General features: G+C 75.6%; 30 protein-coding genes and 1 pseudogene. 23 read left to right on the top strand and 8 right to left on the bottom strand.

Features of this window, described 5'->3' with window-relative positions:
• The first annotated feature begins 13 nt into the window (after positions 1-13).
• Genes AB0H28_RS25025 through AB0H28_RS25015 form a run of 3 tightly spaced genes read left to right on the top strand, consistent with a single transcriptional unit; the run spans position 14 to position 30,658 of the window.
• Entirely contained in the window at positions 14-12,322 is a 12,309-nt protein-coding gene (locus AB0H28_RS25025) for an SDR family NAD(P)-dependent oxidoreductase (RefSeq protein ID WP_358044787.1), read from the top strand.
• 17 nt (positions 12,323-12,339) lie between these two features.
• The gene (locus AB0H28_RS25020) at positions 12,340-20,793 is read left to right on the top strand and encodes a type I polyketide synthase (RefSeq protein ID WP_358044785.1); all 8,454 of its coding nucleotides are present in this window, start codon (positions 12,340-12,342) and stop codon (positions 20,791-20,793) included.
• 25 nt (positions 20,794-20,818) lie between these two features.
• Positions 20,819-30,658, top strand: a complete 9,840-nt coding sequence (locus AB0H28_RS25015) for a type I polyketide synthase (RefSeq protein WP_358044782.1) — start codon at positions 20,819-20,821, stop codon at positions 30,656-30,658.
• A gap of 49 nt (positions 30,659-30,707) precedes the next feature.
• Here the strand turns inward: AB0H28_RS25015 and AB0H28_RS25010 are convergent, their stop codons facing one another.
• Positions 30,708-31,928, bottom strand: coding sequence for a cytochrome P450 (locus AB0H28_RS25010; protein ID WP_358044779.1), 1,221 nt, complete (start codon positions 31,926-31,928; stop codon positions 30,708-30,710).
• A gap of 217 nt (positions 31,929-32,145) precedes the next feature.
• Between AB0H28_RS25010 and AB0H28_RS25005 the strand changes: the two genes are divergently transcribed.
• From AB0H28_RS25005 to AB0H28_RS24990, 4 genes are read left to right on the top strand one after another with little or no spacing between them, the layout of a single operon-like run.
• Positions 32,146-48,240 carry a type I polyketide synthase gene (locus AB0H28_RS25005; RefSeq protein WP_358044777.1) on the top strand — a complete coding sequence of 5,365 codons (16,095 nt, stop codon included), beginning with the start codon at positions 32,146-32,148 and terminating at the stop codon, positions 48,238-48,240.
• Between the two features lie 18 nt (positions 48,241-48,258).
• The gene (locus tag AB0H28_RS25000; protein WP_358044774.1) at positions 48,259-53,001 is read left to right on the top strand and encodes a type I polyketide synthase; all 4,743 of its coding nucleotides are present in this window, start codon (positions 48,259-48,261) and stop codon (positions 52,999-53,001) included.
• A gap of 33 nt (positions 53,002-53,034) precedes the next feature.
• A complete protein-coding gene (locus AB0H28_RS24995) occupies positions 53,035-63,615 on the top strand; it encodes an SDR family NAD(P)-dependent oxidoreductase (protein ID WP_358044771.1) in 10,581 nt (3,526 codons plus the stop codon).
• Between the two features lie 13 nt (positions 63,616-63,628).
• A complete protein-coding gene (locus AB0H28_RS24990) occupies positions 63,629-65,215 on the top strand; it encodes an acyl-CoA carboxylase subunit beta (protein WP_358044768.1) in 1,587 nt (528 codons plus the stop codon).
• Between the two features lie 66 nt (positions 65,216-65,281).
• Here the strand turns inward: AB0H28_RS24990 and AB0H28_RS24985 are convergent, their stop codons facing one another.
• Entirely contained in the window at positions 65,282-66,037 is a 756-nt protein-coding gene (locus AB0H28_RS24985) for an ABC transporter permease (protein ID WP_358044765.1), read from the bottom strand.
• Positions 66,038-66,053: 16 nt separating this feature from the next.
• Positions 66,054-67,007: an ATP-binding cassette domain-containing protein gene (locus tag AB0H28_RS24980; protein WP_358044763.1), complete on the bottom strand. Its 954-nt coding sequence runs from the start codon at positions 67,005-67,007 to the stop codon at positions 66,054-66,056.
• 216 nt (positions 67,008-67,223) lie between these two features.
• Between AB0H28_RS24980 and AB0H28_RS24975 the strand changes: the two genes are divergently transcribed.
• The 5 genes from AB0H28_RS24975 to AB0H28_RS24955 all read left to right on the top strand — a co-directional run bounded on the left by AB0H28_RS24975 (position 67,224) and on the right by AB0H28_RS24955 (position 75,999).
• Positions 67,224-67,994: an alpha/beta fold hydrolase gene (locus AB0H28_RS24975; RefSeq protein ID WP_358044760.1), complete on the top strand. Its 771-nt coding sequence runs from the start codon at positions 67,224-67,226 to the stop codon at positions 67,992-67,994.
• A gap of 34 nt (positions 67,995-68,028) precedes the next feature.
• Positions 68,029-69,768: a fatty acyl-AMP ligase gene (locus AB0H28_RS24970; protein WP_358044757.1), complete on the top strand. Its 1,740-nt coding sequence runs from the start codon at positions 68,029-68,031 to the stop codon at positions 69,766-69,768.
• Positions 69,765-70,736: a beta-ketoacyl-ACP synthase III gene (locus tag AB0H28_RS24965; RefSeq protein WP_358044754.1), complete on the top strand. Its 972-nt coding sequence runs from the start codon at positions 69,765-69,767 to the stop codon at positions 70,734-70,736. Before AB0H28_RS24970 ends, AB0H28_RS24965 begins: the two co-directional genes overlap by 4 nt.
• Before the next feature lie 26 nt (positions 70,737-70,762).
• Positions 70,763-72,529, top strand: coding sequence for a biotin carboxylase N-terminal domain-containing protein (locus AB0H28_RS24960; RefSeq protein WP_358044752.1), 1,767 nt, complete (start codon positions 70,763-70,765; stop codon positions 72,527-72,529).
• 356 nt (positions 72,530-72,885) lie between these two features.
• Entirely contained in the window at positions 72,886-75,999 is a 3,114-nt protein-coding gene (locus tag AB0H28_RS24955; RefSeq protein WP_358044750.1) for a BTAD domain-containing putative transcriptional regulator, read from the top strand.
• Between the two features lie 82 nt (positions 76,000-76,081).
• Here AB0H28_RS24955 and AB0H28_RS24950 read toward each other — a convergent pair whose 3' ends face one another.
• The gene (locus AB0H28_RS24950) at positions 76,082-76,246 is read right to left on the bottom strand and encodes a hypothetical protein (protein WP_358044747.1); all 165 of its coding nucleotides are present in this window, start codon (positions 76,244-76,246) and stop codon (positions 76,082-76,084) included.
• Between the two features lie 223 nt (positions 76,247-76,469).
• Between AB0H28_RS24950 and AB0H28_RS24945 the strand changes: the two genes are divergently transcribed.
• The 3 genes from AB0H28_RS24945 (at position 76,470) to AB0H28_RS24935 (ending at position 81,569) form a co-directional block, all read left to right on the top strand.
• Entirely contained in the window at positions 76,470-76,808 is a 339-nt protein-coding gene (locus tag AB0H28_RS24945) for a hydroxyisourate hydrolase (protein ID WP_358044745.1), read from the top strand.
• A gap of 30 nt (positions 76,809-76,838) precedes the next feature.
• On the top strand, positions 76,839-78,563 hold the full coding sequence (locus AB0H28_RS24940; RefSeq protein ID WP_358044742.1) for a 2-isopropylmalate synthase: 1,725 nt from the start codon (positions 76,839-76,841) through the stop codon (positions 78,561-78,563).
• A 222-nt stretch (positions 78,564-78,785) separates the two neighbouring features.
• A complete protein-coding gene (locus AB0H28_RS24935) occupies positions 78,786-81,569 on the top strand; it encodes an AAA family ATPase (RefSeq protein WP_358044740.1) in 2,784 nt (927 codons plus the stop codon).
• A 64-nt stretch (positions 81,570-81,633) separates the two neighbouring features.
• Here the strand turns inward: AB0H28_RS24935 and AB0H28_RS24930 are convergent, their stop codons facing one another.
• Positions 81,634-82,347 (bottom strand): 4'-phosphopantetheinyl transferase superfamily protein, encoded by a 714-nt coding sequence (locus tag AB0H28_RS24930; RefSeq protein ID WP_358044737.1) that lies wholly within the window; start codon positions 82,345-82,347, stop codon positions 81,634-81,636.
• A 294-nt stretch (positions 82,348-82,641) separates the two neighbouring features.
• On the opposite strand from AB0H28_RS24930, the gene AB0H28_RS24925 reads away from it, so the two are divergent.
• The 3 genes and pseudogenes from AB0H28_RS24925 (at position 82,642) to AB0H28_RS24915 (ending at position 86,323) form a co-directional block, all read left to right on the top strand.
• Positions 82,642-83,832, top strand: coding sequence for a cellulose binding domain-containing protein (locus tag AB0H28_RS24925; RefSeq protein ID WP_358044734.1), 1,191 nt, complete (start codon positions 82,642-82,644; stop codon positions 83,830-83,832).
• Between the two features lie 75 nt (positions 83,833-83,907).
• A pseudogene (locus AB0H28_RS24920) lies at positions 83,908-84,204 on the top strand (glycosyl hydrolase 53 family protein); the annotation flags it as partial.
• A 163-nt stretch (positions 84,205-84,367) separates the two neighbouring features.
• Positions 84,368-86,323 carry a translation factor GTPase family protein gene (locus AB0H28_RS24915; protein WP_358044731.1) on the top strand — a complete coding sequence of 652 codons (1,956 nt, stop codon included), beginning with the start codon at positions 84,368-84,370 and terminating at the stop codon, positions 86,321-86,323.
• 499 nt (positions 86,324-86,822) lie between these two features.
• On the opposite strand, the gene AB0H28_RS24910 is transcribed toward AB0H28_RS24915, so the two are convergent.
• Entirely contained in the window at positions 86,823-87,266 is a 444-nt protein-coding gene (locus tag AB0H28_RS24910) for an OsmC family protein (RefSeq protein WP_358044729.1), read from the bottom strand.
• A gap of 113 nt (positions 87,267-87,379) precedes the next feature.
• Here AB0H28_RS24910 and AB0H28_RS24905 point away from each other — a divergent pair, with 113 nt between their 5' ends.
• Positions 87,380-87,517, top strand: coding sequence for a hypothetical protein (locus tag AB0H28_RS24905; protein WP_358044726.1), 138 nt, complete (start codon positions 87,380-87,382; stop codon positions 87,515-87,517).
• Here the strand turns inward: AB0H28_RS24905 and AB0H28_RS24900 are convergent.
• A complete protein-coding gene (locus tag AB0H28_RS24900; RefSeq protein WP_358044723.1) occupies positions 87,498-89,498 on the bottom strand; it encodes an acyl-CoA dehydrogenase in 2,001 nt (666 codons plus the stop codon). The two genes, AB0H28_RS24905 and AB0H28_RS24900, sit on opposite strands and share 20 nt — an antisense overlap.
• Positions 89,499-89,649: 151 nt before the next feature.
• On the opposite strand from AB0H28_RS24900, the gene AB0H28_RS24895 reads away from it, so the two are divergent.
• Positions 89,650-90,069: a cold shock domain-containing protein gene (locus tag AB0H28_RS24895; protein ID WP_358044720.1), complete on the top strand. Its 420-nt coding sequence runs from the start codon at positions 89,650-89,652 to the stop codon at positions 90,067-90,069.
• Positions 90,070-90,079: 10 nt separating this feature from the next.
• Here the strand turns inward: AB0H28_RS24895 and AB0H28_RS24890 are convergent, their stop codons facing one another.
• Complete coding sequence (locus AB0H28_RS24890; protein ID WP_358044717.1) at positions 90,080-90,529, bottom strand: hypothetical protein; 450 nt, start codon at positions 90,527-90,529, stop codon at positions 90,080-90,082.
• A 93-nt stretch (positions 90,530-90,622) separates the two neighbouring features.
• Here AB0H28_RS24890 and AB0H28_RS24885 point away from each other — a divergent pair, with 93 nt between their 5' ends.
• From AB0H28_RS24885 to AB0H28_RS24875, 3 genes are read left to right on the top strand one after another with little or no spacing between them, the layout of a single operon-like run.
• On the top strand, positions 90,623-91,126 hold the full coding sequence (locus AB0H28_RS24885; protein WP_358044713.1) for a hypothetical protein: 504 nt from the start codon (positions 90,623-90,625) through the stop codon (positions 91,124-91,126).
• Between the two features lie 52 nt (positions 91,127-91,178).
• Entirely contained in the window at positions 91,179-91,397 is a 219-nt protein-coding gene (locus AB0H28_RS24880) for a ribonuclease domain-containing protein (protein ID WP_358044711.1), read from the top strand.
• 31 nt (positions 91,398-91,428) lie between these two features.
• Entirely contained in the window at positions 91,429-91,710 is a 282-nt protein-coding gene (locus AB0H28_RS24875; RefSeq protein ID WP_358044708.1) for a barstar family protein, read from the top strand.
• Positions 91,711-91,769 lie beyond the last annotated feature (59 nt).

Raw genomic sequence — 91,769 nt, 5'->3', positions numbered from 1 at the left:
GCGCATTCCGGTGGTGTCGAACCTGACCGGGGAGCCGGTCGAGGAATACACCGGCGACTACTGGGTGCGGCATGTGCGGGAGGCGGTGCGCTTCGCCGACGGCGTACGGTGGCTGCGGTCGCAGGGCGTGACCCGGGCGGTCGAGGTCGGGCCGGCGGGTGTGCTCTCCGCGATGGCACGCCTGACCGCGCCGGAACTCAGGTATGCGCCCGCGCTGCGCAAGGACCGGGACGAGGCCGACAGCCTGCTGCACGCGGTCGCCCAGCTGTGGACCGTGGGCGTGCCGGTCGACTGGACCGCGATCCTGCCCGCCGCACCCCGCGTCGACCTGCCCACCTACGCGTTCCAGCGGGACCGCTACTGGCTGACCCCGATCGAGCTGCCGGCGGCGACGACCGCGGACCCGGTCGAGTCGGCGTTCTGGCAGGCGGTCGAGGGCGAGAGCCTCCACGACCTGCTGCACACCGACGTGCCGGCGTCGCTGAGCGCCGCGCTCGCCGGATGGCGCCGCGACCGGGTCGCGGCCGGCGCGGTCGCGTCCTGGCGCTACGACGTCACCTGGCAGCCGGTGGCCGACCCGGTCGGGCCCGCGTCGGGCACCTGGGTCGTGCTGACCCCGCACAACGGCGTCGCCGACCCGCTGGTGTCCGCACTGAGCGACGCCGGCCTGGACATCATCGAACTCCCGGTCATGCCCGAGGACCTGGACCGCGCGGTCCTGGCTGAGGAGCTGGCCGCCATCGGCGCGGGCCTGGCAAGCCTGGCCGGCGTCCTCTCCCTGCTGTCGCTGGCCGAGCCCGCCGACTCGGTGGTGCCGCACGGCTTCCTGACCGTGGTGCAGGCCCTCGGCGACAGCGGCGTCGCCGCCCGGCTGTGGTGCGTCACGCAGGGCGCGGTCTCGGTCGGTCGCTCCGACCCGCTGCACGACGTGGCCGCCGCACTGGTGTGGGGCGCGGGCCGGGTCGCCGCGCTGGAGTCGCCGGAGCTGTGGGGCGGCCTGATCGACGTCCCGGCCGGCCTCGGCGAGCGCGAGGGCGGCCGGTTGGCCGGCGTCCTCGGTGGCGGTGAGGACCAGGTCGCGGTACGCGCCTCGGGCGTGTTCGTCCGCCGGCTGCGGTCCGCGCCGACGCCGGCCCGACCGCCGGCCCCGCATACGTGGGACGGCACGGTGCTGGTCACCGGCGGCACCGGCGCGCTCGGTGCGCAGGTGGCGCGGTGGCTGGTGGGGCGGGGCGTGCCGCGGCTGGTGCTGACGTCGCGGCGGGGGATGGATGCCCCGGGCGCGGCCGAGTTGGTGGCGGAGCTTTCCCCGGCGCGGGTGGACGTGGTGGCGTGTGACGTCGCGGACCGGGCGCAGGTGGCGGAGCTGTTGGCCGGGATCCCGGACCTGCGGGGCGTGGTGCACGCCGCCGGGGTCGCCGGACTGGGCCTGCTCTCGCAGACCACCGCTGACGAGTTCGCGGAGATCGTCCGGGGCAAGGTCGCCGGTGCGGTACACCTGGACGCGCTCACCGCCGAGCTGGACCTGTTCGTGGTCTTCTCGTCGATCTCCGGCGTCTGGGGCAGCGGTGGCCAGCCCGCGTACTCGGCCGGCAACGCGTTCCTCGACGCGTTGGTGCAGACCCGCCGGGCGGCGGGCAAGGCCGGCACGGCCGTGGCCTGGGGGCCCTGGGCCGAGGCCGGCATGCTGGTCGCCGAGGAGGGCGCTGAGGACTACCTGCGTCGTCGCGGGCTGCGGCCGATGCCGCCGGCGCTGGCGATCCGGGCGTTGGCCGAGGCGGTCGACGGCGACGCCGGTTGCGTGACCGTCGCCGACGTCGACTGGGCGCGCTTCGGGCCGGCGTTCACCGCCTCCCGACCCAGCCCACTGCTGCACCACCTGCTCCCCGTCGACGAGGCCCCGCCCGCGCCGGCGCCCGACACCAACCGGTGGGCCGGCGAACTGGCCGCGCTCGGCCCGGCGGAACGCTCCCGTGCCGTGCTCGGGCAGGTCCGCCGCACGGTCGCGGAGGTGCTCGGGTACGCCGACGTGGACCGGGTGCCGGCGGGTCGGGCGTTCAAGGACCTCGGCATCGACTCGCTGACCGCGGTCGAGCTGCGCGATCGGTTGCAGACGCTGACCGGGCTGGCGCTGCCGGCCAGCCTCGCCTTCGACCACCCCACCGCCACCGCGGTCACCGACCTTCTCCAGTCCCACGTCGGCGGCACCGACACGGCCGCGTCGGTGCCCACCGCCACCGCCGTCACCACCGACCCGATCGTCATCGTGAGCATGGCCTGCCGGTATCCCGGCGGGGTGACCGGCCCCGAGGACCTGTGGCGGCTGGTCGCCGACGGCGCGGACGCCGTCGGGCCGTTCCCCACCGACCGGGGATGGGACCTGGACGCGCTGTTCGACCCCGACGGCAGCCGGGCCGGCAGCTCGTACGTGCGGGAGGGCGGCTTCCTGCGCGACGCGTCGGCGTTCGACGCCGACATGTTCGGCATCTCACCGCGCGAGGCGCTGGCGATGGACCCGCAGCAGCGGCTGCTGCTGGAGACCACCTGGGAGGCGCTGGAGCGGGCGGGCGTCGACCCGACGTCACTCAGCGGCACGCCCACCGGGGTGTTCGTCGGCACCAACGGGCAGGACTACACGACGCTGTCCGCGTCCGCGGCCGAGTCCGAGGGCTACGTCGCGACCGGCACCATCGCCAGCGTCATGTCCGGGCGGCTGTCCTACGCGTTCGGCCTCGAAGGCCCGGCCGTCACCGTCGACACGGCCTGCTCGTCGTCGCTCGTCGCGCTGCACCTGGCCGGGCAGGCGCTCCGGCAGGGCGAGTGCGACCTGGCGCTGGTCGGCGGCGTGACCGTGATGACCACCCCGTACACGTTCGTGGAGTTCAGCCGCCAGCAGGGCCTGTCGTTCGACGGCCGGTGCAAGTCCTTCGGCGCCGGCGCGGACGGCACCGGCTGGTCCGAGGGCGTGGGCATGCTGGTGGTCGAACGGCTCAGCGACGCCCGACGCAACGGTCACCGGGTCCTCGCCGTGGTGCGCGGCAGCGCGGTCAATCAGGACGGCGCCAGCAACGGGCTCACCGCGCCCAACGGCGGCGCGCAGCAGCGGGTCATCCGGCAGGCCCTCGCCAACTCCGGTCTCACCACCGGCGACGTCGACGTGGTGGAGGCGCACGGCACCGGCACCAAGCTCGGCGACCCGATCGAGGCCCAGGCGCTACTGGCCACCTACGGGCAGGGCCGGAGCGCGGAGCGACCGTTGTGGCTCGGCTCGATCAAGTCCAATCTCGGCCACACCCAGGCCGCCGCCGGCGTCGCCGGGATCATCAAGCTGATCATGGCGATGCGGCACGACGTGATGCCGCCCACCCTGCACGCCGAGGAGCGCACCCCGCACGTCGACTGGCGTGCCGGCGCGGTCGAGCTGCTGACCGAGGCCCGGCCCTGGAAGCCGAACGGCCACCCCCGCCGCGGCGCGGTGTCGTCGTTCGGGATCAGCGGCACCAACGCACACGTGATCATCGAGGAGCCGGCCGCGGTCACCGACCCGCAGCTCGGTGTCCCGCCGGTCCAGGGCCGCCAACCGTGGCTGATCTCGGCCCGCTCGGCGCCGGCGCTGGCCGGTCAGGTGCATCGGCTGGGCGACTTCGTGGCCGCCGAGCCGGAGCTGGACCCGGCGGCGGTGGCCTGGTCCCTGGCGACCGGGCGGGCCGCGCTGGAGCACCGCGCGGTCGTGCTGGCCGGCACCCGCGAGGACTTCCTGGCCGGGTTGCCGGCGCCGACGGTGTCGGGCGTGGCGTCCGAGGGCGGCCTCGCGGTGCTGTTCACCGGTCAGGGCGCGCAGCGCGTCGGGATGGGCACCGGCCTGTACGCCCGGTTCCCGGTGTTCGCGGAGGCGTTCGACGCCGTCCGCGCGCGTTTCGACCAGCTCCTCGACGTGCCGTTGCGCGAGGCGATCGATTCCGACGCGATCCACCGGACGGTCTACACGCAGGCGGGTCTGTTCGCGGTCGAGGTCGCCCTGTTCCGGCTGATCGAGTCGTGGGGCATCACCCCGGACTACCTGCTGGGTCACTCCATCGGGGAGATCGCCGCCGCGCACGTGGCGGGCGTGCTGTCGCTCGACGACGCGGTGACGCTCGTGGCCGCGCGGGGCCGGTTGATGCAGGCGCTGCCGGCCGGTGGGGCGATGCTCGCGGTGCAGGGGACCGAGGAGTCGGTGCGGGAAACCATCGCCGGCACCGGTGTGGACATCGCCGCCGTGAACGGTCCGACGTCGATCGTCGTCTCCGGCCCGGTCGAGACGATCGACGCGCTGGCGCCACGGTTCGCCAAGGCGACCCGGCTCACCGTGTCGCACGCGTTCCACTCGGCGCTGATGGAGCCGATGCTGGCCGACTTCGCGGCCGCCATCGCGCACGTCGAGTTCGGAACGCCGCGCATCCCGGTGGTGTCGAACCTGACCGGTGAGCCGGTGCCGGAATACACCGCCGACTACTGGGTGCGGCACGTGCGGGAGGCGGTGCGCTTCCACGACGGGATGACCTGGCTCGCCGCCAACGACGTCACCCGCTGCCTGGAGGTCGGACCGGCCGGTGTGCTGTCCGCGACGGCCGCGCCCGAGCTGACCTACGTCCCGGCGCTGCGCAAGGACCGCGACGAGGCCGACAACCTCCTGCACGCTGTCGCGACGCTGTGGACCGCCGGCGTGCCTGTCGACTGGACCGCGATCCTGCCCGCCCGGGCCCGACTGGAACTGCCCACGTACGCCTTCCAGAGCCGCCGCTTCTGGCCCGAGGCCGCACCCGGCGCCGCCGTCGCGGTGCCCGGCCTGAGCACCACCGACCACCCGCTGGTCGGGCTCGCGGTGCCGGTGGCCGGCGCCGACGAGGTGCTGCTGACCGGCCGCCTCGCCGCGTCCGCCCAGCCGTGGCTGGCCGACCACACCGTGTGGGGTCGCGTGGTCGTCCCCGGCACCGCCTTCGTCGAGCTGGCCCTGCGGGCCGCGCGGCAGGTCGGCGGCGGCCGGATCGACGAGCTGACCGTCGAGGCGCCGCTGGTCCTGCCGGCCGGTGGCGCCGAGGTGCAGGTGCGGGTGACCGCGCCGGACGGGTACGGCGTACGCGACGTGCGCATCCACGCCCGCCCCGCGCACGCTGCCGACGGCCCGTGGACGTTGCACGCCTCCGGGGCGCTCACCGACGCCGGCGCGGACCAGACGTCCACCCTGGCGCAGTGGCCCCCGGCCGGCGCGCGACCGGTCGACCTGGACGGCTTCTACGACCGCCTCGCCACCGACGCCGGGCTCGACTACGGCCCGGTGTTCCGGGGCCTACGGTCGGCGTGGCGTACCGCCGACACGGTCTACGCCGAGGTGGCGGTGCCGGCCGAGGCGCACCCCGACGCCGCCCGATTCGACCTGCACCCCGCCCTGCTCGACGCCGCCCTGCACGGCTGCGCCCTGCTGTTCCCGGCCGACGGCACCGCGCGCCTGCCGTTCGCCTGGTCCGGCGTCACCCTGCACGCCACCGCCGCCACCCGGCTGCGCGTCGCACTGAGCCTGGCCGGGCCGGACGCGGTGACCCTGCGGGTCGCCGACGGCACCGGCGAGCCGGTGGCCACCGTGGACCGGCTGATGCTGCGCGGCGCGTCGGCGGAACACCTGTCCACCGGCGCCACCGGCGCCGTACGCGACGCCCTGTTCCACGTCGAGTGGACGCCGCTGCCCGCCCCCGCCGGCGAAGCCGTCGAGGGTGTGGTGGTGCTGCCGGTCCAGGACGTCGACCAGGCCCTGCACGCCGTGCAGAGCTGGCTCGCCGCCGACGACCCGGCCGGCACGCTGGCCGTCGTCACCCGGGGCGCGGTCCCGGCCGGCGGACCGGTCGCCGACCTGCCGGGCGCCGCGGTGTGGGGCCTGCTGCGATCGGCGCAGACCGAGAACCCCGACCGGATCGTGCTCGTCGACGTGGACCACGACGATCCCGCCACGCCGGCCGTCGTCACGGCGGTCGGCCTCGGCGAGCCCGAGGTGGCGGTACGCGGCGGCGAGTTCCTCGTCCCGCGCCTGGTGCGCGCCACCCCGGGGACCGCCACGCCGGCCCCGATCGACGGGACGGTGCTCATCACCGGCGGCACCGGTGGCCTGGGCGCGCTGCTGGCCGCGCACCTGGTCGAGACCCACGGGGTGCGCGATCTGGTGCTGGTCAGCCGTTCCGGCGGCCCGGCCCCGGAGTTGGACGCCCGGGTGCGGGTCGTCGCGGCGGACGTCACCGACCGCGACGCGCTCGCGGCGGTGCTCGACGGCATCGACGACCTCGCCGGTGTCGTGCACTGCGCGGGTGTCCTGGACGACGGGGTGTTCACCGGCCTGACCGCCGAGCGGGTGGCCGGGGTGATGGCGCCCAAGGCCGACGCGGTGGTGCACCTGCACGAGCTGACGCGGGGCCGGGACCTGGCGATGTTCACCGTGTTCTCGTCGGTGTCGGCGGTGTTCGGGTCGGCGGGCCAGGCGGCGTACGCGGCGGCGAACGCGTTCCTGGACGGCTTCGTGTCGTACCGTCGCGGGCTCGGGCTGGTCGGTCAGTCGCTGGGCTGGGGGTTGTGGGCAAACGCCGCCGGCATGGGCGGTGAGCTGGCCGCGCGACTGGGCGGCGGCATGTCCGACGAGCTGGGCCTGGCGTTGTTCGACGCGGCCCGGCGGCTGCCGGACGGGCACGTGGTCCCGGCGCGGCTCGACCTCGACGCGGTGCGGGCCTCGGGCCAGGTGCCGCCGCTGCTGCGCAGGCTGGTCACCACGCCGGTCCGGCGAGCCGACGACGGCGGCGCCACGGGCACCGGCCTGGCCGGGCGACTGGCCGGCCTCGCCGACGCCGACCGGGACCGGCTGCTGACCGATGTGGTGTGCACCGCCGCCGCTGGGGTGCTCGGCCACGAGTCCGGCGACGCGGTGGCCCCCGCCCGGGCGTTCAAGGACCTCGGCTTCGACTCGCTCACCTCGGTCGAGCTGCGCAACCGGCTGACCGCGGCGACCGGGCTGAGACTGCCCGCCACGCTGGTGTTCGACTACCCCACCCCGGACGCGCTCGCCGGCTACCTGCGCACCGAACTGCTCGGCGCGCCGGCCGTCGCCGCGCCGCGCCGCGCCCGCGCCGCCACCGACGACGACCCGATCGCCATCGTCGGCATGAGCTGCCGGTTCCCCGGCGGGGCCAACAGCCCCGAGGAGCTCTGGCAGCTGCTCCGCGACGGCGCCGACGCGATCGGCCCGTTCCCCACCGACCGCGGCTGGCCGGCCGACCCGGCCGGGTACGCGCGGCAGGGCGGCTTCCTCGACGCGGCCACCGACTTCGACGCCCGGCTGTTCGGCGTCTCCCCGCGCGAGGCGGTCGCGATGGACCCGCAGCAGCGGGTGCTGCTCGAAGCGTGCTGGGAGGTGTTCGAACGCTCCGGCATGGACCCCGGGTCGCTGCGCGGCGCACCGGTGGGCGTCTTCATCGGCGCCTCCACGTTCGGCTACGGCATGACCGGCGGGATGCCCGCCGGCAGCGAGGGCCACCTGCTCACCGGCACCGCCCCCAGCATCATCTCCGGCCGGGTGGCGTACACGTTCGGGCTGGAAGGGCCGGCGCTGACCGTGGACACGGCCTGCTCGTCGTCGTCGGTCACGCTGCACCTGGCCGCGCAGGCGCTGCGTCGCGGCGAGTGCACGATGGCGATCGCCGGCGGCGTCACGGTGATGGCGAGCGCGGGCATCTTCCCGAGCTTCGACAGTCAGGGTGGTCTGGCCGGTGACGGGCGGTGCAAGCCGTTCTCGGCCGACGCCGACGGCACCGGCTGGTCGGAGGGTGTCGGGGTGCTGCTGGTCGAGAAGCTCTCCGACGCGCAGCGGCACGGCCATCAGGTGCTGGCGGTGGTGCGGGGCAGCGCGGTGAACTCCGACGGGGCCAGCAACGGGTTGACCGCCCCCAACGGGCCGTCTCAGCAGCGGGTCATCGGGCAGGCGCTGGCGAACGCCCGGCTGACCCCGGCCGACGTGGACGTGGTCGAGGCGCACGGCACCGGCACCGTCCTCGGCGACCCGATCGAGGCGCAGGCGCTGCTCGCCGCGTACGGCGGTGACCGGGACGGGCAGCCGCTGTGGCTCGGCTCGATCAAGTCGAACATCGGCCACACGCAGTGCGCCGCGGGCGTCGCCGGGATCATCAAGATGGTGCTGGCCATGCAGCACGGCGTCCTGCCCCGGACGCTGCACGCCGATCAGCCCTCACCGCACGTCGACTGGACCGGCAACGCGCTGCGCCTGCTGACCGAGCCGGTCACGTGGACCGCCGGCCCCGGACGCCCGCGCCGCGCGGCCGTGTCGTCCTTCGGCATCAGCGGCACCAACGCCCACGTGGTGCTGGAGGAGGCGCCCACCCGGGTGCCCGCCCCGCCGCCGGTCGAACCGGACCCGAGCGTGGTGCCGTGGGTGCTCTCGGCCCGCACCGCGGACGCGCTGCGGGCCCAGGCCGGCCGGCTGCACCAGCACCTGCTCACCCACCCCGACCTGCGGCCGGTCGACGTGGGGCACACCCTGGCGAGCGCCCGCGCGGTCCTCGAACACCGCGCCGTGGTGCCCGCCACCGCGCCGGACGCCCTGGCCCGCGTCGCCGCCGGTGACGACGCCGGCGCCCCGGCCGGCCCCGGCCGGACCGCCGTCCTGTTCACCGGGCAGGGCGCCCAGTGGCCCGGCATGGGCGCTGGCCTGGCCAGCCGGTTCCCGGTCTTCGCCGAGGCGTTCGACGAGATCGTGGCCCGCTTTGACGGGCTTCGCGACGCGCTCGACTCCGACGCGATCCACCAGACCGTGCACACCCAGGCCGGGCTGTTCGCGGTCGAGGTCGCGCTCTACCGGCTGTTCGAGTCGTGGGGCGTGACCCCCGACTACCTGCTCGGCCACTCGATCGGGGAGATCGCCGCCGCCCACGTCGCCGGCGTGCTCGACCTGGACGACGCGGTGACCCTGGTGGCCGCCCGCGGCCGGCTCATGCAGGCGCTCCCGGCCGGCGGCGCGATGCTCGCGGTCCGCGCGTCCGAGGCCGCCGTCCGGGCCGCGCTGCCGACCGCCGTGGACATCGCCGCGGTCAACGGACCGAACGCGGTGGTCCTCTCCGGGCCGAGCGAGGCGATCGACGCGCTGGAGCCGCGGTTCCCCCGCGCGACCCGGCTGACCGTGTCGCACGCGTTCCACTCCTCGCTGATGGAGCCGATGCTCGCCGAGTTCGCCGCCACGATCGCGCACCTCACCTACCGGGCGCCGCGGATCCCGGTCGTGTCCAACCTGACCGGCGAGCCGGTCGAGGAGTACACCGCCGGCTACTGGGTGCGGCACGTCCGCGAGGCGGTCCGGTTCGCCGACGGCGTCGCCTGGCTCGCCGCGCACGGCGTGGTGCGGTGCCTGGAGGTCGGCCCGCACGGCGTGCTCACCACGATGGCCCCGCAGACCGCCCCCGACCTGCTCTACGCGCCCGGGATGCGGCGCAACCGCGACGAGGCCGCGACCGCGCTGGACGCCGTCGGCCGGCTGTTCGTCTCCGGGGCCGCCGTCGACTGGGCCGCGGTGCTCGACGGCCGGGGCGGGCGCACCGTGCCGCTGCCGACGTACCCGTTCCAGCGCGAGCGGTACTGGCCGGCGGCCACCGGGGCCGGCGACGTCACCGCCGCCGGTCTGACCGGCGGCGGCCACCGGATGCTCGCCGCCTGCGTGCGGCTCGCCGGCGGCGACGGCGACGTCTACACCGGCCGGTTGTCCGTCGACACCCACCCGTGGCTCGCCGACCATGTCGTGCTCGGCCGGATCGTCGTGCCGGGCACCGCGTTCGTCGAGCTGGCGGTGCACGCCGGCCGCGGCGCGGTCCGCGAGCTGACGCTCGCGTCGCCGCTCGTGGTGCCGGAAGGCGGCGCCGTGGACCTCCAGGTCCGGGCCGCCGAGCCGGACTCCGCGGGGGAGCGGCGCGTCGTCATCGCGGCGAAGGCCGACGGCGCGACCGACTGGACCACGCACGCGACGGGTGTCGTCACCCCCGGCGCGGGCGCGGCGCCGGCGTTCGACCTCACCGCCTGGCCGCCGGCCGGCGCCCAGGCGGTCGACGTCGGCGGACTGTACGCTGCGGCCGGTGCCAACGGACTCGACTACGGCCCCGTCTTCCAGGGCCTGCGGCGGGCCTGGCGGTCCGGCGCCGACGTCTACGCCGAGGTCGAGACGACCGACCCGGAAGCCGGCCGCTACGCGATCTTCCCGCCGCTGCTCGACGCCGCGCTGCACGGCATCGGGCTCGGCAGCTTCGTCGCCGACACCGACCGGCCGTGGCTGCCGTTCACCTTCTCCGGCGTCACCGTGCACGCGATCGGGGCCACCGCCGCCCGGGTCCGGCTCTCCCCGGCCGGCACCGACACCGTCGCGGTGCGGGTGGCCGACGACGCCGGTCAGCCGGTCGCGACCATCGACGCGCTGGCCCTGCGCCCGGCCGCCCTCCCGGCCGACACGGACGGGCCGGCGAACGCGTTATTCACGGTGGACTGGATCCCCGCCCCGGCGAGCCCGGACGACCCCGCGCCGACCGCCGTCGTGGTGGGCGACGCGGCGACCGCCGAGCGGCTCGGCCTGCCCGTGGTCGACGAGCCGGCCGCGGTGGCGGACCTCGTGCTGGTGCCGGCGACGTCGGTCACCGACGTCCTCGGCCTGGCCCAGCGCTGGCTGGCCGACGAGCCGGCCCGGCCGTCGCGGCTGGTGCTGCTCACCCGGCTGGCGGTGCCGGCCGGCGGCCCGGTGACCGATGCGGACGCCGCGGCGGTCTGGGGTCTGGTCCGCAGCGCCCAGACCGAGCACCCCGACCGGATCGTGCTCGTCGACACCGACGACGACCCCGCCTCCTGGGCCGCCGTCGTCGCGGCGGCGGCCGGCGGCGAGCCGCAGCTCGCGGTACGCGCCGGCACGGTCGCCGTGCCCCGGCTGGTGCGGGCGCCGGCGCCGGCGCCGAGCGAGCCGGAGCCGTTCCCGGGCACCGTCCTGATCACCGGCGGCACCGGGGCGCTGGGCGCGCTGGTCGCCGCGCACGTGGTGCGGACTTACGGCGTACGCGATCTCGTGCTGGTCGGCCGGCGGGGCGCGGACGCGCCCGGCGCCGGCGACCTGGCGGCCACGCTGGAAGCGCTCGGCGCCCGGGTGACGCTCGCCGCCGCCGACGCCGGCGACCGGGACGACCTGCGCCGCGTCATCGCCGCGGTGCCGGCCGCGTCGCCGCTCACCGGCGTGATCCACTGCGCGGGCGTGCTCGACGACGGCGTCCTGGGCGGCCTCACCGCCGAGCGGGTCGAGCGGGTGCTGCGGCCCAAGGCGGACGCCGCCCGGAACCTGCACGAGCTGACCGCGCACCTCGACCTGCGCTGGTTCCTGCTGTTCTCCTCCGTCGCGGCCACGTTCGGCGCGCCCGGGCAGGCCAACTACGCGGCGGCCAACGGCTACCTCGACGGCCTCGCGTCGCACCGGCGCGGGCTGGGCCTGCCGGCCCAGTCGATGGCGTGGGGTCTCTGGGCGGTCTCCGCCGGGATGACCGGGCAGCTCGACGACCGCGACGTCGCCCGCATCGGCGGCGGCATGACGGCCGCCGACGGGCTGGCCCTGTTCGACCGGGCGCTGGCCGCCGACCTGCCGCACGCCGTGCTGAACCCGCTGGACCCGCGCGCGCTGGCCGGGGCGGAGCTGCCCCCGCTGCTGCGCGCCCTGGTGCCGGCCGCGCCGCGCCGGGCCGGGGAGTCCGCACCGGACGGGCGCGAACTGGCCCGGCGGCTCGCCGGCCTCGACCCGGTCGGGCGGGCGGAGGCGATGCTCGACCTCGTCCGCGCACAGGCCGCCGCCGCGCTCGGCTATCCCGACGCCGCCGCGGTCGAGCCGGAACGCGGCCTCACCGACCAGGGCCTCGACTCGCTCACCGCGGTCGAGCTGCGCAACCGGCTGGCCGCCGCCACCGCGCTGCGGCTGCCCTCCACGCTGGTCTTCGACCATCCCACAGCGGTGCGGCTGGCCGCGGAACTCGACCGGCGGCTGGCGGCGACCGGCCCCGCCGACCCGGGCCTGCTCGACGACCTGGACCGGGTCGCCGGCGGTCTCGCCGTCGACGGGCTGGACGAGACGGTGCGCCGGCGGGCGGTGGCCCGGCTGCTGGCCCTGGCGGCCAGGTTCGGCGGCCCGGACGGCGGCGGGGAACCGGTGGCCGGCGACGGCCTCGACGCGGCCACCGACGACGAGATTTTCGCCTTCATCGACAACGAGCTCGGCGCTTCCTGAGACTGCGGAGGACTGCGATGACAAACGAAGAGAAGCTCCGCGAGTACCTCAAGCGCGTCACCGCCGACCTGGCCCAGGTCCGGCAGCGGCTGCGCGCGGTCGAGGAGGCGGACGCCGAGCCGATCGCCATCATCGGGATGAGCTGCCGCTACCCGGGCGAGGCCGACACCCCGGAGGCGTTCTGGGATTTGATCCGCGACGGCGTCGACGCGATGTCCGGCTTCCCGTCCGACCGGGGCTGGGAACTCGGGGCGCTGCCGGCCGGGCTCGAACCGGTCGGTGGCTTCCTGCCCGGCGCCGCCGGGTTCGACGCCGGCTTCTTCGGCATCTCACCGCGCGAGGCCCTGGCCATGGACCCCCAGCAGCGACTGCTGCTGGAGGTCACCTGGGAGGCGATCGAGCGGGCCGGCATCGACCCGGCCACGCTGCGCGGCAGCCGCACCGGCGTCTTCGCCGGGCTGATGTACCAGGACTACGCGAAGCGCATCCTCGACATCCCCGACGGTGTCGAGACGTTCCTCGGCACCGGCAACACCGGCAGCGTCTTCTCCGGACGGGTCGCGTTCACCCTGGGCCTGGAGGGGCCGGCGCTGACGATCGACACCGCGTGCTCCTCGTCGCTCGTCGCGCTGCACCTCGCGGCCCGGTCGCTGCGCTCGCGGGAGACCGGCCTGGCGATCGCCGGCGGCGTCACCGTCATGGTCAACCCGGACACCTTCCTCGACTTCGCCCGGCAGGGCGGCCTGGCCGGCGACGGCCGGTGCAAGTCGTTCGCCGACGGCGCCGACGGCACCGGCTGGTCCGAGGGCGCCGGCGTGCTGCTGCTGGAGCGGCTGAGCGACGCCCGCCGCCACGGCCACCCGGTGCTGGCCGTGATCCGCGGCACCGCGGTGAATCAGGACGGGGCGTCCAGCGGGCTCACCACCCCCAACGGCCCCTCCCAGCAGCGGGTGATCGAGGACGCGCTGCGCGACGCCGGGATCGAAGCCGCCGACGTGGACGCCGTCGAGGCGCACGGCACCGGCACCCGGCTCGGCGACCCGATCGAGGCCCAGGCGCTGCTGTCGACGTACGGCCAGGGTCGGGCGCCCGACGCCGACCCGCTGTGGCTGGGCACGGTGAAGTCCAACGTCGGCCACACCCAGGCCGCCGCCGGCGTGGCCGGTGTGATCAAGATGGTGCTGGCGCTGCGGGCCGGGACGCTGCCGCGCACCCTGCACGCCGCCGAGCCCACCCGGGAGGTCGACTGGTCCGCCGGCCGGGTCCGCCTGCTCACCGAGGCGCGGGACTGGCCGGCGGGGGACCGGGTGCGGCGCGCCGGCGTCTCCTCGTTCGGGATCAGCGGCACCAACGCGCACGTCATCGTCGAGGAGGCGCCGGCACAGGAGGCACCGCCCGCCCCGCCCGTCGAGGCCCCGGTCGTCGTACCGTGGCTGGTGTCGGCCCGGTCGGCCCCGGCGCTGCGGGCCCAGGCCGCCGCGCTCGCCGACCTCGCCGGCACCGTCACCGACCCGGTCGCGGTGGCGTACGCGCTGGCCGGCAGCCGGACCGCGTTCGAGTACCGTGCCGTGGTGTTCGGCCGCGAGCCGGGCGACTTCGCGCGGGCGTTCGCCGCGCTGGCCGCCGGGACGCAGGACGGACCGGTCGTCGGCGCCGACGGCGCACCGGCGGAGGCGGTCGCGCTGGCCACCCGCTGGGCCGCCGGGGAGCGGGTCGCCGTGCTCGCCGGCGAGCGACCCGGGCAACCGCATCCGCTGCCCACGTACGCGTTCCAGCGGGAACGCTACTGGCTGTCCGCGCCGGCGGCCCGGGCGCTGTCCGGCACCACCGACGACGCCTTCTGGGAGTCGGTGACCCGCCGCGACCGCGACGGCCTGGCCCGGGCGCTGCGCCTGGATTCGGCGGCCGAGCAGGCGTCGCTGGCCGCGCTGCTGCCCGCGCTCGCCTCCTGGCACGAACGCCGCCGCACCGCCGCGACCCTCGACTCCTGGCGCTACCGGGTCACCTGGCGTCCGCTTCCCGAGCCGCCCGCCGGCCGCCTCGACGGCACCTGGCTGGTCGTCGGCGACGGCGACGACGTGGTCGACGCGCTGCACGCGGCGGGGGCCCGGACCGTGCGCTGCCCGGCGGCGACCGACGCCGAGACGCTCACCGACGACCTCTTCGACGCGATCCTGGAAGCGGACGACATCGCCGGCGTGGTGGCCCTGACCGACCGGCCCGCCGGCCCGGCCGGCCCGTCCGCCGGCGCGTCGGCGGCCCTCGCGCTGATCAAGGCGCTGGGCGCGGTCGGGGTGGACGCGCCACTGTGGTGCGTGACCCGCGGGGCGGTGTCCACCGGCCGGTCGGATTCGCTGCGCGAGCCGGACCAGGCCCAGGTCTGGGGGCTCGGCCGGGCCGCCGCGCTGGAGTTCCCGCGGCGCTGGGGCGGCCTGGTCGACCTGCCCGCGGCGATGACCGCCCGCGACGGTCGCCGCTTCGCCGCGCTGCTGGCCGCGGCGGGCGCGAGCGCGGCGGCCGACGCCGGCCCGGTCGAGGACCAGGTGGCCGTGCGGGCCTCCGGCGTGTTCGGCCGGCGGCTGGTGCGCGCCGCCGCCACCGACGTCGCCGAGTCCTGGCGTCCCACCGGAACGGTGCTGGTCACCGGCGGCACCGGGGCGATCGGCGGCCACGTCGCGCGCTGGCTGGCCGACCGCGGCACCCCGCACGTCCTCCTGCTCAGCCGCGGCGGCCCGGACGCGCCCGGCACCCGGGACCTCGCCGCCGAACTGTCGTCGGACACCACCACGGTCACCGTCGCCGCGTGCGACGTCGCCGACCGGGCCGCGCTCGCCGCCGTGCTCGCCGCGGTGCCCGCCGACCGTCCCCTCACCGCCGTGGTGCACGCCGCCGGGGCCGCCGACTCCGCGCCCCTCGCCGAGGTGGACCCGGCCGGGTTCGCCGCCACCGTCCGGGCCAAGGTCGCCGGCGCGGCCCACCTGCACGCGCTCACCGCGGACCAGCCGCTGGAGCGCTTCATCCTGATCTCCTCGGTCGCCGGGGTGTGGGGCGGCGGCGGGCAGGGCGCGTACAGCGCCGGAAACGCCTACCTCGACGCGCTCGCCGAGCACCGCCGCGGCGACGGGCTGGCCGCCACCGCGATCGCCTGGGGCGCCTGGGCCAGCGCCGGGATGGCGGCCGGGGACGACTCCGCCGCGTACCTGATCCGTCGGGGCCTGGTGCCGATGGAGCCGGCGCCGGCCGTCGCGGCGCTCGCGGCCGCGGTCGACGCGGGCGCCGCCGACCTGGTCGTGGCCGACGTCGACTGGCCGCGCTTCGCGCCGGGCTTCCAGTCCGCCCGGCGCAGCGCGCTGCTCGCCGACCTGCCCGAGGCCGCCGTGGCCGCCGGACCGGAGGCCGCCCCGGCCGGGTCGACGCTGCTCGCCGACCTCGCCGCCGCCGAACCCGGCGAGCGCGCGCGGCTCGTCCTGGCGACCGTGCTGACCGAGGCGGCCGAGGTGCTCGGCCACTCCGGCGCGGACGCCGTCGAGGTGGAACGCGCCTTCGACGACCTCGGCTTCGACTCGGTCACCGCGGTCGAGCTGAGCGGCCGGCTGAACGCCCGCACCGGAATCCGGCTGCCGGCCACCCTGATCTTCGACTACCCGACGCCGGCCGCGCTCGCGGCCCACATCGAGGGGCAGCTCACCGCCGTACCGGCCGAGGAGCCCGAGCCGGCGGTGCCGCAGGCGCGGCCGGAGACCGACGACGACCCGGTCGCGATCGTCGCCGTCGGGTGCCGCTACCCGGGCGGGGTCCGGTCGCCGGAGGAGTTCTGGCGGCTGCTGGAATCCGGCGGCGATGCCATCGGCGAGTTCCCGGCCGACCGGGGGTGGGACCCGGACGCCGATCCGGTCGACTACCCGCGCGCCGGCGGCTTCCTCTACGACGCGGGCGACTTCGACGCCGCGTTCTTCGACATCAGCCCCCGTGAGGCGCTGGCCATGGACCCGCAGCAGCGGGTGCTGCTGGAAACCGTCTGGGAGACCGTCGAGCGGGCCGGGATCGACCCGCACCGCCTGCGCGGCAGCGACACCGGCGTGTTCGTCGGCACCAACACCCAGGACTACGGCGTGGTGCTCACCAACACCGACACCGGCGCCGGCGGCCACCTGATCACCGGCGTCAGCGCCGCCGTCATCTCCGGCCGGCTGGCCTACACGTTCGGGTTGCAGGGTCCGGCCCTGTCGGTCGACACCGCGTGCTCCTCGTCACTTGTCGCGCTCCACCTCGCGGCCGCCGCGGTGCGCCGCGGCGAGTGCACGATGGCCATCGTCGGCGGCGTCACCGTGATGGCCACCCCCGGGCCGTTCTCCGAGTTCGGCCGGCTCGGCGGGCTCGCCTCCGACGGCCGGTGCCGGCCGTTCGCCGCCGCCGCCGACGGCACCGGCTGGAGCGAGGGAGCCGGCGTGGTGCTGATCGAACGGCTCAGCGACGCGCGCCGCAACGGCCACCCCGTCCTCGGCCTGGTCCGCGGCGGGGCGCTCAACTCCGACGGGGCGAGCAACGGCTTCACCGCCCCCAACGGGCCGGCCCAGCAGCGCGTCATCCGGGCGGCCCTCGCCGACGCCGGCCTGCACCCCTCGGAGGTCGACCTGGTCGAGGCGCACGGCACCGCCACCACCCTCGGCGACCCGATCGAGGCGCAGGCGCTGCTCGCCACGTACGGGCAGGAGCGCCCCGCCGACCGGCCGCTCTGGCTCGGCTCGGTCAAGTCCAACATAGGCCACACCCAGGCCGCCGCCGGCGTCGCCGGCATCATCAAGATCCTGCTCGCGATGCGGCACGGGGTGCTGCCGCGCACCCTGCACGTCGACGCGCCCACCCCGCACGTCGACTGGGCCGCCGGAGCGGTCGAACTGGTCACCGAGGCCCGGCCCTGGCCGGAGACCGGCCGCCCCCGCCGGGCCGCCGTCTCGTCCTTCGGCGCGAGCGGCACCAACGCCCACCTCGTCATCGAGCAGGCCCCGGCCGACGCGCCGGCCGAACCGGGTCCCGCCGCCGACGTCGGACCGGTCCCGTGGGTGCTCTCCGGGCGCTCCGCCGAGGCGGTCCGGGCCCAGGCCCGGCGGCTGCGCGCCTACCTGGCGGACCGCCCGGACCGGCCGGTGGCCGACGTCGCCGCCGCCCTGACCCGGCGGGCCCGCTTCGAGCACCGTGCCGTCGTCGTCGGCCACGACCCGGCCGGGTTCACCGCCGGCCTGACCGCGCTGGCCACCGGCGACCCGGCCCCCGGCGTCGTCCACGGCGTCGCCCGCGGCCCGGCCGAGGCCGTCTTCGTCTTCCCCGGGCAGGGCTCGCAGTGGGCCGGCATGGCCCGCGAGCTGTACCAGCAGCACCCCGTCTTCGCCGCCCGCTTCGACGCCTGCGCGCACGCCCTCACCCCGCACCTCGACTGGTCCCCCCACGACGTGCTGCTCGGCGTCGCGGGCGCCCCGGCGTTGGACCGCGACGACGTCGTCCAGCCGATGCTGTTCGCCGTGATGGTGGCGCTGGCCGAGGTCTGGCGCGCGCACGGCGTACGCCCGTCCGCCGTGGTCGGACACAGCCAGGGCGAGATCGCGGCGGCCTGCGTGGCCGGCGCGCTCAGCCTGACCGACGCCGCCACGGTGGTCGCGCTGCGCTCCCGCGAACTGCGGCTGATCGCCGGCCGCGGCGGCCTGGTGTCGGTCGCGCTGCCGCCGGCCGAGGCCGCCGCCTGGATCGCGCCGTGGGACGGCCGGCTGGAGGTCGCCGTCGTCAACGGCCCCACCGCCGTCGTGGTCGGCGGGGACGAGGAGGCCCTGACCGAGCTGCTCGCGGCGGGGGAGACCGCCGGTGTGCGGGTCAAGCGGGTGCCGGTCGTCTACGCGTCGCACACCGCGCACGTCGAGCACCTGCGGGAGCCGCTGCTGCGGTCACTGGCCGACGTCACCGGCCGCCCGTCGACGGTGCCGCTCTACTCGTCGGTCACCGGCGAGCGCCTAGACACCACCGCGATGGACGGCACGTACTGGTTCCGCAACCTGCGCGAGACGGTCCGCTTCGACCGGGCGGTCCTCGCCATGCCGGACGGCGCCGTGTTCCTGGAGGTCAGCCCGCACCCGGTGCTCGCCGTACCGCTCGCCGAGCTGCTCACCGACGCCGGCCGCCGGGCCGACGTGGTCGGCACGCTGCGACGCGACGACGGCGGCCCACGGCGACTGCTGACCAGCCTGGCCGAGGCGTACGTGCGGGGTGTGCCGGTGGACTGGCCCAGCGTGCTGCCTTCCGCCCGGCCGGTCACCGACCTGCCCACGTACGCGTTCCAGCGCCGACGGTTCTGGCCGCTGCCGTCGGCCGCGCCGGCCCCGGCGCCCGGCGCGGCCACCGGCTTCGAGGCGTCCTTCTGGGACGCGGTCGCCCGGTCCGACGCCGAGTCGCTGGCCGGCACGCTGGCCGTGGACCGGCCCGACGCCGTCCGTGAACTGCTGCCCGCCCTGTCCGCCTGGCACCGCCGCGGCCTGCTGGCCAGCCGGCTCGACGGCCTGCGGTACGTCGCCGCCTGGAAGGCCGACCCCGACCGGGCACCCGCGCCGCTGACCGGACGATGGGTCGTCGTGGTCCCGCCCGGGCACGCCGCCGACCCGGACGTCTTGGCCACCGTCGCCGCCCTCACCGGGGCGGGCGCCGACACCACGGTGGTGACCGGCGACGCCGCCGGGGAAGAACAGCTCGACGGCGCGGCCGGCGTGCTGTCCTTCCTCGGCCTCGACGAGACCCCGCACCGGGACCACCCAGTCGTCACCACCGGGCTCGCCGCCACCGTCGCGCTGCTGCGCGCCGTGACGCACGGCCGGCTGTGGTGTGTGACGCGCGGCGCGGTGGCCGTCGGCGCGGAGCCGGTGGAACACCCGGAGCAGGCCGCGATCTGGGGTCTCGGCCGGGTCGCGGCGCTGGAGGAACCGGCCCGCTGGGGCGGCCTGGTCGACCTGCCGCCCACCCCGGACGGCCGCGCCGCGGACCGGCTCGTCGCCGCGCTGGCCGGCGCCGACGGCGAGGACCAGATCGCGCTGCGGACCGCCGGGGTGTTCCTGCGCCGGATCGAACGCGCGCCGGTCGGGTCGAAGCCCGCCCGGGCGTGGACGCCGCGCGGCACCGTGCTGGTGACCGGCGGCACCGGCGCGCTCGGCGAGCGGGTCGCCCGCTGGCTGGCCGGCCGGGGCGCCGAGCACCTGGTGCTGGTGAGCCGCGGTGGCCGCGCCCAGCCGGGGCTAACCGACGACCTGGCCGCGAACGGCAGTCGGGTGACGGTCGCGGCCTGCGACCTCACCGACCGCGACCAGGTGCGTGACCTGCTCGACGACCTGGCCGCGGGCGGCGACCCGGTCCGTACGGTGTTCCACGTCGCCGGCGTCAACACGCTGATCGACGTGGCCGACACCGCAGTGGGCGAGCTGGCCGCCATCGCGTCCGGCAAGGTGGCCGGCGCCCGGCACCTCGACGAACTGCTCGACCCGGAGCTGCTCGACACCGTCGTCTACTTCTCCTCGATCGCGGCGACCTGGGGCGGCGGCCGGCACGGCGCGTATGCCGCGGCCAACGCGTACCTCGACGCGCTGGCCCGGCGTCGCCGGGCCCCGGGCGCCCGGGTGCTCTCGGTCGCCTGGGGGCCGTGGCGCGGCGGGGGCATGGTGCACCCGGACGCCGAGAGCGGGATGCGCCGCATCGGCCTGCCGTTGCTCGACCCGGACGACGCGGTCGCCGCCCTCCAGCAGGCGCTGGAGCACGACGACGCCACCGTCACCGTGGCCGACGTGGACTGGGCGCGGTTCGCGCGGGCGTTCACCGCGCCCCGGCCGAGCCCGCTGATCGGCGACCTTCCGGACCTCGCCGCCGGGCGGGACGCCGCCCCGGTGGAGGCCGCCGGCAGCCCGGATCAGGACGCCGCCCGCCGCGAGCTGGCGGCACTCGCCCCGGCCGACCGGGAACGGGCGCTGCTCGACCTCGTCCGGTCGCACGCCGCGGCGGTGCTCGGGCACGTCTCCAGCGGCGCGATCGAACCCGGCCGCGCGTTCCGCGAACTCGGGTTGGACTCCCTCACCTCGGTCGAGCTGCGGGACCGGCTCGGCGCGGCCACCGGCCTGACCCTGCCGGCGACGCTGGTGTTCGACCACCCGACCCCGGCGGTGCTGGCCGCCTGGCTCGCCGCCGAACTCGGCCCGGCGGGTGCGGCGGACGCCCTGCCGTCGGAGGCCGAGCTGGACCGGCTCGACACCGCGCTGGCCGACCTGCCGGCCGACGACATCGGCCGGATGCGCATCATGCTCCGGCTCGAAGCCCTGCTCGACCGGCACGCCCGCGGCGCCGCCCCGGCCGGGGCGGTCATCGCCCCCGACCTCATCGACAAGCTCGGTTCGGCCTCCAGCGAAGAACTCTTCGCCCTCGTGGACCAGGACCTCGGCCTCGCCTGACCCTCCCGGAAGGATCGATGTTCGCATGGACAACGAGGAGAAACTGCGCGGCTATCTGGCGCGGGTCATCGCCGAGTTGCACGACACCCGGCAGCGGCTGCGCACCGCCGAGTCGGGCGACCAGGAACCGATAGCGATCGTCGCGATGGGCTGCCGGCTGCCCGGTGGCGTCACCGGACCCGACGACCTGTGGCGCCTGGTCGCCGGGGAGGTCGACGCGGTCGGCCCGATTCCCGCCGACCGCGGCTTCGACCTGGCCGACTACTACGACCCGGACCCGGAGCACGCCGGCACGACGTACTCCGCCGCCGGTGGCTACGTGGCCGACGCGACCATGTTCGACCCCGGCTTCTTCGGCATCAGCCCGCGCGAGGCGATCGCGATGGACCCGCAGCAGCGGATGATCCTGGAGGTGTGTTGGGAGACCGTCGAGCGGGCCGGCATCGCCCCCACCGCGCTGCGCGGCACCCCCACCGGCGTCTTCCTCGGCGCCAGCTCGCTCGGCTACAGCGCCGGTGCGGTCGGCGCGGCCACCGGGTCCGAGGGCTACCTGGTCACCGGCAGCTCGCTGTCGGTGGTGTCCGGCCGCGTCGCGTACGTCCTCGGCACCGAGGGCCCGACGCTCACCGTGGACACCGCCTGCTCGTCGTCGAGCGTGAGCCTGCACCTGGCCACCCAGGCGCTGCGCCGGCAGGAGTGCACGCTGGCCATCGCCGGCGGCGTGACGGTCATCCCCAACCCGATCAGCGTGCTGGAGCTCAGCCGCCAGCGGGTGCTCGCCGCCGACGGCAGGTGCAAGGCGTTCGGGGCCGGCGCGGACGGCATGGGCTTCGCCGAGGGCGCCGCGGTGCTGCTCCTGGAACGGCTCGACGACGCGCGCCGCAACGGCCACGAGGTGCTCGCGGTGATCCGCGGCTCGGCGGTCAACTCCGACGGCGCCTCCAACGGCCTGACCGCGCCGAGCGGGCCGGCGCAGCAACGCGTCATCCGGCAGGCGCTGGCCGACGCCCGGCTCTCGCCCGAGCAGATCGACACCGTGGAGGCGCACGGCACCGGCACCCCGCTCGGCGACCCGATCGAGGCCCGGTCGCTGATCGCCACGTACGGCCGGCAACGGCCGCCGGGCCGTCCCCTGCACCTCGGCTCGCTGAAGTCCAACATCGGCCACGTCCAGCAGGGCGCCGGCGTCGCCGGTGTGATCAAGATGGTGCTGGCGATCCGCCACGGCCTGCTGCCCCGCACCCTGCACGCCGACGTCGCGACGCCGCACGTCGACTGGGGCGCGGGCGACGTCAGCCTGCTCACCGAGGCCCGGCCGTGGCCGGAGACCGGCGCGCCGAGGCGGGCGGCGGTCTCCTCGTTCGGGATCAGCGGCACCAACGTGCACACCATCATCGAGCAGGCCCCGCCGGCCGAGCCGGCGCCGCCGCGGGAGCCGCGACCGGAACCCGGGCCGCTGCCCTGGGTGGTCACCGGCCGCACCCCGGAAGGGCTGCGGGCCCAGGCGGGACGGCTGAGGGCGTTCGTCGCCGGTGCCGACGACCTCGAGCGGGCCGACGTGGCGTGGTCGCTGACCGCCGCCCGGGTCCGGCACGAGCACCGGGCGGTGGTGGTGGCCGGGGACACCGACACCGCCGTCGCCGGGCTGGCCGCGGTCGAGGCGGGCGAGCCGTCGCCGTACGCGCTGGGCGCCTCGGCCGGCTCGGGCAAGCTCGCCTTCCTCTTCCCCGGCCAGGGCGTCCAGCGCCCCGGCATGGGGCGTGAGCTGTACGCGGCGTACCCGGCGTTCGCGGCGGCGTTCGACGAGGTGTGCGCGGGTTTCGCGCCGCTGCTCGACCGGCCGCTGCGTGATCTGGTGTTCACCGCGGCCGACGCCGCGCTGCTCGACCGCACCACCTGGACCCAGCCGGCCACGTTCGCCGTCGAGGTGGCGCTGTTCCGGCTCTTCGAGTCCTGGGGGGTCCGACCCGACTACCTGCTCGGGCACTCGTTCGGCGAGGTGGTGGCCGCGCACGTCGGCGGCGTGCTCACGCTCGCGGACGCCTGCGAACTGGTCGCCGCGCGGGGCCGGCTGATGGACGAGCTGCCGCCCGGCGGCGTGATGATGGCGGTCCGGGCGAGCGCCGACGAGGCCCGCGAGGCGCTCGCCGGCTACCCGGGCCGGGTCGACCTGGCCGCGGTCAACGGCCCGTCCTCGGTGGTGGTCTCCGGCGACCGGGACGCGGTGGAGGAACTGGCCGCCCACTGGCAGGCCGCCGGCCGTAAGACCACGATGCTGCGCGGCGGGTACGCGTTCCACTCGGCCCGGATGGACCCGATCCTGACCGAACTCGGCGCGGTGGGCGGACGACTGGCGCACGCCGAGCCCGCCATCCCGATCGTCTCGGACCTGACCGGCGCCCCGGCCGGGCCGGAGATGCGCTCCGGCGACTACTGGGCGCGGCACGCCCGTTCGGCCGTACGCTTCGCCGACGGGGTCGAGTGGCTGCGCCGCGAGGGCGTCACCCGCTTCCTCGAACTCGGCCCGGACGGCACCCTCACCGGCCTGGTCCGGCTCGCCCTCGACGAGGCGCCGGACGCCGGCGCCCCGGACGGTGAGGAGCCCGCGCTGGCCACCGCGCTGCGGGCGGACCGTCCGGAGCCCGAGGCCGCCGTCCGCGCGCTGGCCCAGCTGCACGCGCACGGCGTCGAGGTCGACTGGGCCGCGTTCTTCGCCGCCGCGCGCCCCCGGCTCAGCCCGCTGCCGACCACCGCGTTCCTGCGGCAGCGTTACTGGATCGACGCGCCGGCCGGGGAACCCGCCCCGCCGGCCGGCCTGGTGGATGCGGCGGAGACACTGTTCTGGGAGGCGGTCGAACGCCGCGACGTCGACGGCGTCGCCGGCACGCTGGGGCTCGACCCCGCCGACCGGCTCCGGGACGTGCTGCCCGCGCTCTCCGCCTGGCGCAGCCGTCGCCGCACCGCGTGCACTGTGGACTCCTGGCGCTACCGGAGCACGTGGAAGCCGGTGACCGACCTGCCGTCCGGGGCGCTCGGCGGCACCTGGCTGCTGGTGCACGACGCCGCCGACGCCGCCGGGGCGGCCGAGGTGACCGCCGCGCTGCGCCGGGCCGGGGCCGAGGTGCGCGCCCTCGCCGTCGACGCGGCGGCCACCGGCCGGGCCGAGCTGACCGGTCTGCTGCCGGACGCGCTCGCCGGGGCCGACCCGGCCGGCGTCGTCTCGCTGCTCGCCACCGTCGAGACGCCGATGACCGGGGCGGACGCCGTCCCGGCCGGGCTCGCCGCCACCGTCGCGCTGGTGCAGGCGCTCGGCGACGCGGGCACGCCGGCCCCGCTCTGGTGCCTGACCCGCGGCGCGGTCTCGACCGGCCGGTCCGATCGGCAGCTCAGCGTCGCGCCGGCCCAGGTGTGGGGCTTCGGCCGGGTCGCCGCGCTGGAACTGCCGGACCGCTGGGGCGGCCTGGTCGACCTGCCGCCGGAGTTGTCCGAGCGGGACGGCCGGCGGCTCGCCGGCGTGCTCGGCGGCGGACACGGCGAGGACCAGCTCGCGGTGCGCGGCTCCGGCGTCCTGGCCCGCCGGCTCGCCCGCGCGGCGCCGGTGCCCGCCGCCGACGCGCGCTGGGGCACGGACGGAACCGTCCTGGTCACCGGCGGCACCGGCGGCCTGGGCGCCACCATCGCCCGCTGGCTGGCCGATCGTGGCGTCCCGCACGTGCTGCTGGTCAGCCGGCGAGGACCGGCCGCGCCCGGCGCGGACGAGCTGGTGGCCGAGCTGACCGCGGGCGGCACCGCGGTGACGGTGGCGGCCTGCGACGTCGCCGACCGGGCGGCGCTGGCCGAGGTGCTGGCCGCGATCCCCGCCGACCGCCCGCTGACGGGGGTCGTGCACGCCGCGGCGGTCGTCGACGACGGGGTGATCGACACGCTCGACCCGGCCCGGCTCGACACCGTGCTGCGCGCCAAGGCGGGCGCGGCCGAGGTGCTCGACGAGCTGACCGCCGACCGGTCGCTGTCGCTGTTCGTCCTGTTCAGCTCCATCGCCGGCACGATCGGCGCGGCCGGTCAGGCCAGCTACGCCGCGGCCAACGCCGCCCTGGACGCGCTGGCCCGCCGCCGCCGCGACCGGGGACAGGTGGCGACGTCGATCGCGTGGGGCGCGTGGGCCGGCGCCGGACTGGCCGACGACGAGGTGGTGCGGCGCCGCCTGCGGACCGCCGGGGTGCCGCCGATGGACCCGGCGACCGCGATGTCGGCCCTGGCCGCCGCCGTCGACCGGGACGACACCGACCTCGCCGTGGTGGACATCGACTGGCCGCGGTTCGCCGCCACGTTCACCGCCACCCGGCCCAGCCCGCTCCTCGCCGACCTGGCCGAGGTGCGGGCGGCCATCCCCGAACCCGGCGCCGCCGCCGAGGACCCGACCGGCTCGCTCGCGCAACGCCTCGCCGCCGCCGACGCGGCCGAGCGGCAGGCCATCCTGCTGGACCTCGTCCGCGGACACGCCGCGCTCGTGCTCGGCCACCCGTCCGGCGACGCGATCGAACCGGCGAAGGCGTTCCGCGACCTCGGATTCGACTCGCTCACCGCGCTCGACCTGCGCAACCTGCTGGCCGGCGTCACCGGGTTGCGGCTGCCGGCCACGCTGGTCTTCGACTACCCGACCCCGCACGACCTCGCCGGCCACCTGCTCGGCGAACTGGTGACCGAGGGCGACCCGGCCGCCGTGCCGGGCCCGGCCGCCGGGCCCACCACCGAACCGCTCGCGATCATCGGAATGGCCTGCCGGTTCCCCGGCGGGGTCCGGTCGCCCGAGGAGCTGTGGCGACTGCTGTCGGACGGCCGCGACGGGATCTCCGGGTTCCCCACCGACCGGGGCTGGCCGGAGATCCGGGACGCGGGCTTCGCGCCCGAGGGCGGTTTCCTGTACGACGCGGCGCTGTTCGACAGCGGCCTGTTCGGGATCTCGCCGCGCGAGGCGGTCGCCATGGACCCGCAGCAGCGGCAGTTGCTGGAAACCGCCTGGGAGACGTTCGAGCGGGCCGGACTGGACCCCCGTTCGCTGCGGGGCAGCGCCACCGGCGTGTTCGTCGGCGGCGCGTCGACCGGCTACGGCGTGGGCGTCGCGCTGCCGCCGGACGCCGAGGGCCACTACCTGACCGGCAACGCCGGCAGCGTGATGTCCGGCCGGATCTCCTACACCTTCGGCCTGGAGGGGCCGGCCGTCACCATCGACACGGCGTGCTCCTCGGCGCTCGTCGCCCTGCACCTGGCGGCGCAGGCGCTGCGTCGGGGCGAGTGCGCGATGGCGCTCGTCGGCGGCGTGACCGTGATGCCGACCCCGGCGGTGTTCGCCGAGTTCGGCAAGCAGGGCGGGCTCGCCGCCGACGGCCGGTGCAAGCCGTTCGCCGCGGCGGCCGACGGCACCGGCTGGTCCGAGGGCGCCGGGCTGGTGCTGCTGGAACGGCTCTCCGACGCCCGGCGCCACGGCCACGAGGTGCTCGCCGTGGTGCGGGGGACGGCGGTCAACTCCGACGGCGCCTCCAACGGGCTCACCGCGCCGAACGGCCCGTCGCAGCAGCGGGTGATCCGCCAGGCCCTGGCCGACGCCGGGTCCACCCCGTCCGAGGTGGACGCGGTGGAGGCGCACGGCACCGGCACCACGCTCGGCGACCCGATCGAGGCGCAGGCGCTGATCGCCACCTACGGGCGGGACCGGCCCGCGGACCGCCCGCTGCGGCTGGGCTCGGTCAAGTCGAACCTCGGGCACACCCAGTTCGCCGCCGGCGCGGCCGGGTTGATCAAGATGGTGCTCGCGCTGCGCCACCACGAGCTGCCCCGCTCGCTGCACGTCGACACGCCCACCCCGCACGTCGACTGGGCCGCCGGCTCGATCGAGCTGCTCACCGAGCCGGCCCCGTGGACGCCGGGGGATCGCCCGCGCCGGGCCGGCATCTCGGCGTTCGGCATCAGCGGCACCAACGCGCACGTCATCGTGGAGGAGGCGCCGCCGGCCCCGGTGGTGGACGAGCCCGCCACCGCGTCGGGACCGGTGCCGGTGCCGCTGGCCGCCCGGACCGCCGACGGGCTGCGTGCCCAGGCCGCGCGTCTGCGCGCCGCCGTCGCCGAGGGGGCGGACACGCCCGTGGACGTCGGCTTCACGCTGGCCACCGGGCGGGCCGCGCTCGACCACCGGGCGGTCGTGCTCGCCGCCGACCGCGCCGGGCTGCTGGCCGGACTGGACGCGCTGGCGACCGGCGACCCCGACGCCGGGGGCGTGGCGCACGGCCGCGCCACCGAGGGGCGGGTGGCGATGATGTTCACCGGCCAGGGGGCCCAGCGGCTCGGCATGGGCCGTGACCTTTACCACCGCTTCCCCGCGTACGCGGACGCCTTCGACGCCGCCTGCGCCCGCTTCGACGCGCTGCTGGAGCGCCCGCTGCGCGACGTGCTGGACGCGGACGCCGAGGCCCTCGACCGCACCGGCTACGCCCAGCCCGCGCTGTTCGCCGTCGAGGTCGCCCTGTTCCGCCTGCTGGAGTCGTGGGGGATCCGCCCGCACGCGGTGCTCGGCCACTCCGTAGGCGAGATCGCCGCCGCCCACGTGGCCGGCGTGCTGTCGCTTGACGACGCCTGCACGCTCGTCGCCGCCCGCGGCCGGCTGATGGACGGCCTGCCGGCCGGCGGCGCCATGCTCGCGGTGCGGGCCGGCGAGGACGAGGTACGCGCCGCGCTGCGCCCGGGCGTCGAGATCGCCGCGGTCAACGCGCCGCGCGCGGTCGTCGTGTCCGGCGACGAGGACGCGGTCGACGCGGTCGCCGCGCACTTCACCGGACTGGGCCGCCGCACCAACCGGCTGCGCGTCTCGCACGCCTTCCACTCGGCGCGGATGGAGCCGATGCTGGCCGAGTTCGCCGCCGTGCTCGCCGGGCTGACCTACGAGCGGCCCCGGATCACCGTCGTGTCCAACCTCACCGGCGAGCCGGTCGAGGAGTTCTCCGCCGCGTACTGGCTGCGTCAGGTGCGCGAGCCGGTGCGCTTCGCCGACGGCCTCGGCCACCTCGCCGCGGCCGGCGTCAGGCGGTTCGTCGAGGTCGGTCCGGCCGGCGTGCTGACCGGCCTGGCCCGGCTGTCGCTGGCCGAGGACGCGGCGACGCTGGTGGTGCCGACGTTGCGCGACGGCCGGGACGGGACCGGGTGCGTCCTCGACGCGCTGGCCCGCCTGCACGTCGCCGGCGTGTCCCCGGACTGGGCGGCGGTCTTCGCCGGCTCGGGCGCCCGGCGGGTGCCGGTGCCGACGTACGCGTTCCAGCACCAGCGCTACTGGTTGACCGCCGAGCCGGCCGCCGACCCCGCCGGGGCCACGCCCTGGCGGTACCGGGTCGCCTGGGCCGCGCTGCCCGGCGGCACCCCGTGCACGCTGACCGGCGACTGGCTGGTCGTCGCGCCCGAGGACCCGGCGGCCCGCGAGCTGGCCGGCCGGATCGGCGCGGCGATGCGGGCCCGGGGCGCGGTGCCCACCGTGCTCACCGCGGCCGAGGTCGCGCCCGACGCCGCCCCGGCCGGGGTGGTGTCGCTCGCGCCGACGCTCGACGCCACCGTCGACCTGGCGAACCGGATCGACGCGCCGCTGTGGACGGTCACCCGGGGCGCGGTCACCCTCGGTCGCTCGGACGCCCCGGTCGACCCCGACCAGGCCGCGGTGTGGGGCCTGCACCGGGTGCTCTCGCTGGAGCACCCGCGGCGTTGGGGTGGCCTGATCGACCTGCCCGCCGTCGTCGACGACCGGGTGGCGGCCGAACTCGTCCGGGTCCTCGGGTCCGGCGCCGACGACCAGGTGGCGCTGCGGCCGGCCGGCACGTTCGGCCGCCGCCTCGTCCGGGCGCCGCTGACCGCCGCGCCCGCGCCGTGGAAACCGGAGGGCACCGTCCTGGTCACCGGGGGCACCGGTGCGCTCGGCCGACGCCTGGCCCGGTGGCTGGCCGAGCGGGGCGCCCCGCACGTGGTGCTCGCCGGCCGCGCCGGCACGAGCGTGCCGGAGCTGGCCGAGCTGACCGCGTCGGGCACCCGGATCACGGTGGTGGCCTGCGACGTCACCGACCGGAGCGCCCTCGCCGGGCTGCTCGACCGGATCGGTGCCGACGAACCCCTCACCGCCGTCTTCCACGCCGCCGGGGTCCGCGACGACACCCCGCTCGCGGGCCTCACGCCGGCCTCCGTGGCGGCGGCGCTGGCCGCCAAGGTGACCGGCGCCCGGCACCTGGACGAGCTGACCCGGGACCTGCCGCTGTCGGCGTTCGTGCTGTTCTCCTCCGCCGCGGGCGTGTGGGGCGGCAGCCGGCAGGCCACCACGGCCGCCGCCGGCGCCTGGCTCGACGCCCTCGCCGAGCAGCGGCGGGCGGCCGGCCGGCCGGCCACGTCCGTCGCCTGGGGGCCGTGGGACGAGCCCGACGGTGTCTCCGGCGCGCCGGAGGTCCGCGACCGCCTGGCGCGTCTCGGCCTGCCGGCGATGGAACCCGGCGCGGCGCTGGCCGCGCTCGGCCAGGCGGTCGCGCTCGACGACCCCACGCTTGTCGTCGCCGACGTCCGCTGGCAACCGTTCGTCGAGACGATGACCGCGAGCGGCCCGCGGCCGTTCTTCGACGGCGTGCCCGAGGTACGCGGCCTGGCGGCCCGACCGCACTCGCCGGCCCCCGCGGCGCGGGAGCTGCGCGAGACGCTCCTCGCGGCACCCCCGCACGAGCGGCGGCCGGTCCTGCTCGACCTCGTCCGGGACCACGCCGCCCGGGTGCTCGGCCACCCGAGCGCCGACGCGGTGGGCGCCGACGACAAGTTCCTCGAACTGGGCTTCGACTCGCTCACCTCGATCGAGCTGCGCACCCGGTTGCAGGCGGCCACCGGCCTCACGCTGAGCCCCACGGCGGCGTTCGACCACCCGTCGGCGGTGCTGCTGGCCGCGCACGTGGAGCAGGCGCTGCTCGCCACGGCCGGGGTGACCGGCGACCCGGCGGCGCCGCTGCTGGGCATCGCGCCGGACGACGAGAACCCGGTCGGCCTGCTGAACTCGCTCTACCGCGAGGCGATCCGGACGAACCGGGTCGTCGACTTCATGAAGCTGGCGTACGAGGCGTCGCAGTTCCGCCCGTTCTTCACCGACCCGGCGCAGCTGTCCGACGGTCCGCACCCGGTCACCCTGGTGCGCGGCGACCGCACGCCGCGGCTGGTGTGCCACACCGGCACCACGGCGGCCGGCGGCCCGCACGAGTTCGCCCGGTTCGCCGCGGCGTTCCGTGGCGAGCGCGACGTGTCGGTGCTGCCGGTGCCCGGCTTCGGTCGCGGCGAACTGCTGCCGGCCGACGCGTACGTGATGCTCGCCTGGCAGGCCCGGTGCCTGCGGAACCTGGTCGGTGACGATCCGTTCGTCCTGGTCGGACACTCCGGCGGCGGGATCCTGGCGCACGCGCTGACCCGCTATCTGGAGGAGGAGGACGTGCAGCCGGCCGGCCTGGTGCTTGTCGACACCTATCCGCTGTCCCGGCCGATGCACGAGGTCTGGCAGAACGAGCTGTCCACCGGCGTGCTCGAGCGGCAGCACCAGTACGTGCCGATGGACGACGTCCGGCTCACCGCGCAGGGCCACTACGGCGTGATGACCGGCGGGTTCGAGGCCCGCGAGATCGAGACGCCGACGCTCGTGGTGCGGGCCACCGAGCCGCTGGGCCCGTGGGACCGCGACGACGACTGGCGGGCCGGCTGGGAGCTGCCGCACACCGCCGTCGACGTGACCGGCAACCACTTCTCGATCATGGCCGAGTACGCCGGCGAGACGGCCGCCGCGGTCACCGGGTGGCTGGCCGGCCTGCGCTGAGACGGCGACGGGGCTCAGGCGAAAGCCCGAGCCCCGTCGCGGTGGAAGGTCACCTGGCGTACGTCAGGCGCAGCGGCAGGCTGCGCAGGCCGAGCAGGAACGTGAAGTGCGAGTACCACGGCAGCTCGGTGGTCGCCAGCTCGATCGAGGAGTATCGGCGCAGCAGTTCCTCGAACGCGATCACGACCTCCATCCTGCCGAGCGTCGCGGCGATGCAGTAGTGCGGGCCGGAGCCGAAGATGAGCGGGGACGTGCCGGTGCGGGTGACGTCGAACCGCTCCGGGTCCGGATACTTCGCCGGGTCGTGGTGGGCCGCGCCGAGCACGATGAAGACCGACGCCCCGGCCGGGATCGTGACGCCGCCGACCTGGACCGGCGCGACGGTCTGCCGGGCCATGATCTGCACGGCGGAGTTGTGCCGGGACAGTTCGTCGAAGCTGCGCTCGACCAGCTCCGGGTGCTCCCGCAGCAGCCGGAGCTGATCCGGGTTCTGCAGCAGCGACACCATGCCGTTGCCGATCACGTTGACCGACGTCTCGTGCCCGGCGTTGAACAGCACCAGGATCTGCGCCGCGATGTCCTCGTCGCTGAGCCGGTCGCCCCTGGCGTCCGGCTCCAGCAGGATCGACAGCAGGTCGTCGCGCGGCTCGGCCCGGCGCTCGGCGAGCCTCTCGGCGATGTACGCGCTGAACTCCGGGACCGCCTCGTTCATCCGCCGGCGCATCCGCGGCGTGACCATCGGGTCGACCACGTCGGCGATGGTGTTGGTCCACTGCCGGCACCGGTCGGCGTCGGCCAGGGGGATGCCCACCAGTTCACACACCACGACGACCGGCAGCGGCAGTGCGAGCCCGCTGATCAGGTCCGCCTCGCCCTCGCCCATCGCGTCGATCATCTCGTTGACCAGCGTGCGGATGCGCGGCCGGAGCCGCGCCATGGCGGCCGGCGACAACGCCCGCGACACCATCCGGCGCAGCCGCCGGTGGTCGCCGCCGCCGCGGGTGAGCATCCACCGGCGGGCGCTGGCGACGACCGGGCTGTCCGGCCCGCCGCGTACCCGCGCCCACTGCGGATCGTCGGTGAAGTCGGTGCTGACCCCGGGGGAGCGGAGCACCGTGTCGCATTCCTCGTAGCCGGTGACCACCCAGTAGCCCAGGGGCGAGCGGTGCACCGGCTCGACGTCGCGGACCCGCTTGTAGTAGCCGTAGCGGTCGTCCTGCAGCGCGGGGTCCCGCAGGTCGAACAGCAGCCTGGTCCCAGCAGTCGTCATGGTGGTCGCCGATCTGTCGGATGTGCGGTCACTGTCGCCAGCGCCGCGCGGGCCGCGCAACCCCTGACCTCGCCGACGCCGCCGCTGGTTGAAGGGTGCCGCCCGCCCCGGCTAGGGGTGTCCGGCGCTCCGGGCCGCCGTTAGCGTCAGCCGTGGCCGATCCGGCCTGGTCACGGCCCCGCCAGGCGCACCCCGTCGCAAAATGAGGTCCTCACTGATGGCTGACAACGACACGCTTCGCGACTATCTGAAGCTGGTCACCACCGACCTGCACCGGGCGCGCCAGCGACTGCGGGAGGTCGAGGACGGCGGCCGGGAACCCATCGCCATCGTCGGGATGAGTTGCCGCTACCCCGGTGGGGCCGGCTCGCCCGACGAGCTGTGGGACCTGGTGGCGCAGGGGCGCGACGGCATCGGCGCGTTCCCGACCGACCGGGGCTGGGACCTGAGCCGGCTCTTCGACGCCGACCCCGACCGGCCGGCCAGCAGCTACGTGCGCGAGGGCGGCTTCATCGACGGCGCCGGGGACTTCGACCCGGCGTTCTTCGGCATCTCGCCGCGCGAGGCGCTCGCCATGGACCCGCAGCAGCGGATCCTGCTGGAGTCGACGTGGGAGGCGATCGAGCGGGCCGGCATCGACCCGACGTCGCTGCGCGGCAGCCGCACCGGGGTCTTCGCCGGCACCAACGACCAGAACTACCTCGCGCTGTTCGGCAACGCGGGCTCGGACAGCGAGGGCTACCTGCTCACCGGTGGCGCCACCGCGGTCGTGTCCGGCCGGATCTCGTACGTGCTGGGGCTGACGGGCCCGGCGCTCACCGTGGACACCGCGTGCTCGTCGTCGCTCGTCGCGCTGCACCTGGCCTGCCAGTCGCTGCGGCAGAACGAGTGCTCCCTCGCCATCGCCGGCGGGGTCACGGTGATGGCGACGCCCGGCGTGTTCACCGAGTTCAGCCGCCAGCGCGGCCTGGCCGGCGACGGCCGCTGCAAGTCGTTCGCCGAGGCCGCCGACGGCACCGGCTGGTCCGAGGGCGTCGGCGTGCTGCTCGTCGAGCGGCTGTCCGACGCGCAGCGTCACGGCCACCCGATCCTGGCGGTGGTGCGGGGCAGCGCGGTCAACTCCGACGGCGCGTCCAACGGGCTGACCGCCCCGAACGGCCCGGCCCAGCAGCGGGTGATCCTGGAGGCGCTCACCAACGCCGGGCTCACCCCCGCCGACGTCGACGCGGTCGAGGGCCACGGCACCGGCACCACCCTCGGCGACCCGATCGAGGCGCAGGCGCTGCTCGCCACGTACGGCCAGGGCCGCACCGGCGAACCGCTCTACCTGGGCTCGGTCAAGTCGAACATCGGCCACCCGCAGGCCGCCGCCGGCGTGGCCGGCATCATCAAGATGGTCATGGCGTTGCGGCACGGCGTGCTGCCCGGCACCCTGCACCTCGACCGGCCCACTTCCAACGTCGACTGGGACGCCGGCCGGGTCAGCCTGCTGGCCGGGAACCGGGACTGGCCGGAGACCGGCCACCCCCGCCGGGCCGGCGTCTCCTCGTTCGGGGTCAGCGGCACCAACGCGCACATCATCCTCGAACAGTCCCCGGCGCCCGCCGCGGCGGAGGCGACCGGGGATGCCGACGGGCCGGTGACGGTGCCCGTCTCGGCGCGTACCGGCGAGGCGCTGCGTCGGCAGGCCGCCCGGCTGCGCGCCGCGGTGGACGCCGACCCGGCGATCCGGCCCGCCGACGTCGCCCGCACGCTGGCCACCGCACGGGCCGCGATGACGCACCGGGCCGTCGTCCGGGCCACCGACCGGGCCGAACTGCTGGCCGCGCTGGCCGCGGTGGAGTCCGGCGCGGAGCACGACGGCGTCGTGCGCGGCGCGGCCCGCGACGGCAAGGTGGCCTTCCTGTTCACCGGTCAGGGCGCGCAGCGGATCGGGATGGGCGCGGACCTGGCCGCGCGGTTCCCGGTCTTCGCGGAGACCTTCGACGCGATCTGCGCCCGCTTCGACGGACTCCGCGCGGCACTCCGGTGCGAGGAGATCCATCAGACCGTCCACACCCAGGCCGGCTTGTTCGCCTTCGAGGTGGCACTGGCCCGCCAGCTCGCACACTGGGGCGTGGTACCCGACCGGCTGCTCGGCCACTCGGTCGGCGAGATCGCCGCCGCGCACGTGGCCGGCGTGCTCGACCTGGCCGACGCCTGCACGCTGGTCGCCGCCCGGGGCCGGCTGATGCAGGCCCTCCCGGCCGGCGGCGCGATGCTTGCGGTGGCGGCCCCGGAGGCGGCGGTCCGCGCCGAGCTGGTCGACGGCGTGGACGTCGCCGCGGTCAACGGCTCGGCCGCCGTGGTGGTCTCCGGCGACGCCGACGCGCTCGACGCGCTCGACGGCCGGTGGCGGGAGCGGGGCTGGCAGACCAAGCGGCTCCAGGTCTCGCACGCCTTCCACTCGCCCCGTATGGACGCCATGCTCGACGACTTCCGGGCGGTGGCGGAGGGTCTCCGTTACGCCGCGCCGCGGGTGCCCGTGGTGTCCAACCTGACCGGTGAGCCGGTCGACCGGATGGACGCCGACTACTGGGTGCGGCACGTGCGCGGCACGGTCCGCTTCGCCGACGGCCTGGACTGGCTGCACGCGCGGGAGACCACCGCATACCTGGAGATCGGGCCGGACGGCCCGCTCACCGCGCTGGCCGCCGAGCACCTGGACGACGTCACGGCCGTCGCCACCGGGCGCCGCGACCGCCCCGAGGCCGCGGCGCTGTGGGCCGCGCTCGCCGGCGCGTACGCCGGCGGCGTGCCGGTCGACTGGACCGCCGTCAACGGCCCGGCCGGCCGGATCGTCGCGCTGCCCACCTACCCGTTCGCCCGGCAGCGGTTCTGGCCTAGGCCGGCGCCGGGCTGGGGCGACGTCGCCGCCGCCGGTCTCGGCGTGACCGGCCATCCGCTGCTCGGCGCCGGCGTCATGCTGGCCGGCGGCGACGAGGCGCTGTTCACCGGCCGCCTGTCGGTGGCCACCCATCCGGCGCTCGCCGACCACGTGGTGCTCGGCCGGATCGTGCTGCCCGGCACCGCGCTGGCCGAGGCCGCCGTGCGGGCCGGCGACCAGGTCGGCTGCGGCGTGGTACAGGAACTGGTCCTGCAGACGCCGCTGGTGATGCCGGCCGAGGCCGCCGTGCAGGTGCAGGTGCAGGTGGGCGCGGCGGACGCGCGTGGCCGCCGGGACGTCACCGTCCACTCCCGGGTGGCGGACGCCTCCGCCGACGGCTGGCCCGAGGAACCGTGGACCGTGCACGCGACGGGTGTGCTCGCCCCCGCCACGGCGGGCACCCCGGCGCCGCCCGCGCCGGACTGGCCGCCGGCCGACGCCGAGCGGATCGACGTGGCGGCGCTCTACGCCGGCTACGACGCCGCCGGCCTGGCCTACGGCCCGGTGTTCCGGGGCATCCGGTCGGCCTGGCGGGCCGGCGACGAGATCCTGGCCGAGCTGCGCCTGCCGGCGGGCGAGGAGTCCGACGCCCGCCGGTACGGTCTGCACCCGGCCCTGTTCGACGCGGGGTTGCAGGCGCTCGCCGCCCGGGCGGCGGCGCAGGACGGCTTCACCGGCCTGCCGTTCTCCTTCACCGGGGTCACCCTGCGGGCTGCCGGCGCGACCACGCTGCGGGTCCGGCTCGTCCCGGACGGCGTGGACGCGGTCCGCCTCGACGCGTACGACGACACCGGCGCGCCGGTGCTCACCGTCGACCGGGTGCTGCTGCGCCCGATCGCCGGGGCGCAGTTCGCGGCCCGGGCGGCCGGGCCGGCGGCGCTGCTGCGGTTGGCCTGGTCCCCGCTGGCCGCCGACGACACCCCGGCGCCGGACTGGGCGCAGCTCGACGGCGACCCGATCGGCGTCGGCGTTCCGGTCGGCGCCGACGCCGCCGTCCTGCTCGCCCCGGTGCTCGGGTACGCGCCGACCGCCGAGGGCGTCCGGGCCGCCACCGCGCGCACGCTCGACCTGCTCAACCGACCCCGGGAGACCACCGACCGCCTGGTCGTGGTCACCCGCGGGGCGGTCGCGGCCGAGCCGGGCGACCAGGTCACCGACCTGGCCGGCGCGGCCGTCTGGGGGCTCGTCCGGTCGGCCCAGGCCGAGGACCCGGGCAGCGTCGTGCTCGTCGACCTGCCCGGCGGTCCGCTCGTCGCGCCCGACCCGCTGCCCGCCCTCGCGGCCGGGCTGGCCACCGGCGAGCCGCAACTGGCGATCCGGGCGGGCGGCCTGCACCGGGCCCGGCTGCGCCGCGTGGAACCGGCCGCCGACCTCGTCCCGCCCGCCGACACCGCGCACTGGCGGCTGGCGCTGCCGGCGGACGGGACGCTCGACCAGCTCGCGCTCGTGCCGTCCGGCGCGGACGCGCCGCTGGCGCCCGGCCAGGTCCGGCTCTCGGTGCGGGCCGCCGGGCTGAACTTCCGCGACGTGCTGGCCGCGCTCGGCATGTACCCGGGCCGCGTCGAACTCGGCGCCGAGGTCGCCGGCGTCGTGCTGGAGGTCGCGCCGGACGTCGCCACGCTGCGCCCCGGCGACCGCGTCTTCGGCCTCTGTCCCGGATCGTTCGGCCCGGTCGCGGTGGCCGACCACCGGGTGCTCGCGCCGATGCCCGAGCGGTGGACGTTCGCCGAGGCGGCGTCGGTGCCGATCGTCTACGGCACCGCCCTGTACGGCCTGCACGACCTCGGCGCGCTCAGCGCCGGCCAATCGGTGCTGATCCACGCCGCGACCGGCGGCGTCGGCCTGGCCGCGGTGCAACTCGCCCGGCACCTCGGCGCCGAGGTCTTCGCCACCGCGAGCCCGGCGAAGTGGGACGTGCTGCGCGGGCTGGGCCTGGACGACGCGCACATCGCGTCGTCGCGGGACGTCGGCTTCGCGACCGCGTTCGACCGCGTCGACGTGGTGCTGAACAGCCTGGCCGGCGAGTTCGTGGACGCCTCGCTGCGACTGCTGGCCGGCGGCGGCACGTTCGTCGAGATGGGCAAGAGCGACGTGCGGGACCCGGCGGCGGTCGCCGCCACCCACCCGGGCGTCACCTACCGCTCCTTCGACCTGATCGACGCCGGGCCCGACCGCATCCAGGAGATCCTCGGCCGGCTGCGGGAGCTGTTCGCCGACGGCAGCCTGCGCCTGTCGCCGGTGCGCGCCTGGGACGTGCGCCGGGCGCCCGAGGCGTTCCGGCACGTCAGCCAGGCGCGGCACGTCGGCAAGGTGGTGCTCACCGTGCCCCGGCCGCTCGAGAAGGACGGCACGGTTCTGATCACCGGCGGCACCGGCCGGCTCGGCACCCTGCTCGCCCGGCACCTGGCCGCCGAGCACGGCGTCCGGCACCTGATCCTCGCCGGCCGCCGCGGGCCCGACGGCGTCGACCCGGCCGACGGCGTGCCGGCGGGCGCCGAGGTGGTCACCTGCGACGTCGGCGACCGGGCCGCGCTCGCCGCGCTGATCGACAGCATCCCCGCCGACCGGCCGCTGACCGCCGTCCTGCACCTGGCCGGCGTGCTCGACGACGGGGTCGTCGCCGCGCTGACCCCGCAGCGGCTGGACACCGTGCTGCGCCCCAAGGCCGACGCGGCGCTGCACCTGGACGAGTTGACCCGCGGCCTCGACCTCGCCGCGTTCGTGGTCTTCTCCGCGCTGGCCGGCACCGTCGGCAGCGCCGGGCAGGCCGGGTACGCGGCGGCGAACAGCCTCCTCGACGCGCTGGCGACGCGACGCCGGGCGGCCGGCCTGCCCGCCCAGTCGCTGGCCTGGGGCCCGTGGTCCGGCGGCGGCATGGTCGGGCAGCTCTCCGACGGCGACCGCGCCCGCCTGGCCGCCTCCGGTTTCCCGCCGCTGGCCGAGTCCGACGGGCTCACGCTGCTGGACGCCGCGCTCGCCGCCGCCGCGCCAGTCCTCGTACCGACCGGGTTCGACCCGGCCGCGCTGGCCGCCCGCGCCGCCGACCTGCCCGCCGTGCTGACCGAGCTGACCCGCGTCCCGCAGCGCCGCGCGGCCGGGACCGGCCGCGACGTCGGCCGGTCCCGCCCGGATCGGGCCGCCCTGCTGGAGCAGGTACGCGCCGACGCCGCCGCGGTGCTCGGCCTGCCCGGCCCGCAGGCGGTCGAACCGGACCGGCCGTTCAAGGAGATCGGCTTCGACTCGCTGACCTCGATCGAGCTGCGCAACCGGCTGCGCGCGGCGCTGGGCACCCGGCTGCCCGCCACCCTGGTCTTCGACCACCCGACCCCGGCGGCCGTCGCCGCCTTCCTCGACGTGGAACTGGGCGGCGGCGCCGCCGACGCGCCCGGCGTCACCCCGGCGACCGTCCCGCGGGGCGGGCCGGCCGACGACCCGATCGCCATCGTGGGCATGGGCTGCCGGTTCCCGGGCGGGGCCGACACCCCGGAGGCGCTGTGGCGCATCGTCGCCGGGGGCGTCGACGCGGTCGGCGCGTTCCCGGACGACCGCGGCTGGCACGTCGAGCACCTCTTCGAGCCGGGCACCTCGTACACCTTCGAGGGCGGCTTCGTCGACGGCGTGGCCGACTTCGACGCCGGCTTCTTCGCGATCAGCCCGCGCGAGGTGGTCACCATGGACCCGCAGCAGCGGCTGCTGCTGGAGACGTCGTGGGAGGCGTTCGAGCGGGCCGGCATCGACCCGGAGACGCTGCGCGGCAGCCGCACCGGCGTCTACGTCGGCGCCGCCACCACCGGCTACGGCGTCGGCGACCTGCGGTTGCCCGAGGGCTCCGAACCGCACCTGCTCACCGGCACCGCGACGAGCGTGGTCGCCGGCCGGCTCTCCTACACGTTCGGCCTGGAGGGCCCGGCGGTCACCGTGGACACCGCCTGCTCGTCCTCCCTGGTGGCGCTGCACCTGGCGGCCGAGGCGCTGCGGCACGGCGAGTGCGACCTGGCGATCGCCGGCGGCGCCACCGTGATGACCACCCCCGGCATGTTCCTGGACAGCAGCCGTGGCGGCGCGCTCGCCCCGGACGGGCGCTGCAAGGCGTTCGCCGACGGCGCCGACGGCACCGGGTGGGGCGAGGGCGCCGGCGTCGTGCTGATCGAGCGGCTCAGCGACGCCCGCCGCCACGGTCACCCGGTCCTCGCCCTGGTCGCCGGGTCGGCGGTCAACCACGACGGGGCCAGCAACGGGCTCACCGCGCCGAACGGGCCGTCGCAGCAGCGGGTCATCGCCGCGGCGCTGCGGCACGCCGGGCTCACCGCCGCCGACGTGGACGCGGTGGAGGCGCACGGCACCGGCACCGCCCTCGGTGACCCGATCGAGGCGCAGGCGCTGCTGGCCACGTACGGCCGGGAGCACCCCGACGACGCCCCGCTGCGGCTGGGTTCGATCAAGTCGAACATCGGGCACACCCAGTCGGCGGCCGGCGTGGCCGGGATCATCAAGATCGTGCTGGCGCTGCGGCACGGGCTGCTGCCCGCCACCCTGCACGTCGACCGCCCGTCCGCGCACGTCGACTGGTCCGCCGGCGGTGTCCGGCTGCTCACCGAGCCGGTGCCGTGGCCCGCCGCCGAGCGGGTCCGCCGGGCCGGCGTGTCCTCGTTCGGCATGAGCGGCACCAACGCCCACGTGATCATCGAGCAGGCCCCGCCGGCGGCCGGGCGCACCGTCGACCGGGCCGGCGGCCCGTGGCTGCTGTCGGCCCGCACCGCCAAGGCGCTGCGCGCGCAGGCCGCGCGGTTGCGTGCCCACCTCGACGCCGAGCCCGGCTGGCGGCCGGACGACGTGGCGTACGCGCTGAGCACCACCCGGGGCCGGCTGCCGCACCGCGCGGTGCTGTTCGCCGACGACCGGGACGGCTACCCCGGGCTGCTCGACGCGCTCGCCGCCGACCGCGGCGCGCCCGGCCTGATCCGGGGCGTCGCCGGCGCCGGCGGGAAGGTCGCCTTCGTCTTCCCCGGCCAGGGCCCGCAGTGGCTCGGCATGGCCGAGGGGCTGCTGGCGTCCTCGCCGGTCTTCCGCGCCTCGGTCGAGGCGTGCGACGCCGCGCTGCGGCCCCGGCTCGGCTGGTCGGTGACCGACGTGCTGCGCGGCGCCGACCCGCAGCGGTCGCTCGACGACGTCGCGGTGGTCCAGCCCGCCCTGTTCGCGACAATGGTCTCGCTGGCCGAGCTGTGGCGCGCCGAGGGCGTCGAGCCGGCCGCCGTGGTCGGCCACTCCCAGGGTGAGGTGGCCGCCGCCTACCTGGCCGGTGGCCTGACCCTGGACGACGCCGCCACGGTGATCGCGGTGCGCAGCCGCCTGCTGGCCGAGCGGGGCGCCCAGATCGCCGGCGCGATGGTCGCCGTGTCGCTGCCCGCCGCCGAGGTGGAGGGCCGGCTGGCCGACTACCCCGGCCTGGACGTCGTGGCCGTCAACGGCCCCCGCACCGTCTCGGTGGCCGGCGACCCGCAGACCGCCGACCGGCTGTTCGCCGACCTGTCCACCGAGGGCGTCCGGGTCCGCAAGATCCGCATCCCCGGCGCGGCCCACTCCTGGCACATGGACGTGCTGCGCGAACCCGTGCTGGCCGAGCTGGCCGGCATCAGCCCCCGCGCCGGCGACGGCCCGGTGTTCTACTCCACCGTCACCGGTGCACCGGTGGACACCGCCGGGCTGGACGCGGCGTACTGGTACCGCAACATCCGGCAGACGGTCCGCTTCGCCGACGCGGTGCGGCGGCTGCTGCGCGACGGGCACACCGTCTTCGTCGAGGCCAGCACCCACCCGGTGCTGGTGCACGCGGTGCAGGACGCCGCCGAGGACGCGAACGTCGAGGCGGTCGCGGTCGGCTCGCTGCGGCGCGACGAGGGCGGCCCGGACCGGTTCCGGGCCTCGGTGGCCGAGGCGTACGCCCGGGGCGCCCGGTTCGACTGGACCGCGCTGCCGTCGCGGGTCGACGGCGCCGCGCCGCCGATGCCGCTGCCCACCTACGCGTTCCAGCACCAGCGGTTCTGGCTGGAGGCGAACCCCGCCGCCACCACCGGCACCACCTCCGACGCCGCCGAGGCCGGGTTCTGGGACGCGGTCGAACGCTCCGACCTGGCCCCGCTGATCGAGGCGTTCGGCGCCGACGACGCCGACCGGATCGCCCCGGTGCTGCCGGTGCTGGCCTCCTGGCGCTCGCGGGAGCAGCGCCGCCGCACCGTCGACGCCTGGCGCTACCGGGTCGAGTGGCGACCGGCGCCGGCCGGCGGCCCGGCGACGCTGTCCGGCCGGTGGCTGCTCGTCGCCCCGGACGGGGACCCGACGGCCGCCGAGGTCGACCGGCTGCTCACCGCGCACGGCGCCGAGGTGGTCACCGACGCCGGCGCGGCAGACCTCGCCGGCATCGTGTCGCTGCTGGCGCTGGACGAGACACCGCACCCGGACTGGCCGGACGTCACCCGCGGCACCGTCGGCAACCTGGCGTTGATCCAGGAGCACGCCCGCGGCGACCGGGACGTGCCGCTCTGGCTCGCCACCCGGGGCGCGGTGAGCGTCTCCCCGGCCGACCGGATCACCGGCGCCACCCAGGCCCAGAGCTGGGGGCTGGGCCTGGTGGCGAGCCTGGAACAGCCCGGCCGGTTCGGCGGCCTGATCGACCTCCCGCCGGTCGTCGACGGCCGCGCCGCCGGCCGGATCGCGGCCGTGCTGGCCGGGCTCGGCGACGAGGACCAACTCGCCGTACGGGCCTCCGGCGTCCTCGCCCGGCGGATGGTGCGCGCCGCGCCGAACCCGAACCGCCGGCCCGCGCCGAGCCTGCGCGGCACGGTGCTGATCACCGGTGGGACCGGCACGATCGGCGCCCACGTGGCCCGCCGGCTGGCCACCGCCGGCGCGCAACGGCTGCTGCTGACCAGCCGCCGCGGCCCCGACGCGCCCGGCGCGGCGGAACTGGCCGGGGAACTCGCCGCGCTCGGCGCGCGGGTGCGGATCGTCGCCTGCGACGTGGCCGACCGCGACGCGCTGCGCGCGCTGCTCGCCGGCGTCGACGACGCCGCCCCGCTGACCGCCGTCTTCCACGCCGCCGGGGTCGCCCAGTCCACCGCGATCACCGACATCGACCCGGCCGAGCTGGCCGCCACCGTACGCGGGAAGGCGACCGGCGCCCGCAACCTCGACGAGTTGGCCGGCGACGACCTCGAGGCGTTCGTGGTCTTCTCCTCCGGCGCGAGCGTGTGGGGCGGCGGCGGCCAGGCCGCGTACGCCGCCGGCAACGCCTACCTGGACGCCCTGTGCCGGCAGCGGCACGAGCGCGGCCAGGCCGCGCTGGCGGTCTCCTGGGGCGGTTGGGAGGGCAGCGGCATGGCCACCGCCGACGCGGTCGCCCAGCTCGCCCGGCGCGGTCTGCGCCCGATGCCGCCGCAGCTCGCGCTGGCCGCGCTGGACCAGGCGATGGGCGAGCCGGAGCCGCACCTGACCGTCGCCGACATCGACTGGGAGAGGTTCGCGCCCAGCTACACCGCCGCCCGCCGGCGACTGCTCGTCGACGAGATCCCGGAGGCGCGCGTCGGGCGGGAGGCGGACCGGCCCGGCGGCGCCGACGGCGAGACGGGCGAGTTCGCCGCCCGGCTGAGCGCGCTGCCGGCCGGCGAGCGCAAGCGTTTCCTGCAGGACCTGGTGCGCAACTTGGCCGCCGACACGCTCGGGCACACCGGGGTGGAGGAGATCGCGCCCACCCGGGCCTTCCGGGAGCTGGGCTTCGACTCGGTCACCGCGGTCGACGTCCGCAACAAGCTGCGCGCGGCCACCGGCCTGCAGCTACCCACCACGCTCATCTTCGACTACCCGACCCCGGCGCTGCTCGCCGAGCACCTGCGCGCCGAGCTGCTCGGCGAGGCGCCGGCCGAGACCGCCGCGACGGCCGCCGCCGGCGCCGACGAACCGATCGCCATCGTGGGCATGAGCTGCCGGTACGCCGGTGGCGTGCGCAGCCCGGAGGAGCTGTGGGACCTGGTGGTCAACGGCGTCGACGCGGTCGACGGGTTCCCCGACGACCGCGGCTGGGACCTCGACGCGCTCTACGACCCGGACCCCGACGCGCCGGGCGCCTCCTACGTCCGCGAGGGCGGGTTCATCTACGACGCCGGTGACTTCGACGCCGGGTTCTTCAGCATCAGCCCCCGCGAGGCGCTGGCGATGGATCCGCAGCAGCGGATCCTGCTGGAAACGTCCTGGGAGGCCATCGAGCGCGGCGGCATCAACCCGCAGACGTTGGCCCGCAGCCGCACCGGGGTCTTCGTCGGCACCTCGTTCCAGGGCTACGGCATGGGCGCGCACCTGGGGCTCGGCGCGACCGAGGGCTTCTTCCTGGCCGGCACCGGCACCGCCGCCGTCTCCGGCCGGGTCGCCTACGGGCTCGGGCTGGAGGGGCCGGCGGTCACCGTGGACACCGCCTGCTCCTCGTCGCTGGTGGCCCTGCACCTGGGCGCACAGGCGCTGCGGCAGGGCGAGTGCGACCTGGCGCTGGCCGGCGGCGTCGCCGTGCTGCCCACGCCTACCTCGTTCACCGAGTTCAGCCGCCAGCGTGGCCTGGCCCCGGACGGCCGCTGCAAGCCGTTCGCGGCGGCGGCCGACGGCACCGGCTGGGGCGAGGGCGCGGGCGTGGTCCTGCTGGAGCGTCTCTCCGACGCGATCCGCAACGGGCACCCGGTGCTCGCGGTGGTCGCCGCCACGGCGACCAACCAGGACGGCGCCTCCAACGGCCTGACCGCCCCCAACGGCCCCTCCCAGCAGCGGGTGATCGCGCAGGCGCTGGCGAACGCCGGCCTGGCGCCGGCCGACGTCGACCTGGTCGAGGCACACGGCACCGGCACCACGCTCGGCGACCCGATCGAGGCGCAGGCCATCATCGCGACGTACGGGCAGAACCGGCCGGACGACCGTCCGCTCTGGCTCGGCTCGGTCAAGTCGAACATCGGGCACACCCAGTCGGCGGCCGGCGTGGCCGGCGTGATCAAGGCGGTGATGGCCGTCCGGCACGGCGTGTTGCCGCCGAGCCTGCACGTCGACGAGCCCACCCCGCACGTGGACTGGGGGCGCGGCGCGGTCCGGCTGCTGACCGAGGGGCGGGCCTGGCCGGCCACCGGCGGCCCGCGCCGGGCCGGCATCTCGTCGTTCGGCGGCACCGGCACCAACGCGCACGCCATCGTCGAGCAGGCCCCGGATTCCCCCGCCGCCGAGGCCGACGCGCCGGCGTCGGCGGCGCCGCTGGCCTGGCTGCTCTCCGGCCGCACCGAGGACGCCCTGCGGGAGCAGGCCGACCGGCTGCGCCGGCACCTCGCCGGCCGACCCGACGCCGGGCCCGGCCCGGTCGCCTGGTCGCTGGCCACCACCCGGGCCGCCTTCGAACACCGGGCGGCGCTGTTCGGCGCCGGCCGGGACGACCTGCTGGGCCGGCTGGACGACCTGGTCGCCGCCCGCCCCTGCGCCGACGTGGTGACCGGCTCGGTGACGACAGGTGAGACCGTGTTCGTCTATCCGGGCCAGGGCAGCCAGTGGATCGGCATGGCCGCCACGCTGATGGACACCGCGCCGGTGTTCGCCGACGCCATCGACGAGTGCGCCCTGGCGCTCGCGCCGCACCTCGACTGGTCGCTGCAGGACGTTCTGCTCGACCGGCCCGGCGCCGCCTCGCTGGAGCGGGTCGACGTGGTCCAGCCGGTGCTGTTCGCCGTGATGGTGGCGCTCACCCGGCTGTGGGAGTCGTGGGGCGTGGTGCCGGACGCGGTGGTCGGCCACTCGCAGGGCGAGATCGTCGCCGCGCACGTGGCCGGCGGCCTCAGCCTCGACGACGCGGCCCGGATCGTCGCCGTGCGGAGCAAGCTCGTCGGCACCGTCGCCGGCACCGGTGGCATGGTGTCGGTGTGGCTGGGCGCCGACCCGGTGCGGGAGCGGCTCGCCGCGTACCCCGAGCTGTCGGTCGCCGCCGTCAACGGGCCGGAGACCACTGTGGTGGCCGGCCCGGCCGACGACCTGGACTCCTTCGTCGACGCCTGCGCCGCCGACGGCGTGCGGGTCCGGCGGATCGCCGTGGACTACGCCTCGCACAGCCCACAGATGGACGCGCTGCGCGACGAGCTGATCGCCGCGCTCGGCGCGGTCCGTCCCGGCCCGGGCCGCATCCCGATGTGGTCCACGGTGGACGGTGGGTGGACGGACACCGGCACGATGGACGCCGGGTACTGGTTCCGCAACCTGCGCCGGCCGGTGCTCTTCGACGCCGGCGTGCGCGCCCTCGCCGACGCCGGTTACCACTTCTTCGTCGAGGTCAGCGCCCACCCGGTGCTCGCCATGGCGGTCCGCGCGACGCTCGACGAGGCCGACGCGGACCGTCGCGTCGCGGTCGTCGGCACGCTGCGCCGCGACGAGGGCGACCTGACCCGGGTGCTGCGCTCGGCCGCCGAACTGCACGCCCAGGGCGGCACCGTCGACTGGTCGGCCGCGCTGGCCGGACACGCCGCGCCGATCGTGCCGCTGCCGACGTACGCGTTCCAGCGCAGCCGCTACTGGCTCACCCCGGCGCGGACGACGCCGGCCGGCGACCTGAGCGGCGCCGGCCTGACCGACGCCGGCCACCCGCTGCTCGGCGCCGCCGTGGCGCTTGCCGACGGCGACGGGCTGGTGCTGACCGGCCGGCTCGGCGCCGGCGACCAGCGCTGGTTGGGCGACCACGCGGTGCTCGGGACCGTGCTGCTGCCCGGCACCGCGTTCGTCGAGCTGGCGTTGCAGGCCGGCCTGCGGGTCGGCGCCGCGGCGCTGGACGAGGTGACCCTGGAGGCGCCGCTGGTGCTCACCGAGCGGCAGGCGGTCCGGATCCAGGTCGTGGTCGGCGCGCCCGGGGAGACCGGCCGCCGCACCGTCGCCGTCTACGCCCGCCCGGACTCCGACCCCGGCGACGAGGTGGAGTGGACCCGCTACGCGAGTGCGACCCTCGCTCCGGTGACGGCCGGCCCCGATTTCGACCTGCGGGAGTGGCCGCCGGCCGGGGCGCAGGCGGTGGACACCGCCGGCTTCTACGACGACCTGACCGAGCGCGGCTACGGCTACGGGCCGGCCTTCCAGGGGCTGCGCGCCCTGTGGCAACGCGACGGCGAGGTGTTCGCCGAGGTCGCGCTGCCCGACGACGGGGACGACGCGGCGGCGTACGGGGTGCACCCGGCCCTGCTGGACGCCGCCCTGCACGGCATCGGGCTGCTCCGGTCGCTGCACCGGGACGCCGCCGGCGGCGCGCCGCAGGGCGCCGAGCTGCCGTTCTCGTTCAGCGGGGTGCGGCTGTGGGCCACCGGCGCGGACACGGTCCGGGTCCGGCTCGGCCGGTCCGAGCAGAACGCCGTCGTGGTGCGGATCGCCGACGCCACGGGCGCGCCGGTCGTCGCGGTGGACGCGCTGGTGGCCCGGCCGCTGCCGGCCTCGTTCGGCGCGTCCGGCGCGGCCCGGCCGACCACGCTGTACGAGCTGGACTGGAGCGACCTCGCCGTCGCCCCGGCCGATCCGGGACACTGGCTGGTCGTCGGCGACGCCCCGCTGGCCGACCAGGTGCGCGCCGCCGGTGGCCGGGTCAGCGCCTGCGCCACGTTCGACGACGTCACCGCCCACTTCACCGGCGACGACGATCCGGCGGTGGTGGTGGTCGCGCTGTCCGCGTCCGACGGCGACGGCGACGCCGTCGACCGGGCGGCGGGCTGCGTGCACGAGGCCCTGGCGCTGGCCCAGCGGTGGATCGGCGACGACCGTTTCGAGCCGGCCCGCCTGCTGGTGGTCTCCCGGGGAGCGGTCGGCGCGAAGCCGGCGCTCGCCCCGGCGGCGGCCTGGGGGCTGCTGCGCTCGGCCCAGTCCGAGCACCCGAACCGCTTCGTCCTGCTCGACCTGGGCGTCGACGCCGACCTCGACCTGCTGCCCCCGGCGGTGTGCTCGGGCGAGCCGCAGCTCGCCGCCGGGGCCGGCCGGGTCAGCGCGGCCCGCCTGGTGCGTGTCGCGCCGGCCGAGGGCGACACCGCGCCGGCGTTCGGGCCGGACGGCACCGTCCTGGTCACCGGCGGCACCGGCACGCTGGGCAGCGCGCTGGTGCGGCACCTGGCGAGCGTGCACGGCGTACGCCACTTCCTGGTCACCAGCCGCAGCGGCGCCGACGCTCCGGGCACCGCCGACCTGGTCGCCGACGTCGCCGCCCTCGGCGCCGAGGCGACGGTGGTGGCGTGCGACGCGGCGGACCGGGACCGGCTGGCCGAGGTCCTCGCCGAGATCCCGGCCGACCGGCCGCTCACCGGCGTGGTGCACGCGGTCGGCGTCCTGGACGACGGGGTGATCGCGGCGCTCGACCCCGGCCGGGTCGACCTGGTGATGCGGGGCAAGGCCCGGGGCGCGATGAACCTGCACGACCTCACCCGCGGTCTCGACCTCACCGCGTTCGTGTTGTTCTCCTCCGCCGCCGGCACCTTCGGCGGCGCCGGTCAGGGCAACTACGCGGCGGCCAACGCGTTCCTCGACGCGCTCGCCCAGCGCCGCCGGGCGGACGGGCTGGTGGCGAAGTCGCTGCCGTGGGGCCCGTGGGCGCAGCCGACCGGGATGACCGGGGCGCTTACCGAACTCGACGTGCGCCGGGTCGAGCGGACCGGCCTGCGGCCGATGGAGACCTCGTTCGGGATGACACTGTTCGACGCGGCGGTGCGACACCCCGCGCCGGTGGTGGTGCCCCTGCTGTTCGCCCGGGGCGCGCTCAGCGCGGCGACCGGACCGTTGCTGCACCTGCTGCGCTCGTTGGTGCGTACGCCGGTGCGGTCCGCGGCCGGCCGGCCGGCCGAGAGCGACGGGCCGCCGCTGCGCGAGCGGCTGATCGCGCTGCCCGACGAGGAGCGGCAGCGGGTCGTGCTCGACTTCGTCCGCACCCACGTCGCGGTCGTGCTCGGCTATCCGTCCGGCGGCGAGGTGCGCTCCGAGCGGGGCTTCCTCGACCTCGGCATGGACTCCCTGACCGGCATCGAGCTGCGCAACCGGATCGCCGGCGTGACCGGCCTGCGGTTGCCGGCGACGCTGGTCTTCGACCACCCGACGCCGATGGCGCTGGCTGCGCACCTGCGGGTCGCGCTCGTGCCACCCGCCAGGCCGGCCGCCGAGGTCGCGCTGGAGGAGCTGGACCGGCTGGAGGCCGTGCTGGACGCGGTCGAGCCCGGCGACGACGCCCATGCACGTGTCAAGCGGAGGTTGCGCTCGCTCGTCGCCCGCCTGAACGGCGGGACCGAGGACACCGACGGTGAGCAGGACCTCGAGTCGGCGACGGCGGAGGAGCTCTTCGAGTTCCTCGACCGCGCGGTGTGAGCGACGGAAAGAGGCGCCATGACAGACCAGAACAAGCTCCTGGAATATTTGAAGCGGGCCACCGTCGACCTGCGGGACACGCGGGAGGCGCTGCGCGCCGCCGAGGACCGGGCCCGGGAGCCGATCGCGATCGTGGCGATGGGCTGCCGGTATCCGGGCGAGGTGGCCAGCGCCGAGGACCTGTGGCACCTGGTGGCGGCCGACGGCGACGCGATCGGCGCGCTGCCGTCCGACCGGGGCTGGGACCTCGACGCGCTCACCGCCGCCGCCGGCGGGCCGCGCGAGGGCGGCTTCCTCAGCGGCGCCGGTGACTTCGACGCCCAGCTTTTCGGCGTCTCGCCGCGCGAGGCGCTGGTGATGGACCCGCAGCAGCGGCTGATGCTCCAGGTCGCCTGGGAGGCGTTGGAGCACGCCGGCATCGACCACACGCTGCTGCGCGGCACCCGCACCGGCGTCTTCGTCGGGGCCATGTACCACGACTACGGCGCGCTCGCCGGGGCCGCCGGGGACCAGGCCGAAAGCTACCTGGCGACCGGCAACGCCGGCAGCGCCATCTCCGGCCGGGTCTCCTACACCTTCGGTTTCGAGGGTCCGGCCGTCACCGTCGACACCGCGTGCTCGTCCTCACTCGTCGCGGTCCACCTGGCCGCGCAGTCGCTGCGTCAGGGGGAGTGCACGCTCGCGCTGGCCGGCGGCGTCACCGTGATGGCCACGCCGTCCGTGCTGACCGGGTTCACCGTCGACAGCGGTCTCGCCGCCGACGCGCGCTGCAAGTCGTTCGCCGCGTCGGCCGACGGCACCGCCTGGTCGGAGGGCGCGGGGCTGCTCGTGCTGGAACGGTTGAGTGACGCCCGCCGCCACGGGCACCCGGTGCTGGCCCTGGTCCGCTCCAGCGCGGTCAATCAGGACGGGGCGTCGAGCGGGCTGACCGCCCCGAACGGCCCGTCGCAGCAGCGGGTGATCGCGCAGGCGCTGGCCGGCGCGGACCTGGGCCCGGGCGACGTGGACGTGGTCGAGGCGCACGGCACCGGCACCACGCTCGGCGACCCGATCGAGGCGCAGGCGCTGCTGGCCGCGTACGGGCGCAACCGGCCGCCGGACCGGCCGTTGTGGCTGGGGTCGGTGAAGTCGAACCTGGGGCACACCCAGGCCGCCGCGGGCGTGGCCGGGATCATCAAGATGGTCATGGCGCTGCGCCACGGGCTGCTGCCGCGCACCCTGCACGTGGACGAGCCGACGCCGCACGTCGACTGGTCGGCCGGGGAGATGCGCCTGCTCACCGAGCCGGTGCCGTGGTCGCGTCACGGCAGCGCCCGGCGGGCCGGGATCTCCTCGTTCGGTGTCAGCGGCACCAACGCCCACGTGATCGTCGAGGAGGCCCCCGCCGCGACGCCCGCCGCGACCCGCGAACCGGCCGGCGCCCCGGCGACGGTGCCGCTGCTGCTGTCGGCCGGCTCCGGCACCGCCCTGCGCGAGCAGGCACAGCGGCTGCTGGGCCGGCTGTCCGCCGACCCCAACCTGGCGCTGCTCGACGTCGGCCACTCGCTCGCCACCGGCCGCACCCTGCTCGACGAGCGCGCGGTGGTGCTGGCCGGCGATCCCTGCCGGACGACGGCGAGCCTGACCGCGCTGGCGCAGGGCACGGCCGACCCGGCGGTGGTCAGCGGGACCGCCCGCCCGGGCCGGCTGGCCGTGCTCTTCACCGGCCAGGGCGCGCAGCGCCTCGGCATGGGCGCGGAGCTGCGTGCCGCGTTCCCGGTGTTCGCGGCAGCGTTCGACGCGATCTGCGACCGCTTCGACGCCGTGCTGGACCGGCCGCTGCGGGAGGTGATCGACGCCGACGCCGACGCGCTGCACCAGACCGTGCACACCCAGGCCGGCCTGTTCGCCCTGGAGGTGGCGCTGTACCGGCTGGTGGAGAGCTGGGGCGTCACGCCGGACGCGTTGCTCGGCCACTCGATCGGCGAGCTGGTCGCCGCGCACGTGGCCGGGGTGCTGTCGCTCGACGACGCCTGCGCCCTGGTGGCCGCGCGCGGCCGGCTGATGCAGCAGTTGCCGCCCGGCGGCGCGATGCTCGCGGTCGACGCCACCGAGGACGAGGCCACCGCCGAGCTGGCCGACCTGGACGGCCGCGTGGACGTGGCGGCGGTCAACGGGCGGGCCCAGGTGGTGGTCTCCGGCGACGAGGACGCGGTGTTCGCACTCGCCGCGCGGTGGACCGCGCAGGGCCGGCGCAACAACCTGCTGCGGGTGTCGCACGCGTTCCACTCGGTGCGGATGGAGCCGATGCTCGACGAGTTCCGGGCGGTGGCGGAGGCGCTGACGTACGCCGCGCCACGCATCCCGGTCGTGTCCAACGTGACCGGCCGGGTCGCCGAGACCCTGGACGCCGAACACTGGGTCCGGCACGCCCGCCGCGCGGTCCGGTTCGCCGACGGGGTGGCCTGCCTGGAGGCGGCCGGTGTCACCCGGTTCCTGGAGCTCGGGCCGCACCCGGTGCTGACCGCGCTGACCCGACACTCGCTCACCGGCACCGCCGACGCGCCCACGGTGATCGCGCCGGCGCTGCGGCAGGGCCACGGCGAGACGACGACCCTGCTCGCGGCGCTGGCCGAGCTGCACGTGGCGGGTCAGCCCGTCGACTGGGCGGCGGTCTTGCGGGTGTGGGGCGGCGCCCGCGTCGTCCTGCCCACCTATCCGTTCGCGCGGGACCGCTACTGGCCGGTCCTCGCGCCGCCGCGGCCCGAGGTCACCGGCGCCGGCGCCTTCTGGGCGGCGGTCGACGACGACGACGTCGCGCGGTTCACCGGTCTGCTCGGCGTGGCGCCGGACACCCGGGTGACCGAGCTGCTCCCGGCCCTGTCCGCCTGGCGCGGGCAGGCCGCCGAGCAGGCGGCCACCGACTCCTGGCGCTACCGGGTCGAGTGGCGGCCGGCGCACCCGACGGCGGCCCGGCTCAGCGGCACGTGGCTGGTGGTGACGCCGGGCGACGACGACGAGATGGTCAGCGACGTGGCCGGCGCGCTGAAGGCCGGCGGCGCCGAGTCCCGGGTGGTCCTGGTCACCGGCGACCGGGCGACGGCGGCGGAGGGCCTGCGGCCGTACCGGTCGGCCGAGCTGGCCGGCGTCGCCGGCCTGCCCGGCAGCGCGGGCGCGGCCTGGCTGCTGAGCGTCACCCAGGCGCTGCACGACCTGGACTGGAACGTCCCGCTGTGGTGCCTGACCCGGGACGCGGTGACCGGCGACGACCCCCACGGCGACGTGGTCTGGGGGTTCGGCCGGGTCGCCGCCCTCGAATTCCCGCGCTGGTGGGGCGGCCTCGTCGACCTTCCCGTCCAGCTCGACGTGCTCGCCGCCCGGCACCTGGTGAGCGTGTTCGCCGACGGCCGGGAGGACCAGGTCGCCGTCCGCGCGTCCGGGGTGACCGCGCGCCGGCTGGTCCGGGCGCCGGCTCCCGCGCGCACCGGGGCCGGATGGACGCCGACCGGCACCGTGCTGCTGACCGGTGGCGCGGGCGCGCTCGGCGGGCACGTCGCGCGCTGGCTGGCCGACCGGGGGACGCCGCACCTGCTGCTCGCCGGCCGCCGGGGCGCGGACACCCCCGGCGTGTCGGAACTGGTCCGCGACCTAAAGGACCGTGGCGCGCGGGTGACCGTCGCGGCCTGCGACGTCACCGACCGGGACGCGGTGACCGCGCTGCTCGACGCCGTCCCGGCGGAGCATCCCCTGTCCGCGGTGGTGCACGCGGCCGGCGCCGGCACGGTGTGCCCGATCACCGAACTGACCCCGGCCGACCTGGCCGACGCGATGCGCGCGAAGGTGGTCGGCGCGGAGGTGCTCGACGACGTGCTCGGCGACACGCCGCTGGACGCGTTCGTCGTGTTCGGCTCGATCGCCGGCGTCTGGGGAGCGGGCGGGCAGGGCGCGTACTCCGCGGCCAACGCCCACCTCGACGGCCTGGTCCGGCGGCGGCGTGCCCGGGGCCGGCCCGGCACCTCGGTGAGCTGGGGCCCGTGGGCGGGCGCCGGCATGGCGGCGGGGGCGGGCGCCGACGCGTACCTGCAGCGGCGTGGCCTGCCGCCGATGGACCCCGGCCTCGCGGTGGCGGCGCTGGCCGGCGCGGTCGGCGGCGGCGACGGGTGCGTCGTCGTGGCCGACGTCGACTGGGACCGCTTCGCCCCGGCGTTCGCCGCGCTCCGGCCGCAACCCCTGCTGACCGGGCTGGCCGACGCCGCCGGCGGCGGGCCGGCCGAGCCCGACGGCAGCCAGGGCGACCGGGACCGGCTCACCGCGCTGCCCGCCGCCGAGCGGGCGGCGGCCGTCCTGGAGCTGGTGCAGCGGCACGCCGCGGCGGTGCTGGGCTACGCCCAGCCGGCCACCCTGCGGGTCGACCGCGCGCTGCGCGACCTCGGCCTGGACTCGGTGACCGCCGTCGAGCTGCGCGACCGGCTCGGCCGGGCGGTGGGTGAGCGGCTGCCCGCCGCCGTCGCGTTCGACCATCCGAGCGTCCGCGCGCTCGCCGAGCACCTCGACGCGCTGCTCTTCGGCGGCGCGGCCGAGGACGACGACGACACCCGCGTCCGCCGGGCGTTGCAGCTGATCCCGCTGTCCCGGCTGCGCGGCGCCGGCCTGCTCGACACGCTGCTGAGCCTCGCCGAGCCGGAGCCGGGCGCCGACCCGGTGCCGCTGGCCACCGACGAGATCGACGACCTGGACGGCGAGGACCTGCTGCGGCTGGCGCTCGGCGAACGGGCCTCCTGAACCACCCGACGCGACGACCCGCTGGAGTTCAAGATGGCTTCGACCGAAGACTACGTGGCCGCGCTGCGGTCGTCGTTGAAGGAGACCGAGCGGCTGCGCACGGCGAACCGCGCGCTGACCGAGGCCGCCACCGAGCCGATCGCGATCGTCGGGATGGCCTGCCGGTTCCCCGGCGCCGACTCGCCGGAGGCGCTGTGGCGACTGGTCGACGACGGTGGCGACGCGATCACCGGCTTCCCGGACGACCGGGGCTGGGCGGCGCACCCGGACGGGCCGGCGTACGCGGCCCGGGGCGGCTTCCTCGCCGGTGGCGTCGACTTCGACGCCGAGTTCTTCGACATCTCCCCACGCGAGGCGCTGGCCATGGACCCCCAGCAGCGGCTGCTGCTGGAGACGTCGTGGGAGGCGATCGAGCGGGCCGGGATCGACGCCGACGAGCTGCGGGGCACCCGGACCGGGGTGTTCGTGGGCGCGGCCACCTCCGGCTACCACTACCTGCTGCACGACGAGCCGGCGGCGGAGGGGCACGCGCTCACCGGCAGCGCCACAAGCGTGCTGTCCGGCCGGGTCGCCTACACCCTCGGGTTGGAGGGCCCGGCCGTCACCGTCGACACCGCCTGTTCGTCGGCGCTCGTCGCGGTCCATCTGGCCGGGCAGGCGCTGCGTCGCGGCGACTGCGCCACCGCGCTCGCGGCCGGCGTCACCGTGCTCGTGTCGCCCGAGGTGTTCGGCGAGTTCGCCAAGCAGGACGGCCTGGCCGCGGACGGGCGGTGCAAGCCGTTCGCGGCGGCTGCCGACGGCACCGGCTGGGCCGAGGGCGTCGGCGTCCTGGTGTTGGAGCGCCTCTCCGAGGCGCAGCGGCTCGGCCGGCGCGTCCTCGCCGTGCTGCGCGGCAGCGCGGTCAACTCCGACGGCGCCAGCAACGGCCTGACCGCGCCCAGCGGCCCGGCCCAACGCCGGGTGATCCGGCAGGCGTTGGCCGGCGCGGATCTCACGCCCGCCGACGTCGACGCCGTCGAGGCGCACGGCACCGGCACCCGCCTCGGCGACCCGATCGAGGCCGAGGCGCTGTTGGCCACCTACGGTCACGGCCGGTCCGCGGCCGATCCGCTGTGGATCGGCTCGGTGAAGTCGAACATCGGGCACACCCAGGCCGCGGCCGGCGTGGCGGGCGTGATCAAGATGGTGCAGGCGATCCGGCACGGCCGGCTGCCGCGCACCCTGCACGTGGACGAGCCGACCCCGTACGTCGACTGGAGCGCCGGCGGCGTCGCGGTCCTGCGGGACCCGGTGGACTGGCCGCGCCGGGACCGCCCGCGCCGGGCCGGCGTCTCGTCGTTCGGGGTGAGCGGCACCAACGCCCACGTGATCCTGGAGCAGGCACCGCAGCCGCCGGCCGGTGAGCCGGTCGAGCCGGTTGCCGGCCCGGTCCCGTGGGTGGTGTCCGGGCGTACCGCCGCGGGTCTGCGCGCCCAGGCCGATCGGCTGCGGGTCTTCCTCGGCGCGGACCACGACCGGCACGCGGTCGCCCGGGCGCTGGTCGGCACCCGCTCGGCCATGGAGCACCGGGCCGTCGTGTTGGCCGGTCCGCAGGGCCTGGCCGCGGTCCGGGACGGGCACGCCGCGCCCGGGGTGGTCCGGGGCACGGTCAGCGCGGGCAAACTCGCGTTCCTGTTCACCGGCCAGGGCGGCCAGCGGGTGGGGATGGGCCGGGAACTGCACGCCACCTACCCGGTCTTCGCCGCGGCGTTCGACGACGTCTGCGCCCGCTTCGACCGCCACCTGGAGCGTCCACTGCGCGACGTGGTGTGGCACGACGCGGACCTGCTCGACCGGACCGGCTACACCCAGGCCGGGTTGTTCGCGGTCGAGGTCGCGCTGTTCCGGCTGGTCGAGTCGTGGGGCGTGGTGCCGGACGTGCTGCTCGGCCACTCGATCGGCGAGCTGACCGCGGCCCACGTGGCCGGGGTGCTCTCGCTCGCCGACGCGGTCACGCTGGTGGCGGCCCGGGGCCGGCTGATGCAGGCGCTCCCGGCCGGCGGCGCCATGCTGTCGGTACGTCTCGGCGAGGCGGAGGTCGCCGCGGCGTTGCCGGACGGGCTCGACATCGCGGCGGTGAACGGCCCCGAGTCGGTGGTCGTCTCCGGCGACGCCGAGGCGGTCGCCGCGTTCGCCGCGAGCTGCGCCCGCGACGGGGTCAGGACCCAGCAACTGCGGGTCTCGCACGCCTTCCACTCGGCCCGGATGGAGCCGATGCTCGACGCGTTCCGCGCGGTGGCGGCCGGGCTGACCTACGCCGCGCCGCGCATCCCGATCGTGTCGAACCTGACCGGCACCGTGGTCGACGGCTACGACGCCGACACCTGGGTGCGCCACGTGCGGCGCCCGGTCCGCTTCCACGACGGCGTGCAGGAGTTGGCCGAACTCGGCGTCCGCCGCTACCTGGAGATCGGCCCGGACGGCGTGCTCACCGGCATGGCCCAGCTCGGCGCGGCCGGGACCGCCGAGCCCGAGGACCTGGCGCCGCCGGTGCGGGTGGCCGCGTCCCGGCGCGAGCGGCCCGAGCCGGAGACGCTGCTGGAGGCCGTCGGGGCGCTGTTCACGGTCGGCGTCCCGGTCGACTGGACGGCCGTCGTCGGGCGGGACACCGGACTGCCGGCCGAGCTGCCCACGTACGCGTTCCGGCGGGACCGTTACTGGCCGGCGCACCGCGCCCCGGCCGCCGACGACTGGCGCTACCGGGTGGTGTGGACGCCGGTCACCCCGGTGCCGGGCCCGCGCCCCGGCCCCCGGCTGGTCCTGGTGCCCGAGGGCGTCGCGGCCGAGGACGTGGTGGCCGCGCTCGGCGACGACGTCACCGTCCTGACGTTGACGGCGGTCGACCTGGACCGGACGGCCCTGGCCGCGCGCCTGGCCGCGACGGGCCGGGAGTTCGGCGCCGTCGTCTCGCTGGCCGGGCTGGCCGACGAGCCGATGCCGGACGGCGTGGTGGCGCGCGGTGCGGCGCTGACGCTGACCGTGTTGCAGGCCCTCGGTGACGCCGGCATCGCCGCGCCGCTGTGGACGATCACCCGGGGCGTGTCCGAGCACCCGCTCGCCGCGCAGGTGTGGGGGCTCGGCCGGGTGGCCGCGCTGGAGCACCCGGACCGGTGGGGCGGCCTGATCGACCTGCCCGCCGGCACCGGCGGGACGGCCCTGGGCCACCTGGCCGCCGTGCTGGCCGACGGCAGCGAGGACCAGGTGACCGTCCGGCCCACCGGGGTGACCGCGCGCCGCCTCGTCCGGGCCGCCCCGCCGGCGGCCGGGCGCGCTGGCGCCACCGGCGGTACGGTGCTCGTCACCGGCGGCACCGGGGCGCTCGGCGCGCACGTCGCGCGCATGCTGGCCGACCGGGGCGCCGGGCACGTGGTGCTGACCGGCCGGCGCGGCGCCGACGCTCCCGGCGTGGCCGGACTGGTCCAGGAGCTGGCCGGGCGCGGCACCACCGTCACGGTCGCCGCCTGCGACGTCGGCGACCGGGCCGCCGTGGCCGAGCTGGTCGCCGGCATCCCGGACCTGGCGGGCGTGGTGCACGCGGCCGGGTCGGGGGAGTTCGGCGCGCTGGCGGACACCGACCCGGCGGCGTTCGCCGCGACCCTGCGGGCCAAGGTGGCCGGTGCCCGGCACCTGGACGAACTCACCGCCGAGCTCGACTTCTTCGTCGTCTTCAGCTCGGTGGCCGGCGTCTGGGGCAGCGGGCAGCAGGGCGCGTACGCCGCCGCCAACGCCGTCCTCGACGCGCTGGTCGAGCAGCGGCGGGCCGCCGGCCGGCCGGGTCTGGCGCTCGCCTGGGGCCCGTGGGCCGGCGCCGGCATGGCCGGTGACGCGAGCACCCAGGAGTACCTGCGCCGCCGGGGCCTGCGCGCGATGGACCCGGCGCGTGCGGTGGCCGCCCTGGCCGCCGCGCTGGACGGTGACGACGACGGATGCGTGGTCGTGGCCGACGTCGACTGGCGGAGCTTCGCCCCCGCGTTCACCGCGTCCCGCCCGCAGCCGCTGCTCGCCCTCCTGCCCGAGGCGGCCGGTCCGGCCGCCGGGGCGGCCCCCGGCGGCGACCCGCCGGCGTTCGCGGTGACCCTGCGCGGGCTGCCCGCGGCCGATCGGGAACGCGCGCTGCGCACCCTGGTCCGCGAACAGGCGGCGGTGGTGCTCGGTCACCGTGACGCGGCCGGGGTGGACGTGCGGGTCCCGTTCAAGAAGCTCGGCTTCGACTCGCTGACCGCGGTCGAGCTGCGCAACCGGCTCAGCGCCGAGACCGGCCTGACGCTGCCGGCCACGCTCGTCTTCGACCACCCGACCCCGGTGGCGTTGGCCGGCCGGCTGCGTGAGCTGCTGGCCGGGGACTCCGCCGCCACCACGAGCGCGGAGCCGGCGGCCCGGACCGAGCCGGACGAGCCGATCGCGATCGTGGGCATGGCCTGCCGTTATCCCGGCGACGCGGACAGCCCGGAGGCGCTGTGGCGGCTGGTCGACGGCGACGGCGACGGCCTCACGCCGTTCCCGGTGGACCGGGGCTGGGATCCGGCGTCGCTGGACGACCCGGACGCGCGGGGCGGCTTCCTGCGCGACGTGACCGGGTTCGACGCCGACCTGTTCGCCGTCTCGCCGCGCGAGGCGCTGGCCATGGACCCGCAGCAGCGGATGCTGCTGGAAGTGGTGTGGGAGACCTTCGAACGGGCCGGGATCGATCCCCGCTGCACCGCCGGCACCCGCACCGGCGTGTTCGTGGGCACCAGCGGCCAGGACTATCTGGGCCTGCTCGCCGTCGCCGGCGAGGAGACCGACGGGCACCAGGGCACCGGCAACGCGGCGGCGGTGCTGTCCGGCCGGGTGGCCTACGCGTACGGGCTGGAAGGTCCCGCGCTGACCGTGGACACCGCCTGCTCCTCGTCGCTGGTGGCGCTGCACCTGGCCGTGCAGGCGTTGCGCCACGGTGAGTGCGCGACCGCGCTGGCCGGCGGCGTGACGGTGATGTCGACGCCGACCGCGTTCGTCGAGTTCCGCCGCCAGCTCGGCCTCGCCGCCGACGGGCGGTGCAAGCCGTACGCGGCTGCCGCCGACGGCACCGGGTGGGGCGAGGGCGCCGGGGTGTTGCTGCTGGAACGGCTCTCCGACGCGCGGCGCAACGGACACCGGGTGCTGGCGCTGGTCCGCGGCACCGCGGTCAACTCCGACGGCGCCAGCAACGGGCTGACCGCGCCGAACGGGCCGGCTCAGCAGCGGGTGATCCGGGCGGCGCTGGCCGCGGCCGGGCTGTCACCGTCGGACGTGGACGTGGTCGAGGGACACGGCACCGGCACCCGCCTCGGCGACCCGATCGAGGCGCAGGCGCTGCTGGCCACCTACGGTCAGGACCGCGCCGAGCCGCTCTGGCTGGGCTCGGTGAAGTCGAACATCGGGCACACCCAGGCCGCCGCCGGCGTCGCCGGGGTGATCAAGATGGTGCAGGCGATGCGGCACGACCGCCTGCCCCGCACGCTGCACGTGGACCGGCCGACGCCGCAGGTCGACTGGACGTCCGGGGCGGTGCGGCTGCTGACCGAGCCGGTGCCGTGGACCCGGGCCGGGCGCGCCCGGCGGGCCGGCGTCTCGTCGTTCGGCATGAGCGGCACCAACGCCCACGTGATCATCGAAGAGGCGCCCGGGGCCGCGCCCGTGCCCGCCACGCCGGCTCCCGCCGCCTGGTCCTGGCCGATCTCCGGGCGTACCGCGGAGGCGTTGCGCGCGCAGGCCGCCGCGCTGCGCGAGGTCGACGACGAGCCGGCCGCCGTCGCCCGCGCGCTGGTGAGCGGGCGGGCGGCGCTGGAGCACCGGGCCGTGGTCGTGGGCGCGGACGCCGCCGGCCTCGCCGCCGCCGCGACCGGCGCCACCGCCGCCGGCCTGGTCACCGGGGTACGGTCGGCGGCCACCGCCGAGGGCGGCGTGATCCTGGTCTTCCCCGGCCAGGGCGGCCAGTGGGCCGGCATGGCGGCCGACCTGCTCGACACCTGCCCGGTCTTCGCCGACCGGTTCGCCGAGTGCGAGGCGGCGCTGGCCGAGCACCTGGACTGGGCGGTCGGCGCCGCGTTGCGCGCTCGCGACGAGTCCTGGATGGAACGTTCCGACCTGCTGCAACCGGCGCTGTGGGCGGTGATGGTGTCACTGGCCGCGGTCTGGGAGTGGCTCGGCGTCGACATTGCCGGCGTGGTCGGGCACTCCCAGGGCGAACTCGCCGCCGCCGTGGCCGCCGGGGCGCTGAGTCTCGCCGACGGCGCGCGGATCTCGGTGCAGCGGGCCCGGATCCTGCTCCGGCTGGCCGGTCAGGGTGGCCTGCTGGCCGTCGGGACCGGCCCGGATCGGGCCGGGGCGCTGCTGGACGGCGTCGACGGCGCGGTGCTCGGTGCGGTGAACGGCCCGCACCTGGTGGTGCTGTCGGCCGACTCGGCCGGCCTGGCCACCATCGAGCAGCGGTGCGCCGCGGCGGGCCTCTGGTCGCGTCGGGTGGCGATCGACTATGCCTCCCACTCGCCTCAGGTGGAGGCCGTCCGCGACGACCTGCGGGCGGCGTTCGGCACGGTGCGCCCGACGGCCGGGCGGATCCCGTTCTACTCGACCGTCACCGGTGGCCTGCTCGACACCACCGCGCTCGACGCCGGCTACTGGTATGACAACCTCCGCGACCCGGTCCGGTTCGACGAGGTCGTGCAGGGACTCATCGCGGCCGGGCACACCACGTTCGTCGAGGTGAGCCCGCACCCGGTGCTGACCGCCGCGCTCCAGGACCGGGTCGACGCCGCCGGTGGCCTGGTGACCGGGACGCTGCGCCGCGACCACGACGGCTGGACCCGACTGCACCGGGCGGCGGCCGAGCTGTGGGTGCGCGGCGCCACGGTGGACTGGTCCGCGCTCACCCCGCCCGGGCCGGTCGCCGACCTGCCGACCTACCGGTTCCAGCACCAGCGGTTCTGGCCGCGGGTGCGGGCGACGGCCGGCGACGTCTCCGCCGCCGGGCTCACCTCGGGCGGTCATCCGCTGGTCGGCGCGGCGGTGACGCTCGCCGACGACGACGGGCTCGTGCTCACCGCCCGGATCTCCACCACCACCCACCCGTGGCTCGGCGACCACCGCGTGCTGGACCGGATCGTCTTTCCCGGCACCGCGTTCGTCGAGCTGGCCGGGCAGGCCGGGCGGCTGGTCGGCGCGGGCGCGCTGCGCGAGCTGACCATCGGTACGCCGTTGGTGCTGCCGGCGACCGGGGACGTGCTGCTCCAGGCGCGGGTCGGCGGCTCGGAGAGCGACGGCGCCCGCACGGTGCGCATCGCCGCCCGCGCCGGTGACGACGGCCCGTGGGTGCGCCACGCCGACGGCCTGCTGGTCGACGACGACGCCGCGCCCGGCTTCGACCTGCGGGACTGGCCGCCCGCCGGGGCCGAGCCGGTCACCGTGCACGACACCTACGAGCGGGCCGCGCAGGCGGGTCTCGACTACGGGCCGGACTTCCGGGGGCTGCGCGCGGCCTGGCGGCACGGCGACGACGTGCTGGCCGAGGTCGAGCTGGCGGAGACCGTGGACGCCGAGTCGTACGCGGTGCACCCCGCCCTGTTCGACGCCGCCCTGCACGCGGCGGCCCTGGTCGGCGGTCCCGGGGGTGCACGGCTGCCGTTCGCGTGGACCGGCGTCGGCGTGCACGCCGCCGGCGCGCGCACGCTGCGGGTGAGGTTGCGCCCGGTCGGCGAGGACGGCCTCGTCGTGCAGCTCGCCGACGCGTCCGGCGCCCCGGTCGCCGCCGTCGACAAGCTGGTGTTCCGCCCGGTCGCCGGCGACAGCCTGACCCGTGCCCCGCGGCTGGACGACTCGCTGTTCCGGATCGAGTGGGACGAGAGCGGGGCCGAGGGCAGCACCGCCGGCCGGACCTACCTGGCCGTCGGCGACCTGACCGTGCCCGACCTGCCGTTGCTGGCCGCGATCGAAGCCGGCGAGCCCGCCGACCTCACCCGCCGCACGCTCGACGCGGTGCAGCGGTGGCTGGCCGGCGACGACGACGCCCGGCTCGTGGTGCTCACCCGCGCCGCCACGGCGGCCGGCGGACCGGTGGCCGACCTGGCCGCCGCGACCGTGCTGGGTCTGCTCCGCTCGGCCCAGAACGAGTACCCCGGCCGGATCGTCCTGGTGGACACCGACGGGCTGCCGGAGTCGTGGGCGGTGGTGGCCGGCCCGCTGCCGGTCGACGCGGAACCGCAGATCGCGGTCCGCGCCGGCGGGGTGCTCGTGCCGCGCCTGAGCCGGGCGCTGCCCGCCGCCTTGGTGCCGCCGGCCGCCGGGCCGTGGCGGCTGGAGGCCGGCGCGACCGGCACCCTGGACGGTCTGGAGCTGCGCCCGTCCCCGGCGGCCTCGGCGCCGCTGGCGCCCGGCCAGGTCCGGATCGCGGTACGGGCGGCCGGCGTCAACTTCCGCGACGTCGCCATCTCGCTCGGCCTGACCGACCAGCAGGGGATGGGCACCGAGGCGGCCGGCGTGGTCACCGAGGTCGGCGCGGACGTCGACGACCTGGCGCCCGGCGACCGGGTCTTCGGCGCGATCGGCGGCGCGTTCGGCCCGGTCGTGGTGGCCGAACGCGCGCTGGTGGCGCGGATCCCGGCCGGCTGGAGCTTCGCCGAGGCGGCGTCGGTCACGACGGTCTACCTGACCGCCTGGTACGGCCTGCGCGACCGGGGCGGCCTGCGGGCGGGGGAGACCCTGCTGGTGCACGCCGCCGCCGGTGGGGTCGGGATGGCCGCGGTGGAGCTGGCCCGGCTGTGGGGGGTCGAGGTGTTCGCCACCGCGAGCCCGGCCAAGTGGGACACGCTCCGTTCCCTCGGCGTGGCCGACGACCACCTGGCCTCCTCGCGCACCCTCGACTTCGCCGACGCGTTCCGGGCGGTGACCGGCGGTCGCGGCGTGGACCTGGTGCTCCACTCGCTGACCGGCGAGTTCACCGACGCCTCGCTGCGCCTGCTGGCCCCGGGCGGCCGGCTGCTGGACATGGGCAAGACCGACAAGCGCGACCCGCTGGAGGTGGCCGACCGCCATCCCGGCGTCCGCTACGACGCCTTCGACCTGTTCGAGGCCGGCGCCCCACGCATCGGCGAGCTGCTGCGCGAGGTGCTGCGCCTGTTCGACCAGGGCCGGCTGCGGATGCTGCCGATCACCGCCTGGGACGTCCGGGACGCGCCGGCCGCGTTCCGGCACATCAGCCGGGCCCGGCACGTCGGCAAGAACGTCTTCACCGTGCCCGCGTCGCTGGACCCGGACGGCACCGTGCTCGTGACCGGCGGCACCGGGCAGCTCGGCGGCCTGCTGGCCGAGCACCTGGTGGCCGCGTACGGGGTGCGCAACCTGCTGCTGACCAGCCGCCAGGGCCCCCAGGCGCCGGGCGCCGCCGAGCTGGCCGCGCGGCTGCGCGGCGCCGGCGCCACGGTCGACGTGGTCGCCTGCGACGTGGCCGACCGCGACGCGCTCGCCGCGCTGCTCGACGGCCGCCGGCTGACCGGCGTGGTGCACTGCGCCGGCGTGCTGGACGACGCGACGTTCGCCGCGCTGACCGCCGACCGGATCGGCACCGTGTTCCGGCCCAAGGCCGACGCCGCGCGGCACCTGCACGAGCTGACCGCCGACCACGACCTGGCGATGTTCGTGCTCTACTCGTCGGTCGCGGCGACGTTCGGCTCGCCCGGGCAGGCGAACTACGCGGCGGCCAACAGCTACCTCGACGCGCTGGCCGCGTACCGGCGCGGGTTGGGCCTGCCGGCGGTGTCGCTCGGGTGGGGGCTGTGGTCGGGGGCGAGCGGGATGGCCGCGCACCTCGACGGCGCGCACCTGGACCGGGCCACCCGGGCCGGCGCCGCGCTGGACGCCGAGCGAGGCCTGGCGTTGTTCGACGCGGCGATGGGCCTGCCCGGCGCGCACCTGGTGCTGTCCGCGCTGGACCGCTCCGGCTTCGGCGACGAGGTGCCCCCGCTGCTGCGCCGGCTGGTGCGGCCGGCCGTGCGCCGGGCGGCCCCGGCCGCGGTCGCCGGGGCGGTCCCGCTGGCCGAGCGGCTGGCCGCGCGGTCCCCGGCCGAGCAGGACGCGTTCCTGCTGGAGTTGGTCGTCGCGCACGCCGCGGCCGTGCTCGGTCATCCCACCACGGACGCGGTCGGCGCGGAACGGGCGTTCAAGGACCTCGGCTTCGACTCGCTGACCGCGGTCGAGCTGCGCAACCGGCTCACCGCCGAGACCGGCGTGCGCCTGCCGGCGACCCTGATCTTCGACCACCCGACCCCGCTGGCCCTGGCCACCCGGGTCCGGGCGCTGCTGCTGCCGGACCGGGGCAGCCCGGAGGCGGTGCTGCGGCGCAGCCTGGACGACGTGGAGACGGCGCTGGGCGAGGTCGCCGGGCTGGACTCCAACGAGCGCTCCCGGCTGCGGATGCGGCTGGAGGTGCTGCTGGACCGGGTGCGCGACGCCGGCGACGAGGGCGCCGGCGTGCCGGCCGCCGCCGGCGACGACGACGACCTGGAGTCGGCCACCGCGGACGACATCTTCGCCCTCATCGACAGCGAACTCGGAACGTCCTGAGAGGACCCTCCTGATGCCTGAGCAGACAGCCGCGGAACCGACGACCGCCGAGCGCCTCGCCGCCCTGGACGCGCGGCACCGGCAGGTGGTGGAGACGGCCGAGGAGCGGGCCCGGCACAAGCAGCACGAGAAGGGCAAGCTCACCGCGCGCGAGCGGCTCGACCTGCTCTTCGACAGCGGTTCGTTCGTGGAACTCGACGAGTTCGTCCGGCACCGGTGCACCGACTACGGCATGACCGACGACCGGCCGGACGGGGACGGGGTGATCACCGGTTACGGGACCGTCGACGGCCGGCAGGTCTGCGCGTTCTCCCAGGACTTCACGATCCTGGGCGGCAGCATGGGCGAGGCGTGCGGCGGCAAGGTCATGAAGCTGATGGACCTGGCCATGAAGATCGGCTGCCCGGTCGTCGGCATCAACGACTCCGGCGGCGCCCGGATCCAGGAGGGGGTGCTCTCGCTGGCGCACTACGCCGAGATCGGGCGCCGCAACGTGCTCGCCTCCGGCGTGATCCCGCAGATCTCGCTCATCATGGGTCCGTGCGCCGGCGGCGCGGTCTACTCGCCGGCGATGACCGACGTCACGGTGATGGTGCGCGACACCTCGTACATGTTCGTGACCGGGCCGGAGGTGGTCGCCGCGGTGCTGGGGGAGCGCACCACGCGCGACGAGCTGGGCGGCGCGGAGACCAACAGCGAGGTCGCCGGCAACGTGCACCACGTGGCCGACGACGAGCCGGCCGCGATCGCCTGGGTCCGTGACCTCCTCGGCTACCTGCCCAGCAACAACCGTGCGGAGCCGCCGGTGTTCGCGCACACCGGCGCGCCGGAGGTCACCGAACGCGACCGGCACCTCGACGGCATCATGCCGGACACGGCGAACCGCGGCTACGACATGGTCGAGCTGATCGAGCGGGTCGTCGACGAGGATTCGCTGCTGCCGTTCCAGGAGTCGTTCGCGCCGAACATCATCTGCGCGCTCGCCTCGGTCGAGGGGCGCTCGGTCGGCGTGGTCGCCAACCATCCCGGCCACCTGGCCGGCGCGATCGACCTGGACGCGTCGGACAAGGCGGCCCGGTTCGTGCGGATGTGCGACGCGTTCCGGATCCCGATCCTGACCCTGGTCGACGTGCCGGGCTACCTGCCCGGCATCCAGCAGGAGCGGATGGGCATCATCCGGCACGGCGCCAAGCTGCTCTACGCGTACTCCGAGGCCACCGTTCCGCTGGTGACCGTGGTCGTGGGCAAGGCGTACGGCGGTGGGTACGCGGTGATGGGGTCGAAGCACCTGGGCGCCGACATCAACCTCGCCTGGCCGACCGCGAAGATCGCGGTGATGGGCGCCGGCGGGGCGGTGCTGATGCTCTACCGCAAGGCGCTGACCGGCGCCGAGGGCGCCGACCGCGAGCGCCTGCTGGCCAAGTACACCGAGGAGTACCGGCAGTTGTTCGACTCGCCGTACATCGCCGCGGAGCGGGGCTACGTCGACCGGGTGATCCGCCCGTCGCAGACCCGCCTGGAGGTGGCCCGCGCGCTGCGCGCGCTGCGGCACAAGCGGGCCGAACTGCCCGCGAAGCGGCACGGCAACATCCCGCTCTGAGCACCGGCCACGCCGAAGAGGCCGCCACGCCCGTCGGCGTGGCGGCCTCTTCGCGGGCTCCGTCGACTACCGGATGCTGCGGGCGAACTGGCGCGACGCCCAGTAGACCGACAGCGTGGTCAGGACCGTCAGCACGGCGAAGCTCTGCCAGACCACCGGCGCCTCGGGGTGCCCGGCGAACAGCTCGCGCATGCCCCGGACGACCCACGAGAACACGTTGAGGTTGGCCACGTTCTGCAGCCACACCGGCGCCAGCGCCAGCGGCAGCAGGATGCCGGAGAGCATCAGCAGCGGGTGCCCCACCGTGTTGATCAGCGGGCTGAGGATGCCCTCGGTCTTCAGCTTCAGCGCCGCCCCGTTGGACAGCGCCGACATGCCGAGCGCGATCATGCCGACCAGCAGGAACCCGAGCAGCAGTTCCGGCAGGCGTACCGTCAGGCCGAACAGCATCGCGGTGAGCGTCACGATGCCGCCCTGGAACAGCAGGTTGGCGACGTCCTTGAGGGACCGGCCGAGCAGGAGCGCCACCGTGCTCATCGGCGTCACCCGGGCCCGCTCGATCATGCCGGCGCGCAGCTCGACGAGCATGTTGAAGCCGGCGAACATGCCGCCGAAGATGGCCAGCAGCACCAGCAGCCCGGGCACGAACGTGGTGTACGCCGCCCCGGACGTCGGCGCGTTCAGGGCCCGCTGGAGCAGCGGCGCGAACAGGAACAGGTAGACCAGCGGATCCAGGATGCTGAGGAAGATCCAGATCGGGCTGCGGATGATCTGGCTGATCTGGCGGTGGAACACCAGCCAGGTGCCGCGGGCGACGTTCATGGCGGCAGGCCCCCTTTCAGGCTGCGGTGAGCGAGCGGCCGGCTTTGGCCAGGAACACGTCGTCGAGCGAGGGCCGGTGCACCTCGATCGTGTCGGGCACGATGCCGGCGTCGTCGAGGTCGTGCAGGATCTTCGGCAGCACGCGGTTGCCGGAGTCGACGAACAGGCGCAGGCCGTCGTCGGTGGATTCGAGCCGGGTCACGTAGGCGGCGGCGGTCATGACCTTCTCGGCGTCCGGCGTGCTGCCGTTGAGGCCGAGCGTGACCACGTCGCCGGCGACCTGACGCTTCAGCTCGTCCGGGGTGCCCTCCGCGACGACCTGCCCCTTCTCGACGATCGCCACCCGGTCGCACAGGGCGTCGGCCTCTTCGAGGTAGTGGGTGGTGACGAGCACGGTCATGCCGTCGGCGCGCAGACGCTCGATCTCGTCGCGGATGTCGGCCCGGCCGGCCGGGTCGAGGCCCGCCGTCGGCTCGTCCAGGAACAGCACCTTCGGCTCGTTGATCAGGCCCATGGCGATGTCCACCCGACGTCGCTGGCCGCCCGAGTAGGTCTTGCACCGCCGGTCGGCGTACTCGGTGAGCTTGAAGGTGTCCAGTGCCCGCGCGGCCCGCTCGCGGGCCTCGGCCTTGCCGATGCCGAACATGCGGGCCTGCAGGACGAGTTCCTCCCGGGCGGTCGAGTTGTCCGCGGTGCACCCGCCCTGCGACACGTACCCGATGCGGCGTCGCACCTCGGCCGCCTCGGTGGCGAGGTCGGCGTCGGCGATGACGGCGTGACCGCTGTCCGGCCGGATGAGGGTGGTGAGCATCCGGATGGTCGTGGTCTTGCCCGCGCCGTTGGAGCCGAGCAGGCCGAGCACCTGTCCTTTCTGGACGTCGAAGGTGACGCCACGCACGGCGGGGACGTCGATGGTCTTCCGCCCGAAGCGGATCCGGTACGACTTGCGCAGTTCGTTGACCTCGATCATGTCTACTCCCAAGCGGTGGCAAGGCACGGATGCGCCACGCCTGTCCATGCTCGGGGCGGATGTGCGGCGCGGTAACCCGTAGGCCGCCCCCTACTGACCCGAGACTGCGGGCGGGCCCTTCCGGATCTCTTGCGTCCGCTGTCGGCGCGTGAGGATCCTCGTCTCACATCGAGGGTTCCGCCCGACGGAGCTCAGCCGAGACGAGGGGCGACCAGCATGACCGACGACGACGCGGGCCTGTGGATCCGGGAGTACCACCCGGCCGCGCCCGGCAGTGTGCAGCTCGTGTGCCTGCCGCACGCCGGTGGCTCGGCGAGCTACTACTTCCCGGTGTCGCGGGCCCTGGCGCCCGACGTCGAGGTGCTGGCGATCCAGTACCCCGGCCGGCAGGACCGCCGGCACGAGCCGCTGGTGCGGGACCTGCCCGAGCTGGCCCGGCGGGTGCACGCGGTGCTGCGCCCGCGGACCGACCGGCCGCTGGCGCTGTTCGGGCACAGCATGGGCGCGAGCCTCGCGTTCGAGGTGGCGCGCCTGCTGGAACAGCAGGACGGGGTGAGGCCGGCGTGGGTGTTCGCCTCCGGCCGGCGGGCGCCGTCGCGGATCCGGGACGAGCGGGTGCACCAGCTCGACGACAGCGGACTCATCGCCGACGTACGCCGGCTCAGCGGCACCGAGGGCGGGCTGCTCGGCGACGACGAGGTGCTGCGGATGATCCTGCCGGCCATCCGCGCCGACTACACCGCCGCCGAGACGTACCGCTACCTGCCCGGCCCGCCGCTGTCGGCGCCGATCACGGCGTTCACCGGCGAGAGCGACAGCAAGGCGACGGTCGACGAGGTGCGGTCCTGGCAGGACCACACCACCGGGCCGTTCGACCTGCACACCTTTCCCGGCGGCCACTTCTTCCTCAACCGGCACCAGGCCGCGGTGCTCACCATCATCCGGACGCAGCTCGACGGCGTGCGGGCCGGTTCGCGCACCGCCTGACCCGGCACCACCGCGCAGCGGAAGAGGAATCAGCATGACCGACACGATCACGACGACCACGTCGCCCGACCTGACCACCATGCTGGCCAGGCGGGCGGCGGAGACGCCGGACACGGTGGCGTACTCGATGGTCCGGCCCACCGGCCGCCCGCGCGACGACGAGCTGACCTACGGCGATCTGGAGATCGCCGCGCGGGCCCGGGCGGCCGCCATGGTCGAGGAGGACCTCGGCGGGCGTACGGCGGTGATGCTCTATCCGTCCGGTCTCGAGTTCCCCCGGGCGCTGCTGGGCGCCCAACTGGCCCGGGTGCGCGCGGCCCCGGTGAAGGTGCCCAACCGGCGCAGCGGCCTGCTGCGGGTGCGCGCGGTCGCGGACGACGCGGGGGCGACCACGATCCTCACCACGGCGGCCGTCCGGGAGCAGCTCCTGACGCAGTTTCCGGATGCGCCGGAGTTGTCCGGGCTGTCCTGGCTGTGCACCGACACCGTCGCGGACGAGATTGCGTCGGCCTTCTCGCCGCGGATCGTCGTGCCCGACGACGTGGCGATGTTGCAGTACACCTCCGGCTCGACGGGCATGCCCAAGGGCGTCGTGGTCAGCCACCGGAACTTCTGCGCGAACGCCGAGGACCTGGCCCGGCGCTGGCCGGTGACCGACGGCGGCCGGGTGGTCTCCTGGCTCCCGCTGTTCCACGACATGGGGCTGCTGTTCGGCATCGTGATGCCGCTGTGGTCCGGGGCGCCGGCGCACCTGATGACGCCGGACGACTTCGTCCGCCGCCCGCTGGGCTGGCTGGAGGCGATCGCGGAGCTGCGCGGCACGCACACCGCCGCGCCGAACCTGGCCTACGAGCTGTGCGCGCGGGCGGCTGCCGGCGCCCCGAGCGACCTCGACCTGTCCTGCCTGCGGGCGACGATCAGCGGGTCGGAGCCGGTGCGGTGGGACACGGTGGAGCGGTTCGCCGCGGCGTTCGCGCCGTACGGGCTCCAGCGGCGTTCGATCAGCCCCGGATACGGCCTGGCCGAGAACACGTTGAAGGTCTCGGGCAGCCGGTCGACCGACCCACCCCGGGCGCGGTGGCTCTCCGCCGCGGCCCTGGCCGACCGGAAGGTCGTGGGCGTCGACCCGGCCGACCCGGACGCGACAGCGGTGGTGAGCTGCGGGCCGGCCGACGGGCTGACCGAGGTGACGATCGTCGACCCGGCCGGCCGCACCCGCTGCCCGGACGAGACCATCGGCGAGATCTGGCTGTCCGGTCCCTGCGTGGCCCAGGGCTACTGGCAGCGCCCGGCCGAGACCGCGGCGACGTTCGAGGCGACGCTCGCCGACGGCGACCCGGCCCTGCGCTACCTGCGCACGGGGGACCTCGGCTTCGTCTGCGACGGTGAGCTGTTCGTCGCCGGGCGGCTCAAGGACGTCATCATCCGGTTCGGCCGCAACTACTATCCGCAGGACCTGGAGCAGACCACCGAGAGCTGCGCCCCCGGGTTGCAACCGTCGTGCTCGGCCGCCTTCGCCGTCGACGGCGACTCCACCGACGACCTGGTGCTGGTGGTGGAGGTGAACGGCCGGGTCCTGCGGGACACCCCGGCCGGGCCGCTCACCGAGGCGGTCCGGACGACGGTGGAGTCGCGCCACGGCATCCCGGTCGCCGAGGTCGTGCTGATCCGGCGCGGCACGCTGCCCCGGACCACGAGCGGCAAGGTGCAGCGGCGAGCCTGCCGGGCCGCCTACCTCGACGGCACACTGGCCCGGATCGGCTCCGACTCGTGACCGGCAGCCGGATCCGCGGCGTGGGCGCCTACCGCCCGGCCCGGGTCGTCCACAACGACGAGATCTGCGGTCCGATCGACTCGACCGACGAGTGGATCCGGCAACGTTCGGGCATCGTCAGCCGCCGGTTCGCCGGCCCGCAGGAGACCGTGGTCAGCATGGCGGCGCAGGCCGCCGACGGCGCCCTGCGTCACGCCGGCGTCGCCGCGGAGAGCATCGACGTCGTCATCGTTGCGACGATGTCCTACCTCTACCAGTCGCCGGCCGCCGGCCCGCAGGTGGCGCACCTGCTCGGCGCGCGTCGGGCGACCGCCTTCGACCTCGGCGCGGCGTGCGCCGGGTTCTGCTCGGCGCTGGCGGTGGCCGACGGGCTCGTCCGCAGCGGTTCGGCCGGCCGGGTGCTGGTCGTCGGCTCGGAGCGGATGACCGACATCATCGACCCGAAGGACCGGTCGACCGCGTTCCTGTTCGCCGACGGCGCCGGCGCGGTGGTCGTCGAGTCGTCCGCCGCCCGCGACATCCACCAGGTGGTCTGGGGCGCGGACGGCGCCCGTAGCGGTGTCATCGGGCACGAGGGTTCGTGGGCCGGGACGCGCGACGATCCGGGCTTCTGGCCGGTGATGCGGATGGCCGGGCCGGAGGTCTTCCGGTGGGCGATCTCCGAGGTGGCGCCGGTCGCCGGCGAGGCGGTGCGGGCCGCCGGCCTGACCGTCGACGACCTGGCGGCCTTCGTGCCGCACCAGGCCAACGTGCGGATCATCGACCGGATCGCCGGTTCGCTGGGCCTGCCCGCGAGCGTGGTGGTCTCGCGCGACGTGGCGCACTCCGGCAACACCTCCGCCGCGTCGATCCCGCTCGCCATGGAGGCGCTGATCAGCGCCGGCCGGGTGCCGCCCGGCGGCCTGGCGCTCCTGTCCGGGTTCGGCGCCGGTCTGACCCATGCCTCGCTGGTGGCCCGGCTGCCCTGAGGGCCGGGTGGAAGGAGCTGACCCACGTGCACAAGGTCCTCATCGCCAATCGCGGCGAGATAGCGATGCGGGTCGTCCGCGCCTGCCGCGACGCGGGCCTGCGCAGCGTCGCCGTCTACGCCGACAGCGACCGCGACGCCCGGCACGTCCGGCTGGCCGACGAGGCGTACGCGCTCGACGGCGACACCGCGGCCGACTCGTACCTGCGGGTCGACAAGCTGCTCGCCGTCGCGGCGAGGTCGGGCGCGGACGCGGTCCACCCCGGGTACGGCTTCCTGTCGGAGAACGCCGACTTCGCCCAGGCGGTCGTCGACGCCGGCCTGACCTGGATCGGTCCGTCGCCGTCGGCGATCCGGGTGCTCGGCGACAAGGTGTCCGCACGGCACATCGCGCAGCGGGTGGGCGCTCCGCTGGTGCCGGGAACCGCCGAGCCGGCGCGGGACGCGGCCGAGATCGTGGCGTTCGCGGAGCGCGTCGGCCTGCCGGTCGCCATCAAGGCCGCCTTCGGCGGCGGCGGGCGCGGGTTGAAGGTCGCCCGGACCGTGGCCGAGATCCCGGAGCTGTTCGAGTCGGCGACCCGGGAGGCGGTCGCGGCGTTCGGCCGGGGGGAGTGCTTCGCCGAACGCTACCTGGACCGTCCGCGTCACGTGGAGGCGCAGGTGCTGGCGGATCAGCACGGCGCCGTCGTCGTGGTCGGCACCCGCGACTGCTCGCTGCAGCGCCGGCACCAGAAGCTGGTCGAGGAGGCGCCGGCGCCGTTCCTGACCGCCGCCCAGCGCGACCGGATCCACTCCTCGGCCAAGGCGATCTGCCGGGCCGCCGGCTATCACGGCGCCGGCACCGTGGAATACCTGGTCGGAACCGACGGCACGATCTCGTTCCTGGAGGTGAACACCCGGCTCCAGGTGGAGCACCCGGTCAGCGAGGAGACCAGCGGCATCGATCTGGTCCGCGAGCAGTTCCGGATCGCCGACGGTGAGCGGTTGCGGTTCGACGCCGACCCGCCGGCGCACGGCCACGCGATCGAGTTCCGAATCAACGGTGAGGACCCGGGCCGCGGCTTCCTGCCGGCGCCGGGCGTGGTCTCGGCGGTGACGTGGCCGGACGGGCCGGGCGTGCGGGTGGACGCCGGTGTCGAGTCGGGCAGCGTCGTCGGCGGGAACTTCGACTCGCTGCTGGCCAAGGTGATCGTCACCGGTGAGACCCGGGCCGAGGCGCTCGAACGTGCCCGTCGGGTGCTGGACGAGGTGGCGGTGGACGGGTTGGCGACGGTGCTGCCGTTCCACCGCGCGGTGGTCCGCGATCCCGCGTTCACCGACGAGCCGTTCCGGGTGCACACCCGCTGGATCGAGTCCGAGTGGCGCGACGACGTACCGCCGTTCGTCGGCGGCGGGACGGGTGGGCCCGCGCCGGAGCGCCCGAGCCTGGTCGTCGAGATCGACGGCCGGCGGCACCGGGTCACGCTGCCCGCCGGCTTCGCCGGTCTCGCGGCGGCACCCGCGCCGGCCGGCGCCGCCGCGCCGGCCGTCCGACCGCGTCGGCGGGCCGGCGGCGGCCGGAGCCAGCCGACCGGGGCCGACGGGGACACGTTGACCAGCCCGATGCAGGGCACCGTGGTGAAGCTGGCGGTCACGGAGGGTGACACGGTGGCCACGGGTGACCTCGTCGCGGTCGTCGAGGCGATGAAGATGGAGCAGCCGTTGCACGCCCACAAGGCGGGTGTCGTGACCGGTCTGGCGGTCGCGATCGGCCAGACCCTCACGGCCGGCGCGACGCTCTGCCTGCTCGTCTGACCGCCCACCCGGCAAATCCACGAATGGGCAAAAATCCCTTCCGTCGCAGCAAAGTGGAGGGAGTGGACGAAAGAGTCGGGCCGAATCGACGCATCAAAGACATCGATCGGTGCGACTATCGGGAGAACGGCCATTTGTGGCGGCCCGAAGGGTGGCGATCGTCGGGCCGGCTGGCACGGGCAGGAATGCTTTCGTAGTCTCGGTGGAGACACCTGGGGGCTAGAACAATGTGGACGAAGTGGTGGAACCGTTTAATGGTCTACGACTCCACCGGCGGGCGATCGCGGGGTGAACGAAAGGTGACGGACGTCCGCGCCGTGGCCTGCCCCGCACTCCTCGGGGCGTAGGGGGCGCACGTGGACTACCGCGTGCTCGGCCCGCTCGAGGTGCTGGTCGACGGCCGTCCCCTCGACCTCGGCGGCCACCGCCAGCAGATCGTGCTGGCCAGCCTGGTGCTGGAAGCGGGGCGCGTGGTCCCGGTGGGCCGCCTGATGACCGCGATCTACGGGGAGCAACTGCCGAACAGCGCCCGCGTCCAGGTGCAGATCTGCGTCTCCGCGCTGCGCCGTCTGCTCGCGTCCTCCGGCCGGGCCGACACCATCATCACCCGCAACCAGGGTTACGTGCTCGACCCGACCGGCAGTCACATTGATCTTGATAGATACGAGCGCCTGCTCGCCGAGGCCCGCCAGGCGACCGGCGCGGGCCACCGCGACGAGGCGGTCACCCGCTACCGGGAGGCGCTGCGGCTCTGGCGCGGCGCGGCCCTGGAAGGCATCGACAGCCAGGTGCTGCGCTCGGCCGCCGACCGGTTCGCCGAGCACCGGTTGACCGTCATCGAGGACTGCATCGAGCTGGAACTGGACCTGGGCCGGCACCGGGACGTCGTCGCCGAGCTCACCGGCCTGGTGCTGGCCCATCCGTTGCGCGAGCGCCTGCGGGGGCAGCTCATGCTGGCGCTCTACCGCTCCGGGCGGCAGGCGGAGGCGCTCGACTCCTACCGCCTGGCCCGGCAGACCCTGATCGACGAGCTGGGCCTGGAGCCGAGCGAGTGGTTGCGGCGGTTGGAGCGGTCGATCCACACCTCGGAGGCGGGCCTGGTCGTCCACCCCGACGCGGACGGGCCGCCGGTGCTCGTGGTCGCGGAGCCGCCCGCCGACAACACCGTGCCGGTCGTCGTGCCGATCGAGGTCGCCGGCCCGTCGCCGGTCACCGACGCCCCCGTCTTCCCGATCCTCGCTCCCGAGGACGATCCGCCGACGGCGCCCGCGCTGACCGTGGCGACCCCGTGCATGCTGCCCACCGACATCGCCGACTTCACCGGCCGGGCGCAGCAGGTCAACGACATCGAGGCGCGGCTGGCGCTGTCGGTGGAGAATCCGCGGCACCTCGCGGTGCCGGTCGTCGTCATCGCGGGAAAGCCGGGCATCGGGAAGACCACCCTGGGGGTGCACGTCTCGCACCGGCTGGCCGCGAGATATCCGGACGGGCAGCTCTTCGCCGACCTGCACGGCCGGGCCTCGCGCCTGGTCAGCCCGATGCAGATCCTGGAGCGGTTCCTGCGCACCCTCGGCGTGCCCGGCGGCGTCCTGCCGGACGGGCTGGAGGAGCGCGCCGAAATGTACCGGGGCCTGCTCTCCGACCGCCGGGTCCTGGTCGTGTTGGACAACGTCGGCAGCGAGAGCCAGGTCCTGCCGTTGCTGCCCGGCAACCCGCGGACCGCCGTCATCATCACCAGCCGCAGCCGGCTCGGCGGCCTGCCCGGCGCCACCCACGTGGACATCGACGTCTTCGGCTCCCGGCACTCCATCGAGCTGCTGTCGCGCATCGCCGGCGACTGCCGGGTGCACGCCGAGGCCGAGGCCGCCGCCGACCTGGCCGAGCTGTGCGGGCAGCTGCCGCTCGCGCTGCGGATCGCGGGCGCCCGGCTGTCGGCCCGCCCGCACTGGACGCTGGAGCAGCTCGCCGGCCGCCTGGAGAACGAGTCGCGCCGCCTCGACGAGCTCAAACACGGTGCGATGGGCATCCGGGCCAGCATCTCGATGACCTACGACAACATCAGCGAGGACGCCCGCCGGCTGTTCCGGCTGCTGGCCGTCCTGGACTGCCCGGTCTTCTCCGGCTGGATGGGCGCCGCGCTGCTCGACCGGTCACTCGACGACGCGCAGGACCTGCTCGACGACCTCGCCGACGCCCAACTCGTGGAGATCACCGGCGCCGAGAGCGGCCTGCACAGCCAATACCGTTTCCACGAACTGATAAGAGTCTTCGCCCGGGAGCGCCTGGCCGCCGAGGAGGCGGTCGCCGAGCGCAACGCGGCGCTGGAGCGGGTGCTGGGCGCGCTGCTGTTCCTCGCCGAGGTGGCGCACCGGCAACTGCACGGCAACGACAACCTCCAGGTGCACGGCGAGGCGACGCGGTGGGAACTGCCGCCGCGCACCGCCGCCCGGCTGGTCCGGGAGCCGTTGAACTGGTTCGAGCGCGAGCGCCAGTCGCTGGTGTCCGCGGTGCGGCAGGCCGCGAAGATCGGCGCCGTCGAGCTGTGCTGGGACCTCGCCGTCACCGCCGTCACGCTCTTCGAGTCGCGGGTCTATCTCAACGACTGGCGGGACACCCACCAGGTGGCGCTCGCCGCCGTCCGGCAGGCCGACGACCGGCGCGGCCAGGCGGTGATCCTCTATTCGATCGGCTCCCTGGCCATCGTCGAGAAGCGGTTCGCCGACGCGCGCCGCAGCCTCGACGAGGCCGCCGAGTTGTTCCAGAGCGTGCCCGACGCCCAGGGCGCGGCGCTGGTCAGCCGCAACATCGCCTTTCTGGAACGGATGGACGGCAACCTGGCCGAGGCGGCCCGGCGTTACGAGCGGGCGCTGGCGGTGCTGCGCAACGGCGGTGACCTGGCCGCCGCGGCGTACGTGCTGCACAGCCTGGCGCAGGTCGAGCTGGAGCGGGGGGACGCCGCCAGCGCCAAGGACATGCTGCCCCAGGCGTTGGAGCTCAGCCGCCAGGCCGGCAGCCGGCGGATCGAGGCGCAGGTGCTGCACCGTCTCGGCGACGCGCACCTGCAGGCCGGGGAGCCGGCCGAGGCGGTGGCGGCGTTCGGGGAGGCGCTGGCCGCGGTGCACGACCTCGGCGATCCGATCGGTGAGGCGTACGCGCTGCACGGTCTCGGTCTGGCGCACCTGCGCGGCGGCGACTTCACCGAGGCGGGCACCGCGCTGGCCAGCGCCCAGTCGCTGGCCAGCAGCAACGGGGAACAGCTGGTCGAGGCGCGGATCGCGTTCAGCCTCGGCGAGTTGGCGCTGGCCTGCGGCAAACCGCCCCAGGCGGTGGTGCATCTGCACCGCGCGCTCGGCCTCTTCCGCAGCATCCAGGCACCGGTCTTCGAGTCGCGGGTGCTGGCCATGCTCACCGAGGCATACACTGCGGCGTCCGGTTCCGATCCGGCGATCATCGAGTCGAAGGCCTCGTAGACCCGGCGGCGCAGCCGCCGGTGCGCAGACGGGAGCGCCGTCACCGCGGGGGCGGCGACGGCGCGGCGGTCGTTGGGAAAGGTCAGCCCCAGGGCCAGTTGCCGGTGGTGACGATCGGGGTGGAGGCCGGCGCGTTCGGGACTGTGTCGTCCGCGTTGGCCGGGTTGACGGCCCCGAGAGCGAAGCCGGCGCCGGCGACGGCGGCCACGACGATGCGGGCAATGGTACGGATGTTGAAAAATCGCATGGAATCCGGCTCCTCGGTCTTGCTTCCGACTTGCGCCGGTCGCGGCTTCGATGGAAACCACGCTAGGAAGCCCCGCCATCAACTCCTTATCGATGTGTTTAAGAAGCGTTCCGACGGCTCCGCCGGCGGTCGATAACGTGTCGAATGCCGGTCGATAACGGCGCTGCCGATGATGACGCGACAGGTGCCCGCGTCGCGGGTCCGAACATTAGGTGAGTAGTCAATGAGTGTCTCTGCGCAAGCCTTGGATGCCGTCTACGGACGTTCCGCGGCCGGTGTCCGTGCCCGCCTCGAACGGCCGAACGGGGAAAGTTGGCGGATCGTCTCGCATGCGGAGACCGACAGTGACGGCCAGATCCTGGACTGGCTGGACGACGAACTCGAACAGGGCGCGTACCGCATCGTCTTCGACAGCGACTCGTACTTCGCCAGCCTCGGGATCAGCGCCGCCTATCCGGAGGTCGCCGTCGTGTTCCGGGTGCAGGACGAGTCCGACACCTGCCAGATCCAGGTCCTGCTCGCACCCTATTCCTATTCGATGTTCTTCGGCAGCCGGTGTTGAACGGGCTGGCCCGGAGGGAGGAGGAACGTGGTGAACCCCTTTCGACGAGCGGTGCGGCGGTACCGGTCACCGGCCGTGATCCCGCTGGCCGAGCGCGCGTGGCCCGGCCGGAGCATCACCTCGGCCCCGAGGTGGCTCTCCACCGACCTGCGTGACGGCAACCAGTCACTTGTCAACCCGATGAACCCCGAGCGCAAGCTGATCATGTTTCGGCTGCTCACCGAGATGGGGTACCGGGAGATCGAGGTCGGCTTCCCGGTGGCGAGCCAGGACGACCACGACTTCCTGCGTACGCTCATCGAGCGGGACCTGGTGCCGGACGACGTCACCATCTCGGTGCTCGTGCCGGCCCGCGACGACCTGATCCGCCGGACGGTGGAGAGCCTCGCCGGTGCCCGCCGCGCCACCGTGCACCTCTACAACGCCACCTCCCCGCTGTTCCGGCGGGTGGTGTTCGGCATGGACCGCGCCGAGTGCAGGGAACTCGCGGTGCAGGGCACCCGGCTGTTCATGAAGTACGCCGACCGCAGCCTGAGCGGTTGCGACCTCGGCTTCCAGTATTCCCAGGAGCTGTTCAACGACACCGAGCTGGACTTCTCGCTGGAGGTGTGCGAGGCGGTGATGGACGTCTGGCAGCCCGAGGCGGACCGCCCCATCATCCTGAACTTCCCGACCACCGTCGAGCGGACCACACCCAACGTCTTCGCCGACCAGATCGAGTGGATGGGCCGGCGGTTGAGCCGCCGCGAGCACCTCTGCCTGTCGGTGCACCCGCACAACGACCGGGGCACCGGTGTGGCCACCGCCGAGCTGGCGATGCTGGCCGGCGCCGAGCGGGTCGAGGGCTGCCTGTTCGGCAACGGCGAGCGGGCCGGCAACGTCGACCTGGTCACCCTCGGGCTCAACATGTTCAGCCAGGGCGTCGACCCGGGCATCGACTTCGCCGATCTCAACCGGGTGCGGCGCACCGTGGAGCACTGCACCGAACTGCCGGTGCACCCGCGTCACCCGTACGGCGGCGACCTCGTCTACACCGCGTTCTCCGGGTCGCACCAGGACGCGATCAAGAAGGGCTTCGACGAGCAGAAGCGGGTTGCCGCCGCGGCCGGGACACCGGTCGCCGACGCGCGCTGGGAGATCCCGTACCTGCCGGTCGACCCGGCGGACGTGGGCCGCACCTACGAGAGCGTCGTGCGGATCAACAGCCAGTCGGGCAAGGGCGGGGTGGCCTACGTGGTCAGCTCGCTGCTCGGCCTCAACCTGCCCCGCGACCTGCAGGTCGAGTTCGCCGCGCTGGTGCAGGCGCGCACCGACGCCGACGGCGGCGAGGTGGCGCCGGAGCGGGTGGCCGCGCTGTTCGAAGCCGAGTACGTCTCCCGGCCCCTGATCTCCGTGCCGCTCCCGCTGCCCGCCGCGGTGCCCGCCTATCTGCACGTCGACGGCGCGGCCTTCGAGGTGGGCGCGGCCCGGGCGGACCAGATCGAGCGGGTACGCGGTCGCCTGCTGCCCTGGGGTGTCGACGTGCACGCCGTGCACCGCACCGGCACCGCGCTCACCGGCTGCGGCGGGCTCGCCGTCTACGCCGAGCTGCGCGCCGGCGACCAGGTGCGGTGGGGCGTCGGCGTCGACGCCGATCTGGAGGTCGCCGCGTCGGCCGCCGTCCGGTGCGCGGCCGCCCGGTTGAACCGGGTGGCGGTCCCGCCCGCGCCGCAGCTCCGGTCGCCCGGCCCGGCCCGCCTCGCCCGCGCGGTCTGAGCGCCCGCACCCTCTCCCGGGTCGCCGTCCACCCGGACGGCGTCCCGGCCGCCGTCCACCGGCGTCCCGGCCTTCCGATAGTCGGGGAATAACGGAACGACAAGGGTCGACCGTAGCGTCACCACCACGCAGAGCGGCCGGTTGGACGCCATCCGGGGGTTCCCGAGGTGCCGCTGGAACGCGCCGCCCACGGCGCCTCTCGTGACTAAGGAAGTGAAGAAGATGGGTTTGGTGGAGCGTACCGAGGCGATCGAGACACTGGACGGCCTGCTGGCCGCCGCGGTCGCCGGGAAGGGCCGGGTCGCCGTCGTCACGGGCCCGGTGGCCACCGGCAGGACCGAGCTGCTGAACACCTTCGCCGACCGGGTGGTGGACCTCAACGGCCTGGCCATCACCGCCACCGGGTCGCGGTCCGAGCAGGACCTGCCGCTCGGCGTGATGAGCCAACTGCTGCTGGACGCCCCGCTGGTGGACGACGAGCGGCGACGCGCGATGAACCTCCTCTACGAGGGCACGCAGACCCTCACCCCGGGTGACGGCGGAACGCACCGCCTCGACCCGCAGATCGTGCACTCGCTCTGCACCGTGCTGCTGGAGCTGTCCCGACGCTATCCGCTGGCTGTCGTGGTCGACGACCTGGACCGGGCCGACCACGCCTCGCTGGTCTGCCTGTCGTACCTGGCCCGCCGGGTGCGGTTCGCGCCGATGCTGGCGGTGTTCAGCCACTCCGGACAGCGGCGGTCCGGTGCTCCGGTGTTGGACGCGGACGGTCTCGCCCGCCCGCCGCACGGCGCCCACATCGGGCTCGCCACGCTCTCCGTGGACGGCGTGCGGGAGATGGCGGCCGAGGAACTGGGCGAGGACGACGCGGCGCGGCTCGCCCCCCGCTGGCACCAGGTCAGCGGCGGTAACCCGCTGCTGGTCGGCGGCCTGGTCGAGGACCACCGGCAGGCGCTCGCCGACGGCGCCGCGCCGGGTGACGAGCCGGTGCCGGGCGGTCAGTACGCGGAGGCCGTGCTCTCCTGTCTGCGCCGCACCGAGGAGCGCACGCAGCGGGTGGCGCAGGCGCTGGCGATCCTGCCGGACGCCGGTTCGCTGGACAAGCTGAGCGGGCTGGAGCCGGCGCAGGTCGCCCAGGTGATCCGGGTGCTGACCGCGGCCGGCCTGCTGCACCGGGGCGACTACCGGCACCCGGTGGCCCGCGAGGTGGTGCTGGCCCAGATCGACGACGGCGAGCGGATCGCGCTGCACCGGCGCGCAGCGGAGATCGCCTACCACGAGGGCGCCGTCAGCCAGGTCGTCGCCGAGCACCTGCTGCGCGCCGGTCAGGCCGACGACCCCTGGGTGGTGCCGGTCCTCGAGGACGCGGCTCGGCAGGCCCTGCGCGCCGGCCGGGTGGACGCGGCGGTCGACTACCTCCGGCTCGCCTGGCGGACGTGCGCGGACGACCGGCACCGCGCCACGATCATGACGACCATGATGCGGGCCGGCTGGCGGATCAACCCGAGCATGTCCACCGGCTACCTGCCCGAGCTCACCGCGGCGATGCAGAACGGCTTCCTGCGCAGCGGCGACGCGCTGGTGCTCACCAAGGCCCTGCTCTGGAACGGCCAGTTCGCCGACGCCCGGTCGGTCTTCGAACAGCTCAACGCGTCGGCCGACGAGCACGACCAGGAAACCCTCACGGAGCTGGCGATCGCCCGGCCGCTGCTGCGCGCCACCTTCCCGTCGTTCTTCCCGATGCTGCGCCCGCAGGCGCCGCTCGCCCCCACGCCGATCCCGACCGTCGCGGCCGGGCATCGCCTGGAGGCCGCCAGCGCGCTGGCCACCGTGCTCACCCGCGGACCGTCCGAGCCGCTCGCGGCCGGCGTCGAGCGCATCCTGCACAACTCCCGGCTCGACGAGATGAGCCTGGACACCGTGGAGAGCGCCCTGTTCGCGCTCACCTACAGCGGCCACGCGGACCGGGCCGTGCCCTGGTGCGACGCCTTCATCGAGGAGGCCGGCGCCCGCCGGGCGCCGAGCCGGCTCGCCCGGCTGGCCGCGATCCGGGCGGAGATCTCGCTGCGCCTGGGCGAGCTGCCCGCCGCGGTCCGGCACGCCCGGCTGGCGTTGGAGAGCATGCCGCCGAGCAGTTGGGGCGTCGCCGTCGGCGGCCCGCTCGCGGCGTTGATCACCGCGGCCACCGCGATGGGTGACGACGACCTGGTCCGGGAGCAGCTCGACCAGCCCGTCGCCGCGGAGATGTTCCAGACCCGGTACGGCATGCACTACCTGCACGCCCGGGGCCGCTACAGCCTGGCGATCGGTCAGCTTCCGTTCGCGTTGCGCGACTTCGAGCAGTGTGGTGAGCTGGCCGTCCGGTGGAAGCTCGACGTCCCCGGGCTGATCCCGTGGCGGACCGACGCCGCCGAGGCGCTGCTGCGGATGGGCCGCCCCGGCCCGGCCCGCAAGCTGATCGACGAGCAACTCGCCCGGTGCGGCAAGGACTCGCCCCGGGTGCACGGGATGGCGATGCGCCTGCTCGCCGCGACCAGCGAGCTGCGGCACCGCCCGATGTTCCTGCGCCAGGCCGTCGATCTGGCCAGCGGCGGCGGTGACGAGTACGAGCTGGCCCGCGCCCTGGCCGACCTCACCGAGGCCTATCACGTGCTCGGCGAGTCCCGCCGCGCCGGCATGATCGCCCGCCGGGCCCGGGCGTTGGCCGACAAGGCGCAGGCACAGCCACTGCTGAAGATCCTCACCCGGGGCGCGGGCTGGGACGAGTCCGAGCCGCTCGCCCAGCCGCTCAACCCGGCCGCCGGCGCGGCCCTGCTCAGCGACGCCGAGCAGCGGGTCGCAGCCCTCGCGGCGGAGGGGTACACCAACCGGGAGATCTCCATGAAGCTCTATATCACCATCAGCACGGTCGAGCAGCACCTCACCCGGACCTACCGCAAGCTGAACGTGACCCGCCGCACCGACCTTCCGGCCAACCTCAACCTCGACTTCTCCGCCGCGGGCTGAGCCTCGTGCACCGCAACGGCCGGGCCCCTCGGGGCACGGCCGTCGTGGTGTTCGGGGCGGCGGCTCAGCGGGGCCGGCGGGCGGCGACCCGGCGGCCGGCGGGCTGGATCCGGGCGCCGGCGGGAGCCAGCACGGTGATGGCGGTGACGATGAGCCCGTTGCGTGCCAGCCAGCGCCCCGAGAAGCCGGTCAGCTTCCGCCCCTGCACCCACGGCGCGCTCACCAGGAGGCCGGCGGTGAACGTGCCGGTGAGCGGGTCGAGCACCACCTTCGCGTCCTCGAAGTCGAGCCACCGGCCGGTCAGCGGGAACCACGCCTTGTAGACCGACTCCTTGGCGCTGAACAACATCCGGTCCCACGACACGGCCGGGTGGTCGTGCTGGAGGACGGCGATGCGGTCACGTTCCTCGGGCAGCGAGATGGCGGCCAGGATGCCGTTGGCGAGCGGCTCGTCCGGCTCGGCGTCGATGCCGACCGTGGTGACCTGCCCGCGCTCGGCGACCACCGCGCCGCGATAGCCGGCGCAGTGCGTGATGCTGCCGACCAGGCCCTCCGGCCACTGCGGCTCACCCCGGGCGCCGGGCAGGATCGGCGCGGGCGGTCGGCCCAGCCGACCCATCGCCTGGCGGGCGCACCACCGGGCGGTGGTGAACTCGCGGCGGCGCTTGTCGACCGCCATCCGGATGACGGCCTCCTCGTCGCGGAAGAGGGTGGCGTCCGGTGGGTCCACGAACGTGTCGACGGCCGTGACCGCGGCCGGGAGAATGGACTCGATCATGGCTTCCTCCGTGCCGGAGAAACGGGTCCTGGGCCAGCGGAGGCCAGGCCGGCGCCGAGGGGCGCCGGGTGCGTGGCCGTGCTGACAGGTGTCACGCCTCGACAGTATCGACGCTGATGGCACCGGGAAACGCGGCGCGTGCCATTCACGGGCCGCTCGGGCCGGGCTAAGGGAGTGGTGCCGCCGGCTAGGGGCCGCACAGCGCCCCGGCCCCCGCCGGCCGGCCGTCGCGCCCACCGACCGAGGCGTGAGACACGTTGGCGATCATCGATGAAGTGGCGGCATGGTCGGGATATGACAGGCGTCCCCACCTTCCCGCTGTCCCGCCGTCCGCGGCCCGGTCCACCGGCCGTCGTCGCGCTGGTGACGGTGCTGCTCGGAGCCGCCCTGGGTGCCGCGCCGGCGGCCGGCGCGGGCAGTACGCCGCCCGCCGCGCACCCGGCGCTCGCGCCGGTACCCGGCACGGCGACGGTGTCCACCGCGGACCCGACCGGATCCGCCCCGCCGGCGCCGAGCACGGCGTCCAGCACGCCGGACACCTCGCCCTTCCCGCCGGGCGCGCCCACGAACCTGACCGCCAGCGAGGTGCGGACCGGATCCGTCACCCTCACCTGGACGGCCGCCGAGCCCGGCTGCTGCCCCGTCGTCGGCTACGACATCACGTACTACCAGGCATTCAGCGACGTCATCTTCAGCGCCAGCGTCGGGAACGTCACCGCCACCACGATCACCACCTACCTCGGGCCCGGGCGGCAGTTCTCCTTCCGGGTGGCCGCCCGCGACAGCGTCGGACACCGCTCGACCGCAACGCCGGCGTTGACCGTGGTCACCCCGGTGACGGACACCGGCCCGGACACCACCCCGCCGAGCGCCCCGCGGAACCTGACCGTGGGCGAGGTGACCGCATCGACCGCCACGCTGTCCTGGTCACCGTCGACCGACGACGTCGGTGTGCTCGGGTACGACGTCTACCGGTTCGACGGCTGGTTCAGCTCGACGCTCGTCGCCACCCTGCCGGGAACGACCTACACCGCGTCGCTGCCTCCGCCGACGCCGCTGCGCAACCTCTACTACGTGCGGGCCCGGGACGCGGTCGGCAACGTGTCGATCGCCTCCGACACGGTCACCCTGCCCACGGTGTCCACCCCCACACCCCCGCCGCCCTCGACCTGCCGGGTGACCTACCGGAACCAGTCCGAGTGGCAGGGCGGGTTCGTGGCCACCGTGACGGTCCAGAACACCGGGGCGGCGCCGATCGACGGCTGGACCGTCACCTTCGCCTTCCCGGGGGACCAGCAGGTCACCTCCGGGTGGAACGCCACGCTCGGCCAGAGCGGCGCCACCGTGACCGCCCGCGACGCCGGTTGGAACCGCGTCCTCGCGCCCGACGGCTCCGCGACGTTCGGCGTCCAGGGACGGTGGAGCGCCAGCGACGCGCCGCCGACCGACTTCTCGCTGAACGGCGCCCGCTGCGCCGTGGGCTGAGCGACCCGGATGAAGAATCCCGTGAGCACACCCTCGCGCCGCCCCAAACCCCTGGTCGCGGCGGTCACGACCGCCACCGCGGACGCCGACAGCAACGCCAACGCCCGCTGGTTCTACGACGGCATCCGCGCCCAGGGGGTGCGGTGGGACGTCACCGCCCTGTCCTACTACTGCATGTGGCACGGCAGCCTGGCCAACCTCCACCGAGACATCGTCGACCTGCGCGGGCGCTACGGCAAGCCGGTGGTGATCGCGGAGACCGCGTAGCCCTTCACCCGGAACGACGCGGACAGCGAGCCGAAGGCCTTCGGCGACGCGACCTGCGACGGCATCGGCGCCACCTGGTCGGGGCAGGCGCAGGAGTTCGACTGGGCGCTGGACACCCTGACCCGTCGCCGCCCGCCGCCGAAATCGGTGGCGACGGCCGCCGCGGGCATGTGAACCTGGAGCCGACCAGCAGCACCACGAGGAGGAGTGACGATGCGAGCAGATTCCACGCCCCGGACCCTGACCCGTCCCACCGTGGAGTTCTGCCTTGGCGTTGTTGAACCTCGGAATCGTCGCCCATGTTGACGCCGGAAAGACCAGCCTGACCGAACGCCTGCTCTACGATGCCGGCGCCGTCGCCCGGTTGGGCAGCGTCGACGCCGGCACGACGCGCACCGACTCGATGGATCTGGAACGGCGGCGCGGCATCACCATCCGGGCCGCCGTCACCTCGATCACGATCGGTGACCTGCGCGTCAACCTGCTGGACACCCCCGGCCACCCCGACTTCATCGCCGAGGTCGAGCGGTCGCTGGCGGTGCTGGACGCCGCCGTGCTGGTGGTGTCGAGCGTGGAAGGCGTGCAGCCGCAGACCGTCGCCATCTGGCGGGCGCTGCGCCGCACCGGCGTGCCGACGGTCTTCTTCCTCAACAAGGTGGACCGGCGCGGCGCCGACGTCGAGCGGGTGACCGCCCAGCTCCGCCGGCGGCTCGGGGCGCGCCCGGTCGTGCTCACCACGGTCGCCGGTCAGGGCACCCACCAGGCCCGGGTACGGGCCGTGCACCTCGACGCCGAACCGGTGGTGGAGGCCGTGGCGGAGGTCGACGACGAGGTGGCGGCCCGGTGGCTGACCGACGAGTCGGTGCGCGTGCGCGACGTCCGGCGCGCGATCCGCAACGCGGTGTGCGGGGCCGCGATCAGCCCGGTGGCGTGCGGCTCGGCGATCACCGGCGCCGGGGTGCGGCACCTGTGCCGCCTCCTCGCCGACCTGCTGCCCCGGGGCGAGCAGCGGGACGGTCCGCTGGCGGGCACGGTCTTCGCCGTCGACCGCGACGGTCAGGGCCGGCGGGTCTGGCTGCGGTTGTGGTCCGGGCGGCTCCGCGTCCGCGACCGGGTGCGTCTCGCCGGGTCCCGCCCCCAGACCGTCACCCAGATCGGCGTCATCGAGCCCGACGGCGTTCTGGTGCGCCCGTCGGTGTCCGCCGGGCAGATCGCCGCGGTACGCGGCGTGTCCGCCCGGATCGGCCAGCACATCGGTGACCCGCCGCGCCGGCACGCCTACCGGTTCCCGCCGCCGACCAGGCAGGCAGTCGTCGAGCCGGTCGAGCCGGAGCAGCGACTGGCGATGTTCGCCGGCCTGGCCGAACTGGCCGACGAGGACCCGCTGGTGGACCTGCGGCTCGACGAGCAGCGGGCGGAGGCGGTGATCCGCCTGCACGGCGAGGTGCAGAAGGAGGTGCTCGCCGCCCTGATGGCGGACCGCTACGGGGTCCGGGTGCGGTTCTCCGGCACCCTGACGGCGTGTATCGAACGGGTCGCCGGCACCGGCTGCGCCGAGGAGCGGGTGCGTGAGCGTGGCAATCCCTACCTCGCCGGATTGGGGTTGCGCATCGAGGCCGCGCCGGTCGGGCACGGCGTCGAGTTCCGCGCCGGGGTCGAGCCCGGTCGGCTTCCGCCGGCGTTCGTCGCCGCCACCGAGGAGGGCGTGCGGGCCGCGTTCCGGCACGGCCGGCACGGCTGGCCGGTCACCGACTGCACGGTCACCATGACCGCGTCCCGGTACTGGCCACGACAGAGCCGGCCGCACCAGAAGTTCGACAAGTCCATCTCCACAGTGGCGGCGGACTTCCGCAACCTGGCCCCGGTCGTGGTGGCGGCGGCGTTGCGCGAGGCCGGCACCCGGGTGTGCCAACCGATCGAGCGGTTCGACGTCAACCTGCCGCAGCACGCGGTGGAGGCGGTGCTGGCGTTGCTCGGCCGGTGCGGCGCGATCGTCCACGACACGGCGGTCGCCGGTGGCTACCTCGAGGTGAGCGGCACTCTGCCGTCGGCGCGGATCCCGCAGGTGGTCGCCGCGCTGCCCGACCTCACCGGCGGCGAGGCCGTGCTGACCACCACGTTCGACCACTACGCGCCGGTGGCGGGGGAGCAGCCGCCGACGCTGCCCCGCCGCGGACCCGACCCGGCCGACCGGGAGGCGTGGTTCCGGGCGGTACCGCGATAGGCCGGTCGGGCGTGGCACGCCGGCCGCCGGCGTCCTTACGGCTCCGTTACGGCAAACCGGCGCGGCGCGCGCGGACCGTGGCCGGGCGTGATGCTGAAGGCCGTTCACCAAATTCGGGGAGACCGTCATGAATTCATCGATCCGACGCGGCCTGTCGGCGGCGACGCTGGTCACCGCCACGGTCGCGGCCAGCCGTACGCTGGCCACTTCGACGGCGCCACCTGGACCGGGCACGTGCCGTTGGGCCCCTCGGCGGTGAACTCGGGACTGCTGGACGTCGCCGCGACCGGGGGCGGACGGGCGGTGCTCGTCGGCCACGACAGCGGCCGGCCGCTGGTCGTCGAGGGTGACACGAGTCAGTTCAACATCCGACGGAAGCGTGTTCGCCGCGGGCGAACGGTACCTCGCCGACGCCCCCTACCCGGTGCCGATGATCGTGCAGCGGGTCGGCGGCGGACCGGGTGACGGGTGCGGGCCGGCACTACCTCACCGGAAAGGCTCACCCGTCCGCGGCGCCGGCGACGTCGACGACCGTGACGGGGGTGCCGAGTTCGACAGTACGGGACACGGTGCAGAGCCGGTCGTGCGACTGCCGCAGGGATCGAGGCAGCGCCTCGCGCGCCCGGTCGCCGTCCGGCCCGTCCGGGAAGGTCACGGTGAACTCCACCCGGAGGTTGCCCATCCGGTTGCCACCGGACTCGTCCTTGATCTTGTCGCCGCTGACCACGATGGAGAAGCCGTCCGGCTCGGCGCGGCGGGTGGTGATGTGGTCGACGTCGACGGCGGTGCAGCCACCGATGGCGGCCAGCAGCAGCTCCACGGGCGTGAAGCTGTCGCCCTGGCCCGAGCCCATGGAGATCGACCCGCCGCGGGCGTTGCGGACGGTGTAGCTCGCCAGGCCGGTGCGCTCGATCTCCACCGAACGGAAGGTGTCGTCACTCATGACAGCGAACCTACCGAGGCCCGCCGGCCGGTATCCAGGGGACGCGCGGCCCGCTCGACGGCGAGAGCGGGCTCGCCGCGCTCACGCTGCCCAGGACCGGCCGCTACCTCGTGGTGAGCCGGGAACCCGCGGCGACCGAGCGGGAACTCGCCGGCCGTCGCACGTACGGCACGGGGTGCGCGCTGCGGGCCGCGTTGGCCGGCGTGGCCTGCCCCGCCGTGGTCTGGGCCGTCAGTCTCGCGATGAGCTGACGGCGCCTGCCGGTCCGGTCGCGACGTCGTGGGCGGCCATGGTCTCCTGCCGGTCGGGCTCCTCGCGCAGGATCGCGCAGTGCAGCCAGGCGTCCGGGACGGCGAAGCCGTCCACGAGTGTCCGCATGTGCGGGCGCAGCTCCTTGAGCAGGCCGTTCACCACCGAGGTGAGCGCCTTGGCGCGGACCGGGGTGAGCCGGCCGTGCTCCAGCAGCCAACCCTTGTCCGCCTCGATGACGCTGAGCGCGTAGAGGTCACAGACCCGGGAGAGCAGCGCCCGGGCCGCGGGGTCGGTGACGTCCTCGATGCCGGCGACGAACGCCTCCAGGGTCACCCGGTCGACGTGCGCGGCGGCGACGGCCAGGACGTGGTCCTGCACGTCGTTGAAGATGTCGAAGGGGTGGTCCTTCTTCCGGGCGGCGCCGTTGCGCAGGCGGCGGACCGCGCCGTCGAGGCGGTGCCGCTCGCGGTCCTCGAAGACCTTGAGCTGCCAGCCGCGGTCGGTGACGGCGACCTCCTCGTCGCGGCCCGGCCCGGCGCTGATCAGCCGCTCGATCAACGCCCGCGCGGCGGTGCGTTCGAGCACCATGTCGCGGACCTGGTCGGCGACGAAGGAGGCGCGTCCCCAGCCGTCCAGCGAGCCGAACTCGTCGCGGTGGCCGGTGAGCAGCCCCTTGGCGACCAGTTGCAGCAGCACCGTGTTGTCGCCCTCGAACGTGGTGAAGACGTCGGTGTCGGCCTTGAGGCCGGGCAGCCGGTTCTCGGCCAGGTAGCCGGCGCCGCCGCACGCCTCCCGGCACATCTGGATGGTGCGGGTGGCGTGCCAGGTCTGCGCGGCCTTCAGGCCGGCGGCCCGGGACTCCAGCTCCCGCTGCCGGTGCTCGTCGACCGGGCCGTCGCCGCCCTGCACCTCGCTGAGCGCGGTGACCAGCTCGGCCTGCGCGAAGGTCAGCGCGTACGTGGTGGCCAGCGCGGGCAGCAGCTTGCGCTGGTGGGCGAGGTAGTCGTTGAGCAGCACCTCCCGCTCGGCATCGGGCGTGCCGAACTGGCGGCGGATGTCGCCGTAGCGCACCGCGATGGTCAGCGCCGCCTTGGTGGCCGCCGAGGCGGCGCCGCCCACGCTCACCCGGCCACGGACCAGGGTGCCGAGCATGGTGAAGAAGCGCCGGGAGTCGTTCTCGATCGGGCTGGAGTAGGTGCCGTCGGCCGCGACCTGGGCGTAGCGGTCCAGCAGCATGTCGCGCGGCACGGGCACGTGGTCGAAGCGGAGCCGGCCGTTGTCCACTCCGAGCAGGCCGGCCTTCGGGCCGGCGTCGCCGATTGTCACGCCGGGCAACGGGTTGCCCTGGTCGTCGCGGATCGGCACCAGCCACGCGTGCACGCCGTGCCGCCGCCCGTCGACGACCAGTTGGGCGAAGACCACCGCCATCCGGCCGTCGCGGGCCGCGTTGCCGATGTAGTCCTTGCGCGCCGCCTCGTGCGGGGTGTGCAGGTCGAACGTCTGCGTCCGCGGGTCGTACACGCAGGTGGTGCGCAGTTGCTGGACGTCCGAGCCGTGGCCGGTCTCGGTCATCGCGAAGCAGCCGAAGATGTCGCCGGCGATGATGTCGCGCAGGTAGGCGTCGTGGTGCCGGCGGGTGCCGAGGGCGGCGACCGCGCCGCCGAACAGGCCCCACTGCACGCCCGCCTTCACCATCAGCGACAGGTCGACCTGGGCCAGCATCTCGATCGCGACGATCGAGGCGCCGACGTCGGAGTCGCCGCCGTACTCGGTGGGGAAGCCACCGCCGATGCCCAGCTCGACCGGGAGTTCGCGGAGCAGGCGGCTGATCCGCTCCCGCGCCTCGTCGCCGGTCTCGCCGTAGACCGGCAGGAAACGCTCGTCGAGGTGTGCGCGGTGCGCGTCGCGGACCCGGGCCCACGGTCCGTCGAGCACGGCCCGCAGGTGTGCCGGGTCGACCGGGTCGGTGATGCTGGTCATGGCTACCTCGGGAGACGACGTCATGGGTACCGCTCGTACCCGCTCAACGCCGCTGACCTGCCTCGGTGACGCGGTGAGAACCGTCACGGCGACGCTCGCTAGGCTGTCGGACAGGCGTTTGGCTCGGGTGGCGAGTGGCGGGTGGTTTGTGGTGGAAAGAGGCACGATCGTTCGGTTCGACGACGTCAGGGGTTACGGGTTCATCGCGCCGGCGCACGGCGGCGACGACGTGTTCGTGCACGCGAACGACTTCGGCGACGAGCGGCACGCGGTCACCGCCGGGATGACGGTGAGTTACGAGGTCGTGCAGTCCGATCGTGGCCCCAAGGTCGCGAGCGTGACGCTGGACCCGCCGCCGGTGTCGCTGGCCGGGGCGAGCAACGCCGTGCCGGCCCGCACCGCCTCGCCGGTGCAGGACGACGAGTGCGACGTGCTGGCGGTCGGGCAGTTCGAGGCGTCGCTCACCGAGCTGCTGCTGGCGAACGTGCCGACCATGACCGGTGCGCAGATCCTGCAGGCCCGGCGGGCGCTGGTGGCCATGGCGCGTCAGCACGGTTGGGTGGAGGACTGACGCGAGTCGGTCAGCGGTTGCGCTCCACCACATACTCGGTCAGGTCGAGCAGGAACCGGCCGTCGTCGGTGTCGGCCGCGGGGCCCAGCGCCCGCTCCGTCTCCCGCCGGGCGGCCCCCGCGAAATCCCGGGCGCTGCGCCACAGGTCGCCCGCGTTCTCCCGGCCGGTGGCGAGCCCGTTGGCCACGTCGGGCGTCAGCCGGGCGAGATTGAGTACGGTGTCCAGCGCGTCGTGGGCGTCCGAGGGGTACCGGCGGATCACCTCGCCGCGCCGGTCGTCGGCCATCCGCCACTGCCCGACCACGGTGTCGATCAGGGCGTGCCCGTCGGTGCGGACCCGCGCCACGAGTTCGTCGAACGCCTCCGGGTCCACCCGGCGGCTCTCGCTCTCGAAGCGCTCATCGGTGCGCTCACGCTCGCCGTCCGCCATGGGCGACGTGTCGCCGGCACTGGACGACACGCCAACGGGATGTCGCCAACGTGACTGGGGGTGATCGGCGTCGGGGGGAGAGCCTTCTCACCGACGCCGGTATGGCCGACGACCGGCGCCGAGGTGGCCGACCTCGCGACGGCCGGCGCCGCCGCGGTCAAGGCGGGGCGGCTGCCGGTACGCGTGGCCGCGGCGCCGCGTGCGTCGCAGGCCCCGCAACGGGTACGCGTCGAGGTTCTCGATCGACAGACGACCGCGCAGGCCGGGGTGGCCGGCGTGGTACTGCGGCTCGGCCGCGCCGACGGCGTCGCCACCGCCGGCCGGACCAGGGTGAGCCTCGACTATCGATCGTTCGCCACGGCCTACGGCGCGGACTGGTCCAGCCGGCTCCGGCTGGTGTCCCTCCCGGGGCGCGCGCTGACGACGCCCGGGAGGAAGGAGTGTGCCGGCACGCCCCTGCCGTCACGCAACGACCTCGTGACCATGTCGGTGTCGGCCGAGGTGTCGGTCGGCGCGACGCAGTCCCTGGTCGCGGCGACGGCTGGAGCCTCCGGTCCGGCCGGCGACTACTCGGCGACCCCGCTGAGCCCGTCGGCGACCTGGGCTGCCGGCGGCTGTCATCGGTAGCATCCGGCGGGACGGTGTCATCGCGCAGTCCATCGGGGACGGAGGACCGCCGGTGCCGAAGCATTTCGAGAACGACGGCCGCTCCGGTGGATTCATCCTCCCGACGCACGACGCCCGGGGTAATGCCGTCGAATACCGGGAGTGGGGTACGGTCCAGTCGCGGAACGACCCCAACCCTGGGGGCGAGCGGATCGTCACGGGCTCGGACGGCTCCGTGTACTACTCGCCCGCTCATTACCAGTACTTCATCGTCGCCGTACCGGGGTCATAACGTGTGGGAGAATTCAGAATCTCCTGTCCAGGTGCTCGCCCGCACCACCCGACTCTCCGTGGACGATGCTGTCCCACCGTCCGGTGAGGTGGCCGTGGCCCGGCTGGACGGTGCGGCGATGACGGATGTCGACGGCGTGTTCGAGCAGTTCTCCGACGCGTTGCGGTTCCCGAGTTACTTCGGGTGGAACTGGCCGGCCTTCTCGGAGTGCCTCCAGGATCTGCACTGGCTGGCGGCCCGCCGCTATCTGGTCCTCATCGAGAACACCCCCCCCCGAGGGTCTGTCAAGTTAACGGCTGATCTTGGTTGTTGAGGTGGTCAGTGGTTGGCCGGGGTGAGCCGGCCTTCGAAGGCGATCTGGAAGGCGTTCAG

The sequence above is a fragment of the Micromonospora sp. NPDC050980 genome (genome assembly GCF_040653835.1).
In the GTDB taxonomy this organism is placed as follows: Bacteria; Actinomycetota; Actinomycetes; order Mycobacteriales; family Micromonosporaceae; genus Micromonospora.
The sequence above is the reverse complement of the archived record's forward strand: the minus strand, read 5'-3'. Positions and strand labels throughout refer to the sequence as shown.

Bases quoted from the DNA above. Each gene is read 5' to 3' on its own strand.
- AB0H28_RS24900 (WP_358044723.1), bottom strand. From the start codon at position 89,498: ATGACCAGCATCACCGACCCGGTCGACCCGGCACACCTGCGGGCCGTG.
- AB0H28_RS24950 (WP_358044747.1), bottom strand. From the start codon at position 76,246: ATGCGATTTTTCAACATCCGTACCATTGCCCGCATCGTCGTGGCCGCC.
- AB0H28_RS24995 (WP_358044771.1), top strand. From the start codon at position 53,035: ATGGCTTCGACCGAAGACTACGTGGCCGCGCTGCGGTCGTCGTTGAAG.
- AB0H28_RS24945 (WP_358044745.1), top strand. From the start codon at position 76,470: ATGAGTGTCTCTGCGCAAGCCTTGGATGCCGTCTACGGACGTTCCGCG.
- AB0H28_RS24935 (WP_358044740.1), top strand. From the start codon at position 78,786: ATGGGTTTGGTGGAGCGTACCGAGGCGATCGAGACACTGGACGGCCTG.
- AB0H28_RS24980 (WP_358044763.1), bottom strand. From the start codon at position 67,007: ATGATCGAGGTCAACGAACTGCGCAAGTCGTACCGGATCCGCTTCGGG.
- AB0H28_RS25010 (WP_358044779.1), bottom strand. From the start codon at position 31,928: ATGACGACTGCTGGGACCAGGCTGCTGTTCGACCTGCGGGACCCCGCG.
- AB0H28_RS25020 (WP_358044785.1), top strand. From the start codon at position 12,340: ATGACAAACGAAGAGAAGCTCCGCGAGTACCTCAAGCGCGTCACCGCC.
- AB0H28_RS24990 (WP_358044768.1), top strand. From the start codon at position 63,629: ATGCCTGAGCAGACAGCCGCGGAACCGACGACCGCCGAGCGCCTCGCC.
- AB0H28_RS24910 (WP_358044729.1), bottom strand. From the start codon at position 87,266: ATGAGTGACGACACCTTCCGTTCGGTGGAGATCGAGCGCACCGGCCTG.
- AB0H28_RS25015 (WP_358044782.1), top strand. From the start codon at position 20,819: ATGGACAACGAGGAGAAACTGCGCGGCTATCTGGCGCGGGTCATCGCC.
- AB0H28_RS24985 (WP_358044765.1), bottom strand. From the start codon at position 66,037: ATGAACGTCGCCCGCGGCACCTGGCTGGTGTTCCACCGCCAGATCAGC.
- AB0H28_RS25000 (WP_358044774.1), top strand. From the start codon at position 48,259: ATGACAGACCAGAACAAGCTCCTGGAATATTTGAAGCGGGCCACCGTC.
- AB0H28_RS24970 (WP_358044757.1), top strand. From the start codon at position 68,029: ATGACCGACACGATCACGACGACCACGTCGCCCGACCTGACCACCATG.
- AB0H28_RS25005 (WP_358044777.1), top strand. From the start codon at position 32,146: ATGGCTGACAACGACACGCTTCGCGACTATCTGAAGCTGGTCACCACC.
- AB0H28_RS24975 (WP_358044760.1), top strand. From the start codon at position 67,224: ATGACCGACGACGACGCGGGCCTGTGGATCCGGGAGTACCACCCGGCC.
- AB0H28_RS24925 (WP_358044734.1), top strand. From the start codon at position 82,642: ATGACAGGCGTCCCCACCTTCCCGCTGTCCCGCCGTCCGCGGCCCGGT.
- AB0H28_RS24930 (WP_358044737.1), bottom strand. From the start codon at position 82,347: ATGATCGAGTCCATTCTCCCGGCCGCGGTCACGGCCGTCGACACGTTC.